A 115,343-nucleotide genomic window follows, 5' to 3' on the forward strand; every position below is an offset into this window, starting at 1 on the left:
ACTCCATATCTGCCAACCGTTATCGGTCCATCCCAGTCATCTTGTGCAAGAATACCTTCTTTGCCGTCCAGTGTGCTTGAACGCCTTCCTGCTAGTCCAGGAACAAGCCCCCTTCCGTTATCGGTGAGGTGTTACGCCGACCACCTAAAGCCGGACTAGTCAAAACCGGCGCTCGGCCTGCTGCAACCTTTCTCGGGACATGCTTTTCCTGTGCGTTCCCGCAGTATCCTACTGCTCACGTCATCTCTCACCGCATTGAGAATCCGGAGCCCCACTTCGAGGTCTTTCACGTGAGGTCTGGAGACTTGTTTCGAAAATCGCTGATAATACAGATCATCGCAGCCGCCCAGGGCATATAGCAGGTCGTTCGCTTTACGACGCCATTTGTCAAAACTGCATGTGTCAAATTCGTATTCTACGGCCACGCCGTGTATCTGACCTCTCTCGACGAAATCACGTCCCTCGTCGTGCAAGGCATCTATCTTATCCAATATACTTGCGTCGAAAGTCATTTCCGATCACTCCCCTTCCGGTAAGCAATCCAATTTTCTTTCCTTGTCGTAATTAGGGCCTGTGACGAGACATCTTTCACAATGGGTCTTATGTACCAGATTGTGCTAACGCAGAAGGCAATAGTCAACGTGGTAATTCGGGATTATATAGTCGCCTCAAAGATTTTCTTATGACCTTCCGGTGCCTTCAGTATTACCTGGAAGTTTGAAAGCTAATCGTTATTGTTGGTTTTCCGAATCAAACACTTGGATCTTGTGCAAGCAGAATTCGGTGGATTCAATTATCGGAGAATCTGGCAAGAACTTTAGTCAAATAGGCAAACGCCTGAAGATGCAGAATGCTATCATTTTGTTCATGGCGCCGACGTGCGGCATAATTTGTGATTAATAGGAGGAGGCCTTTGAAATGGCCTCTTATCGGAAGGAGAAAATACATGGAAAGGCGAATTTCGCGTCGCAGTTTCCTGAAAAAAAGCGCGATAGCATTGAGTACCGTTGCCCTATGCGATTCTAGGGGCATAGGCAGCGCTGTTGCCGCACCACAGAACAAATCCCAAGTATTTTTTACAAAGGATATCAGTGTCAACGGATTGCTGAAAATCTATGCCAAAGTCAATCAAGGTATGACAGGCAAAATTGGTATCAAGTTACACAGCGGTGAGCCGCATGGGCCGAACCTGTTGCCAATAGAGCTCATCAAGGGCTTGCAGCCGCATATTCCGAACAGCACCATCGTCGAATCCAACGTCCTCTATCCAAGTCCTAGAAGAACCACAAAAGGGCATCTCGAGACTATCAAGACGAACGGATTCGATTTTTGCCCGGTCGACATAATGGACGCGGACGGCGACGTCATGCTTCCCATACCGGGAATGCGTGAGTTTTTTGACAAGTGGTTGGACCCCTCGTTAACGCAGCGCCCCTTTATTCCGGGAGTGCATCTCACCGATATCGCTGTGGGAAAGAGTCTTATGAACTACGATTCCCTCCTCGTTTACACGCACTTCAAGGGCCACACGAGCGGCGGCTTTGGCGGATCGCTCAAGAACATCGCCATAGGCTGTGCGTCGGGACAGGTAGGAAAGCGCCAGGTACATGGCGAGGGCTGGTCTAAAGGGCCGCTCTTTCTGGAGCGCATGGTCGAAGCGGGCAAGGGAATCACCGGACATTTCGACCCGCATATCACCTATATCAATGTCCTCAAGAATATCTCCGTTGACTGCGACTGCAACGCACATGGTGCAAAGCCTACTTGCGACGACATCGGCATAGTCGGGTCGACGGATATATTGGCTATCGACAAGGCTTCGGTCGATTTGGTGTATGCGCTGCCGCCAGACCAACGACGCGATATTGTGGAACGCATTGAGTCCCGAAGCGGGCTGCACCAGCTTGAATACATGAAGACTCTAAATATGGGCAATGATCGGTATGAGCTGATCACACTCTGAGGGAAGAGGGTATCCGGCGCTTGAGCGACGCATACCCAAGGACCACTTTGCTCAAAAGAAAACGCAATCTTGGAAATAGAATAGAGGAGGCGTTATGTCTGTTCCCGTCTATCTGGCGGAGCTCACTGTGAAGAAGCCATCGGACCACCGTTTGGCCAAGATCAAACGGCTTTGCGAGGCAGTCGACCTTGCGGAAAAGGTAAAGCCGCTCGGAAAGGGTGGTGAGGACGATGTGGTTGCAATCAAGCTGCATTTTGGCGAAACGGGCAACGACACGTATTTGCACCCGACCTTCGCTCGACAAGTCGTTGACTGTGTGAAGGCAGCGGGTGGCCGTCCTTTCCTCTCGGACACCTGCACGCTTTATAAGTCCACCCGACACAACGCCGTGGATCATCTGGAAACAGCCTATCGTCACGGCTTCACACCGTACGTCGTGGACGCGCCGGTGATTATTGCCGACGGCGTAACGAGCAAGTCCTACGAGGAGGTATCCGTCAATCTGAAGCATTTTTCGAGTGTGAAGATAGCGCAGGCCTTCCGTTCCGCTAACGCCATGGTGGTGCTCTCCCACTTCAAGGCTCACATGATGGGCGGCTTCGGCGGCGCACTCAAGAACCTCGCTATGGGCTGCGCTCCACAGGCAGGGAAGATCGACCAGCACGGCAGAAACGTGGTGATATATCCCGGCTGCGTAGGCTGCGGCGAATGCGTGAAGGTGTGCCCGCAATCCGCGCTCTTTTTGGAAAAGGTCGAAAAAGGCCGACACGTCGTCGTCGATAAATCCCGCTGCATCGGCTGCTACGAATGTGTAACCGTGTGCAAGCAAGGGGTGATCGGCATTGACGAACCCGGCGAATACACTTCCTTTGTCGAACGCATGATGGAATACGCCTACGGAGCGGTCCAGGGCAAGGAAGGCCGCATCTGCTACTTGAATTTCGTAATGAACGTGACCACGCAGTGCGACTGCGCCGGGTGGTCGGAACCGGCCCTCGTGCCGGATCTGGGCATACTCGCATCGACCGATCCCGTTGCCCTGGATACGGCATGCTTCGATCTGGTGAATATGGCACCCAACCTCATCCATTTGGATGGGCACGATCTGCACTCTTGCGGGTACGATAAGTTCGCGGCGCTCCGTCCGAATACCCGCGGCCGGCATCAGTTGGAGTATGCCGAAGCAATCGGCATGGGCTCACTCGACTATGATCTGATCAAGGTGTAAGACCTCTAGGAATTACAGAAGGTAAAATGGAAGGGAATGGGCAGTGTCATGAAACTCTTTAGGACCTGGCCATCATGGAGGGAGTCAATCCCAAAACCCTTCTTGGTCCAGAATCTTTTGGAAATTGTGGGAGAACTCTCCGAGAAGACTTGACCTTAGACAAAAGGCTTTGCCGACAACTACTTTAAATTATAATGGTTAACTGTAAATATCCAGTCTACGGATCAGAAGGCCGGGAGTTCGAATCTCTCAGGGCGCACTGTACAGTATATCATCCGGCACCACTTATACCGATTACTCGCCTGACGAGCCAGTGCAGGTAGCACACCTCTTTATCGGAGAGACCGGCGCCGAAGTTGAACAGCTCGCCTTTTGTTTTCACGGTGATGCCCTGGGTCTTGGCGTGCTTGTTCAACATGGTGTGCAACCACGATGTCGAGCCATCTGAGATCTTGGGCCTCGTATACTCACCAGCATCGCGTTTGGCCACCAAACGCACCCCCGAGCCGGCCGAAGCCGGAGAAGTCTGAGCGATCCCGCGATAGACATCCAGGATGTCGTCAGAATGAATCTTGGCTGTAGTGGTGCGCCACGCACTCCGCTCCTCAATCAACACTTCGCGTGCAGTTGCAGTGACCGTTGTGCCCCTTCTTAAAGCGCCTAGGACCGAGTCCGTTATGAACAAGACAAGAACCACTGCGAAAACCAACAGACCCCAGTCAATCATGAAGATCTGCCTCGACGGGGGGCTTTGTGCGCGATGGAAGAACGAGACTATATCCGGTCCGAAATTAGCCATGATTGCCAGAAGGATGACTAGAAGCCCGGCCAATTCCAGCAGCATCAAGAGCCTAAAACCGGGGCCTGGAATAATGATGCGGACCTTGTCCTCGGATTCCTCGACCTGGCTAAGCATGTTGCTCGGTCAGGCCATTTTCTCATGTCGGACCTCGCCGCGGCCAATGCGATCCTGGAACGAGTCTTCAAGCTCGTCCGGGAGCGTCACGGATTCCTCACCTGTGCCGCCCTCCTTAAGAGGAAGGCGGAGAAATTTGGCCAGAAAAGCAGCACGCGCGCGGGCCTCCCCATACTTGTTGGAATAATACAGCATGAGATCGTTGCTGCCAGACCTGGATTTTAGGACAACAGAAAACATATCCCGGGTATCCGAGTCGCCCGGATCTAATCGTATAACCACACTATGGTAAGTGCGCAGGCTACGATTTGTGGTCTTCATGGGGATCAAAAGGCCCCATTGCCGGGTCAAACTACCGCAGCTCACATCGATAGTGGTCCACTCACGGCCGAAAGCCAGACAACCTCCAACAGCGAAACAGATAGCCCCCGTAAGAAGCATCGACGGCCATCCATCATAAAACATTTCCTCGAGGTTCTCCAAGGGCACGATTCCTACCGCGGCGAGTGTAACCAAGACGCCGGCCCCGAACAAAAGGATGCCGCCCAGCGATATGATACCTCCGCCTTGACGAACCTCAACGCAGTGATGCGATACTTGCTTGAAGGGGAGCAGGTCCTTCATTGGGAATTCCTTGCGCGGACTGCCGTTTTTCGCGAACGACGACCCGATGTCACCAACGGGTTGGTCGGGTATCGGTGGCGAGGAAACGGCGCGCGAGCTTCGTCCGGGTACCTCAGCGATGAGGCCTTTTCTCGCAGACGCTTCTTAGCTGCTTTGAGCCCGATGGGTGAGAGCCCATACCGCTCGCAGATGTCTCGTTCGTCAAGTCCGCTGCTAAGGTCGGCGGCCAGCGCTTTGCCAGAGATCTTCTGGCGCCAAGGGGGTTATTCTCCTTTCTGCTTACCCAAATGACCATAGGCCAAAGGAGGTGCGTCCGATCTTTGCCGCGTATTGGTCGAGCACCTGAAAACACCGAGGCGCTTGCAGACCCTCCCTTCCGAGCACCACCCGACCACCTCACCTTGGACCCTCCCCGGCCTCGAACTGCTTCTCCAAGTCCATGACATTGTCGTCCCGTTATGTGAGATCTTTATCAGGATTCGTTAAGCAATATGTGGGCCGGACCTGGCCAAGGTCAAGTCTCAAATTAGCCTTAAATAGTAAGACAAGTCAACTTCCAGCAAGCACAGAATCTTCATGAGTTACAAAAGAGGACGCTCTTAATAACTAAGAAACTCCCTCCGGTCGACGGTCAGTATCAGTATTGAAACTCGAGACGAACCGAACAAACAGAGTCTTTGGCCTTAGATTCCACTCGATCGGGGTAAATATCCTGGAGGAATCCGGACAGCCCAATCGAGAAGGGAAGCTCCTCTACGAGATCGTGCGGAAGCGGCCTGTCTGGAGGCAAGTGTAGCAAAGTCCCTTTATAGGTAACGTCAAGGACAAAGGAATATTCATCAAAGCTTGCTGAGAACGTGACCGGCCCATCGGCCAAGGCTCGTTCCTGCAAAAGCCCGAAAACCTCGGCGGCCATCGCCGCAACCCTCTGAGTCATATCCGCACGGCTTCCCCACTTCTTTCCACTCTTCTGTATCATAGAAGTAACCTCCTGCAAGGACGTTTCGTCGAGCTTAACGGAAATTGACTCGCGACGGCGCATCCCTATGGTGAAGAGGAGGTTGAGTAGGATACCTGACGCAGTGGCAATTGTGAGCAGCGATCCGGTCATGGGCTGCGCCCAACTGGGGAAAGTCGCAAAATAGTGTGGAAGCACTTTCTGAGTGAGCGCAAGTGGCAGCGAAATACCGATTATAAAAGTCTTCCGTATGTCAATGGCCTGCATGGTGATGATATTCATTCCCCCGACGATCATGAAGCTCCCTGTGAACACAAGTCCTGCCCCAACCACGGAAATGGGTAAAGCCAGAAAAATGGCTGACACTTTGGGAAAGCAGGCAAAAGCAGCGAACCAAAAGCCGATGGCCAGAGCTATGTACCGACTCGTCGCTCCAGTGGCCTTGGATATGCCCACGGCGCTGGGTGCAGCGCTCAGGCCTATCCCGCCGATCAGACCGGATACTGCGCACCCGATTCCGTCGGCAAGGACTCCTCCCTTGATGGATTTCATCTCAGGACGTTTCCAGTCCGCATCGTTGAGCCGCTGGCATGTCATGATCACTCCAATGACTCTTAGCCCGGCTGCAAGGCCTGCGAAAAGAAAAGGAACGACCAGTGAGAAATGAAACGAGTACGATATATGTGATAGGCTGGGAATAGCAAAGATTGGGGCAGCCCATATCCGGGCTACGTCCGCGTGGTTGATGTGACCCGCGGCAATCGCAGCGATCAACCCCACGAGGATGCCAATGAGGGTGCACAGCAGCCGAAACATGCCCTTACCCCAAACGCTCAGCCCTACCATAACCGATACGGTCAACGTCGCGATTGCCAGGTGAACTCGAAAGTACTCAGCGCTGACACCCGGTTCCACTACAAGCAGCTTCTCAGCCCCGACAAGCCCCAGTTCAATTCCCACGGCCAACACTATGAGGCCCGATACCACCGGTGGAAAATAGCGGCGAAAACGGAGCAAAAGACGTGAAAGTATGGCCTCGAATCCGCCGGCAACGATGGTCATCCCGCATACCAATGGAAGCCCACCGATCTTAGCCGCCACGATAGAGCTGTGAAGATACACCGCAGACAGCACCGGCGGTGCAAGATAACCCGAGCCCACCGGGCCCCGCCAAAGCCCCTGGAACACCGCACCGGCACCCAAGGCTATCATACCCAGGCTCACAGCCTGTTGAGCAGCTTCTTCAGATGCTCCGGCTTCTCGCACGACGATCACTACGAGCACAAGGTAGATGGCCAACACCGACACCAACTGCAATCCCAGAGCGCCCAGCTTGATCGGTGGTGGTACTTCGTCCACTGCGTACACAAGGTCCTTGGGTCGTGTCATGTCTTCCTCAACTGTCCGCGCCTGCAATCAGCAAGACATTCATCGATTATTAGTCAGTGCCAAAAATTCTGTCATATATCCCGCGTGTGAATTACAGGATATTGGTAGGGATCGGCGTCTCTGCCGGTCCATTCTATCGATATCATTAATTATATTTAAAGATATGCCGGCACGGAGGCCGACACCCACCAATACTTCTATCCTCAATCGGACATTAATTTTGGCAATTACTCTAATACCGCCCCCAAAGGCGCCGGGCTGCACGTCCCCTATTGTATGACTTACAACCCCAATTGGGTCAAATCTTGCGTCGAGTACTCACGTAATCTCGCAATATCCTTGCTTGGCGCACTCCCGAAGAAGCGGCTGTATTCTCTGCTGAACTGTGAAGCGCTCAAATAACCCACGTGCGAACTCGCAGTAGTCGCGTCCATCATCTTGGACAACATGAGACGCCTTGCCTCCTGAAGGCGTAGCACCTTTTGGTACTGCAAGGGGCTCATTGAGGTGACGGACTTGAAGTGCTGGTGGAAAGAGGAGACACTCATGTGGGCCAACTCGGCCAAATCTTCGACTTTCATTGGCTGGGAGAAATTCTCTCGCAACCAGGATACTGCCTTTGCAATTCCATTCACACTGGATTCCGTGAGGCCGAGCTGTGCCACCCGGACACCGATGGGACTGCGGAGCAGACGGATCAGAATCTCATCGATGACAAGGGGGGCGAGCAGTTCAGCCTCTCCGGGCTCGGCCATCAAATCGAGCAACCTTGTTGCTGCCTTGATGATGCTCACGCTGACCTGACCGACATACACGCCGCGGCTCTCGTGAACTCGAGGCAGACCGTGCGGATACACTCTTAAGACCAGTTCGGCGATCTTGTGCGGATCAAGATCCAGCTTGAAACCAAGGAAAGGCTGGGAGTAGCTGGCTCGCGTGACCTGGGCAGTCACTGGCAGATCGACGGAGAAAGCGATCATCCGCGACGCATCGTACTGGTAGACTTCATTACCCAGCATGACGCTCTTTGCACCTTGTGCGACGATGCACAGCGCGGGCTCCGCCATGCCATGAACCAACTCCGTGTTTGTTCGTGAGCGGCGAATGGCATGCACTCCTGGGATGCGTAACTCAAAGGAACCGTCGTGTGGGGCATAAGTGGCAATCAAACGGGCCAACCTGACGACGTCCGGTTCGGTTGCACCTGCGACAGAGACTGGTTGCAGTGGATACGAGCTGCTGTTAATAGACTCCAATGGTAGTGCCTCCTCGGAAAGCTCTGTCAGAGAGTCCCGTCCTTTGCCCAACCCTTTTCAAATCGCTACTTCCAATATCTGAAAAGGTTCTGCGTCGGGTACCAAACCTTTCCTGATATCTTCGTAGATTTCTATTAGATTGTCTCTCAATTCCGGCAAAGTCTTTCCCTGGCTTTCATAGTCGGGATATTCTTGGATATGTCCCACAAACCATCCTTTTTCTTCTCTATATAGAATATTTATCTTCATAGATTTCGCCCTCGCATGGTCATGCTACGATGGAAGCGTCTCCTGCCCTCCATATTTAGGGTACCTCACCATCCGTCCTTCGTCAATCAGAATGCCTTCGTTGGTCCCCATTTCCTGAAGCCGGGCCTTGAGCATTGGCTGCCCCAAGCGTCGCCGAGCGCTTCGTTTTCGCCATGGATCGAGCGGTAGAAAGCTGAAACGTCAAAGGCTCCTCCCTGGAAAGCTCTGTCAGAAAAAGCCATCCGCAGACTTGGATAGATCGGCTTTTGTCTCGATTGCAGAGTGCAGATCAGGAATTCTGTTTCGTAGAGTTGCTGAATCTCCTCTGCTCCTTGGAAATGACCCTTATGAAACGAACTCAGGCAGCGTCAGGTCCGCTCGTTCTCGGTCGAAGCGATTGATCGGCTGCTCACCATCTGACAAATAATTCTATGGCGCATTTGCTTGTCAATTCCCCTACTATTTGAATGGGTCATAACCCGGTTTCTTGTATAGCTTCTCCGGTTTGTTAAGAATATCCGGTTTGTAGACCTTGTCTGCCCAATCCTCCGGCTTGATCTCTTCTATAGCTACTGAAACCGATTCTTCTCCGCACTTCATAATGGCGACAACGGGGGTTGAGGTCTCTCTCTGAAGTATAGACCTGATCAAAAGAAGTACGCATGAGAGGAGGAAGTTTTGCGTTGAAGCAAGGAAAAGAGAATAGTTCAATCACGAGCTACCGTGACGCTATGCTCAAGGGCGCTACCGTCCTTCGGCGAGTATCGTCACGAGGGCACGTCGTGCGGATTCCAATTCCACAGACTCAAGCAGTGTCACATTTCCGTTTTGATCGATCGTCGCTTCAATGATCTGGACTCTATTTGCAGCTCCGCGACCATGATCCTCGTTTCCCTTCTGAACCTTTCTTTCGCCTTCACCATCGTGGTCTTCTTTCACCCGACTCGCTTTCCAAATCCCCTTTTGGTCAGGAGATACGATCTTACGATCTGCCGCGTTGATGGCGACCACCCGCCTGAGCTGATAATCGCGCTCTGCAATAGCAAGGAGTTTTGCCTCCTCTTCACCATACTGCGCTACCGAGAACTTGCGTTGACGGGTGACACCGTGCTCATTGGTCCATGCTGCAATCCAGTACACACGAACGTTTCCAGTATTGGGATTGGCTTTGATCTCATATCGGTGAACACCGGGAATGCCGGATTTGTTGTTTTTTCGGAGGCGGGTACGAATCCAGATCTGATGATCAAAAGGCTTGTCGCGGGCAAGAAAGGAATCTCGGTACTCGACTGCAGCTTTCAATGCTTTTTGCTTCCCACCATAAATGCCATCGGAGAAGCGCTTGACGATGACTGCTCCTTTCCGCTGCATTGTGACAATCCACCCGTGGTCTCCCTTGTGGTCGTGATCTACGCGCGTGATGTTACGAGGAGGATTCTTGGCGGAGAGACGGGTCATGATGAATTGCTTTTCCCAAAGGGGCCGGGAGAGGGCCTTGAGTCCAGATCTTGATAGATCACTTTATATCTGGGATATTTTGATTTACCTAATCTTGTGTTGGTTGTCTTGGCAGTCCCAAGGGGTTTCGAACCCCTGTCTCCGCCGTGAGAGGGCGGTGTCCTAGGCCTCTAGACGATGGGACCGTAAGGAATATGAAATATCAGCATGGGACTCTTTTGTCAAGATTCTGTTCGAGACTCGAGCAATCGAGAGCACTGCCGGCATAACGGAAGGCCATGGGGAAAGGCAATTATCTGATTCGGAGCTTCATGTCATGCCGAGCCTCTTCATTTTTCTCCAAAGAGTCGTTTTGTCAATTCCCAGTTCACGTGCGGTGGCTGCTTTGTTTCCGTTTTGTCTTTGGAGTGTGTCTTGAATCATTCGGGCTTCTATACTCGCCAAAGTCAGGCCCGGCGGAAGTCCTTCTCTTGCTCCTGCGCTCTCCTGGAAATGGGGCGGCAAATGCCCCAATTCAATCACTCCCCCTCTGCATAATATAAAAGCGTGTTCGATCGCATTCTGCAATTCACGTATATTTCCAGGCCAGTTATAGCTCATGAAAGCCGCCATGGCTCCGGATGAGATTCCTGCAACATCTTTACCCCGTAGCAAATTGAGTCGGTGGATGAAATGCTCCACCAAAATCGGGATATCCTCTTTGCGATCCCGAAGTGGAGGGAGTGAAATCTTGAAGACCTGAATTCTATAATACAAATCTTCTCTGAATTTGTTGTCAGTCACCATTGTCTGTAAATCTCTGTTCGTAGCGGCAAGGACCCGAACATTCGTGGATCGCGTTTCAGTTCCTCCGAGAGGTTCAAACTTCCGTTCCTGCAACACTCGCAAGAGTCGAACCTGCAATGCAGGACTTACATCACCAATCTCGTCAAGAAAGATAGTTCCGCCATCTGCCTGGGCAAAACGGCCCGGTTTGTCTCGTTTTGCGTCTGTAAAAGCCCCTGCCTTGTACCCGAACAGCTCGGATTCCAGAAGAGCGTCCGGAATCGCACCACAATTGACTGTCACCATTTCACTGTCCCGGCGACCCGACAAATTGTGGATTGCCTTTGCCATCAACTCCTTTCCCGTTCCACTTTCTCCCTCTATGAGTATGGTGCTATCGCTCATTGCAACATCCGGTAGTATCGCAAATAAATCATGCATCTTGCGGCTGCAAGAAATGATATCTTCAAATGTATACGATTTTTCTACCTCTTTCCTGAGGGCTTCCACCATGCTCAAGTCACGAAATGTCTCCACACCCCCGAGAATATGGCCCTGATCGTCTTTAAGCACAGCCGTACTGATGCTGATGGGTATGCGGTTGCCATCCGCACGCAGGATGAAAACGGCCTGGTTCACTACCGGTGTTCCCGTGAGGATAGTTTGTTTCAAGGCACATTGACCTTCACAGATCTCTGCGCGAAAGACCTCGCAACATGGTTTGCCAATGGCTTCTTCAACCGGAACTCCCGTAATCTCGTGAGCTGCCCTGTTGAAGTACGTAACCGTGAAGTGCTCGTCCACCGTGAATACGCCATCGGCAACAGAGTCCAGGATCATCTTGGTTTCCCTGGGGCTGAGTTCTTTTTCGATGTGCACCATTTCATCTCCGCACGTGTTTTCTGCAATATGCAATGATGGTAGCCATACTATTTGCAAAATGCAACCCTTTCCCGGCCCGCAAGATGTGTAGATATTTGTATTCCTCAATGAAAGTAATGAGATGCGTTCAAGCGAATTGCTGGCACGACATTTGAATAAAAGGTGGCAGGTGAATGTTATGAGACTAGCCATTCCAGAACATAACGGTAGAGTCGCCCCGGTGTTTGACTGTTGCCAGAGAATTCTGGTTTACCTGGACGATTCCGATTTCGAGGCGCCACTTGCAGAAGAGAACTGGTCTGCGTTACCACGATCTCTTCGGTCGATGCACCTCAAGAGTATGGCTGTCGGTATCGTGATTTGCGGCGGCATAAGTTGCTGGATGGAAGATCAGATTCGACGACAGGGTATTCAGCTCGTGCCGTGGGTGGCTGGAGAAATCTGTGAAGTGCTGAAAGCCTATAAGGCGGGAAGAGTCTCCGATCCTTGTTTTCTCATGCCGGGACGCATGAAGTGCTGTAATCGGCACGGTAGAAGGTTCGGACAGCTCAACCCTATTCATGGAAAGAAGGAGAGATCAGATGCCAGGATTGAATAGAACCGGACCAATGGGCGGAGGCCCCCGGACTGGTCGCGGCCTCGGATTGTGCGGAACTGCAGGCAAATCACCGAGATTTTCCTGGAGCGGCTTTTTCAGGGGAATCGGACGTGGAGGCGCTCCATGGGGAGGTGGCGGAGGACGATGCTTCGGCGGACGAAGAAACTGGTTTTCCTTTGGTGGCAGTGCCCCAACGACATCAGCCGGTGCATCCGATGAAGTCGAAGCGCTGAGAGCTGGAATTGCAGCCGCAAAGGAAGAAATAGCAGCAATGGAGGCCCGCCTGTCTGAACTGGATAAAAAAGAGTAACATGGAGCAGCCCGCTGTCTCCTATGGGTGACCTGATTCAGATGGAGGAGCCGTATCAGTAAGGCAGCCGATCGGGTTACCCATTCAGATCCATACCCGTTCACAGCAAATATTCTCATATTTAAGGATTGTACCACTTATGGACGAAACTTCTTGTTCGACAGACAAAACTTGCAGTACCTGCGGCTCTGCCGGAACCTGCGACAGTCAGCTTCAGGACCGCCATATGGACGAACTCTTAAGCTTAAGGCTTTCACGAATCAAACATCGGATTGCGGTCATGAGCGGCAAAGGAGGCGTAGGCAAGAGCACAGTCGCTGTTAACCTGGCAGTTTCCCTGGCATTGAACGGCAAATCCGTTGGTATTCTCGATGCAGATGTGCATGGCCCGAATGTTCCAAAAATGCTGGGCCTGAACGGACATCAGCCCAGAATGGGTGAAAACGGGTTGATGCCCATCAGTGCGGCAGGGAATGTGCGAGTTATGTCAATGGCTTTCTTGCTGCCCAATGAGGATACTCCGATCGTGTGGCGGGGCCCTGTGAAGCACACCGTTTTTAAGCAGTTTCTTGCAGAGGTCGATTGGGGCGATCTGGATTACCTTATTGTCGATCTTCCTCCCGGTACGGGAGATGAACCGCTGAGCATCGCTCAATTGCTCGGCAAACCTCTGTGGGCGGTAATCGTGACTACTCCGCAGGATGTGGCTCTGTTGGATTCCCGGAAATCGGTCGTGTTCGGACAGACGCTTGAAATGGGTGTTCTCGGCATAGTAGAAAATATGAGCGGGCTAATTTGTCCTCACTGTCATGAGCGTATCGATTTGTTCAAGAGAGGGGGAGGCGAGCGGTCGTCTCGTGACTTGTCGGTTCCCTTTCTTGGAGCCGTTCCGATAGACCCGAGTGTAGTGACTGGAGGAGATCAGGGCACTCCCATTACGATCATGAATCCGGACAGTATTAGTGCAGCAGCTTTTCGAGATCTGGCTGCTCAGGTCGAAACGGCTGTTTCAGAAGGCTAGCAAAGACTGAAGCAAGAAAGAAGAAGCTTAAGTCAATAATCAAAAGGAGAGACGTTTTATGGCAAAAATAGTTGCAATCCCTTCCATGCATCCCGGCGGTCTTGAGGCAATGCGTTCGGGACACTTCGGACACTGCGATGTTTTTACGCTCGTGCATACGGAAAATGGCGAAGTAACGGATATTTCAATCGTGCAAAATCCTCCGCATGTGCAGGGCGGCTGTGCGGCCCCTGTGAACTTGCTGCATCAAACCGGTGCTCACGCCATAATAGTAGGCGGCATCGGCATGAGGCCTTTGATGGGATTCCGCCAGGTCGGCATCGAAGTGTACTACGGGCCCGAAGGGGAAACCGTTGGTATGGTTGTCGAGGATCTTTTGAAGGGAAGACTTCAACTAATAAGCAATAATCAGGTGTGTGGAGGCGGTCAATTCTGACGCACGTAGGAAGTATCATGAGAATAGCAATTACCTCTATGGGAACTAGTCTGGATGCGGCAGTCGACCCGCGCTTCGGCAGGGCTCAGTACATCCTGATCGTTGAAGATGGAAAACTGGTTGAAGCAGTTGATAACTCAAAGGGATTCAACGCATTCAGTGGAGCGGGCATTCAAGCGGGTAAGCTGTTGGCGGACAAAAAGGTTGACGTCCTCCTGACAGGGAATTGCGGGCCTAATGCTTTCAAAGCCCTTCAAGCCGCGGGAATCAAAGTAGGCGTGGAGCAGTCGGGAACGGTTCAAGAAACTCTGGAACGGTTTCAGCAGGGAGCAGTCTCTTTCGCGGATCAGCCGAACGTGGAAGGTCACTGGTAATCGGAACGACTGCAAGTGTGGAAGCTTTCTTCCTGCACAATATGCTGCAACGGAGCTTCATGAAAAGGCCGAAACCATCTGCAAGAGACGGGAACGAGACCTTATGTTTGATTGGCAGATACTAACGCAGATACAGTGGACAACACTTCTCTTGGGCGGTGTACTGATCTTCCTGGTGATCGGAACATGGGTACTGTTCGACTATCGAGTCGATCCATTGAGAGGAACCATGGACGAACCCGACGCAACCGCATTCGTTCGCGGAAAATGCGGTGATGCCATGAAGATCTCGCTCAGGTTTTCGGATGAGAGAGTGACCGAGGCGAGGTATTGGACTGATGGCTGCAGAATGAGCAGCGCATGCGGTGCTGCCGCTGCAGAACTCGCCTTGAATAAATCTCCTGAAGAATTGGCCGATATCGATCATAAAGCCATAGAAGAGCGAGTCGGTACATTGCCCGAGGAGGACCTTCACTGTGCGACTTTGGCTTCAGGCGCAATACAGGAAGCCTTGAGAATATACCTCACGCAGATGAACGTAGTGACATCGTCTGGAGCGGAAATGCAGGCAAGAGACTTGCCGTTACAGAAGAAAACGAGCTGAATGAGCTATGATAATAAGTGTCGCGAGCGGAAAAGGCGGAACAGGTAAAACCACGATTGCATCAAGTCTGGCTGCGGTCCTAGAATCACAGGCGCAGATTCTGGACTGTGACGTAGAAGAGCCGAACTGCCACATACTGTTGAAACCCACGATCGGATCAAAGGAGAAGACCACTCTCCCCGTTCCGGTCGTGAATATGGAAGCATGCAACCTCTGTGGAAAGTGCGGTGAAGTCTGCCGCTTCAGTGCGATCGTCGTCATTGGAGATCAGGTGCTGACTTTTCCCGAGTTGTGCCACGGGTGCGGGGGGTGCACGCTTCTCTGTCCTGAAAAAGCCATACACGAAGGTGCCCGGGAACTTGGTGTTCTGGAAACGGGATTTGCCGGTCCCGTGGAGTTTGTTCATGGAATTCTGAGAGTAGGAGAGGCTATGTCTCCTCCTCTCATCAGAGCCGTAAAGAGCAGAATCAAGAGTTCCAAAATCGCCATTCTCGATGCACCTCCGGGAGCGTCCTGTCCCGTGATCAACACTGTTTCGGGTTCGGATTTCATTATAATGGTAACCGAACCCACACCTTTCGGGTTGCATGATTTGACTATTGCCGAAGAAGCGGTATCTCTGCTGGGTATTCCTGTGGGTGTCGTTCTCAACCGAGCGGACATTGGAGACACGGAAGTGCAGGCATTTTGTCGCACTAAGAATATCCCTATCCTTGCGGAGATCCCACACGACCGGAAGATCGCTGAAGGATATGCTCGCGGCGATTTGCTGGTCAACTCCGCTCCGGAATACAGGACTCTGTTGCTCGGGATGATTGACACCATACAGGAACTGGTGAACCATCCACGCTGCACTGTCAGGACGGCCTCAGTATGAAAGAAGTAGTGATAATCAGCGGAAAAGGAGGCACAGGCAAGACTACGCTTTCCGCCAGTTTTGCTTGTTTAGCCAAAAACAAGATCATGGCCGACTGTGATGTCGATGCCGCAGACCTGCATATCCTGACCGATCCGAAGATCCTCCATCAGGAGGGATTTTATGGCGGTGTAAAGGCCTGGATAGACAAAGAAAAATGCTCCGAATGCGGCACTTGCAGAGAATCCTGTCGGTTCGGCGCTATTTCCGAACAGTTGGATGTGAACCCTCTCTCATGCGAAGGCTGTGGAGTCTGTTTTCACGTATGCCCCGAAGGAGCAATCAAACTCGAAACGGGTGTTTGCGGCAAATGGTTTATCTCCGAGACTCGCTTCGGTCCATTGGTTCACGCACGCTTATTGCCCGGAGAGGAAAACTCCGGGAAACTGGTTGCCCTCGTGAGAAATCAGGCTAAAGTCCTGGCGCGAAAGCAGAACAGAGAGACCATTCTGGTTGATGGGGCTCCGGGAGTCGGTTGTCCGGTTATATCTTCCGTTACGGGGGCGGACTATGTTGTCATAGTCACCGAGCCGACCCTTTCGGGGCGTCATGACATGGATCGAGCACTTCAGCTTGTGCGAGGATTCAACATACCTGCGTTCATTGTCATCAACAAGGCAGATATCCACAGCGATTTGGCCGAAACCATCGAAAGAGAAGCGCAGGGCAGGGGAGTTACCGTGCTGGGAAGGATTCCCTACGATCCGGCGGTCATACGAGCCATGGTGCAACGGCGCTGCGTAGTGGAAGACCCGGATGGGGTCGCGAACGAGAGTATTCGACGAATATGGGAACGATTGGAATCGCTCCTTTGAATGGAGTTGCTGCACATGTCCCGAAGAGATGAGCTTGAGCAAGTGTTGTCGCAGATTATTGACCCTGAAACAGGCTTGAGTATTGTGCGAATGGAGATCATCCACGATCTGGCCGAACATGACGGAAAAGTAAGCCTCGTGTTTAGGCCGTCGTCGCCGGTGTGCCCCATGGCCTATTCTCTTGCAAATGCTATCAAGCAGAAGATCGGCAGTATAGAATGGGTTGATTCGGTCACCATAAATGTGGAGAATTTTGTTCGAGCAGATCATTTACAGTCATTACTGAACGGCTGATCTGAGGAGGAACAGTACAGGATATGCCAATAAAAGAGTATGTGTGTGGAGAATGTGGCTCACAGAGCGAGCTGCTTGTGGGGATCGGGCGAAATTCGGATGAACTCCGGTGCAGAGCCTGCGGCAGCGCAAATGTGCAGGAACGCATGTCAGCTCCGGCGCCTCCTGTCATAAACAATACCAGCCATGCCGGAGGCTCCACCTGCTGCGGTGGAACTCCATCGGTGAAGGGATGTGTTCCGGGGAGTTGCTGCGGCGCTTCAAAGTGATAAGCCCGTTGCATTCAAGACATTTCCTCAGCGACTCTATAGAGGAGAAATCATGCTCGATTCGACCCGTGTGGTTTCTGCGGATTATCTGAAACCCGACGAGAGAAATCTGCAATCAATCGGCGAGTGCAAGAGAGTCTCCATAACTTGTATTTCCGAAGTCGCTTGGTGGGACGTGAATGTCAGGGCTCGAGATTTCATGAGTGCCGGCGGGCCGAAAGAAGCGGATCAGTGGAGAAGTCCGTGGACCCCATCCAATGCAGCAGGAGCGAGCGCTCTTGTGGAAGTGGAAAGCCTGGATGGTGCCAAAACCAGATTCCTCGTGGACGTGGGATGCAACGTAAAGTATATGGACGAGCGCTTCAAGGCTCATGGCGTTGACCGTATGCTCCGGCAGGGAGAAGTCGATTTCCTGTACATCACCCACGAGCATCTGGATCATTTCTGGGGCCTTGAAGCAGTGCTGAAGTACAATCCGAACATCAAGATCGTCATTCCGAGCACCTTTCAACCTTCTGCATTCAGTTTCCTGGCGGGAGACGAAGTCGTCGGTTCCGGTGTAAGAAATTCCATCGCGCACAAAGGCGAACTCGTCATCCTTCAAGTGGGAGAAATGGTCAGACTCCTGGATGGAGTAGTATCCGTCGGTTTCGATATTCCCATATTGCTGAAAATCCGAGGCGAACAGTCGCTCTTTTTCAATGTGGAAGATCTCGGGCTCGTACTTCTGGCGGGTTGCTGTCATCAGAATGTCATAACTCTGGCCGATTACGCGACTAACCATTTACAGGCTCAAGGAAAATTGTACGGCCTGTACGGAGGATTGCATATTGCACCCTTCGGAAGTTTCGGAGACGAAGAGCAAGGCTGGGTGGATCGACTGGGAGAATACGGGTTCAAGAAGATTGCGGCAAATCATTGTACAGGATTACCAGCGATCAGGAGAATGATTGAAAAGGGGTACCCTGTCATGCATGGTTCGGGAAGCAACGGGTCTCAAAGCGATCTTTACATTGGGAACGGCGACTCGGTTGTCTTCGGATAAAAAATAACAGCTTAGAGGTAAGAGAGTGGATCGCGACAAAGACGTTTTTGATGATTTGGAAGGCATGGTGGTTGAAGAGGCCAAACAGAAGTATTCTGCAACGGTCATAGATCATTTTCTTAATCCCAGGAATACCGGCATTCCTGAGTCGTTTGACTGCTACACATACATGAGCGGGATATGCGGCGACACCATAGGGATCTACGTCGGATTTGATAACGGTCGCATAGCACGCACGGGATTTGTGACTAATGGGTGCGGGCCTACGGTAGCTTGTTCCAGTGCTATTACCTGCATGGTCGAAGGCGCAACTCTTGAGGAAGCCATGTCAATCACGGGGAAACAGTTGATTGAATACCTGGGAGGCTTGCCGATAGAGAATACCCATTGTGCGGATCTGGCGGTCAATACGCTTCGAGGAGCGCTTGCAAAAATGACGTGAGCCATGGGAATACGACAAAAGCTGCTGGACGTAATGGAAACGACTTGTGCGGACCTCGGTGTGCGACATGTATGCATCGGACTAGGGTACACAGCCGTCCAACTTGACGACCACCGTACGGGAGTTGCTTATACTCTCGGCAGAGATAGTGTTGCCGGGTGTTCGGTATTTGTCGGGAAACGGCCCCTTGCAGGGAGACGTGCTCTTGAACTGCTCCATTATCTGAACTCGCCTATGCCTATTGAATCTGCCGTAGGTTTGGCAACTGCGAACGCTCTTTCTGCAGGGATGTTTGCGGGTGGCGATGCCGGCGATGTCCTTGCTGCAGTCGATCTTCAAGAGACCGATAGAGTCGGAATGATAGGTTTCTTTGGGCCGATGATAGACCAGATAGAAAAAAGAGTGTCGGCGCTTGAGATATGTGACGAGCGACAATTGAGCTCATTGGATGGCGTGAGACCCTCAAACGAGGCCGTAGATGTTCTCGCCAAGAGTACTGTAGCCTTGATCACCTCGACTACGATTATGAACAACAGTATTGACAAGCTGCTTCAGGCTGCGATGCATTGCCGCGAAGTAATGCTCGTAGGCCCATCCACTCCACTGGTGCCACCTGCTTTCCTTGGAACTCCAGTTACACGCCTGTCCGGAATGATTGCCCGTGACGCTGAGGGTTTGCTTCGAGTTATTCACGAAGGTGGTGGAACAAGACATTTTTCGCAGTATGCGACCAAGTGGAACATGCGTTTGAACAGGAACCAAAATCATTGAGGAAGAATCGGAAGCAGACATGAGTACAGAAAAACCAGAAAAACCAGAAAAACCAGAAAGAACACTTATAGCATTCATAGTAGCCGACAGGCCTGAGGAAGTATCCGTTATACTGCATGAGCTTTCAGCCAGAGGAATATCTGCTCAGATCGTCACTCCTGATGTAGCACTGGAAAAAGCAAGCACGAATGCTCCGGATCTGGCCATCGTTTCCGAGCACTTGGCGAATACCACCGGACCTCGCGTTATACAGCAGTTGCTGGAAAGATCGTGGCAAATCTCCACCATCTTAGTGTCTGATAAAGATGAAGAGATTCTCCACGATGAAACGGAAGGTCTGGGAATTCTGGGATCGATCAAGTCATTTGACGACAAAATGCGATTAAATGTACTTCTTGACACCTTTTCCCGGATTGCCTCATAATACCAAATTGCATTCAAAATCCCCCCATTCCCCCCTTTAATAAAGGGGGGTTAGAGGGGATTTTCATCTAACTTTGAAAGCAAATTGTTATAGGAGCCGAACCAAGCGCGATAGTGAGTCGCTATGGATCTAATACAATACAAACCCATTGGCGTTATACGATCTCCGTTCACCGATCCTGAAGGCACTCCCATTCAACCCACAGGTGCTATAGGGATAAGGGGCACGGTGGAACTGAACCCGGAATTTGTACCCGGTCTCAAGGATCTGGACGGGTTTTCTCACATTTTCTTAATTTATCATCTACACCTGCTGAAGGGATATTCGCTCGAAGTCCAGCCTTTCATGGACAGTCGAACCAGGGGCATTTTTGCTACCAGAGCACCTGTTCGCCCAAATCCCATAGGCTTGTCGGTTGTGCGATTGATCGGAATAAAAGGTAACATCCTTCACATAGAGGATGTGGACATAGTTGACAAAACTCCTTTGCTGGACATTAAACCTTTCGTTCCGGTTCTCGATCACAGAGAAGCCCTGCGCATAGGCTGGTTCGAAAATAACGTACACAAAGTTACAACTATGAAAGCAGACAAGCGATTTGCAGGACAGTCAGGAAAGTCTGGATAGACTGCGGTTTCTCAGTCTCTGCATCACATATACCACGAGTACGACGGACGCCCCAATAGCGTCGGTCATGATGCCCGGCTGAATGAGCGCCAGGCCTCCAAAACCAAGAACAATCCTCGTGATACCATGCAGCTTTGATTTCCAGTAGCCTACTACTGCAATGGACAGTGCGAACATTCCCAGCAATGCTGTTCCCAGGACTTGAAGAAGCAGCGAGGAAGTTGCTCCGATCAGAATGAGTACAGGTGACAGCACAAAAAAGTATGGAACCATAAATGCGCCAATGGCGAGCTTCACAGCCTCTATTCCCGTTTTCCAGGGATCCGATCCGGCAATTGCGGCTCCCGCATACACAGCGAGAGCGACTGGCGGCGTAATGTCGGCAACCACCCCGAAGTAGAAAACGAACAAGTGTGCAGCGAGGGGCTCGACTCCTAGTTTCTGCAACGCAGGAGCAGCCATGGTAGCGAGAACGATATACGTCGCAGTCGTGGGGATTCCCATCCCGAGCACCAGGGATGCCACCATCGTGAAAACAAGAGCGATAGCAAGATTGTTTTCCGCAAGTTCGATCATGTTCGACGACAACTTGAGGCCCACTCCTGTGAGCGTTACGACACCGACAATAATTCCCGCAGTGGCGCACGTAGCAATGACCGGCAAAGCCTGTGCAATTCCCGCCACCATTGCTTTACAGATCGCCGTTACACCCATGCGGCCTTCTCGCTTGACAAGTCCCGCAATCCAGGCGAGTCCCATTGACCATACTGCTGCTCGAGCCGGACTGAAACCGGCATCGAGAAGAATGAATATGGCAACGATCGGCAAAATGAGATATCCCTGCGACTTCATCACCTGTCTGAAAACAGGGAGACTCTCTCTTGGCAATCCCACCAGACCAGAGCGTAGTGCCTCAAAGTGGACCATAAGAAATACGCCGGTAAAGTACAGGATCGCCGGAATCGCTGCAGCCTTGGCAATATCAAGATACGGAACGTTCAGGAATTCAGCCATGACAAAGGCAGCAGCGCCCATGATCGGCGGCATGATCTGACCGCCCGTGGAAGCCGAGGCTTCCACGGCTGCTGCAAATTCCGGTCGATACCCCAGATTCTTCATCATGGGGATCGTGAACGACCCCGATCCGGCAGTGTTCGCGATAGAGGAACCGGAGATGGTTCCTTCGAGCGCACTGGAAACCACAGCGGCCTTCGCAGGGCCTCCAGGACTCGTTCCGGTAATGGCAAGGGCGGCATCGATGAAAAACTGCCGAATACCTGTCTTTTCAAGGACCTGTGCGAAGAGGAGATACACGATTATGAGCGTCGCCGAAACGCCCAGGGGAATGCCCATGATCCCTTCAAGCCCGAGAAACGTGTGTTCGAGAACCCGCTCGAGGGAAAAACCCCGATGACCGAACAGCCCGGGAACATAGTTTCCCCAGAGCGCATAAGCGAGAAATGCACCTGCCACAATCACCATGGGCCATCCAACCACCCTGCGTGTGGCTTCCATCACCAGAACCACCCCTAATCCGGCGGTCACCAGATCCAATGTGGTGTTGACTCCGACGCGTGCGAGAAGCTGTTCATAATAGATAATGTGATACAACCCGAGACCCAGACTCAATAATGCCAGCAACACGTCCCACATTGCAGGTGAAGGTGCTTCCTTCTTACACAGTCGGGCCGGGTAAAGCAGAAATACCAGGCAGAGCCCCATGGCCAGGTGAATAGATCTCTGAAATTGCGGAGGCAGCGGGATCGTTGCAGCCGTGTACACATGAAACAGCGCCAGCATCATGCTGAGTGCAAATACGATCCAGGCCCAGGTTCCGGCAAGTGTGCGGGACAACGTTTCTTGTTCGATTACAGGTTTCAACGGTAATTCCGAGAGAGACTCTATATACTTGGGATGTTACCACAGCTCAAAGTAAACAGGCGAACGGCCGCGATCGGTTCCGTCGACACACGGAACACCCTGTTATTTTTTGACAAAGTAACGAAATCCACTATGTCCGGGCCGGACTGCAGTTGGTGAAACTCCGATGCGATCCCGAGGTTCAACTCCTTCATACACCGTTCGTACCCGGTCACGATGATTCTGTCACCGTCGAATTTCCAGGAAAGACCTTCTTCCGGGCTCGAAGGCAAATTCGGCCCCTCGTGATCGAATGTCATACGCCTGAGACACAGACGTCCATCGGAACCGATCACATAATCTTCCGATACGACACGTCGGCTGACGCTGTGCGTCCAGGTGATGCGAAAAACCGATCCCTGGAGCACTGGAACAGCCCAAAGAACATCATTGGTTCCGGATGAGCGGACAACAAGCGATGGAATGGGTAAGCATAGATAGGATAAGAGGCAGATGACGGCTGCGATCTTCACGGTTTTGACTCTATGGCAACTCCCTGTTCTCTCAGGTATTTTTCTGCACCGGGATGGAACGGAATCGTCACGCCTTCTGCTGCATGTTTGACATCGAATTCCCGGGCTTTACTGTGACCGATTTCCTGTGCTGAAGAAAACAGCGTTTTTGTCAGCATGTATACGAGATTGTTATCAAGGTCGGATCTTACCACCAGCATCGCTTTCAAAGCCGCAACAGGCACATCCTTGTCCATACCCTTATAGGTGCCTGCCTTGGCCACAAATTCGACATAGAAAGGGTAGGCGGTTTTGAGCTTTTCCACGTCAATGGGAAGTAAACGGATATTTCTGGTGGTTTGCACGTCAACGAGCGCTGCATTGGGAATTCCGGAGACGATCGCCAGACCTTCTGCATTGCCGTCCTTCATGGCCGTTGCTCCTTCAACAAATCCCAGGAACAGCGGTGAAATATCTTTCTGATCTTTATACTGCAATCCGTAAGCGGAAAATATCTGGCGTGAAACCAGTTCGGTTCCCGATGCCGCTGCTCCCACGACCACCTTTTTCCCTCTCAGATCCTGAATTGTCTGTATGGGAGAATCCGCATTAACGACAATCTGGACAACCTCCGGGAATAATGATGCCATTGCCAGGTAATTGGTGTAACGCTCGCTCATTTCCCCGAATACTTCTTTGCCCGATCTGCCATAATCCGCAATATCGTTTTGCACGAGAGCAATATCGGCTTCTTTCTTTGCCAGAAGTCGTATGTTTGCCACTGATGCCCCGGTAGCCTGCACCGTCACATTGACCCCGGGAAGCGCATCTTTCCACGCTTTCGCTATACCACCGCCCAGAGGATAATACGTTCCTCCAGTGCCGCCTGTGGCTATTATCAGGTCGGTACGTTGGCCGGGTTTCCACTCGCCTGATTTTTCGGCGGTTTTCTGACCCACTTCACTGCATTGAACCAGGCACACTACCAGCAAAACCAGTGTCAGGATGTATATGTATCGTGTCATTAAACGGCTCCGTTTCATTCCTCCTGTGACATATCACATTCCCAGCAGTAAGAAAACGAAACTCCCGGGGCGGACGCAATTTCCCCGAAAACTGCGGTAGAGATTCTCGTCTGCAAAATATACAGAAGGGAGGGGCGCAAGTGCCAGAAGTTCTTGAGGTGGGGTTCGGGGCATAGGCGCTAACTTATCGTGTTTTGGGTCGTTTGTTCCGGAGGAACAGCCGACAATAGGCCGGCGATTCATCGCCGGTTAGGGAAAGACCTCATGATTTTCGAGTCCCAGAGGGACGGCTGATACGCAAATTCCCGGCAATGAAATTACCGGGCTATTTCCTTTTGTCCGGGACAAAGAATTGGAACAAAGTTAGCGCCTATGGAGATTCGGGGAGTCCCGCCAAAGCGGGATTACAAAAAGTTCCTCCCCCGATTCTACTTCTTTGATTGCGAACGGGCGGTAATCCTCAGGCTCCGTTGTCCTTCAGAATCTTGTGCACCTGGGCTTTCGGTAGAACCCCGATAAAGGAAGCTTTCACTTGAGCATTGCGGATCAGGAATGTCGTTGGTATTTTGGTTATCTCGAAGGCCCGCGCCAATTCGCGTTCATTCATGAAGATCAACCCCACAACCACTCGACCTTTTGTTTCAACAGCCAGTTCCTCCAGGACGGATGCCATCCGTCTACACGGCCCTCACGTGTGGCTGTAGAATTGGAGGATTACGGGATACACCTTTGAAGCTTCCACTACCTGTTCTTTGAAGTCCCTGGATGAAAACTCTCGCAGTTTTCCTGTGACATATTTGTCAGATTCTTTTGGGGCTTGATCCTGCGGGGATGTTTGTGGGGACTCTTTGAGGGGAATAGTATCATGTTCCGTGGGCCGGAGTGTTTCATCCAAAGGTTGGGGCGCAGGTTCGGCTTCTGCGCTGGTGGCAGAAGGAGTTCCAGCTTCGGAAGGAATCGATACGGAATCGCTTCCAGAAGAAATGCGTGACCGAATGTCTTCGAGATCTTTGCTTCCCATGAGAACGACATGGGACTGTTCTTTGGCCTGATGTCGTGACCACCAGATCAGGCCAACCCCAATGCTGGCACAGATCAGTATGCTGACGATCACCGAGAACCAGTTTTTTTCGCTCGAATCCTCGGATGGTGCGGGGACATCCCGAACGACTCCACGGGAAGCCAAAAACTTTTTGATCACCACTCCGCAAAACGGACACTCATCGACATCCTCTGTCCATTCTGCATCACAGGAAGGACACCTGAATTGAACCTTCTTTTCCGGCTCCGGAACAGGGCTGGTCTCGCGTGACGGCCTTCGTGGAATTTCGTTTTCCCGGAGATGGCCGGAGTCGACCAGCTTGCCAAGAGTCTTCTTCAGGCCGTTTTCGGACAAGCCGTACTTCTGCATGAGCTCCATCTCACTCATGCCCGAACGGATGTCTGCTACAATTTTGCTCGCGCTGATTCTGCGCTTTTGGGTTTCAGTCATAGGTTTTGTCCGAGGAACCCCGTATTCAATGGGGATCTCTCCTGGTTCGGAAAACTGTATAATACGAATGTGCGTTCAAAGAAGTAATCCCGCCGCCGGCGGGAGCAAATCCGGTCCCGGCATGCCTCCGAAGCGAAGTCAGCCACGCCAAGGCGTGGCGTTCGTAGCGAAGGAGATTTGCCGGGACCGGCAAATAACAGGTTTCTCAATATTCCCTCTATGAAAGCACACTGATATAAGTCGATGTTTAAACTATGACATTCTGACCTGAAAAATACTCCAGGATTGATTCCCCGTCAATGCAAGATTCAAACTATCTCAGGGGTTCGAGATAGAACACGAAGCGCTTAGAGGTTGATATGTCAATAAAATCCAGGAATCAGATGAAACACTTGACCGAAGACGAGTGTCATAGTAAAAGTACATACGACCCTTTCAGGAGTGAAGGTTATGCCACAATTTCCTACCACCGATGAAGACATCCAGTGTCAGCGAGAGGCTCTTCCTAGAGAGAAACTACTGGCAACAAAAGACGTACTCGCGCTTATTAGCGGGGACATTTTAAAATCCAGCCGATTAGAGGTACTTGAATGTGCTCTGATGTCGGGATCAGCTCTTGGTAAGGAACTGAATACTCCCGAGGAGGATGAGGCATGGGCACATTTCAACCAGGAGACGTAGTAATTGCTCAATTCTTTTTCACGGATATGAGTGCTTCGAAGAAACGTCCCGCTCTGATTTTGGCAGATTTTTCGGGAGATGATTACTTTCTTTGCTCTATCACAGCTGCTCTTCGCACACACGATCCTTTTCAATTACCATTAGGAAGAGATGAGCTAGAAGGAGGGAGTCTAAATAGGGACAGCTTCATTAGGCCAAGCCTGATGATGACTGTACACGAAGGCTTGATTTATTATAAGATCGGTTCCTTACCAAGCGACAAAATGAAACAGGTGCGAGAGACTATTGTAGATATCATAATGGGTAAAGTCTAACCTAGCTTAGCTTTCGAGCCCGTGCTTATTCAGCATCCATCCTTGTGGTCTATGAATAATTCTGGTTACTTATTTTCTCTGCATGACTTTCTTGCGCTTTCCAACCGGTCCTTTGCCGGAGTAAAATCCGGTTGGATCTGCAAACATTTTTGAAAACATTCTACTGCCTTGCAAAATTCGGAACACAACATAAAGACTTGTCCCAGTTCATAGTAAGCGGCGGGAAATCGAGGGTTCAATTTTAGTGTGGTTTCATAATGTTGTTCTGCCAGATCGTACTGACCGGTCTTTGCCGCGATACGTGCGAAGTTGTAATGGGCTTCTGTTAAATTTCCGTGCAGTGCGAGAGCACGAGCATATGACTTCGCCGCAGATGCAAGATCTCCCGAAAGTTCGTGCGCTCTTCCCAATCGGCTGTGAGCCAGTGCTAACGAAGGATCTTTTTGCACCGCAAGACTGAGGTGTTGTCTCGCCTCTCCTGTGTTGCCGAGCATGAGAGCTGCAATGCCCAAATTGGCGTGAGCTTTTGCCGATCCGGGGTTCAGCTCAACCGCTTTCCTGAAAGCGTTTGCAGCCCCTTCAGGATCTTTGAGTTCGAGAAGAGCTGCTCCCAAATTGAGGTGCGATTCCGATCTTCTCTGGTCGAGTTCGATGGCTTTTCGATACAGTCGAACCGATTCGGAAACGTCCCCGCGAGCTGCGGAGACTATCCCGAGATTGGTGTATAAGGCTGCAGTATTGGGAGACAATCTCACTCCTCTCTGCAAAACTTCTTCCGCTTCTTGAAAATCCCCCGATCGTATGAGGCTGTCGCCGTAATGAAGCAGGATCATCGCATACGATTTCTTGTCAGCGCTTCCCGTTTCTGACGGCAATTCTGAATATGCAGCTTTCCATACGGCAAATGGGTTCCATTTGTCGGCCTGAATCCAGGTTTGTGCCGCAAACAAACAGACCAGCGCTAAAGAAAAGAGTGCAGCGATACTTTCCAGCGTGGCTTTCGAAAAACGGGATTCCACCCGAGAGAGCACCGCTATCAATCCCATGCCGAACAGAAAGAAAATGCCGAACATAGCGAGAATGGGCCTGTATCCGAAAAACATCCACATGGGTAAGGTGGATTCCGGAATCAAGTTAACAATTGCGAAAAGAATGCAAAAGGATACAAAAGGAGCTTTGCGAATCGACCAGATGCTATACCCCAGGAAGAAAAGGATAGCGGACCATGCCAGTGCGGTGGTAGGAGGAATCCAAAGTGATTGCGAGAATTCCACTGCCCTCATAAAGTGAATCCCGGTTACATAAGGCGCTACAACCATGGCAACGTAAAACCAGATGATTCTTCCTTCTGTCAGCAGCAGCTCATATACAGTTACCCCGGACCCATTGAAATCGGCCAAATAGCGCTCTGCAAGATCCTGCGGGACAACGCTTCCCGTGCTGTGCAATAAAAAGGTGCAACACAAATATGCCGACACTGCCGGCAAACAAATGAGAGCAATTCCCAAAGCTCGCTTGAAGAGGCTCTTCACGTCCAGGCGGAACAACGCAAATTCGGCCAGCAGCAGCACGACTGGAAGGGTTGCCATAGTCTCTTTCGTCAACATGCCCAGAGCAAAACAAAGGCTCACTCCGGAGTACCCGAGAATCCGGGGAGAAATCTTGCCCATTCGTGTGGCAAGGTACAAGGACAGAGCCGCAAAATAGAACATGCACGTCATGAGACCGGATCGTTGCCATATGTACAAGACCGTATATATCTGAAGCGGATGGACCAGAAACAACAGCCCTATCAGAAGACTGACAGCGATCTCTTTCCAGGTTATACCTTTAGTTTCGGATCTCAACTGAAACAGCAGGAGACTCAACACCACCAGCAACGTGCTCGCCATAGCCAGACAGATTGCTCCGGATATCCTGAATTGGCTGGGGTTCATGCCGCCTATGAGATAATCCAGGTACAATGATGTGAGAAAGACCGCGCGAGAAGGGAATATTCTGATGATTTCGAGAACGTTTTCCTGCTCGAAGATATACGCATGATCGTTGATCCACACTTTGGAATCAAAAATCATGGGACTACCGAATCCGCCATGATGAATCGTCCATGCCAGAGCAAGAAAGCATGAGAAAACGACGAATATCCCTAGTCTTGGAGAAAGTGAAACGTTCTTCTGGAGGATAGGAAACGACATTGCAGTACGATAACCGGACGCTACGTGATATCTGTGTTTTTTCTAGCTGAATCCGTAATGCTCGGAGCGTACGATTATGATCTTATCAAGTCAAGAAGAAGAGTAACCGCAACACGACAAAACTTCGTTCTGCCCTGACCGGACAGGCGCTATCTTATGTGCACAACTGCGAAATGCTTCAAGGTATGCTGTGATTGATTTGGTGAAATGAGTTTAGGAGACAAATGCCGATAGCAGAAAGCCCTTTATCTCATTAAAAATAAAGGGCTTTCTGCTACGGGCACAACAAAATGGATGAGCTCTTCAGCTACTCTGCTTCAGCGTGCATTCCCGACTCGAAAGGAGTTGATTCCCCGGCCGATTGTTCGAAACCGATTCCAGGACCAAACTCATCCCTGCCTTCCATAGCTTTCCCCATCATTGGGCAACTCATGCCGCGCATTCCTCCCATTCCATGATGTCCGCGGCCTCCCATCATTCCACCGTCCATGTCTCCCATCATGCCGTGCATGCCTCCCATCATACCATGACCTCGGTGCATTCCTTTGCCCATGCCCATCATGCCTCCGTGCTCGGCGAACCTCTTTTCGTGTTTTTCCCTCTGTTCAGGCGTGAGTACGGAGAGTACACTCTGTTTAAAGTGTCTTCGCACTTTTCTCATCTCGTCCCTGAGGTCCATAATTTCGTTTCGTTTCTTGTCTATAGCTGCGTAATCCGGCTTGTCGGCAAACCGGAGTTCCATAAGCTCGATTCTCCGCTTTCCGATCTCGGATCTCAAGCCTTCCATTTTTTTTGCTGTTTCCAGCCTCGCTTGCTTGATCTTGTTGCGTTGCTCCGGAGACAATTCGTCCCACAACCGGGTTTTCTTTTCTCCACTTTTCGTGTCATGGCGAGTCTGATCTTGACCCATCTCGTGCGATTTTCCCTTTTCCTGGGGTGTCACGGCTGGTTTGGCCGGCATTGACTGTTGGGCATAGACCGCGGGGGTGATCAGTGCGAAAGCCAGCACCAGCGTAAACATGAGCATGAATATAGTCTTCATGATTCTCTCCTTCCTTTTGGTATGATCTGACAAAAGAATAATAGAATCGTTTCACGAAGAGGTTTTTGAGTCTGGTTCGGAGTATTAATACCATTTCGCATGAGATAGCGAAGGCTGGCGGTGTCCTGAGCGGAGTGATTAGACGGCTTTGCGTCGTCCGGAGCGAGGGATACCTCCAGCCTCCCAGATTATGAAAAGAAGAAAGAATCGGTAAAAGATGAGCTTCCCCGATGCCCCCGAATCAGTCACGGCACGGCGGGCGAATTTATCTCATGGAAAGCACGGGACACGGTGCATTGAGAATCACATGGCGAGCATTGGATCCGAAGATGATTTTGCCCACGGCTGACACTTTCTTTACTCCGACCACTATCTGATCGATGTTCTTTTCTTTCGCGAATTGCACCAGATCCTCTCCGGGAGTGAGTCCGCGGATGAGAAGGTGAGTCTCCACTTCAATGCCGCTGTCGATGAAGTCTTTCTTTGCGAACTCCAGACCCTCTTCAGCTTCCGCTATTTCTTCAGGATTGGTCTGATTTTCACCGAAAAGAGAGGTCACAAGATACACTTTCGCGCCGAAAGCCAGAGCATGTTTCTTGGCTAATTCCAGTGCCCCCTTGGACTGATTGGATCCGTCATACCCCACGAGGATTCTCATTGTACTCACCCCTGAACTGACTAAAGAAAAAAACGATTACATTATACCGCGAGATACCGCTTTACAACATCTTCATCGGACCAAATTGCTTCCATGGTTCCTTCGTGAACGACGGTCCCTTTTTCCAGAATATAGCCGTATTCACAGACCTGTCTACAGAACTTGAGATTCTGATCCGCCAGGAGAAGAGTCAACCCCCGTTTGCGTATCTCACCGATCGTCTCTATGAGCTTACGTATAACGAGTGGAGCGAGCCCTTCAGAAGGTTCGTCGAGCAGGACGAGGCTGGGATTCATCATCAAAGCACGTCCCAGACTTAACATCTTCTTTTCGCCACCGGAAAAACTCAAGCCCTTCTGATTTCTCCGATCTGCAAGCACCGGAAACAGCTCCTCGACTTTCTGGCGCGTCCAATATCCCGATCGCTTACACACACGATGGGCAAGCTCCAGATTTTCTTCACAGGTAAGGTCCACGAAAATACGCAAATCGTCCGGCATATAGCTGATTCCGCTTCTGGCAATATCATACGGAGCCAGACCGCGGATCTGTTTGCCTTCAAAGGTGATAGATCCGGTTCGCGGAGGCGTCAACCCCATGATTGAACGAAGAGTGGTTGTCTTTCCTGCTCCGTTCCGACCCAGCAAAGCCACAGATTGTCCTGATTGCACACTAAGAGAAACACTCTGCAGCACGTGGGAAGAATCGTAGTAGGTGTTGATTTTTTCCACCTCGAGCATTTAAGCAACCTCCTCACCGAGATAGACCTCACGAACCTTGGGATTCGATTTCACCTGTTCGGGTGTGCCGTCTCCGATGATATTACCGCGATACAGAACGATTACCCGTTCAGAAAGTGAGAACACCACATCCATATCGTGTTCGACGATTACAAACGTTACTTCTCCTTCTGCGGAGAGATCCCGGATATTTTGCAGGATTCTCGTCCGTTCCACGGGGTTCATTCCTGCAGTCGGTTCATCCAAAAACAGGAGTTTCGGTTTTGCTGCCAAAGCTATCCCGACTTCGAGCAGTCTGCGGTCACCGTGAGAAAGAGCGCTTGCTGAAACATGGCTATGATCCAGGAGACCTATGCGATCCAGTATCTTGTCAACCGCCTGTTTCACTTCCAAATCTTTTTTCACCGAACAAAGGAAGCTTGTGGCCTTTTGTTTTAATGCGATAACCGGAATCGCAATATTTTCGAATAGTGAAAGGTGGCCGAACACATTGGCTACCTGGAACGAGCGACAAAGCCCTTGGCGAACACGACGGTCTATAGGATATCGGGTAATATCTTGTCCCTGGAAGAGAATTTCTCCGGAATCGGGAGGAATACTTCCGCTGAGAATATTTATCAAGGTGGATTTTCCGGCACCGTTCGGTCCGATAATGGACGTGAGCGTCCCGTCTGCAAGCGAGAAACTCAGATTCCTGGCTGTGACGACATTACCGAAAGCCTTATTGAGATCGCGTACTTCGAGCAGAGCGGCATTCATATCAGGGTTTCCTCACATATCTGTGGTAAGTTGTCAGTCCTCTTTTTAACGTGAAAACCTTTTGAGAAACTGGCTTGTGGAGCCCACAATTCCGCCTCGGAATCCCAAAATGATGGCGAGCAGAATGAGTCCGAACCAGAGCATCCAATTATGGGTGAATCGTTCGATAAATTCTCGCAACACTACGAACAGAATACTTCCCACAAAAGGACCGCTGAACGTTTGCAGGCCTCCCATGAGACTTACGAGCACCGGGTCGGCCGAGTGACTCCAGTGGGCCGAAAACGGAGTCACATTGCTTTGCAAGAGCAGACCCAAAGCTCCGGCCAATCCGGCAAAAGCACCGGAAACCACAAAAGCCGCCAGCCTGTAGCGTCTCACTCCCAGCCCGGCAAATTCCGTTCGAATGTGATTTTCCCTGATTCCCGCGAGCACCAGGCCGAAGGGAGATTGATAAATGCGGTAAATAATCAGACTGCTCAATGCAAAGAAGAACAACACGAGAAAGTAAAATTGAGAATCTTTCATGATCGGTATCTTGAAAAAACCGAGCGATATGGACCCGCGAACGATTCCGGAAAGTCCGTCATCACCGCCGGTTATGTCCCTGAGATTCCACATCAACGAGAAAACCATCATACCGAAGGCAAGCGTCAGCATGGAGAAATAGATCTCCGTGTGGCGAACACAAAAGAATCCGATTATCAACGCCAAGAATGCGGCAGCGACAACGCCCGCCATTATGCCCAAAAGCGGATGCGAGCTGCTGATGTGCATAGACCATAGAGCGGCTCCATAAGCACCTGTGGCAAAAAACGCCGCATGTCCGAAGGACAATAACCCCGTCCTTCCGAAAAGAATGTTATAGCCCATGGCGAATATGGATAGAATCATTACTCGCATAGTGAGATACAAGATGAATCGGCTCGAGAACAATCCGATGCCCAGGAGTATTGCTAGAACTAGAGTGGCGATCACGTACTTGCTGTAACGGTTCATCGGTCGACCCCCGCGAAAAATCCCTGAGGCCGCCAGAGCAGCACGACACCCATAAGGATGAATGTGAGAAACATGTCCAGCGCAGGAACGTATCGGGTGCCGAAGGAATTCAGGAGACCGATGAAGAGTGCTCCGAGAAAAGCCCCTTGCAGGCTGCCTAATCCTCCGATGACCACCACGACGAAAGCATTGATGATGACAGCTTCACCCATACCTGTCGTGAGAAGTCCCACGTACGGGACGGCAAGCGCTCCTCCAACTGCAGAAAGCCATGCTCCGAACACGAACACCGCAGTATACAGAGCAGGGACTCGCACTCCTATGGCCGCAGCCATTTCACGATCTGCAGCCGCTGCACGAATCAGGCGACCCCACCAGCTTTTTTCCAGAAAAGCCCAAAGACCGATTGCCACCAGTGGTCCGACTACCATGATGAAGAGGTTATATACAGGAAAATTGCGTCCTGCGATCTGAATCGAACCGGAAAGTCCCGGAACAGTGGGGGACCCGATTGATCCCGCACCCCAGATCATCTTCACCAACTCGTCGAATATGAGCACCATGGCAAAGGTGAGAAGAAGCTGATAGGGAAGTTCCAGATCATATACCTGGCGCAGCAGAAAACGTTCCATGAGGAAACCCACCACACATACTACCAGCGGACCGACTATAACACCCAACCAGAAATCGACTCCAATGTATCGGAGAACTGTGTAGCAAAGGTATGCCCCTAACATGTAGAAGCTTCCGTGCGCAAAATTCAGCACCCGCAACACTCCGAAGATGAGGGTCAATCCGCTGGCCACCAGCCAAATAAACATTCCCGCGGAAATTCCTGTAAGGCTCACATGAATGAGGGATTCCAACATCGAAACCACTCTCCGATCTGTACCGAATAATAACTTAATTTTGCAGGAGAAAGCCGAGCTTACTCCTGCATTCACGGTTGGTATCGCACTGTTCTTTCTAGCGCCATCGAACTCGTAAGCATACAGTGTTGCCAAAAGTTTTGTCCGATTCAAATCCCCCCAGCCCCCCTTTACGAAAGGGGGGTAAGAGGCAACAACTTAATCCCCCCTTATTTAAAGGGGGGATAGGGGGGATTTTCCCTATGTATCTGTGAATGGACACTATTAGAAGTCCTCGAAAAAGACTCGGGAACAAACTTTTCATACAGTTTGGTCATCACGACTTGAACGGAGGATGCGTACCCTCACCCTCGAAGGGCGGACGATTGAAGCACTCCTTCGCCGGGATCACAATCTGCTTACCCATTATCTTGAAAGGATAGTTGGGATTGCTTGCCGTCAGACCCCACGGGACTTCGTACATTGCCTGATGATCTTCTTTCCTGAACACTCGTTTTCCTGCAGGACTGTCGAGTTCCATGCCTTCCATGGCCTTGATAAGTTGCCCGGTTTCCTTGGAGCCGGCAGCTTCGATGGCTTTCTTGAACGCATACATGGTGGAATATGCCGTTTCAGAGACATATGCAGGATAGTGATTCCAGCGTTTGCGGAAATTGGCCACCCACTCTTTGTTTTGCGGCGAATCCGGATACAGGAAGAAATAGCGTCCCGAGATCCAGATATTGTCAGGCATTTCCGGACCGAGTCCCTCCAGGACATCCATTGCCGCTCCTACAGGAAGAAGGATGTGTTTGACTTTGTCGAACAGGCCTGCCTGTTGCGCCTGTTTCATCATGGTAATAAGCTCGCCGGCCCAGACAACGGAGTACAATCCTTCGGGTTTGGCGTCCATTATCGTGTTGATGTGAGGTCTGAAGTCGGTCGTTCCGAACGGAGCCCAGGAATCCGCCACAAACTTGACGCCCGGTTTCAGTTTTCCCAGGGTGTCCTGAAACATCTTCCATGTGGTGAATCCATATTCATACTTGGGATTGATGGTTGCCCAGCTCATTGCAGGAAGATCTTTTGCAATGAATGCCGCGGCATTACCATCCTGATAGGTGGGAGTGCAAATACGGAATACCTGTTTGATGCCTTTTTTGAATACTTCATCCTCGGTGAGCTTCTCCGTGGCGGCATGGGTCACCATGAGAATGCGGTCGAGCTGCCCGACTGCGGGTGCAACAGCGAGAGCCTGTCCTGATGAATCCACTCCAGCGAGCAGATCTGCTTCCCAGCTATCCACGAAATAGCGAACATTCTGGAGTGCCGTGGGAGCAGCCAGGGTCGAATCACGGATTTCGATTTCCAACTTGTTCCCGGCAATCCCGCCCGCTGCATTTATTTCTTCCATGGCCATGAGTGCGCCCATTTTGTGAAACTCGCCATAACCGGCCAGGGTTCCGGAAAGAACCGCCTGGTACCCGACTTTTATGGGGCCTTTGATTTTCGGGGTTGCAGCCCAAAGCCCGACCGGTTTCATGACGCCCGACCCGAGAGCAGATGCAGCCGCAGTGAGCAATCCCATCTTCATGAAGTCCCGTCGCTTGATTCCAGGTTTGTCCATTTCATCCTCCTTGTTCCGGCCGTAATGTAAATGCATCGTCTTCTCGCAGGAGAAGCGGCTTGTTGCCTGCATTGGAGAATCGGAAACCGAGTCGTGTGAAGGGCCAGCTACCAGGCAGTCCAGCCTCCATCTATGAAGATCGTCTGCCCCGTCACGAAATCGGAAGCTTTTGATGCAAGAAAAACGACTACCCCGGCAAGTTCGTCGGGTTGTCCCCAGCGTCCCATCGGTGTACGTTCGACAATGAAGTTGTAGCGCTCCGGATCGTTTCTCAATTGCGCCACCAGAGGAGTTTCAAAATAAGTCGGGCCGATGGCATTGACCTGCAGTCCCTGCTTTGCCCACTCCAAAGCCATCACCTTGGTCATCTGAATCACACCTCCCTTGCTGGAAGCGTACGCCACCTGCATGGGAAGAGCGACAGTCCCGAGAATAGATGCCATGTTGATGATTTTGCCACTGCCCCGGGAAAGCATGTGAGGCACCACACTCTGGGCCATGAGAAGATAACCCTTCAGGTTGGTATCGACTACCAGATCCCATTCATCCGGAGAAAGTTCCAGCACGGGTTTTCTCACGTTGACACCGGCGTTGTTCACCAGAATATCTACGCGACCGAAGACGTTTAAGGTCTGTTCGATAGCTTCATCAATGTTAGTCTTATTCAACACGTCCACGCTGAAGAATTCCGCTTTCCTGCCCAGACTCTCTATTTCGGACTTCACGGATTTGAGGCCGTCCACATCGCGGGCAAAAAGAGCAATATCTGCACCAGCTCGCGCTAAGGCCAGAGCCATGGATTTTCCCAGACCCTTTGACGCCCCGGTGACAAGCGCCACCCGGCCGCTGATGTCAAAGAGTTCCTGATTCGTCATCATCTCATTCCTCCGCTTAGAGCACTTTTCGGTATATTTCTTCTGCATCTTTGAGCGTCAGTTCACGGGGATTGTTGGCCAGCAAACGAGTGACCTTCATCACCCCTTGAGCGAGTCCCGGGATATCCTTGTCCTGAATTCCGTATTCACTGAGCCGGGAAGGGACCTTCAGGTCCTCAGCCAGTGTCTTGAGAAAATCAACCGACTTCATAGCCGCATCGCGATTGCTCAAACCGGTTGTGTTTTCACCGAAGAGTTCGGCCATACGTGCAAATTTAGGCAGGTTACCCAGCATATTGAATTCCATGACAGGAGCAAGCATCATGCTGTTAGCGACACCATGAGGTATATGGAATTCAGCGCCTATGGGATAGGCAAAAGCATGAACAGCGGTAACTCCTGCATTGGCAAAAGCAATGCCTGCCAAGAGGCTGCCTTCAAGCATCCTGGATCTCGCTTCTACATCCGCTCCATTGGCAAATGCTGTGCGAATACTCCTGGCGATCAACCGCATTGCTTCCATTGCCAGCATGTCCGTCAACCACATAGCATTCCTGGAGGTGTATGCCTCCACCGCATGAATAAGTGCATCCATCCCGGTTGCAGCCGTAACAGCGGCAGGAAGACCAAGCGTAAGTTCCGGGTCCAGAATTGCTACGTCGGGCAAAAGGTACGGGCTGACAATACCTTTTTTCAGCTTCTCGCCTTCGTCTGAGAGGATCGCAATGGGAGTCACTTCGCTTCCCGTACCTGCTGTAGTCGGAACCAGGATTATCGGCAGTCCTTTCCGGGGAACGAGATCGATCCCGAAATAGGAGTTGACCGGGTCAGAACTGGTGGTCAGAATCGATGCCACTTTTGCTATATCCAGAGAAGATCCTCCGCCTATGCCTACGATGAAATCAGCCTGACTGCTCTTGACCCGATCCGCTGCTTGTACAGCGATCTCATAGCGAGGATCGGCTTCAACGCCGTCGAAAGAAACCACCGAGAGTCCGGCTGATTCGAGCGCCTGAATTGCCTTCTCAGCGATCCCGCATTGTACGATGCCGCGATCGGTGATCATCATGACTTTGGTCGCACCAATTCGTTTCGCTTCATCTCCCAATCGCTGTAACGATCCGGGGCCCATAACAATACGCGGGGTGGTCTGGAACATTCTGACAAGGCTCATACGTATGGCTCCTTTTTAATATTTCTAAACGGCGAGATACTTCTTCTGAACCGATTCTTCCCTCTTGAATTCTTCCATGGTACCGGTGAACACGACATGTCCCTTGTCGATGACCACCGCGCGATCCGAAACGCTCGTTGCAAACCTGATATTCTGTTCCGAAAGCAGAATGGTGATACCGGCTTTTTTGAGATTCAGCACGAGATCTTTCAGGACCGCCACCACAACCGGGGCCAGACCTTCGGTAGGTTCATCGAGCAGCAGCACATCGGGATTGCTTATGAGGGCTCGAGCAATGGTCAGGAGCTGCTGTTCGCCACCCGAGAGAGTTCCTCCGAGTCGGTCCATCAAGTGAACGAGAAGCGGGAACTGTTCAAGGACGGTTTCCTCGTTCCAAATCCCTGAGCGCCCGGGGATTCGCCCTAGTCCCAGATTCTCCCGAACAGTGAACGGCCCGAGAATACGGCGGTCTTCCGGAACAAAGCCAATACCCAGGCGTGCTCGCTTGTACGCGGGCAAACGGGAGCAATCCTTCCCCTTTATCATTACTTTGCCGAGTTTCACGGGTGTGAGTCCGATGAGTGACCTGAATGTGGTGGTTTTTCCGGCGCCGTTTCGCCCCATGAGACAAACAGTCTCTCCGGATGATACTGCAAGGCTCACATCGAAAAGAATGTGGCTGCGTCCGTAAAACGTGTTCAGTCCTGCTGCTTCGAGAATGTAGCTCATCGGACTTCCTCCCCAAGGTAAGCAGTAATGACCTCGGGATTGTTCCGAATCTCCTCAGGCGGTCCCTCGGCCAGAAGTCTCCCCAACTGCAAAACTCGAACGATCTGGGCTATACCGAAAACGATATCCATATCGTGCTCGATGAAGATCAAAGTGAGATTGAACTCTTCCCATAATCGCTTGATCAGATCTCGTGTGAGTTGTCTTTCGTCGGGAGACATTCCCGCAGTAGGTTCATCGAGAAGCAGAAGCTGAGGTTCCAGGCCGAGAGCGATGCCTATATCCAGGAGTTTTTGATCTCCATGAGCCAACTCGAAAGCCGGTCTTTCAGCGTGTTTCGCCAGCCCCAGGCTTTCAAGGATGAAATAGGCCTGATCGGTTGCTTCTTTGAATCTCGCCACATTCCTGAAGGGATTCAGCACTTCTTTTCGTCTTGATAAACAGGAGATCCTCACGTTTTCGAGAACCGATTCTTCCGGAAATATGGAAGTGATCTGGAACGAACGTCCCATGCCGCGAGCAACAATCTCCTGGGGACGTAGACCGGTTATCTGTTCATTCTTGAAGAGTATCCTCCCCTTGTCGGGAAGAAGGTTGCCCGTGATCTGATTGAACAGTGTCGTTTTGCCTGCTCCGTTCGGCCCGATGATTGCCGATATTTCGCCCGGCATTACCGAGAAGCTCACGTTGTACGTCACGGTCAAGCCGCCGAAGGATTTATCCAATTGGTCCAATACGAGCACCGGTTCCATGCTTAACCCCTATCGGCAACCATTCGGGACTGCAGTCTGGTTTTCAACGCCTGAAACTCTCCCACCAAACCCCTCGGAAACAAGAGGACCATGGTCATCATGATCAAACCTATAATGAGAGGCCAGTATTCGGTTTTGGCACCGACAAATTCCTGTATTACTATGAACACCGCGGTACCGATTAACGGTCCAAAGAATTGACCGATTCCCCCCAGGACGGACATGAGAATGACTTCGCCGGAAGTGGTCCAGTACAGCATATCGGTGTGAATGGAATTGTCGATTCCGGCCATGAGGCTCCCCGCGAGAGCTGAAAAGACCGATGATACCATGTAGATTCTGAGTTGCGAGTAACGGACACTCTGACCGATGAAGGATACCCTATTTGGGTTCTGGCGCACGCATCGTAAGAGCACACCCAGAGGCGAGAGCGATATACGTCTGAGAAGCCAAATAGATGCAATCACTATTACAAGAGTGACGTAGTAATAAGTCACTTTGTTGGACAAAATGCCAGGTGGGATAATCCCTTGAATTCCGTCATCTCCACCCGTGAATTCATACCATCTGAACGTGATCTGCCAGACCAATTGCCCGAATGCCAGAGTGAGCACCGTGAAGAAAACACCGCTCACCCGGATGATCAAGAGCCCTATGGCGAGCGACAAGATGGCCGCAGCAATCAACCCCAGACCGATACCGGGAACAAACCAGGCGTCGCCGACATGACGCACCATCAGACCGACAGCATATCCACCGAGTCCGAAGTAGAGCGCTTGACCGAACGAAAGCATTCCCGTTACGCCCCAGAGCATGTTGAAAGCGACAGCAAACAATCCCCAAAGCAGAATGTGGCTCGCGAGCATCAAATGGTAACTGGAAGAGCCGATTATCGGAAGCGAACCGAAGATGACGAAAAGAATAGCCCAGAAGACGATTTCTTTGTAATTGTTCCTGATCTCCATGGACTACACCTTTCTCACACTTCGAGGAGCGAAGAGGCCCTCAGGCTTGAATATCAGAGTGAGCACCATGACAACATAGCTGACCACAGAAGCCCATTCGGGAACAAAAACCACCGCAAACGCAATGACTTCGCCCAGGATTAAGGCGCCGAACCATGCGCCCCAGAAATTCCCCATTCCTCCGATAACCACTACAATGAGTGAATCGATAATTACCTCTATTCCTGCCCCCGGAGTAACGGAACGAAGAGGCGCCGCAAGAGCTCCTGCAAAACCTCCCAGCATGGTGGCAATTCCGAATACCAGCGTCATGGTAAGCGGAACGTTCACGCCCATGGCGTTCATCATCTCTCTATCCAATGCAGTCGCTCTTGCTATCCTTCCAGGACGAGTTCGTCCAAGGATGAACCACGCAACAACAACCAGTACGAATCCGATGCCAATGATTGCAAGATTGTAAGAGGGTAGGGTGATCCCGAAAAGCTCTACCGATCCTCTCAATCCTTCGGGTCTCAGAATGGTCTTGTACTCGGTCCCCCAGATGATTTTTACGAGATCGTCTATAACAAGTATGAATGAATACGTCAGGAGTATCTGAAAGCCGCCTTCTTCTGCACGGCCGTAAATCCTCCGAAGAAAGAGAGACTCCGCAATCATCCCGGCAACCCCGGCCCCGATTCCTGCCGCTAGCGTTGCCAGCCAGAAATTGGCACTGTATGCGGCAATAGTCTGATATGCCAAATAAGCGCCAAGCATGTAGAAAGAACCATGAGCAAAGTTGAAGACGTTACCCACACCGAATATGAGAGTGAGGCCGCTTGCCACGAGAAAGAGGAGAGTGGCCAGACTCAGCCCGCTGATTAACTGTACCGCCAAGAATGAGAGGTCCATTGCGACCTGTCTCCTGTGGTGAACCGAGCAGCCGCAATGGAGCGGCTGCCGTTGGAACTAAGTTCGGACTTTATTTCTTCTGTTTCGACTCGATGTATTCTTTGGGCGGCAGCAGGTCTTCCGCTTTGTAGATTTTCCATTCGCCGAGCATCCGCTTTGCCGGTGGGAACTGGTCGTTTGCAACCGTGACCCCGACTGCTTGCACCTGAACGATCTGGTGTGTTGCAGGATCAATGTAGGAAGTGAACCCTTCAGGATCTTCAGGGAGTTGGATCTTCATTCCTTCGAGTGCTTTAACCAGTTTATCGGCATCATCGGGATTTCCGACTTTTTCTACCGCCTGGGCGATGGCAAGGATTCCTGCGTATGCACCCTCGGCTGCATAGGTGGGATAACGGCCGGTTTTCTTGAAGAACTTTTGGACGTATTCTTTGTTCGCGGCAGTATCGGGCCAGTTATTGTGATGTCGGGCGCTCAAGACCAGCCCAAGAGGCAATTCAGCTCCTGTGGCGCTCATGACCTCGTAATTGCCTCCCGCATCCGGTGAACAGAACAGTGTCTTCTCAAAAAGCCCGTACGGGGTAGCTTGTTTGATGAAGGCAACAGAGTCTCCGCCCCACAAGCCGGATATCAGAACATCAGGTTTATCCTTGATAATTGAAGTAATAAAGGGTGTATAATCCGGAGCGAACAGTTTCGGCCAGTATTCTCCGACGATTTTGTATTTCACACCGAATCTGTCGAGGTTGTACTTGAGTTCGTTCCACTGGTCATGCCCATATGCATAGTCAGGACCGACATACGCTATGGTCGTCCAGGGTTTCGTCTGGGCAAGCTCTTTGAGATACAGGGCGCCTGCTGCCATGGACTGAAACGTGTTATTGGAAACACGGAAATAATAGGGCTGAAACTTGTCAACCGTAAGCTGGGTGGAGGCGTGGTCGGTTCCGATGAATATTTTCTTGTTTTGTTTGGAGACCTCGGTAAGTGCGAGTCCCACTGCAGAGCTTACGACTCCGAACAGGAAGTGGACCTTGTCTTCATCGATGTAACGTTTTGCAATACGAACAGCATCGGCAGGCTTTGCTTTGCTGTCGGTGTTGATGAATTCCAGCTTGTAACCTGCGACCCCTCCTTTGGCGTTGATCTCCTCCACCGCCATTTCAGCGGCATCCACGGAGTCGAGACCGTACAAACCGGCCCGTCCCGTCATGGGAAACAGGGAGCCGATCTTAACAATCTTTTCCTGCGCCTGTGCGAACGGCACGAGAATGAAAGCCAACACGGCCACCAGTACGATCCCCAGAAACCTGTGCTTGCGCATGTTTTTACCTCCCCTTGAGACTAGAACATTTATGATTAGCCGTGCCGGATAACAGCGCACAGCCATAAAGCCGCTGCCGGTTTGTGACAGTTTCGGTCATGAAGTGGGCTCCCAACTCAGAGTCCGTGATTGCTGCTCACCAATACTGCTCGGCAACAACGTCACTTATACACACCGAGGGATACTTTATCCCCGGTATCACTTTCTCAGTGCTCTCCTGAGGAATTTACCGGTTAAGGTTTTGGGAATTTCAGGAACGAACTCCACTACACGTGGATACTTATATGCCGCCATTCGACTCTTGCAGAATATGACTATCTCTTCGGGGGTTACGGAAGTCTCAAATCCGGGTTTTAATGCCACGAACGCTTTGACCGTCTCTCCGCGGTATTCATCCGGAACGCCGATCACTGCTGTTTCCTTTACTCCGGGATGTTGATAGATGACGTCTTCCACGTCTCGAGGCCACACCTTGAATCCTGACGCGATGATCAAATCCTTTTTTCTGTCTACCACGTAAAACCACCCGTTTTCGTCCATCTTGCCCACATCGCCGGTATAGAGCCATCCTTCCTTTATGGCATGGCTTGTCTCCTCAGGACGTTGCCAGTATCCGGCAATAATCATGGGGCCGCGGTTCACGATTTCGCCAATTTCGTTTGGTGAAAGCTCATGAAGGCAATCATCGGAATCGCAGATTTTCGAGACTGCATTGGGAACCGGGAGCCCCACAGATAGAGCGCCGGTGTCCGGGTCCACAGGGGCTTTCGTCCCGAGTGGCACAATATGAGACGGTGAACTGGTTTCCGTCATACCATACACATTGTGCAGATAACATCCTGTCAGTGCGTGGAACTGATCCACCTGTGCGCTGGAAACAGGTGCTCCGCCGCTGTACGCTTTACAGAAACTGGAAAGATCCCGTTGTCTGATTTCCGGAGTGTTCATCCACGCGATGTACACGGTTATGGAAGCTACGGTCATAGTTGCTTTCCAGTGTTCGATAAGCCGAAGTGTCTCACGAGCATCAAACCTGTAAGAAAGGACAACCGGAATCCCCACCAGTGCTGCCACCGCAGTATGTGCCACTTCACCGGTAACATGGAACAGAGGCGCTACGCCGAGCACCACATCAGTGCTGTCCATGCGCATCATCATCTTGTAAACCCTGGCACTGAAGGCAATGTTTCCCTGCGTATTCATTGCACCTTTGGGCTGGCCGGTGGTTCCCGAGGTATAGGTGAGATATGCGACCGAATCGGGAGTCGATTGGTGAACATCAACTCGTTTCCCTTTGTATTCGTCAAGGAGTTCCCTTAAATCGCGGCATCCCTGAACAGCACTCTTTGTGCAGCTCTTCAGTATCTCGGGTAGAGGCGAATCAGGATTCAGGAAGTCCAAAGCAGAGGTCGTTATGATGTTTTCAATTCGTGTGCCATTAAGAAAGGATAGATTCAGGTTTCTGGCGATTTCATCGAGAGTAAGGAAGATCTTCGCTCCGGAATCCATGCAGAAATAGGCAAGCTCGGTTTCCTTGTACATGGGGTTCACCGGAACCACAATGGCGCCGATCTTCCAGGCAGCATATGCTCCGATAAGGAATTGCGGAATATTCTGGAGATCCACAATGATACGATCTCCACTCCTGAGCCCCATGTCATGGAATGCCGCCGCAAGGCTGTCAGACCAGCCATCCACGTCGCCATAGGAAATCGCTTCATCGAAATAGAATATGGCTGGAGCTTCCGGAATGCGCTTGGCTGTTTTCAGGAAATCCCCGATAGCCGTGGCTGCCTCAGCATCAATATCGTGCGGAACCCAATCGGGGTACAAGCGTAACCAGGGGCGTTGCTGATAAATCGAATTCATGGAATCTCCTTCATCACGAAATCATGCTGCTACACAAGCGATTATTACACCTGTGAAGGCTCGTCCTCGATCCCAGCGAGCTTCTTGGCCATCTTCTTCTTCATGTCGAGTTTGCTTAGCCTTCCGTACATGACTTTTTGCGTCTGCGGTGACCCTGCACCGTGCATGGATTCCACCAGCGCCGTACCGCCCGTCATATTCTCGATAAGTCTGAGAATGCGAATGCGGTTCTCTGTGGATACGCCGGGGACTCCAGCCAGATATTTCTCCACATATTTCCCGATTTCTTTACTCTTGAGATCGTTTTCAAACGGCATGGTAGCGAGGATTCCGCCGGCAACGTCATGTGCCAGGCGAGCGATTTCGTAAATGTGGCGAGTTACGTTCTGTTTCGTGCAATTGGCAAGGAGCGGATCAGGATAAAAAGCTCCACTGGGAGTTTTCCGACCCATTGCCGAACAGGAGATCGAGCCTGAATAAATCGTTTCGGTAAGGTGCATCATCTCAGCGAGTTTATCTTTGACGTGAGACGCCCCGGCAGAGCCCTGCATTTCCGCCGCAAGTGCCGTTGCACCGATAATGATGTCCGAGACTCCACCCTTGCAGCCACCGTAATTCTGACGATGAAGTGTGGCAAAACGCTCTACGAGTAACCCTGAAAACTCGTGCTCGCCGCACATGAACACTCTTTCCCACGGAACGAATACATTATCGAATACGATGAGAGTTTCGCCGCCCACGAGACCGAAGTCAGGGTTTCCTGCGTCCGTTCTGCCTCCAAACTTACGCTCGTCGTTCGTTTGCCTGCCGAAGATTTGAAGTACTCCAGGACTGCTCAGAGGCACTGCGCAGCAGAGCGCATAATCTTTGTCAGCCTCCCGCATCAACTGGGTGGGCATGATGAGGATTTCGTGGCTATTGGCCGCTCCAGTCTGATGCGCCTTGTTACCGGATATGATGATACCGTCTTCTCTGCGTTCTACCACGTGAGTGAACAGATCCGGATCGGCCTGTTGGTGAGGAGGCTTGGAGCGATCGCCTTTAGTGTCGGTCATACCACCCACAACCATCTTGTTCGTGGATTGAATCATTTTAAGATATTCAGTAAATCTGGTATGATAACTCGTGCCGAACTTTTCGTCGATATCATAAGTGGTCATGTATGTTGCATTCAAGGCGTCCCACCCAACACAGCGCTGAAAACAACTTCCGGTTTCGTGCGCTATGGCTCGCAAGAGTTGCACCTTCTTGATCAAGTCTTCGACCGTTTGATGAATATGGGTGAATCTGTTGATTCGTTCGCCGGTCAGATGGCTGACAGCAGTAGCAAGATCTTCAAATTCGGGTGCAAGAGCCATCTCGTACGTTTTTGATGCCGCATTGATATGAGGGATAAAAGCCGGGTGTGTGGTGATGTCCTGTACACGTTCTCCGTTATAATAGACTGTATGACCCTGCTCCTTGAGGCTTTTCACGTAATCGTCTTTAGTCCTGATCTGCATTGTTCTTTCCTTTTTCCAAGAGTCGAGCCACCACACGGTCCGGGGAGGGCTCATGATGTGTCACAATCAGCAAAGAGGCATGTACCATTTCCGATGCCGGACAGGCTTTTTCACATCCGCATACCAGCAGAATCGCCTCATAACCAAATTCAGCGGGTGTCAGCCACTGGATCGAATCCGCTGCAATCTCCTTGACTTGTCGAACAAGCTCAATGCGGTCGTACGTCGGATCACAGCCACCGCAAAACTTCAGTGCCACTTTCATACGTTTGTTCGGTTATCCCAATGGATGCCCGGCTAATCGTCCTGACATTACCAACTGGGAGGATGGTTTACCCACACAACCTGAGCTTCCTGATCGCCAGCGTTTCGGAATCTGTGATTCCTGGTGGAGTGAAAGTAAAAACAGTCACCTTCGCGCAACTGATACGTTGTATTATCAACAGTCAGTTCCAGACTGCCCTTAATAACCAGGCCGAATTCTTCTCCAGGGTGCGAATAATCGCCTTCAGAGCCACCGCCGGGTGCGACGATTGCTAATCTGGCATCCATTTTCTTATCAGGAGCTTGTAAGACGAGTATTTCGATGAGCATTTTCGAGCCCGGAAATGCGACTCGAGCACGTTTTTCCTTACGAACGATTATATCGCCGTCAGCAGATTCACCGAAGAGGTCAACTATAGTTTTTCCGAGAGCATCAACGATTTTTTTGAGGCGGGATACGGAGGGGTCTAATCTATCGTTTTCCACCATAGACAGATATGAGGCAGTACAACCAATACGATCCGCAAGCTGTTTTAAGGACAGTCCTTGCGATTTACGCAATGATCTGATTTTGGTTCCGAGGGATTCCATAGGCCACGAGAGGTTCAGTATTTTAGTACGAGATTAATCCAGAGTTCACTCATAAGTCAAGCACAATCTTGCATGGTTTAAAACCATGTTTTGGCACTCCTGCTATAAAATTTACGTAAGAAAGAAGACGATTTACTGAAATTGGGCTCTGATTTTTCAGTTTGCTGAAGTACAACAATATTCTATCCACAGATTCACTTGCAGGTACTTCTCGAGGGGCGGATACGAGACGGGGGCACCGGGGCCGATCCGTCTCGTTCGTAAAGATTGAGAGGCCGCTTCGGGACTATAGAGATTGCCAAAGAAATTCTGTCGTTTGCCCCATGCTCCAATACAAATACTAGTGGGCACCGGCGTCCCTGCCAGTGCATTATGGCGATATCATTGATCATGCAGAAAATGTGCCGGCACGGAGGCACGGCACCCACCAATATTCCTAATCTTCAATCGGACACTCATTTTGGTAACTGCTACAACTATGGACTTTACGGTCAAGATGATCTGTAGATCCATGAGCACTGACCTCTCTTCGCAGGTCAGTGGAGTAAGCATCTTGAATGCAAGATAATATAATTACCGGCATCTCCTTCAGGCACTGGCTTCGCTTCAGGCTATTGCATGGCGGTCATTCTTTTTGCGGTTTCCTGAATTGCTCCGGCACCTTGTATCTGCCACCGGACCATTCGACGAGTTCATCCATTGTCTGGGCCACGAGCAACGATCTGTTCGCATCACGCGGATCGATCTCCAGATCTTCGCATGTTTGAACGATCTTCCTTTGTCTCAGGTCTGCCGTTTCAGCCGGATCGGCTTGTTTGCCAAGGTCGGTGTCTCCCGCAATTGCCTTGATGGCAGCTTCCCGTTCCTGAAGACTTGCGCATTTGTGGAGGTGTGCCAGCCCGACTTCCGTGACGATCTGGGTGACCGCATCGCCGTAAATCATCACTGGAGGCACTTTCAATCCTGCCTGTTTCATCAAATCCCATGCATCGAGCTTATCCACAAGGCACTGGATACCCTGGGGACCGCGGGTTTCAACCATTTGAACCACGAGCTTACGGCCTCTCGGCATATCCCCGATGAGACTCGGCATCATAGCGCTTTCCTTACCGATTTTAACCCAGGCCTCGCTGGAATGCCGCCGCCCGCCAGCGTCGCACCCCATATTCGGAGCCCCACCGAACCCGGCTATCCGGTTCACTACGGCGGTCGAGCTGTTTCCGTATCGATCGATCTGCAGGGTTGCTCCGACAAAAGCATCTACTGCATAATGTCCCGCTGCCTGGGAAAACGCTCTGTTGGATCTGAGATTGCCGTCAGGTCCAACAAAGAAGATATCCGGTCGAGCGGCAACATACTCTTCCATTCCGACTTCGGAACCAAAGCAATGGACAGAATCGACGAATCCCAACTCTATGGCCGGAATCAGAGTGGGATGCGGATTGAGAGTCCAATGGGTGCAGATTTTGCCCCTTAAGCCAAGCTGCTGGGCATAAGTCGGAAGAAGTAGTTCGATAGCTGCCGTGGCATATCCGATTCCATGGTTCAAGGAACGAACACCGTACTCTCTGTAAATTCCTTTGATTACCATCATCCCTATGAGAACGTTCACGTCGCGAATTCTTGACGGATCTCTGGTGAAGAGCGGTTCTATGTAACAGGGTTTACCTGTCGGAATGATGAAATCTATCCAGTCGCCGGGAATGTCCACGCGAGGAAGTTTGTCGACTATGCTTTCCACTTCAGCGATCACGATGCCCTGCTTGAAATGAGTCGCCTCGACAATCGCCGGAGTATCCTCAGTATTGGGCCCCGTGTAGAGATTGCCGTCTTGGTCTGCCCGTGCGGCGACAACCAGCGCCACCCGAGGAGTGAGATCCACGAAGTATCGTGAAAAGAGTTCAAGATATGTATGGATTTCACCTACTTGCATCTTTGATTCTTGAAGAAGTCGAGACACCTGCGTTGACTGGGGACCTGAAAACGAAAAATCGACCTTCTCTGCAATCCCTCGCTCGAAAATTTCACAGTGAGAAGGCCTCGATATTACCGACTGAACCATGTGCAGCTTGTTAACCTTGGACTTGTCCACCCGACACAGGCAATCTGCCAGAAAGTCCGCCTGCTTCTGATTGTTACCCTCGATGGCGACCCGATCTCCCGGCTGTATTATAGCTTCGAGAAGGGTGACAGCGTTGTCGGAATCCACAATTTTCGTACTGCCGTTCTTCGTGAGCGGTTTACCTCTTTCAACACGTTTCTTGTATTCCTGTCTCCCTGATTCCCAGTCTTTCCGCCCTGCCGTTACCGGTATGCTCATTGATATTCCTCCGAGACAAAATCGAAGAGTACCTGACGTTTTTCATATGCGGATTGCCAGCTCTCGCTTACGTATCCGACAATGTTATCGATTCCACTCAGTTCGGGAATCAGGGGAGTCCCAAAACGGTGAACATAAATCAGCACACTATGGCGCCAACCGGTGAAATTTTCATCATATCCGTCAAAATACGATTGTGAAAGGCGGGACAATCGCTGAATAATACCGATTCGCTTTTCTTTTCGTAATCTGGGAGGCTGGAGGTATCCTTCGCTCCGAACGACGCAAAGCCGTCTAATACCAATGTGCTTTCAGAGAGAGAATATTGAGACACCTGTTATTTGCCGGTCCCGGCAAATCTCCTCCGCTACGAACGGCACCGCCTGACTTCGCTTCGGAGACATACCGGGACCGGATTTGCCAGATGTTACCCATTTGAACGCACATTGGTATAATCACTCCGCTCAGGACACCCCAGCCTTCGCGATCTTATGTGCATAACTGAGAAATGGTATAAGGAGTTTCCAAATTCAAAGCTTCTGAATATCTTGGCTCGTAATAGGCAATTTGCGTACGCGCTTGCCGGTTGCCGCAAATACTGCATTGGCAATTGCAGGAGCAATCGGCGGCACACCCACTTCTCCGATTCCCGTCGGAGCAGCAGTGCTGGGGACGATGTGAACCTCCACTTTTGGCATTTCACCTAATTTCAGCAGGGGGAAGTCGTCAAAATTACTCTGTTCCGCTCGTCCTTTTGCTATGGTGATTGAGCTCTTTAGCGTCGCAGTCAATCCGAAGGCTATTGCGCCGGAGATCTGCACCTCCACATTCCTGGGGTTAATCACGGTTCCGCAATGTACTGCACAGATCACACGATGTACTTTCACCTGCCCACTTTTATCCACGGACACCTCTGCCACCATGGCCGCTGGTGTATCGTGAAAATCATGGACGGAAATTCCTCGATATACTCCCGCTGGAGGTTTCTTCTCCCACTCTGCCTTTTCGGCTGCCAATTTGAGCGCATCCCGTCGTTTCGGGGAATTCCTGAGGAGATGCAGGCGAAGTTCGAATGGATCTTTCCCGCCCGCAACAGCGATTTCATCGATAAACGATTCAACGGCGAAAGCGTGTCGCGAATTTGCCACTGACCTCCACGCCCCGGTGGGTACGCCTGGATCGTCTTCGATATATTCCACGCTAACATGTTCGAATGCGTATCCCATCTCGATTGCTCCGCTGCAGGCGGATTTGGCGCTCATAGCATACTTGACGACGGGAATTGCTGCGCTGGAGACGGCATTCTTCATGAACCGGGGCAGCCATCGGGGCATAATTGCCGGGGCCAGGATCTCAATCGTATTATTCATCCAGGCCGGACTCACAGACCGATGGTGAAAGGCTACAGGCATGCCCGTCGAGTCCAGTCCGGCCCTGAGAACATGATATGACGCAGGACGGAAATGGTCGTGCCATATATCTTCCTCCCTTGTCCAGATGACCTTTACAGGTGCTTTCACCGCTTTCGACAATTCCACGGCTTCTACGACAAAATCCACATCGCCTCGCCTCCCGAAGCCTCCGCCGAGAAACGTGGTGTGCACCCTCACGCGATCCAGATCCAATCCTGTTATCGCTGCGGCCACTTCCTGGGCGCCCCCTTGATTTTGAACCGGCACCCAGATATCGCATCCATCTTCGCGAACGGAAGCAGTGCAGTTCATCGGTTCAGGGCACCCATGCGCCTGGAAAGGAAGCTCGTAAACAGCCTCAATGGTTTTCGCTGTGCTCTTCATTGCCGCGTCCACATTGCCTTCACTCAGCATATTTTTGCCGCTCTGTTTCGCCAGCTCCACCCAACGAGCTCTGATTGACTCCGAATCCAGATTCGCGTTCTGCCCCAAATCCCATTCGACGTGCACCGCTTCAGACGCTTTCTTTGCCTGCCAGAAGCGCTCGGCTACCACTGCAATTCCTGTGGAGACGGGCAGAATATGGCGAACTCCGGGCATGGTTTTCGCCCTGGCAGGATCGAAGGATTTCAAACGTGCTCCGTAGACCGGCGGGTGCAGAATCGTGGCGATAAGGAGATCTTTCTGCCGAACATCGATTCCGAATACGGCTCTACCTTCGACTTTTTCCAATGTGTCCAGTCGTGGCATGCTCTTGCCGATAATCTTGAAATCATAATGCTCTTTGAGCGGAACGTTCTTCGGGATGGGCATAGTGGCTGCTTTCTCTACCAGATCGCCATACGGAATCGAGCGGCCGCTTGCTTGATGATTCACCTTGCCATTCTCTGCTCGACATTCCCGAGGAGGCACACCCCAGGTTGAAGCTGCTGCAGAAATCAGTAACTCACGAGTTGCGGCACCGGCTTTCCGGAGCTCGTCCCAACTCGTGCGAACGCTTGTGCTTCCGCCGGTTGCTTGTACGCCAAATGCAGGGTTTACGTACACCGGGTCCATAGAAGCCATTTCAGTGCGGATCTTGGACCAATCCGCTTCCAATTCTTCTGCAACGATCATCGCGAGAGCCGAAAATATACCCTGGCCCATTTCGGAGTGATTAACCACCACGGTGACAGTTCCGCTCTTATCAATCCGAATCCAGGGATTTGGGATCAGTTCGCCCGCTGTTTTCGTTGTGGAAGCGGCACCTGAAGAAGCGGCTGCATATCGCGGGGACGAGCATCCCACAACAAGACCTATGCCTGCGATAAAGCTGACCTGTAGGAACTCTCTTCTTTCCATATCCAAGGGGGTGGGGCTCATGTGCGAGTTCTCCTTGCCGCTTGATGAATGGCTCGTCTGATTTCGTTGTAGGTTCCGCATCGGCACAAGACTTGGGACATGGCAGCATCTATATCCGAATCTGACGGCTGGGGATTGGAAGCGAGCAACTCTGCGGCTTTCATGATTTGACCTGGTTGGCAGTACCCGCATTGAGGCACATCGCCTTCGACCCATGCCTCGCGCAGGGCAGTGGCGATGGAGCCGGCAAGTCCTTCAATGGTGGTGATCTCTTTTTCTGTAACCTCGGATACAGGTGTTACGCACGATCTGGTTGCCTCGCCGTTCACGTGAACCATGCAGGCTCCGCATTCGCCGATCCCGCACGAATATTTGGTCCCCTGCAATCCCAGTTCTTCCCTGAGCACCCACAGCAACGGGGTGTCAGGGTCCACGTCTACCTGAAACGTCTGTGCGTTCACCTTCAGTTCAATCATATTGGGCTCCTGTTTTGCAGAAACGCATCGTCTTTAATGTCAATGGAAATTTCTCGATTCCAGTTCAGCTTTCGTAGAAGTGTCATCGATAGAACCTGCTTTTGTGTCGTGTTAATTCAGTCTCTTATCAATTTTTCCCGTGTCCAGCTTGGATTCCGGCGGCAATCCAGAATTGCCATAACCAAGACCTGATTCTCGACGATTTTATAATACACAGCGAAAGGAAAGCGCTTACAGAGGAGCCGGTGATGTCCTAGAACAACACGGTGGACGCCTCCGAAATATGATAGCGAGTCAATATCAGAGTAAAGGGAATCGAGAAAATATGATCCAAGACCAGGAGAATGCTGCTCGTAAAAGTGGTACCCTTCTTCAAGACTTTCTCAGCGGCATCGAGGATCGTTACTCGCACGACACGTTCTTTCTTATTCTCTCTTTAGCTTTCTGCCAATCGGAAGCCTTTGCCTTTCCAGCGGCTAGAGCTTTTTCACGATCATCGAGCACGCGCTCATGCCAATCCGGTGATTCGATCATCTCGTCGTGTTTCGTTAAGTCGTCCCAAATAGCTTCCATAAGGTCAAGCTTTTGGGAAAGTGTGAGTTCTGATAAAGGTAAATCGATTCTCTCCATAGGATTTCCTTGTCCTGATCTGTCGAATCGTGCGTCGCCAGTTGCTCCCTGGATCCTGTGAGGATATCGTATCCCGTCCCAGGCTCAGCCTTTTCATAATATAACCCGATACCGATTCGTAATCGAGAGGTAAAAGGACGGAAATGTACATCAACTGACACTGGCAATTTCTGTGGCTCTGATATCAACTTCCTGAGCTATTCTTTCGGACAATCGATCTTCCGCAGTCTCGAGATCGTAATCGGCTTGAAGACCCATCCGAAACTGAGCAGAAGTGCCAAAATATCTTGCCAAACGCAAGGCGGTGTCTGCCGTTATGCCTCGTTTCCCGTGTACAATTTCATGTATTCGTCGCGGAGAAACCCTGAGCGCCCGGCCAAGCTCGTTTTGGCTGATCTTCATTGGGAGCATAAATTCCTCGAACAACACTTCCCCAGGGTGCAGCGGTGCCAATTTCTTCATTTTCATTTCTTACCTAATACAACGAACCTGATCCGATAATCAATATGGAGTTACAGGATTGAGGTATCGGGTTTTCCCAAAAGGGTTCATGGACAAAACAGCAGTGAGGAATTAATTTCAGTTCAAGAATTACGGGAAGGGAGATTACTACCATGAGCGTGAGTTGCTTTCCATCAGCTCAATGTGACAGTGTCCAGGACGCGAAAAAGCTCTTTGATATAGTCAGCATTTTATGTACGTTCTTTTTCGGCATTCCGTTGGCCATAGTATTGCTGAGAATAGCGACCAGTCTGAGCGATCCCTTGGGCCGGACAGTGTACCTGGAGAGGGGATTTCAGGGAGAGATTATCTATGCATTAATCCTGACTGCTTTGGCAGCTATTCCCATGGCATTGGCATACGTGAGATACAGATCGAGAGTGAAGCTTTTATCATAGCAATTCGATACGATTGCTTGAAGCTTGTGAAGTGACAGCTTCGCTATCGGAAAATAAGAGTTGAGTTTCAATTTCGAAAGAACTCGATCATTTTGGAGGTATGCTTTGACACAATTCACGATCTTTGTTCTTCTGTTCACGTGCCTCTTTACTTGCGTTCCTTTGCTCTTCGCACAGGAGAATAAGGCTGTAGCTTTGGATAAGAAAGTGAAAGCCTTCCTGAATAGCCATGCACGGGAGTGGCACGATTGGAACGTTCCTGAAGCGGACGCAAGGCTGCTTTACGATATTATCATCCAGAACAAGTATACGAAAGCGCTTGAGATCGGTACTTCAACGGGCTTCTCTTCGATCTGGATTGCTTGGGCGCTGAGTAAAACCGGCGGCAAATTGATCACCATAGAGGTTGACGAATCCAGATATAGAAAGGCAGTGGACAATTTCAGGAAAGCCGGACTATCTGAATATATCGATGCACGGCTCGCGAATGCCCATACGTTGGTCCCTGGGTTGCAGGGACCGTTCGACTTCGTCTTCTCCGACGCGGACAAGGAGTGGTACAAGAATTACTTCGATGCTGTAGCGCCGAAATTAATCGTCGGGGGCTGTTACACGACGCATAACGTTTCCGATCGCATGAACACCGGGTTCGGATTAGAGAGTTACGTTGAATATCTCAAGAACCTGAAAAATTTCGAAACTACTTTTGACGACAGAGGCGCAGGCGTGGCAATCAGCTATAAGAAGTCGGGAAAGTAGATAGTGAAGGGGAGCGCTCTGTAGCCTGAAGAGTAGCAAGCGGTCTATAATAGGGGGGTGTCTTATCCAATGGCTTTCAGCCGTGATCCAGATTTCGCAACAGCTCCTGGAGGACCATTATTCCTGCGTTTCCTCTTCATCGCAACCGAGAGTATTCATATAGTGTTTCAGGGAATAGCGGGAAATTCCCAGCAGTCTAGCTGCCTCTACTCTGCTGCCCTCTGACAGTCGCAGTGCTTCAATTACCATAAACCGTTTCAACTCCCGAGTCATCTCGTTGAGAGACTGGCTGTTCGGAAATGACACGGTGAAGGATACTCCTTGATTTCCGGGAAGCAGACCCCTGCCTTCAGTCAGTCCCAGATGGGAAGGATCGATCTCTTTTCCGGATGAGAGCATTACAGCCCGTTCAAGTACGTTTCGAAGTTCCCGTACATTTCCGGGCCATCTGTATTTCTTGAGCTCATCTATTGCAGAAGGACTAAGGATCGGCATTTTATGAATCTGCATTTCGGAGCGAATTGTATGGAGAATCTCCTGGACCAGAATCGGAATGTCGTCTCGTCGGTCTCGCAGCGGAGGCACCGGGATGGACACGACGTTGAGCCGGTAGAATAAGTCTTTTCTGAAATCTCCCTCCTCGACCGCCTTCTTCAAATCTCTATTGGTTGCTGCAATGAGTCTGGCACTGACAGGGATTTCCTTCTCTCCACCGACACGAGTGAATGTCTTTGTGTCCAAAAAAGTCAATAATTTTGCCTGCAGTCGGAGCGGCAGATCGCCAATCTCATTCAGCAGGAGAGTCCCACCCTCAGCCAATTCCAGGAGTCCTCGTTTTCGTCCTAGAGCACCGGTAAAGGCCCCTTTCTCATGACCGAAGAGTTCCGATTCTGCAAGCTCTGAGGCTATAGCCGCACAATTGACGGAGAAATACGGGCCGTTGGCCTGGTTTGAATGTTCGTGGATGTAATTGGCAAGATAGTCCTTGCCACTGCCGCTCTCGCCGATCAGTAGAATGGTAGAGACTCCCTTTGCTGCAACTTTCGCCTGGTTCAATGTGGCTTGCATAGCCTCGGAGACGTATTCTGCCTTCATCGGGGGGATGGGCACTTCTGCTCTTTTCCGATCAGTGATGTCGTGCAATATGGTCGAGATGCCTGTGACCTCGTTCAAAGTTCCCCGGAGTGGAGTCCTCGTGGCGAGAAACTTCATAGGTGCACTTCGAACAATGAGAGTGTCTTCGTCTTCTATTGCCTCTCCCTCCAAAACCCGCAGTTCTATGCCTCTGACACGGTCCGGCGCATCCTCCGGGAACAAATCTTCGTGCCTCTTTCCAATAATTTCGGAGGCTCGAACTCCAATAAGGTTCTCGAAAGCCGGGTTTACCTGAACATATCGTAATGACCGATCCTTCAAAAATATGCAGTCCTCGGCTCCTTCAAAGATTGACCTGAATCGTTGCTCACTCTGCTCAAGCGCCTGTTCCGATCTCTTTCGGTCTGTCAAATCCGTTGCAATTGTTCGGCAGTCAGTCACGTGCCCATCAGAGTCCCTGGCCGGAGCGCTTTCAAGCCTCACGAACTTATGCTCGCTGTTGATGTTCAGCCTGATCTCGCAGACTTGCCGATCCCCGTCGTCAAAGACTTGTCGTAAGTGTAGGAGGAACGTGCGAACATCATCGGGATGAACGAATTTCGAGAAAGGGGTGTTGACCAGGAAAGATCGTGGCCTATTGGACAGGAGTCGAGTGCCCGCTAAATTAACTTGTCGAATAAAGCTGCGCCGGTCAAACGTGAAATAGCCCGTCGGCGCAAATTCATAGAGTTCGGAATACTCGGCCTGCGCGGTTTCCAGTTCGCTTTGCATCTGACGCAGTTCCTCATTTTGTATATCCAACTCTATTTGGTGTACCCGCAATTCGTGGATCATCTTTTTCAAGTCGTCCGGAGAGAGATCAGATATGTCATGGACATCCTCACTGCGAGCTTCGAGAAATTTCTCTGCCCAGTTACGTAATTTCTCGGGTTCGTCCACGGCTTTCTCCTCACTTCCATCAGGGCCGGTCGGTGATGTCTTGGATGACTAGGAGAATAAGTCTTGGTTTGTCTCCGTCGGCATCAATCTGCTTTGCATCCAAGGACATTTTCCGCCTCCCTATGGATTCGAACTCATGCTCCACTTCGAATCCCTTGACTTCCTTATGTTCCGGAATGATTTTTTCGAGAAGCTGCCGCAAGTCGGGAATATCCCACTGCCGATTCCCCAGATCGTAGAGCCGTCTTCCAATGGTGTCTTCCTTGCGCACAGCAAACGCCTCGTAGAATTGGCCATTCGCCGAGGTCACGGTCAATCTCTCGTCCAAGACCAAGAAAATCTCACGTGCCATGTTCATGATACTCTCACAGAGCACGTTCTCCGCCATCTGCTGCTTTTGGAAGGTTATCTCCACAAACGTCAGAACTACCCCTTCAATGACGTTTTCCGTCGTTCTGTAGGGCTGCATACGCATCACGAACCAGCGACCGTCTTTCGTCTGAACTTCTCTCGTGCGTGGAATCAAGCTTTCGAGAACACGCCGAGAGTCCTCGACAATCCTGTCGTAATTAAGGTTTGAGACAATATGAGCCAACGGCCTACCTATATCGCTTTGAATCAGGTTGATCAACTCCGTGACTGCAGGGGTGAAACGCAAGACGTTCATATCTGTGTCAAGAAATATCGTTCCGACCTGCGTGCTGGCGAGCAGGTTATTCATATCATCATTGACCTTGGACAGTTCCTCTATCTTTTGCTGTAATTCTGAATTGACCGTAGCCAGTTCTTCATTCACGGACTGCTGTTCTTCCTTGGAAGTTTCCAGTTCCTCATTCGTACTCTGGAGCTCTTCATTGGCCGACTGCAATTCCTCATTCGTTGATTTCAACTCTTCGTTTGAGGTTTCCAGTTCTTCAATGGTGGTCTGCAGATACTCCTTAGCGGACGCCAATTCATGCTCGAGCTCGCGGTTTCTTGCCTGGACGTCGCTCTCATCCTGGGGCAGGGGCACATCTTCCGATTCCTTTGTTCCCTTCGCATACGTTGCTTCCTCGAATAGTATGAGAAGCAGGTGTCTGTTGGACGGAGCGAGCACGGGTCGAACAATGAGGTTGACTGCCTCAGAGCCCTGTTTACTTTTCAGTCGCAAGCCGGGGCGTACCACTGTCTTGTTCTCGGTCTGAGCTCTCCGTACAGCATTGGCGAGTTCGAACCTCAGTTCTTCACGGGCCATTTTGAGAAGGTTGAAACTCGCTTCTCCTGAGGCCGGCGACAAATATCGCGCTGTGGAACCGTAGAAATAAATGGCATCAAGTTTCTCGTCAGTCACAACACCTGCTGCATGGTAGGCCTCTAGCAACGCCTTTTCTGCAATGTCTCGGAAAGTGGCTTTCGTCAATCTCAATTCAGTTTTGATCTCGGGCAATTCCGAAGACTCGCGGAACTGAAGATTTGGCTGCAGGGCCGCCATGGTGGCCGTGTCCTTTCGCTGGTACAGTTTCCATTTGCGATCCGCCATGGTAAACAATGTCGAATAAGACCCGACTGACTCCGAGGCACCCAGAAAAAGGAATCCGTCGGATTTTAGGGCATAATGAAAGAGGTGAATCAACCGTTTCTGCAATTCGGTATTCATGTAGATGAGGAGATTTCTGCAGCTAATGAGGTCCAATTTCGAAAAAGGCGGGTCTGAAATGACGTTCTGGAAAGCGAACACGATCATTTCCCGAAGCTCTTTCTTGATACGGAATTGGTTCTCTTCCTTGATAAAGAATCGTTCGAGCCGTTTGGGGTTGACATCTGCTGCGATGCTCAACGGATAGACTCCAAGGCGAGCTTTTTCTATGGCTTCTTCGTCTATGTCCGTGGCAAATATCTGCAGGTGAAAGTCGATCTTTGCTTCTGCCGCATATTCTTGCACAAGCATTGCAATGGAATACGCTTCCTCGCCGGTTGAACACGCAGGCACCCATATTCGCATGTACTGGCTGTCCCCGTTCAGTATTTTGGGAAGGGCTTTCTTCTGTAATGCCTCGAATGCATCCGGCTCACGAAAGAAGTTCGTCACTCCGATGAGGAGTTCTTTGAAAAGCGTCTTCACCTCTAACGGATCGTCTTGAAGAAAACGCAAGTAATCCTGCTTCTTGAGGAGCTGGTGAACGGCCATACGTCTCTCGATGCGGCGGATGATCGTGTTTTTCTTGTAATGGGTGAAATCGTGATGAGTCCTTGCCCGAACCAGGATCAGGATCTTCTGGACAATGTTGCCGTCTTCACCCGTCGGCTCGACGTCTGCCGTAGGTATGGCACCGGGGGCATGCCGCACATATGCCAGCAAATGGTGCGGCATTTTGTCAGGCGATACGACATAGTCAACCAGTCCGGTGGCGACTGCGCTTCTGGGCATTCCATCGTACCTGGCCGTTCCGGGGTCCTGTACCATGACCATGCCGCCTTCACCCTTGATGGCTCGTATGCCCAGGGTTCCCTCGCTTCCGGTTCCGGACAGCACAATGGCGATGGCTTGCTCTTTGAGGTCTTCCGCCAAGGATCGGAAGAAGAAGTCTATGGGCTGACGCAAACCTCTCGGGGAAGAGGGGTCCATGAGGTAAAGCGTGCCGTTCAAGATGGCCATGTCTTTGTTCGGCGGGATGACGTAGACATAGTTGGCTTCGATCACCGTGCCATCTGTGACTTCCCTGACCTCCATCCGGGTATACTTCTTGATCAGGTCGGTGAGAATGCTCTTATGGGTGGGGTCAAGATGTTGGACAAGCACAAATGACAAGCCTGTATCGGGAGGGAGATTGGTGAAGAAATGTTCGAAAGCTTCCAGGCCACCGGCTGACGCACCGATACCGACAACTCGGAGCGTTTGCCTGTCTCTTTGTCTCGATTGTGATTCAATAAGGACCTTCTGGTTTGCAGGTTTGATTCCCTCTGAAGTCCCCTGCAATTTGTGCTTCTGACCCTCTTTCCCATCTGCGCTTTTCTTCTTAGCCATGAACTATTCCCCGCACGACGGTGGGATGCAAAATTAATACCAAGAGCTCACTTCCTGTCATGTTGTAAGGTTATTATGTTCACAACCGTGTGGCAAGGGAATAGTGGAATTGCAGAACCGATTCTCTCTCAGGTTTATCTATGATTTTTCCCGAGCATGCGTACTGTTTGTATTACTCTTCATCACCGGCTCAGGAAAAACCTCATGATGTTGGACTCCTGGAGGGACGGCTGATACGCAAATTCCTGGTAATGAAGAGACTGCTGCAAGATTATTTTGAGCAACAAAATCGTGCCACGATTCTCCATCCGTGTAGGGGCAGACCAACGTGTCTGCCCTTATTTGGGCGGACGCTCTGGTCCGCCCCTACAGTCAGGCCGGAAAGCTAATGAGAAGATCGTGCCACGATCTGGGGTGAATTTCGACTATTGAGACAGCTTCTGAATTACCAGGCTATTTTCTTTAGTCTCTGCGGGACAGAACTTTCGGCAGAAGTATAATTGTCTGTATCCAAAGATCGAGTTCAAGTGTCCAAGATTAACGAGCAGAGGCTATTCCATTTAGCTGGAAGCCTGTGGGACGGAGTTGTACAGCAATTAACAGGAATGCAAATCATATAAAAACTACTTATTCGGGATATAGAAAATGGCAAAAAAAGGTTCAGCAAAAAGAGTCGAGATCCTGGAAAAAGGAAATATCTATTTTCTCTATCGTCCCAGGGTCGAGAAGAAGAAAGCCACAGGTCCTTCGGCCGTTCAACGACTGTACATGGTCTTGAGTCCCGAAGGGAAAAAGGCAGCCCGACTCACCGTGATCGGCCAGAAAGAAATGCCAGACCCTGAATCAAAAGGTCAGCGCTATTGGGGTTTTGTGGAGATGATTGCGAAGCACCCCGAGTCGATTCGTGATGAACTCGGAGGGAAACACTATTCCACAAAAACAAGAGTCGAACGACATATGTCACCGGCCAGACCCGCCGGGGAAGGGGTATATGAGATTTTGCGACATGGAGACCATACTCATCTCGTGTACGCTCTGGAATTGCCGGAAAGTCCTGGAGATGTTCAGGAGGATTTCAACATCGAGGAGGAGGCGAGTTATATCATTGCCGTGAAGAATCCTGAACGCAGCTCTCCACCGAAAACAGGTTTGCCCAAGAAGGAAAAAGCCGACTACCCGAAAAAGCTCCAGGAACAGTTTCAAGACAAAGCGTTTACAAATGCCGATCCAACGGAGCTGTTGGACAGGGAAGGGGTCGAATTCGTCCTGATCTCTGCAGCAGAGGACATAAAAAAGGAGCTTGGTATCCAACTCAAAACCGAGCACGAATCCGAATCGTCAGCGGACATATTTAGAGAATTGAGATTGGACAAGTCGAATCGTCCGGTGGAGCCTTTATTTCACGGAGAATGGGTCTGAGATCTTGGGATGAACGAAAAGAAGAGTGAACGTTTTAATGAGCTCTTCCGGAAATTTGCTCACAAGTGTTCGGATATTGCGGGCTCTCCGTGGATTTTCTCCGCGGCCGTCACAATCATCCTCCTCTGGGGGATAACCGGTCCCTTCTTCGGATTCTCGGATACATGGCAGCTCATCATCAATACGAGCACCACAATTATTATCTTCTTAATGGTGTTCTTGATTCAGAATACTCAAAACCGGGAATCGAAAGCGGTTCAACTCAAGCTTGATGAATTGATCAAATCCATGAAAGAAGCACGTAACAGTTTTATCGATCTGGAAGAGCTATCCGACGAGGAACTGGAGTCTCTTCAGAAACAGTTCAAGCGACTGCAGCAACGTGACAGCTCCGACAGAGGGGCAAGCAAGGAAGATGCCGAAAGAGAATGAAACTCAGTGCTACTCCACATAGATCATCTTCTTAGTCATTCCTCCATCCACAATGAAGTTCTGACCGGTAACAAATCCTGCTTCGTCGGAAATCAGGAAAGCGGCCAGGGTAGCGATGTCTTCCGGTTTTCCTACGCGGCCTGCTGGATGCTGAGCATGATCCTGTTCGGTAAAATGCGGCTTTTTGGCAAATCGGCTCTTTTTCCACTCGCTCACATCGATCCAACCCGGGCTGATGCAATTGACACGGATATCCGGTCCCAGGCTCATGGCCAAAGCATGGGTAAAAGCCAAAACCCCTCCCTTCGTGGCAGAATACGCTTCAGTATTTGGTTCCGATTGGAGTGCTCTGGTGGAAGCAATGTTGACTATGGCGCCTCTGGCACGCCGCAGGTGCAAGACACTATGCTTGACGCAGAGAAACATTCCGGTCAGGTTGATCCCAATCACTCTGTTCCAATCCTCCAATCGAAGCTCATGTACAGGCGCATTACCCGGATGGGCAATGCCTGCATTATTCACGAGCGCATCCAGTCTGCCGAAATGTTCAATGGTCTGATGAACTGCACTTTCAACCGAAGCTTCATTGCTCACGTCCGTTTCGCAAAACCGGACCGGCCCAAGATGCTTGAAGCTCTCTTCAGCCTCTCCTCCTGCTTCAACGTCAATTTCGGCTATCACAACAGCCATTCCATGGCCAAGCAAGTGCCTCACGATACACTTGCCTATACCTTGGCCGCCGCCGGTTACGAGAGCAACTCTTCGATCATGTGTCATTTACCGGTCCTCTTGCTCCCATTTTTCGGGACTGTGTTCCGAAAATATGCGCTAAAATTCATCGAGATTGAAGGATAATGTTCATCTCTCATACCGATTCGCTTTTCTTTTCATATACCGATTCTCAAAAGTAATCACGGATTGTGAAGAGCAGTTCCCAGCAATTGGTAGCGCCGGTCTCCGTGCCGGCGAACAATTCACCAAACAAATCAATAAGTTCTCGCCGGCAGGGACGCCGGCGCTACTGATTCTTCTCATTGCAGGCATTGGATTCCGTCAAGACTTTCGATAACCGCTATAATCTGAGAGGCTGGGGTATCCTTCGCTCCGGACGACGCAAAGCCGTCTGATCACTCCGCTCAGGACACCCCAGCCTTCGCTATCTTATATGCATAACTGCGAAATGGTCTCAGTCAAGTACCGCTATCGGGTGGTAGCTTGGCAACTTCAGTCCAGAATTTTTCAATTGACTGTACCGCGGCTGTGAATTGATCCACATCAACGGGTTTGGTGATAAAACAGTTCGCTTGGAGAAAGTAGGCTTCACAAATATCGCGCGGTTCGTCCGAAGTGGTCAAGACAATAACCGGAATATGTAAAGTGAACGGATTCCCCTTAATTTCTTCCAGGACTTCCGTGCCGCTCATGCCTGGCAAGTTCAAGTCTAAGAGAACGAGATCGGGGCATGGAATATCCGTATCTCGCTGTATACATTTTTGGTGCAAAAAATGTACGGCATCGGCCCCATTTTCGACCACATGCAGCCGTAGGTTGATCTTGCTGTCTTCTAGTGCTCTTTTGGTGAGAAAAATATCAAAAGGGTTGTCTTCAACCAACAGAATATTTAATTTCCGACCTCTTTCTGAAATCATGACACCCTCCAAGTGAATACAAATCCACCTTTGTACAATTCTTGTCGAATCCACACTGAGCCAATTCTCAGCATTCATCCTTCCAATAATCAGTCTAATCACTCACAATAAATTCTCAAATGCATCGAAAAGGCTGATTCATAGTCGCGAAGCGTTCACTTCATCGGGACGAGTGCGATTCCTGCTTGACGTTTTCAAATCCGTCTCAGCTAGTCGTGAAAGCGATGAACTTGAGCCTGTTCAAGACCCCTTCCTATCGGTCACGGCTGCTTCTCGATCCAGCCGGGTGGTTGTGGGGTTACTATGACGTCACTTCGATTGCATCGCAGTCATAACGGCGTTTCTCAATCCAATCATGCGCACGTCGCCGCCAGGATTCGCTTCGAGTTTGTTCATTACATACGAAAAACACAGCCTGGAGTCCGGGTCCATCTCAAGCCAGGACCCGCCGAAGCCACCCCAGTAGAACGAACGTGGACTTAAGCATGGAAGCGCTTCGTTGACCAAACCGAAACCCAATCCGTATCGCACGGGCGCACCGAGCACAACGTCCGTGCCATTGTACTGTTCTTCGATTGCGTGATCGATTGTCGCCTGAGAAAGCAACCGCAGACCGTCCAACTGGCCTCCGCAAGCCAGAAGTGAGCCAACTCGAGCTGCGGAGCGAGCGTTCCCGTGTCCGTTGCTGGAAGGGATTTCCGCAGCTCTCCAGGCTCTGTCGGAATACCCCGGGATGATCGGCGGATTAAAGAGCGTTCTCGCTGCAAATGATTCCGGGTCGAAAACCGGTGGCTCCATCGGCGGCGGCGGGATGAGTTCTGCAACGCGAGCGTCGTGCTCCCTGCGTAAACCAATGTGGAAATCAGCTCCCAGCGGAACCGAGACCTCGTCACGGAAAAACGAACCCAGGGTCTTTCCGGAAATGCGTCGGACCAGTTCTCCGACGAGATACCCGAACGTCACCATATGGTAACCACTTTGAGTTCCGGGTTGCCACCACGGCTCTTGACGTGCCAGGATTTCTGTAATTCTGCCCCAATCATAGAGTGCTTCCATTGGAAGGGGCTCGTTGATGCCTGCTAGTCCCGCGCTATGGCTGAGCAGCCAACGGACTATTATTTCGCTCTTTCCCCCTTGCGCAAATTCCGGCCAATAGTCAGCCACCGCCGAATCCAGATCAAGTTGACCGCGATCGACCAGCATGAGCGCACACAGGGTTGTCATCACTTTTGTGGTTGAATATACATTCGTGATCGTATTCCGTTCCCACGGCATTGTTTGCGCTGCATCCGCGTGCCCTGCCCAAAGATCGACTACGTATTCCGAATCGAGCGTGACCGCAAACGACGCTCCCACTTCTAAACCGGACTCGAAGTTCCCGGCAAATGCGTCCTTCACTGCCAGGAAGCGTTGATCGCAATAACCATGAATTTCAGTTGATTCTTTCACAACGTCCTCCAAAAATTGCAGTATGTCGTCAAGACAACTCGATGACAATAGGCTTTACATACTTTGTCTTGCTATAGAAGGTCCAAGTTGCAGTGCGCCATCGATCGGTATAATCTTGCCAAAGCCGCTATTAGTCAAGGAGTATAATACTTTCCATTCACTTCGGTTCCGATAATCGCAAAATTAGATTTCGATGTTTCAAGAGGATCGGATAGAAAGCCGATTCTTGGCTCATTTGTCGCGATCGTATTCGTAAATGAGATGAGAGGCTGTCGGAGGCGAGTCGCCAAGATGAAAACCTTTCACCCGGTCTTCAATTGCACGGTCTGAAACCGTCATGCGGGCATGTTGCCGCAGGTGCTCGGCCCAGGAATCCAGGACAAACGTCTCTACATATCTTCCTGACATTGCAAGGTCGCGAAACAAGCCCCATTGTCTCGCTCCATCGCGTCGTCGAATGTTGCCCAGTCGGTACATTGCGTGAACGAATTCGTTCGCATTGCCGGGATCGATGGTGTACTCCAGCATTATCAGCACAGGACCTTCTTCGGGGTCCAGCGGTACGGTCACGCTGGGTTCCGGCCAATGAAGCGAAGGCGTCAAGTCTGCGCCGGGTCCGGGCCTCATCGGCCAAATTCTGGCAGTGACAAGGCTTCCCAAAAGCCCAAACGCAGCACAAGTGAGAGCAAGAGTACTTCCGAAGTGCTGAGTGATTGTTCCCCATATAACGCTGGCAATAGCCATGCCTCCCTGGAACGAGAGTACGTAAAACCCCAGCGCCCGAGCCTGAACCCAGGACGGCACGGCTATTTGTGCCGCGACGGTGAAGCTGGACATGGCTGCCATCCAGCCTGCTCCCGCGAGAATCATGGCACTGTACAACAGACCGATGTTCCGGACATATCCCATGATCAGGAGCACAACCGCCAGCGCAACAGTGGCACTGCTTATGAGCACATTCGTGGCAAACTTGCGTCTCAGGATAGGCAGAATTGCAGCGCCTATCAGCGCTCCAACTCCGATACAGCCGAAAAACCATCCGAATCCGATAGCATCCATACCCAGCTTATAGCGTGCGACCACCGGCATGAGTGCCCACAAAGCACTGGCAGAGAAAATGAAGACCGAACAGCGCACAAGCACGGCACGAAGTTCCGCAGCGTGAACTGTATATCGTGCCCCTGTCCGAATGGCTTCTATCACGTGTTCCGGGGGCAGCGAACGCTCGGCTGGAGAGAACTTCCATCCGTACAAAACCGCAATAACACCTGCGAATGAAGCGGCATTAAGGAGAAACACGGGTCCCGGCCCGGCTATGGCGACTATAATGCCTGCCAGCCCGGGCCCCAAAGCTCGAGCTATATTGAACGCCACACCGTTCAAGGCTACAGCAGATGGCAGTTCGTCCCTCGAAACGAGTCCGGGGACAACAGCTTGCCACACCGGCATGTTTGCCGCCGCTCCCAACCCGAGTGCGAATGTGAAGAGAAGCAGGAGCCATGGAGTGGTCGCTCCCAGGATGGTAAGCACGCTCAGACCTGCCGCTGCTGCACACATCCATCCCTGGGTAAAAAGGAGCATCCTGCGCCGATCTACAATATCGGCCACCGCTCCAGCCGGAAGCACGACAAGGAATACTGGTAGACTCGTGGCCGTCTGCATCAAAGCCACCATCAAAGACGACGTGGTGAGGGAAGTCATGAGCCACACCCCACCCACATTCTGCATCCATGTCCCGATATTTGAGACAATCGCTGCTGTCCAGAGTGCTCGAAAAATAGAATGTCTGAGCGGACTCCAGGCAGAAGAGCTCGGATAATATTGATCGGCCATATCCATCCCTGGCAAAAAAAAGGTCCTGGAGTCCCTCATGCATGTACCGAAACGCTCCAGTCCTTCAATCATACTCTAACACATCTCGCGGAGGAGGAAAGTTCCGTGGAGATGCTTTCTCATATGAATCACTTTCAGATTTCATCCGGCTCTAATGCCGGGGTTTGTTCGTATCAGGTAACCTCCTGAAATATATTGCTTGACCGAGTGCATTTGTCAGAGCTACATTAAAAAACCAGAGATCAACAGGACTCTTATTCTCATAAGGTGAATGCCGCTTGGAATTGGAAGAATTCCATTCGGATCACTTTTTTCCTATCGGGGGAGGCTCCGACTGCTAGATTCTGGAGCAGACACCTACATAATCGGGGAATCGTCAGGACAATTCCTGAACGGGAGGACAAGAATGGCTGTACGCAGAAGAATGGTTATGACGATAGCCTTCTTCTTCATTGCCGCTTTTTTGATTGCGCCCGTTTCTTTTGTCCACGCCCTCACGCTTTCAAGTGCGGAACAGGAATATATTCGCAACAAACAAACCGTTTCGTTCATCAGCCAGACACGATATGCGCCTTTTGAGTTCGCGAATAAAGACGGGCAATGCGAGGGCATGATGCTGGATGTGATCCGTTGGTTGGCAGTGGAAATAGGATTTCAGCCGGTATTCGCTGACGCAACCTTTCAGCAAGCACAGGAAGCCGTACTATCGGGAAGAGCAGACGTTCTCACCAGTCTCTTCTACAGTGACAGACGTGACGAGAAATTCGCATTCACCGAAACCTTGTACGATGTGCCGGCATCGATGTTCGTCCAGGCAGATAGAACCGATATTAAAGATATCAAGGATCTGAACGGCAAGATCGTTGCCGTACAGAAGGGTGATTATGCCAAGGAGTTCCTGGAATTCAAACAGATTCGTTTCGAGATACTCGATACGAACGATTTTGCTGAAGCTGCCGATATGGTCATTGCCGGTAAGGCCGATGCGGTGATCGGTGACGAACAGATCGTGCTGTATCATATTTTCAGTAGTCGGCTTACGGATCGCATCAAGAAGGTTGGGGAACCTCTGTATACCGGTAGAAACTGTATGGCTTCGAACAAGCAAAATGCTTTGCTCATAGGCATTTTGAACAAAGGGATCCAGGAAGCCCGGAAGACGGGAGTTCTTGATAAGATCAGCAAAAAGTGGCTTGGCACAAAGTTCAGACCGGAAAAATCGTGGATAGATCATTATCTCTGGCATATTGTTATCGGAATTAGCGCTGTTCTCTTGCTCTCGCTCTGGGTTTGGGGATGGAATGCAAGGTTGAGGACAATTGTTCGGAGGAAAACCGAGGATATCAGACGGAGTGAAGAGGCCCTGCGGGAGAGCGAAGCAAAATATCGAGACCTTTTTGAGAATGCGTCAGACATTATTTACACCCACGATATGAACGGCAGGTGTATATCGGTCAACGAGGCCGCAAGAAAAATCCTCGGATTCTCGTCAACTGAATTTCAATCCCTGCATCTTCGAGATATCGTCGATCCTGAGTCTTTGCCGATTGTTGCAGAGGAACTCCGAAAAAAAAGCGAAGAAGGTGTGGAAAGGAGCGGTCCGTACGAAATCCTTGTCCGATCGAAAGACGGAACTTCTCACTGGTTCGAGATTAACTCCCGGGTCATTATAGGTGACGGAAAGCCGGTTGGAGTTCATGGCACTGCGAGAGACATTACTGAGAGAAAACGAGCGAAAGAGGCTCTCAGAGAATCGGAAGAGAAATATCGGCTGGTTGTGGAAAACGCGAATGAAGCCATTCTTGTGGCTCAAGGAGAGATGCTCCGATTTGTCAATCGGAAAGCAGTAGAAATCATGGGCTATTCCGAGGAGGAACTCACTTCCAGACCTTTCGTGGAGTTCATCCATCCCGACGACCGGGCCCTGGTGGCAGGAAGATACTCCCAAAGGCTTGCAGGGCTGAATCCTCCTCAGGTTTATGCATTCAGGATTGTTGACCGTCTCGGTAACCTCAAATGGATGGAAATCAATGCAGTGGCCCTGACATGGGAAGGCAAGCCCGCGTCCTTGAATTTCCTCGTTGACATAACCGGCAGAAGGAAGATGGAGGAAGAACTGGTAAAAATTCAGAAGCTCGAGTCACTTGGCGTTCTGGCAGGTGGCATCGCTCACGACTTCAACAATATTCTGACTGCAATTTTGGGGAACATTTCTCTTGCAAAAATGCAGGCACATTTTCCGGAGAAGGCGACGATCAGGCTGACAGAAGCGGAAAAAGCCTGTCTCCAGGCACAGGGACTTACTAAACAATTGCTCACTTTTTCAAAGGGTGGCATTCCGATAAAAAAGACTACGATTATTTCGCAATTAATAGCAGATTCGTGCAATTTCGCTGTTACAGGCTCCAGTTCCCGTTGTGACTTCCTGATTCCTGACGATCTCCTGCCGGTGGATGTGGATGAGGGGCAAATCGGTCAGGTCCTTAACAATCTCGTGATCAATGCCGTGCATGCCATGCCTCAGGGGGGCATGATTCAGGTTCAGGCCGAAAATGTCAGAGCAATCTCTACACAAGCGCTTCCGCTGGAAGAGGGGGATTATGTAAAAATATCGGTTCGCGATCAGGGTATCGGCATACCGGAAAGGGTTTTGCCGAAGATTTTCGATCCGTATTTCACCACCAAGAACAAGGGCAGCGGACTCGGTCTTGCCACTGCCTACTCAATCATAAAGAATCATGGTGGCTTAATTACTGCCGAATCCAAAGAGGGTGTCGGCACAACGATGTACACCTATCTCCCGGCTGCACAAGCAGTGCCGAGAAGGTTGTTCGATGTAAACGGGCTCCCTCAGTTAGGAGATGGTAAGATACTGATCATGGATGATGAGCTTTCTATACGAGATGTTGTATGCGAAGTCCTCTCCACTCTGGGGTATACCGTCGTGCTGGCCAGGGACGGATCGGAGGCTATCAAGCTGTACAACGCGGCAAGAGAGTCATCACATCCTTTTGATGTAGTTGTTCTGGACTTGACCGTTGCAGATGGCATGGGAGGCGCCGAGACCATGCAGATGTTGCTTCATATAGATCCGAACGTCAAGGCTGTGGTGTCAAGCGGGTATTCCAACGATCCTTTGATGGCCGATTATGCCACGTTCGGTTTCAAGGCAATGGTAGCGAAGCCGTACACGGCAAAGCAGTTGAGCGATACTCTGAAGCGGGTAATGGCCCATTCGTAATGCATGGACGATCTACCGCAGAAATTTATTGCCACAGGGACAGAGTGGTTCTAGAATAAAATATCGACTCTTTTTTAGATAAAGCGGCTTAAGCTGCTGAATCAAATTTCTGCCGTCGTTTGTTTTGAGAGGCGCTTGGAAGTCTAACGGCGATCCGCATATGGGGGGCGACATGACGTGCCGGAAGAGAATAAGGGCTCAGGATTTCGTGAGAGAATTCCGAGCGGGGATGACCGACGTCCAGCTCATGAAGATTTTCGGTCTCACTTCTACCGAACAACTGAACAGCATTTTTCGGAAACTCCTGGACTCAGGAATTCTGAACGAGTTCGACCTGGCGAACCGAACAACAGAGCGTATTCCCGATGTAGTGGATCGTGATCTAAGAAGGTTCAGGCGGAGCAAACCTCTCGGCAACGTTCCCGTCTATGACATGAATGACGTATTCTCAGAATTTATTGTCATGGACATTTCCGAAGATGGGATCAAGGTGGGACGAATTAAGAGCGTTCGGGGAGAAAAGCGAACCTTCCTGATAAAGGCATTAGAGTTCGACGAAATGCAAACATTTTCATTCGATGCGGTTTGCCGTTGGGCCAACCGAGGAATGGCTGGATTTGCCATAACCAGCATAAGCCCTTCCGCTGCAATCCAGCTCAAGCGGTTCATCAATCGGTTCACCTTTTGTGAAGACTGAGTGCGCTGAGAAGTTCAATTTCATCCATCGCCCTGTTTCAAAGTTTCCATTCATCAGAAACCAATTCCACGGGTAGTCAAGCATTGTGGCGAGACCTGTCGTGCGAGTAACGAGCCTTGACGCCGCTGAAAAAGATCTTGAAGAGGGATGCCATTTCTTATCAGAGCATTTTGATCTAGCATCATTCTACAGATGTCTCTTCATATGGTCATTGATATGGGGACGACTTTTTCATGGATAAAATGTATCCTTAAGCCATCGCAGAAAATGTGCACCTACTGGCGACTTGAACAGTCCGGCATTATCTTCCACGATCTTCATGGCTTCTTGAGGCTTTCCCGCTAAACACAACGCATAGATCCTGTAATAAGTTGCATGCGTCCCGAGCAAGAGTCGCTCGAGTTCTGCAAAATATCTCTCTGCTTCAGTGAAGTTGCGGTTCGCAAGAGCGTGGGCGGCAAGGCGCAGCACCAGTTCGCTATCCTTTTCTCTTGAAGGAGCATTGCGGATTTCTGTCGTATCGATTTCAGCACACTCCGATCCTCCTACGGCCCAGAGTATGGGAAATCTCAAGGATGTATCCTTCAAGATGCGATGCATTGTCTCTATGTTGAAGATAGCCGTCTCCGGTACGGGTTTCAGGAACAATTCATTGAGGAATTGTTGAACTTCAAATAAATCTAAAGACTTGGAGACCAGCGCATCAGGCCATATTGAACCAATCGCTTTTGACGTCTGAAATCTTTCGGTGGTTTTGCTCACTTCCATTGCTGATTCCAGACTGTCTGCAGGATCTTCAGCGGAACGTCTCCCGAAGATTCTTTTCGGAAAATTGTCTACTACCGGATTCCTGTCTTTAGTCCATTCCTTGATGTGGGAGGCGTCCATAAGGAATGCAGTCCCGAGTTGCTCGGGAACCTCAAACCCGCAGTAACGTATGCTCGGACCGACAAGAGGGTCTTCCCACTGTTTGGCGAAATGCTTTTCGGACACTTTTGCGCCGTTTCCGCGAGTTCCTACCATAATCCACTCGAACCCTATTCCTGTCCAAAGAGTGCAATTTTCAAAAACGTTGCAGAAAGCTTTCAAGACAGACTTTGACCCTGCCACGCCCAGTTGCGCAACCGGTAGCCAGTACGTAGCTATTCCGCCTTCTTTCAAGCTATCATGAATAAGCTGAAAGTATTCCTGCGAATACAGGTTCACCACTCCTGCCAACCATGGGGGAGGCGGCTCTCCGGTAATGACGTCGAAACGCTGTGTAGTCGTTTGCAGGAAGAATCTCCCATCCTCTACGTGAACCCTGACTCTGGGATCGTTCAGCGGATTCGAGATGTCATCACGGAAAATCACCCGAGAGCCTTCGAGAATATCTTTCGAGATGTCCACAACGGTAATGGACTGGAGCGATTTTGTATCGGATAATGCTTTTGCGGTGCTGCCCACGCCGAAGCATATGAGCAAAGCGTCCTTTGGGTCTGCATGAAGAGCGACCGGAAAATACACGAAAAAGTTCATGTACCGCTTTCCAAGAAGCTCAGTGGACGACATTGCGTGATTATTCGTAAAGAGTCTGGTGTTGACGAGACTTCCCGACAATCCCTTCTGCCAGTATTGGCTGGTTTCCGTGAGGCCTTCCCGAACAGCAGCCATGCGCCATCCGGATTCATCTCCGCATAGTCTCTCTCCCACTGCATGCAGGTGTTTCTGCATCGAACCGAACGGAAAGAGCAGGATGCAAACGAGAAACAGTGCTGTCGATGCTATGAGCGAGAATACATTCTTCCCAGGAGGGAATCGCTCCGGCAAAACCAGAAGAGTGAGGATTCCATAGCCAAGAGCAATGATGAAGAAAGATTTTTCCATTCCAAGCAACGGAAGCAGTACAAACCCACCCAGGAGAGACCCCAGGGTTGCTCCAAGGGTATTTGCAAGCGTGAAGCGACCGGTGGTTTCGATACTCCCCAGGATTTTGCGATGCGCCGCATCTGCAGCCATGGTAAACAGGATTCCGGAAAGCAGCGAAACAGGAAAGACCAGAGGAAAGGAGTAATAGATTGTGTTGGACAGCTCCGAGAAATACTCTGACCCCGGTTGAGCCAGAAATCCGAAAGAACCGTACGTCAGCACGCATACAGCTCCTGTCAGAAGAGAAACCGCCGGGAGGAGAGCTGAGAAATCCCACTGAAAACGGAACAGCAGAGATGCAATGAGCCCTCCCAGTCCGATCCCACTGAGAACGAGAGCCAGCATAATAGCAAATGCCAGGCTGTGGGCATTGATGAAAAGAACGAGAAAGCGGAACCATATGATCTCGAGAGCGAGGAAAAGGGCTCCTGAGAGAAAACCGGCCATGAGAAAACGGACGCCCTTCGAATAGGGTGGCGAAGCTTCAACAGTGTGTTGGACAGATTTCGATTTTCCCAGATTTCTGGACAGCATCAAGGCGCTTGCCGCACAGAATAGATCCGTAACGCATGCCACAATGCCTGTTCCTCTTATGCCGAACATTCCGATAAAGTACATTTCCGCTGCAACGGCTCCAGCTACAGCGCCCAATGTATTGAGACCGTACAACAGTCCGAGCACTCTTCCGAAATGCGGACCTTCCGTATGAAGAGCTTTCACCATCAACGGCAAAGTTACTCCCATCGCCGTTGCGGGAATCAGCATCAGTATGAACGCAAGGAACAATCTCAAGGGATTAATTACCAGGGGATTGTCCACAAAAGGCCTGAAGAGCGGAACAAACCATCCGGTGAGAAAAGGCAACGCAAGAACCAGAGCCAATCCGCTGACCGCTACGGCGACTTCGGCGAAAGCGTACGTTCCGATGGGATTCCGAAAGTTTCTGCCGCGAACTGCCGCAAGTCCGTTTCCGAGCGCGATGCCTGCCATAAAGCTCGACAGAACCACTGCTCCGGCCCAAACACTGTTTCCGAAAGTAAGACCCGCCAGCCGAAACCAGAGTGTTTCAAAAATTAACGCAGCAGCACCCGAAAGAAAAAAGATCAGGCACAACATGTACAAGGTGATGTTCAGATTGCCTCCCGGAAGAACAGACGCCACTCCTCGGCTTCAGAATGAACACCACCATACTGTACCATTCCCGAAAACGTCAATCAGCAAAAGCGATCGAACCGGAGGCTTCAGTCTCGGGCGGTGGTTTGAGAGTATTTTGTCTGAGTACGTAGGCTGCCGGTGAGCGAAGCGAAGCAATCCCATGAAAGTGCAGGCACGTATCAGGAGATTGCCACGTCGCTCCGCTCCTCGCAATGACATGGCCCCCAGCGTCTCACTTCCGTGGGCAACTGAAGGAACACGATCGAGCCGGAGGCTCAAGCACCCTAGCCGATTCGTGCTCACAGAATTCTATCCCTCCCGCTGTCAGGTTTTTTTGCTGGCTCCGACTACTTAGGCAGATGACGCAGAAACGGCTGTAAGGTCTTTCGACCTGCTGATTCCGGCTCAGGACGACTTCCTCGTCCGAGCAACAACATTAAGGAGAAGACGATGAAGAAAGCTGTTCAGTTCATAATGGTCATAGTGGCATTAATGGCTTTTGCCTCAGCCACTGTCGCTGTCGCTGCAAACGAATTCTATGTAGCCAAGGACTCTCAGGGGAAGGTATCCATCCTGGATAAGAAACCCGCGGACCCGGCCTCGATCGTTAAGGGTCCTTTCGCGAGCAAGGCAGAAGCTGAGAAGGCCATGAAGGCTGCCCAGACCGGGAAGCCGGCAGACCCGACTCCCGGCAAGTGAGATCTAGCTGTCTGATGCACTAAGGTTGGAGTTCTGCTCAGGATAGGCGGGGAGGTCATGGGTCTCCGTATGAGACAACGCTTCCCCGCTTCACTTACAACGAGAAATCGCTCTTAACTCAACCATTCAGTTACGCATGAGAGAGATTTCTTCGGCTCCGAAGGGGCTACGCAACGATAGCCGTGGGTGCAAACCCACGGAAGCAATGCGACAAATCCTTTGTCTTCCAGTACCCTGGAATAGTCCACCAATAACATTTGGGAATCATTGACCTTTTGGTTGACCCTTTCAAGGCCGCTGAACCATGCTTATGAATATGGCGCTGTCCACGGGTTAACGAAAGTGTCTCAAAAGTCATGAATCCACATTAAATTGTGGCACGATTCATCATCCTTGTAGGGGCAGGCCTCGTGCCTGCCCTCCCGCAATGACCGGCACGGAGGCCGGTCACTACCGGGCATCCACGAGGGGCGCCCCTACAATCAGGCCAGCGAGACCATGAGAACTTCGTGCCACGATCTGGGATAAAATTCGACTTTTGAGACAGTCTCCTACGCCCGTGGCTACTCTACTATTGGGTCGTCCTTCCAGGGCGCAGATTCCCTATTGCCCACGCGAGACCGAACGATTACCTACTAACAATTTGCGATTACCAAGAATCATAATAGGAAGAATTTCAAGTGATTTCCATAAACTTGGTCCCGTCGACTCCACAGTACGGGCACTTTTTCGGCGCCTTGCCCCGGACAGTGTGGCCGCACGTCGGACAAACGTAGAAGTTTGCCGAAGCATTTTCGGACTCACTCTCCAACGCTTTCTGAAAGAGCTTGTGATGCACCATTTCAATGGACATGGCATATTCGAAACTATGCCTGGCTTCAATTTCATTATCCGCAACTGAATCTTTGACCATGGCAGGGTACATTTCTTTGAACTCAAAGGCTTCCCCATGCACAGCGGTTTGGAGATTCTCTTCAGTCTCCCTTATCCCTTGCATGGCACGCAAGTGATTGAACGCGTGAACCTGTTCCGCTCTGGATGCTGCCCTGAACAATCGGGCCGCCCCTGGAAAACCCTCTGAATCTGCCTTCTCGGCGAATGCCTGGTACCGCATGCTGGCCTGACTCTCGCCAGCAAATGCCTCTTTAAGGTTCTCTTCTGTTTTGCTCATGGTAACCCCTTTTCACTGTAATTCTCAGGCAATCATGATCCGGAGACACAATAATCACCGACCATGATTGCGATCGATACTGAAGGTTATTCTTTGAAAAATCGCTCAAGGGAGAATCCTTTGGGGGGACAAGCGCGTTCGCACCTCCGGCAAGCCACTCCATTGCATAACGATTGATCCAGTATCAAGACCGGAGGATCTGAGCCTTCGAGATGCCGAATTGCCTTCTCCGGGCATGACGCCACGCATTCGAAACACGCGGTACACTCTTCGAACTGGACCTGGACTATCTGTCCCACGTCCGGAACAGTTACCAATCCGAGACGACCGAGATCGTCGATATCGCGGCGGACTGTGCGGATTACTTCCGGAGATCCTTCGATAGTGAGCAGCTCAGGGAAGCCGTACCTCCTGAGAAACGCCTGATATTGGGAGAAAGGCATTCCTTCGGTCCAAAAAGAGAGTTCCAGAATGTATATTTTCTCAAAGACTTTGGATGCAGCAAACATGCAGTGAGTCTGGCGAAGGTTCTTCGCGAGGTCACTCATCATGTCTAACTTTTTCGGGTCGAGTACAAGGTCGCGCGCCATAGCGAGGGACGTGTTTCCCACCTGGTAGATGGTTTTGACTCTGGGAGGAATCATGCCGAGCCGCTGTGCTTTCAGGGCATCCACGTATGTTCCGGAAGCACCGGACATATACGCTGTCACCACATCTCCCATGTCGATGCCTGCCTCATGGCAGAGCGTTACATGCCCGGCTCGTACCGATCCTATGGCTTTCCCTGCTTCTTTGAGATCTTCTTCAGTAAAATTGATGTCCGATGAAAGATGAAATTCGGCATCGAGAGTATTTATACGGGGCAGACGAACGAGATTGGCTTCCAAACCTTGACTTACGATGGCAACCGTTCCTGTTCCGGTTATCCCGACAGGCTCGATCTCTCCCGCTTCCCGGACATTTCCGGTCTCCAGATTGATCAGCGGTCCCATGATAGACAACATGTCTTGATCCAGGACAATCAACCTGTGGAGATGATCGACTCTGTTCAAGTCGGAAATGGCTCCAGGCATGGCCAGCATGCCACAGGTAATCTGTTGACCTTCCAGAGCAGGTCCTGCGGCAGTGGAGCCCGTGATTACCTGTCCTTGATGGAACAGTGCCATTTCAGCATTTGTCCCGTAATCTGTCGTAAGAGAGGTCTCGTCCCGCTCCAGCATACCGGTTTGGATCATCATGGCCAGAGCGTCCGCGCCAATCTCGTGACGGACAGCAGGAGGAATAAGCACTTCTGCCTCGGCAGGAATCATAAGGCCGCGAATCTGAGAAGCTGTGAGAACCGTGGCATCACGCTTGGGCGGGACGACTCCGAGCGCCTCCAGCTTTCTTTTGCCGGCAAACGCCAGATCCCGGATTTCTATCCTCTGAAATAAAGAAAGCTGAATCGGATTTCCGCAGACAGCGAGACGCACCACGTCATCCAGAGGAACTCTGAGCCTTCCCAGAACCTTGTTGACCGCTTCCATCATCACATTGCCGGCAATCTCAACGCTCATCTCCAGAGCAAAATGTAGATGATCTATGACATTGGCTCCGGGCAGAGGATGCCGAGTAGTAATAGCGGTGGATATGATTTCGCGGGAGTTCAGGTCGATGGCATGAGCTCTGAAGCCGCTGGTTCCGAGATCCATTGCAATCGCCAACCGAGTCATTGCGAATCCTTCCCATACCTTGCCATTTCAAAGCAGTGGCTCGGAAAATCCTTCTTCTATAAGGAAGGTTCTCCAAGCCTTACTTCTTTGATTGCGAATCGGTTTCACGGGTAGCATTCCGATGGTTTATTCTATATAATCTGAAAAAGTAAGTTGGATTCCAAAAAAATCTTGCTCCGACAATGAGATAACGTAATGAAAGCTTGCACTCGCTGTGGTGTCTGGCATACAGACGCTGAAAAACGTGCCGGACATTACCTGTCATGCACAGAAGTGAAACAGTATTGGTCTGATCTTAAACGCCTCCACATGGAGGCCACGGGCCATCTCGCAATGATCAAAATCAGTAAAGACGGCCGCGTTTTATGCATAAAGTGCGGCCAAGAACTTACTGAGGATCCGTTGAAAACTTACTGACCGTCGAAACCGAACAAGACGGTACCCGTGCCCCATTCATCCTTTTCATCGAAGTACCTGTTCTTCAGAAATACGTCTCCTGCGGTGGAAGGAAAGCAGAATATGTAGTCTCCGAATTCTTCAAGACCTGGCAAGCATTCTTCGGCACCAAGAGCAGGCAATTCAAAGCAGCACTTCTTTGCGACTATGTCTCCGGGAAAATCGACTCTGTCCTTGTAGATCACGAAATTTTTATGAAGAAAGAATGCATTCGGTTGTTTTTGCAGGTCCTCGATTCGTGATGGGTCACGGACCTCCTCGCCTACGATTTCATCATCTTTTTTCAGAAGCATGTGGGACTGACAGCCCCACTCGAACTCCATTGTCGTGATGGCAAGGAAGACATGCTTGGAACGGAGCACGTCCCGGATTCCGCTGTTGTAGCACAAGCCCATGCCCATGAAAGCTTTCTTTTCCGCCTCGGTTTCGATGTCCAGCAGTTGGAAACGATCTGCGTGTTCCAGCTCAAACGCTGCGAGTATTCCCTTTATGGCTTGGAGACAGTCCAGGATCGGGTCACGAACAGGCATTTATCCCCCTGACTTCATTCTTCCCGACACTCGTCCAGTGCAGCGTCCATTGCCTGGGGCTTCATTTCCTGGCCGATTATGGACAGCGCACTGTATTCCGCTATAGGTGCGGCTTCAACGTGCACCTCGCCGGAAGCAAGCTCTACTTTTATCCAGTCCTCAGGAGTTTGGAAAATTCCTTTGGCACGAACCACTTTTCCATAGCCGCCCGATCTCAAAGCCTCAAAGAAAGATACCAGACAAGGTCGAGAAAATGAGTCGGAGTATTTTCGTCCAAAGGATTCAAATTGATCTGCCAGCCCGTGATCGTGACCGTGAGCACCTTCCGAGACAAACGTTCCCTCAAATTCTTGCAGAAACTCTGTTACCTCATCCCTGTCGCCGGCACTTCCCAGAAGTTTTTTCAAGACAGAATCCTGAAGCCGAGCGAAGCGAGTGGGGTACACAATCGCATTAGGATTGATCTCTTTTATAGAACTTACCAGAAGGTCAAGCATCGCCGGCTTTACTCGATCCATCTTGTTGAGAAGCACTGCTCTACTGCGTCGGATCTGGTTTTCCATGAAATGCCGATGAGACTTGATGAAAGACAAGAACTCCGACGCGTCCAACAGGTGAATAAGATTAAGATCTGAATACAAAGGCCGCATGTCTTCAGATTCGAGTATCTGCATGATCTGGGATATGGTGGCTACGCCGGTGGGTTCGACAATAATCCTGTCCGGAGCGAAACGGTGGCACAAATCCAGGAGTTGACGTCGAAAATCGCTGGCTATAGTGCAGCAGATGCACCCGGAAGGCAATTCTATGACTTCGGCCACCTGAGCACCATGACCGGACAACACAAGACCGTCAATTCCGACTTCTCCGAATTCATTGACGATAATGACCACTTTTTCGCTCTGGGGCGGATTCTCCATCATATATCGTATGAAGGTAGTTTTCCCGGCTCCCAGAAAACCGTACACAACGTTCACGATCATGGGAACACCTCTACCGCTATCGCACTGTGAGTCCGCAATACCTGTTCAGACGATCTACTCTGATATGCATCGCTCACACTTTGCATGGTGAGTATCTTCTTGTCTCATGTCAAGTGGATGCCGTACGAAAAAGCCTTTAGAAGAGTTTGACACTTGAAGCCATCCTTGTGTAAACGCCTTCCTCACTCCTTCCAAGAAACTGACATGTTGCCGCAAGCCCGGCATTGCAAGTGAGAAGTTCTCGGAAAGGGGCTATCTTCTTGCCACTTGAAAATGCTGCCGCCCTTTGGGTTCGCTCGCCCTGCAATGTGATCGCCATAGACTGTGCCCATCGTCCAAGCAGGTTGAACGGGTATCATCGACTTACGTTATTTCCGTCGTGCCATCAGGCGGAGCATGGTCATTCGATGTCCCGGAAGCGCTCAAAGCAATGAAAGTCTTGAACGACCTATAACCTCTATGCTCCAAACAAAGACATCGAGAGATTTAGAACGGAAACGCTCCTGCGGTCATCATGTAGAAGGCTGGTACCCAGAGGCCAAACACTACCCACACGATCAATGACCAGGCAAGGACAGGAGTAGGGAATTTCCCGTAAGCGTTAAGCCAAACCATGAACGTCAAGGCAGCGTAACCCGCACACGCGAACGCCAGATAGTTGCTCTTCACTATCAACAGCTTGCCGTCTTCCAGAACCGGTCCCCCGGTGAAGAAGAGGATCATGTAAATGACGGACACAAGAGCAGTGTAAAGACTCACGTTACCGACGGATCTCAGATCGTCCAGGCCGGTGAGCAAGGCGTATGCTACGGAGCAATAGAAGATCCCGTGTGCGAAGAGGAGTCCTGCCACAAAAGGGTCTTTGAACACGGTGGCTTGAATTATTGCCCCCAGAATTGTAACAGACCCTACAAAGCCGGTGATCGCTCCAGTACCTTTGGGCTCTCCTTTTCCAAGGAAAAATATCGCCACCGCCAACCACATTGCACCAATGGCTATGAGCACTGGCATTGCCATTCGCTTCCCCCTTTCGTGAGTGGAAGGATTGTTTCCAGGTCCCATGAATGCCGTCCATCATCGATGGGATCGTCTTCCATCTATGTGGCCCGATGTCTTACGTATAGCAGATGTGTGTCCACTCCTTTTCTGCAGAGGTCAACGCGTGTGCGTCCGGATTCTCAGCTAGATCGCGGTTTTACAGCAAACAACCTCACATAGCGGTTTGGAAAAATATGGCCAAGACCGCCATTGGGCGGCCATGGCCGGGGCAAGTCTCACTATTGGACGATTAATGCACGCTTTCGATACGGGTTAAGACCGCAAATGATCGGTCTTTCCCATCTCAGGCGTTACAGACCGTACGCTGCAGGGACAAATCCCTTAACTTTTGAATACTTCTTGAGGCACATGTCAATGAAGTCTCCTTCCTTATCGGGAAGAGCTTGCATGTCCTTCATGTACCCCTGGAGCATCTCTTTTTCATACGCAGTCAGCTTGAGCATCGGATCGCCCAACATGAGTTCCCCGCATTTCATTGCTGCTGCTTTGGCTCGGCTATACAGGCTGGCATTGTTGTCCACCAGCGCTTTACCTATTTGCCATGCATTGTCAGGGCTCAGCATAAAGGCGTGAGGGCCGCGATACTTGTCAGAGTTCACGAGGCACGCCTGGAACTCTTTCTGGTATCCCAGATCGATGGCCGCGTTCATTGCCGCAACGTCATAACCGAGTATCTCCGCGAAAACTGCGGTGGTAGTGCCGCCGAACATGTCGTGGTATTCCACGGCTTCATTGGACCATACGTCGGTTACCGCCGCAATGACATTGCCACAGAGGTCTGCATGCGCACAGGCACTGGTCTTTCCTTCGCAAGAGATGGGCACTCCTGTTACGGACTTGATGATGGGATCTTCGTACGCACAGTCCTTGGTCGGCCCCGTCGCTCCGCATTCATACGCCACGAGGGTCCGGCTGGCGCAAATTGCCCGTGACAGAGCAGCCAGAGTGTGCGGCACATCTTTGGACAGATAACCACCTGCCATAAACATGGCTGTGTTTGCCTCGGAGCAGTTCGTGTCACCACCGGGAATGCAGTTGTGCTTCTTGGCGATGGCTACGATCTGTGTCCACATCCATTCCATGTCTCTTCCGCCCAACACCGCCTGGCCGAACAGGAGGCCTGCAATATCGTTTCGGATGATGGCATGGTCGAAGACTTCTTTGCCGCCCATGGATTCAATGGATACGATGTCAGCGTACTTGGCGCATTCCTCGAAGGTCTCGAGAACCTCTCTCGTATAATCGGAATCTCGCATGTTCACCATGTCAGGCTTGCGTAAGTCTGCAGGAGTGGCCCTATATGCAGCTTTCAGCCCGTACTTCTGCAGGTATTCATCCATCTGCCTTGCGGTTTGGGCAGCGATTTCACCTCCCCACTTGGGGTTGTGAGTCATCTGGAAAATATGCTCGTTTTCTATCTGGAGTTGTGGATGTCCCACGATAACACAGCGCTCCAGTGCGTCGCCATTGGCTCTTTCGTACTCGCGCAGCAATGTCTTCATTGTCTTTTCGCTGCCGGGCCGTGGATGAGGAACGACCTCAGGAACAACATGACCGCCGCCCAATACGATGCCTCGTTTGGTCGTGACCGGCTTTTTCGCTGTCCCGAATATCATTTCGTCTGCGCTCTTATAGGCCATTTCACTGCTCAAATTCATGACTCTCCTCCTTGGATCCAGGATCAGGGTTGGCTGTAATGAGGCGACTGATTAGCCGTTCCACTTACCTCTCATCGCTTGCCAGTTGTCGCCGGAGAGAGCATCTTCGGCCATTCCGGGAGCCTGATTGGCCTCCTTGCCCCAGACACCCAGCTCGAAGCTCGTGACGTATTCCTCGCTGACTGCCCCTCCGCCGCACACGAAAGGAATAGCCAGTCCCAGTCTTTTCAACTGAGCAGCAATCTTCGGAAACGCAGTCATGGTGGTAGTCATGAGTGCAGTGCCGGTGACCATGACCGGATTGTGCGTTCTGCAGGCTTCAACTACCTTGTCCACCGGGACATCCGCACCAAGATTGATAACATCAAAACCATTCGCATTCAGGAGCGCATTCACAATGACCTGTCCGATATCGTGAATATCTCCTTCTGCGGTATGGGTCACAACCTTGGCTTTCTTATCCATGGATTTACCCATTTTCTCTTCACAAAGAGCAATGCCTGCGTTCATGGCATCTGAAGCCAATATGACCTGGGGCAGGAAGTAAACCCCTTCGTCCCACAGTCGGCTCACTTCATTCATACCAGGGATGAGTCCTTCGTTGATGACTTCCATGGGCGACTTTTTCTGCAGCACTTCTTTAGTCAATACTGCCGCCTGGTCTTCGTCCCCTTTCACAACGGCATCAGCCACCTTCTGGAGAAGCTCGTCCTTGGCCACTTTGCGTGCCGATTGACGTGCTACTTCGATGTTGAGGTCGTACCGTGTGAAAATGTTTGCATAGTCCGTCAAGTACTTCATCTTCGCCTCCTCGGGTTTGAAGGGTTGACACGGAAAGCCTTATAAGGCCTCATTCAACACGATCAAGCGTACGTGTACTCCTCAGCTACTTGAACCATAGCCAAGAGATTAGCGGTCGGCGTGCCTGGAGCGATAGCGCATCCGGGAGCGAGAACATCCAACCCCATATCAACTTGTTCCCGCGAAGCATCTTTGACGACATCAGGACTCTTCATGAACAAAGTAGTTGCCGCATCTACTCCGCCAATGAGAATTCCTGAAGGACCTACGACTTTGCGAGCCAGTTGCGTGTCGCTCTTCGGCTCCAGACTGATCGCAGCGCACCCGGTGTCGTGCATAAAAGGAATGATCTTGTCTACATTCCCGCAAATGTGCAGGATGACCGGCACGCTCAGGGCATCAACTTGCTTTTTCTGGTATTCCAACTCAAGGTCTCGATACGTATGCGGAGCGATAAGGTCCGGAGAAGCCTGCATGTCTTCTACTGCAATAAGATCCGCACCTGCCTCAATAAGCGCCTTGCCCAGTAGAGTCCCGGCTTTCTCTGCCACGTCCAGAAATGGGTGTAGTTTGTCCGGAGTCTTGAAACTCGCCTTCAGTATCGGTACCGCGTCAAGCATGGCCCCAGCGATGGTAAAAGGTCCTATTATCCCTCCGATGATTGCCGCCTTGTCGCCAACCTCCCGTTTCATTATCCGTATCGCTTCGATGAGCTGAGGAATCCTGCCTCGTTGCAAGAAATCATCAGGCAGAAAAGGCGCGTCATCGACTTTGTACAGCGTAGGATGATCTATTCCGGGAATGTTTTCTCTGCCACCAAGTTTGACTTTGCATCCGAGAGCTTCTGCCTCGAAAGTCTGACAAAACGGAGCTCTTACTGCATCGAACCCAAGCACCGTGTATGCAGCAATCGCCAGTTTCGCCATGTCCTCGGCCCGTTCGTGACCCTCGGGCCAGTAAGCGCCGACCTTATCCATCTGTTCATACGTCGGAGTGCCGTTGACACAAAAACAGGGCATTCGGTCGGGTTTCTCGTGATTGAATACCTTCATCACTCGTTCTTTACCTGTCATGGTAGCTCCTTGTGTTGGTTCCTTCGCCCTCCATGGCCTGTTTGAACCATCACCTCCTCTCTGAGTCTTCGATCTTATTGACCTATCAATCCCTCCTTGAGCAAAAACAGAGGCAACTCCAGGCCACTGACCGGGCCAACCATAACTTGCCAGCCGGTCACCTGCTTGATTTGACCTGCGAGATGCCTTGCCAGACCGGGTATCACGAGGCTTCTATGGTTCGCCATTGAGCCTACCGCCGTCTCCGTTATCACCTTGAGGATCTCAAAGGGGGTGAATCTCTTTTCTTCCACTGCATTGTCCACGCTATATCCTTTGGTGTCGCTCACGAGGATGAACACGCTCATTCCGCAACTATCCAGGACATTCTCCAGGAGGTGCACCGTCTCACGGAAATTGCACGTTACGAGTACGGGAGAAGACGCGACGGGCAAACGGACGCTGATGAGGCCCGGAGATAAGCTCTCCATCATCACATTGAAAGGTATGGCCGGAGGAACGAAGTTCATGAGATTTCTCAAGACCGATGCGGTCTCGTCATTCAGCTCCGGACATCGCCAACTCGCCGGATTGCCTTTTATCAGGGCTTCCGCAAATGCCCGGCAGGATGAGTATCCGCACTCGGTACAATCCACATCCGGCAGATACTCGAGCAGACTCTCCGTTGTCAGCGGATAAATATCGGCAAATTCTTGTTCGATCACCCAGAACACTCCCGAATTACTCTGTGCCAATAGAGGACACCCATCCCCAGAGGGCGCGAGATCGATGGGCGTACGGACAGACCCGCAGTTGTTCCGAATCAATGGAGACTAATCCCCATTCTTCTCTTTCGGGAACCGAACCTCTCTGACTGAAAATCGACAGTGTGGAAAGCAGGTTAGGTTACGAATTCAGTTTATCTTCTCTGGCAATTTGTGCTCACCCCGTGTTCTCGGGGGCTGCAAGAGGGAACGCCCGGCCGACGAAGGCCATTCAGGTTATTAAGTAAACGTGTCCTGTACATTCGTAAATAGAGGAAGCAAATACTGTACCAAATTGGTCAAGTGTCACACTGAAACAGGAGCATCTTGAGATTGTGTCAAATTGCTTGAGAAATTGAATAATTAAGTAATTGTTGGTTTCTGTGGTTGTTGAAAATGGAGACAATTAACCAACAGTCGCCAGGCGGGTCTATGTGATTGGATTTAATGGTGAAGAGCGTTATCTGTAAGGACGACAAAGTAAGTAATGGCAAAACAAATCGGACTTTTGTGTCTGACACGAATGTCATGTCAGACACAAAAGTCCGATCGCCTCACGAGACTGTAGCTCATTTGAACTCTGCCTTATCCAGCCCAAATTGCTTCATTTTGCGCAAAACGGTTCGAACGTCCACCTGAGCATCGGCCGCCGTAAGGCTCACTGTTCCCTTATTCTTCTTCAGCAGGTGTCTAAAATATCGTTCTTCCATGCGAGCCAGGGTCTCTTCTCTGAGTGCCTTTAAGGGGAGGGTAGGATCGAAAGGGAGACACAGCTCGTTGTCATTACTATGGTCGACTTGAGTGCCTGCAAGGGAGAACGGGATTTCGTCGATCAAATCGTCTTGCGCCATAATCATAGCGCGTTCAAGTACATTTTCCAGTTCGCGCACATTGCCGGGCCACGGATGCTTCATCAAGCTGAACATTCCCCGGTGCGACAGGGTCAATTGGGATTTATTGTTATTAATGGCAAGTTTCTCGAGGAAGTGAGCCGCGAGAAGAGGTATGTCATCCAAACGCTCTCTCAATGGCGGCAGGTGAATGGGAACCACATTGAGCCTGTAATACAGATCGAGGCGAAATCGATTTGCAGTCAATTCCTGAGAAAGGTCTTTATTGGTGGCGGCGATAATTCTGAAATTAAGTGATATCAGTCTATTACCGCCGAGTCGTTCAATCTTTTTGTCCTGAATCGTCCGTAGCAATTTGCTTTGCAGAGAATAGGGCATGTCACCTATTTCATCCAGGAACAAAGTGCCATGGTTGGCCTGTTCGAGTTTGCCCTGTTTTCGGCGTTCCGCACCTGTAAACGCTCCGCGCTCGTAGCCGAACAGCTCGCTTTCGAGAAGGGTCTCCGGGACTGACGCACAGTTTATGGCGACAAAGGGACCGCTTTTCCGAAGGCTATGAAAGTGTATAGCCCTGGCTACCAGATCCTTGCCGGTGCCTGTTTCTCCTGTGATGAGCACTGAGGAGTCCATGTTGGACAACGATTCGATCAGATTGAAAATGCTCTGCATCCTCGGATGCTTGCCGACGAGATTTTCGAACCGGTATCTTTGCTGGAGATTCGCCCTTAAGGCTACTACTTCACGTTTGAGCTGCCTTTCTTCAAAAATCCTGCTGAGGACCAGAAGCAGTTTCTCGGGGACAACCGGTTTTTCGAGAAAATCGCTGGCCCCGGATTTCAGTGCGTCTACGGCAGTGCCGATCGAGCCGTATGCAGTGATAACAACGGAGAGCGTCTCCGGGTTGATCTCCACGGCTCGTTTGAGAAAATCAAGGCCATCCATCCCGGGGAGGATCATGTCGATAATGAGAAGATCGTAATCGATCTCGCCAAGTAATGTCAGTGCTTCCTCGGCACTCGCTACATAATCCGTGGTGTATCCCTCGGACCCGAGTATCCGAGCAAGGGTCTTGGCGGAATTGATATCATCGTCAACGATGAGCAATCGGTACTGCATAGAATCTCACCATATGGGTAAACAGATCATAGCCTTGGTCCCTCCGTTGGGACGACTCTCAAGGGTTACGGCTCCTCCGTGAACTCGGACGATATGATCCACCAGGGCCAGGCCCAGGCCCAACCCTCCTTCTTTTCTGGAATAAAAAGGTTTCATGACCTTTCTTATTTCTTCTTCTGCCAGGCCGGGCCCATCATCTTCAATCACAATCTGAGCAAATTCCAAACGCGGCTCCGGTCCGTGTCTGATCTTCAGCTTTCGGGTGAAAACCCACAGGTGGCCGTCACTGTTTATAGCTTCCATGGCATTCTTGATAATATTGTGGAAAGCCTGGTTCAGAAGAAACATATCTGCTCGTGTCATAGGCAAGTCAGGATCGAATGATGTCACGAGTTCCACTCTCGCGAGTTCCATCCATCCTTTAAATGAGTGAAGCGTATTATTCAAGATGTCATTAATCGATTCATGACAAAGGCTTACGTCCTGTGTTCGAGTGTATTGGATAAATTCATTGATCATCCTGTTTATAAGCTCGACACGTTCTGTAATATTCTGAATGAGATCTTTCTTCTCACCTTCCTCAACATTATCCTGCCGCAACAAATGCAGAGCGTACACGAGGTTGTTCAGAGGATTTCTGATCTGATGAGCTATTCCGGAAGCAAGCTCTGCAAGAAGAGCCATATTCCGGGAATGTTCTATTTCGTCAAGCAGGCGATCTTTGCTGAAAGATCTCTTAAAAGAATGAGAAGAAAACGATCTGCCGACGTGATCGATAATGAATCGCTGTGTTCTCTCCGCATCCCTTTTTTCCTTGGAAATAAGCTTAATCTGCCGTTCGAGATCTCCCATGAGAGAGATATGCTCAAGGAAGAGGCCTATCATGTTGAGGGCCGTCATGAGCAACCTGGTGTCCGCCGGCCGATTCTTAGTCTCTCTGAGCCCGAGAAAGCCCAGGCCTATAAGATCCCGGTGGTGCCGCAAAGCAAATTCCAGAACAGACTCTATTCCTTGCGATGTGAGATGTGCTTTCAGCACTACAGGAAAACGGGGATGATCGGCCACAGATTGGATAGTAAAAGAATCTAGCTTCGACGAGTCGCCATAGAGGCGAATCTTACTTTCGAAGTAGTACCTCAACCATGGATCTTCAATCCTTTTGGGATTGGATTTCGGAGACTGCAAGCTTACGCATTGTCCGGTATCCGGAAAATAAATGGCTCCCAAATTAGCTCTAAGAAGGGGTAAAATGGCTTCGAGCACACGGGTAAGAACGCCCTCAACATTGTAAGACTGTCCGATTACGTTGGCGATACTACTCAGGCAATATAATTCTTTGCTCAGATTCGCAGTAAGGGCCCGGAGAACCTCTGTCACTTTCTTTTCTTCATTCAGGGCATTCTGAAGTTGTGCAAGACTCCGATCCATCAACAAAATGGTAACATCTTTGCTGAAATTACTTAATTCCTGCCTGATAGCCAGGTCTTGATCGGATGAGATAAACGTAATCCCGCTGAACTCGATGTTCAGCGTCCCGAACCAACGATGCGGCAAATCCAGGTAATAACAAAACTGGGACTTTAGAACGAAAGAGGGTCGTATTGCGTGTCCGGCACGACACGGACGGGGATGATTATCGTCAGGAATATCCGTTTCGACGTTCCATCTGCCCTGTTGTCGCGTGAGTCTTAGTCGAAGAATTCCCCGATTATTACTATTGTCTCGAACCAGAACAATGAGACATTGTGCTCCAAATCGATCTCCCAACTGTGTCAAGACCCGGCAGGAATACTTTTCCAAACGGCTTTCCGCCTCTCCTTCTAGATCTCTGTACATGTCTTCGGCGATTGACGAAGATGAAGATTCCTGTTCCGTAAAAGGACTCAAACCTAAAAGATCGTATTCTTCCATAGCGGTAGGCAAGATAACAATGAGAGAACTTTTCCTCGAATCAGGTACTTCTTTCGGCAGTCTATCTCAAGACAGTACGAAAAAGGCCGACGAGAGGGAAATTCGCTCGATGCGTTCGGTCGTTTGAAGAACCTGTCCCTTCAAGACCTAGCCCGGGGAATGAGGTCGGGCAAATCTATCCGAGATCCGCACAAAACTGCTTTGCCTGTTCTCACGAAGTACTACACTGCTATTTTCAGGATGACTGTATTATCTTTGTGTTATGTTACTTGGAAGCAGGCCGCGTGTCAATTCATTGATTTGAACGGGATAAGCCAAGAACAACAATGACACGCCGATTGTTACGGAGAAAACAGACCGGCTCCGATGCTATGACCCGTTAATTTTTAGGTATTCTTTGCTTGAAATCCTTGTTTTCCCATAGTAGTATACTTCGCCTAACATGCGGATACCGCATATATCAACTAAGCTTTCAACCCGCCGAGTAATGCCCTCCGCTGCTGCCTAGGGACCTCTGGGAAATAAATAATTCCGAGTTCGGCCAGGATTGGAATCGAGTACATTGGAGTCTGTCTTATGTCCAAGCAAAATAGCATAACGGAAATGGACCAGAAGGTGAAAGAAGGCCTGAAAATAGCCAGAGAAGCGATCGATGACGACGTCTTACTCAAGCTGTGTGATGATCTGGAATTCACGTGGGAAAATCTGTGTTCCAATCTCCTGATTGTGGCTGTAGGTCTTTCAGCAATGAAGTACCGTACCGCGGATCAGATCAGAACTCAGTTGGAGCAATATCTGTCGTCGATCCAGACGGCAAAGACCCAGAATGCCAACCTGTTTTTCCCGGATACGACCATGCCGAATTAGAAAAACAGAACTCCCGACATGGCCGGTTTGCCTTTGTGGTTGACCGGCTATGCTCTTCTCGCCCCGTCTGTCAAATGTAGCTGAGAGACTGCTCTTTGCAATGAGTTTCCAATCATCTATTTCTCTGGAACTTGAGCTCTACTTTCGAATCACCAAGCAATGGAATCTCTAAGATTCGCACCGGTTTCATCGTGTTATACCGATTCGCTTTTCTGTTCATAATCAGGGAGGCTGGAGGTATCCTTCGCTCCGGACGACGCAAGGCCGTCTAATCACTCCGCTCAGGACACCCCAGCCTTCGCGATCTTATGTGCAACTGCGAAATGGTATTAGTAACTGTGAAATAACGATTCCAGACATCTGAATAATTGTGAGGAACCGGTATGATGGCCATGTGTCTCAATTTTTCAAATTACTTGTGGCTAGCCCGGGTGGCGATTGGTCATCCTCGGAATCGCTTATGGTTCATACCACGCTGGTAGCAACTCCGGTTCGTCGTCGTGTGGTAGAAAGCCGAACAGGAGAGAAGATAGGCCGTCATCAAGCTAGCCCGCTGGAATACGCGAATTGCAGGCCTTCTTCACCGGGTAGCCAATTGAACTGATTCAACCATAATCTCTGGTGTGAGTTACTCGCTGCGATTTTACAATTACGTCTTGCGCTCTTCGCAGGATCCCGGAAATCTGACGAAAAAACAAAAGGTCAACCGCATGCCAAGAGACATCCCCGTCGGCAATGGAAAACTTCTCGTGTGTTTCGACAGTTACTACCGCATTCGAGACCTCTATTTTCCGCATGTGGGAAAGGAAAATCATGTCGGAGGCAACTATTTCCGTTTCGGCGTATGGATTGACGGCCGATTCTCCTGGGTGGGAGAAGACTGGAAAATTGATCTGCAATATATGTCCGACACTTTAGTAACCGATGTGAACCTGTACAATGAGGCTCTGGGAATTCTTCTTCGCTGCAATGACACCGTTGATTTTCATGAAAATGTTTTTGTAAGAAAAATGTCGATTGAGAACTTTCATGAGAAGAAACGGGAAATTCGCGTATTCTTTGCCAGTGATTTCAGCATATTCGGAAACGATGTCGGGGACACTGCGGCATTCGATCCCAAAACGGGCGGGATAGTTCATTACAAGGATGACATATATTTCCTCGTTAACGGCAAGACCGAAGATTCGGAGGGGCTCACGGGATTTGCCGTGGGCCAAAAGAGGCTTGGGGGCTTGGAGGGCACCTATCGGGACGCGGAAGATGGCGAGCTCTCAGGAAATCCTATTGCTCAAGGGGCCGTGGATTCCGTTATTTCCATAAGCCTCCAAATTGAAGGCACGTCCACCGCAACAGCTTATGTTTGGATTTGCGCAGGTCGAAATTGGGAACAGGTGAGGGTGATTGATGGGCTTGTAAAGGACAAACACCCTGACACCATCATCTCGCGAACGTCTGACTACTGGCATCTTTGGGTAAGTAAAGAAAATCCCAGGCTGGAATTGCTGCCCGACGAACTCGGAAATCTCTATCGACGCAGCCTCTTGATTTTGAGAACCCAGATTGACTGGAAGGGAGGCATCTTGGCCGGTAACGACTCCGATGTGATCAGATTCAACCGCGATACATACTCATACGTCTGGCCGAGAGATGGGGCTATTGTGGCAAATGCTCTCGATCAAGCGGGGTTCTCCGAGCTTTCTCAAAGATTCTATCAGTTTGCTGCCGATACATTAGAGCAGGGCGGATACCTGCTCCACAAGTACAACCCGGATGGGACACTCGCTTCCTCATGGCATCCGTGGTTGAACAAAGGGCATCCTCAACTGCCTATACAGGAAGATGAGACGGCTCTTGTGATATGGGCGTTGTGGCACCATTTCGTGTACCGCCGCGACGTTGAATTCATAAAGCCTCTCTATAAATCGCTTATCAAAAAAGCTGCTGATTTTATGTGTGATTACAGGGATAAAGAGACGGGACTCCCAGCTCCGTCTTACGATATATGGGAGGAACGACGCGGCATTCTGAGTTTTACGGTTGCGGCGGTCTTCAGTGGAATTACTGCGGCCTCGCTGTTCTGTGAGGCATTCGGAGAAAAAGACGTGGCTAGCCGTTACATGCGGGCAGCCGCGGAAATTCGAGACGGAGCTTCTACCTATCTGTGGCGGCCTGAATTGAATCGTTTCTGCAGGATGATTTTCCGGGACGATAAAGGCGCACTACAAATTGATTCAACAAGAGATGCAAGCCTGGCCGGCCTGTTTGCTTTCGGACTCTATTCCCCTCACGATCCGAAAATCATTACTACCATGGAAGACCTAAGGGAGAGACTATGGGTCAAGACGGAGGTGGGAGGAATGGCTCGCTACGAAGGGGACATCTATCACCGGGTGAGCAACGACTTCCCCGGAAACCCCTGGTTTGTATGCACATTGTGGCTCGCTGATTTTTTTGCAGACAGAGCGGAAACAGAAATAGAGGTTTCCCCTGCCGTGGAACTCTTGAAGTGGGTGGCAAATCACGCTCTTCCTTCAGGCGTACTGGCAGAGCAAGTTCATCCCTTGACCGGGGCACCGTTGTCGGTATCGCCACTAACCTGGAGCCATGCCACATTCGTGGCCACGGTTCACCGAGTCCTTCGCCGCCTGGGAAAGATCAAAGTATGCCCCGAATGCGGAATGGAAGTGACCGATCAGGCACCGAAGGAACACTGGCTTGAGAAGCTGTATGCAGATACCTGCAACACCATTTACAGTTTTTGCCAGGTGAGGTAGCTGATATTCTCTGTATGCGAACTTGCGGTCAAGATAGTTCTCGTTGAGGCGACCTGCGAGCCAGGTCAGTGCGAAAAGGAAATTTCAAACCGTATTATATATTGGAAAGCAAATTCCCACGAGTGTCGAGGCTGCCTTGGGGGAGTGCGAAAGTCAAGCGTTCGCGAGCAGCCACCAATTTTGGAACGTTTCTCTGAAAATTGCAGTCGAATAGAACGTATGAACAGCTCGGGCCAGAGAATTGCTTTGACCGATTGGGAGGGTGGAAAAATGGCGTTGGACCGTGAAAGCCTTGACACATACGTTGACCTGATGGTGAAAGGCCAGGCCGCGGATGTGAAAATTTCTCCGCGGGCCTGTGTAGCGGATCGGCCTGTCGAACCCTGTTCACTGGTGATCTTCGGCGCCTCTGGAGACTTGACCACTCGAAAGTTGGCCCCTTCTCTTTACAATTTGTATCTATCCGAGGCGTTGCCTGAGTCTTTCGTTATCCTGGGTGCGGCTCGTTCGGAAATGTCCCACGAACAGTTCCAAGGCATGATAAAGCACGCTTTAGAAGGAATGGATTTGACCAGATGGGACGAGTTTGCTTCGCACCTCTATTACAAGCAAATGGATCTCAGATCCATAGATTCATTCCATGAACTTTCCAGCACACTCGAAAAGCTCGAAGGCAAGCATGGTACCCGGGCTAACAGAATCTTTTATCTTGCCATACCGCCTTCCGCATATGGAAGCGTAGCCGCTATGCTAGGCAAAGCAGGACTTTCCGGTGAGGCCGGGGACGGCAGTGCGTGGAGCCGCCTCGTCGTCGAGAAGCCTTTCGGGCACGATTTGAAATCAGCGCAAGAGCTGGATCGACAGCTTCACGAATACTTCAACGAATACCAGATCTTCCGCATCGATCATTACCTCGCCAAAGAGACTGTCCAGAATGTTCTCATATTCCGTTTTGCCAATGCCATCTTTGAGCCGCTATGGAACAGAATGTTCATAGACCGGGTACGCATAACTGCTGTTGAATCCCTCGGGGTGGAAAAGAGGGCAGCCTACTATGAAGAGGCGGGCGTTTTACGCGATATGTTTCAGAATCACATGATGCAACTCCTTGCTGTGACGGCAATGGAACCCCCGGCTGTTTTCGAGGCGGAACCGGTCAGGGATGAGCATGTAAAAGTGTTTCGGTCTCTCAGGCCCATTGAACGTGACGATCCGTCAAAGAACCTCCTATTGGGCCAATATGGCCCTGGAGTAGTAGAAGGGAAGCGAGTTCCGGGGTATCGGGAGGAGCCTGGAGTCAAACCGGATTCGTTCACTCCGACATTCGGCATGTTGAAAGTCTTCATCGACAACTGGCGATGGCAGGACGTTCCTTTCTATCTGACCTCGGGGAAAAGGCTAGCAAAAAAGCTGACGGAAATAGTCATTTATTTCAAGAACGTGCCTCACTTACTTTTTCAGAAAGTTCTCGATGAGGACATAATAGCCAATTTTTTGACACTCGGAATCCAGCCTGAGGAGAAGATAAACCTCACATTCGAGACAAAATATCCTGGCGCCAAAGTGTGTCTTCGATCGGTCACTATGGATTTCAATTACCAACAGAATTACGAAGGGCCGATCCTGGATGCATATGAAAAGGCACTTATCGACTGTATGCAGGGAGATCAGATGCTCTTCTGGAGGCAGGACAGCGTCGAATTGTGCTGGGCTTTCCTGGACCCGGTCCTGCAGCACTGCGCAGATTGCGATAACCTGTCCAGACTCCTCTTGCCGTACGAAGCGGGAAGCTGGGGACCGGATGCTGCGCAGGTCCGGATCGCCCGTACATGATTCCCGCGCACGTGAGGCCTCAAGAGGAAATCTCCGATGCCGCTCGGTATTCGAGCGTGGGTCGAGCTACGTCCTCGGAACGAGAGTCTTCCCGTTTTCCGAGAAGTCCTGTTTGTCGAATTATAACAGAATAATACATCTTCATGGATAAGGATCAAGGGGCACCGCTGCGCTGCCCCTTTTATCTAACGAATAGTATTACAACCAATCTTGCCTACCATTGTTTGGCGAAATGTCGGAAACCAATGTTTTCATACAATGAGATTGCAGAAGTGTATTACATTACAGCTTATACCCCGACCGGGGTTTCTAGAAGCCTCAAGCCCGTCCGGGAGGACATGCTTGTCCCGCTGAACCCCACCCGCTGTACGAGTACCCCTGGTAATAATTGGGAGCGGCCATGTACCTATTCTGATACGAGTTTCCGTAGAAGCCGGTCGAAGGGTTTTGGTAGTACCCTTGCTGCGGTGCGGAACGGTACTGAGCAGGGTAGGTCGGTTGGTATGAGTACGCAGCAGATTGCAGTTGGCCCTGTTTGACAGGTGTTTGTCTTGAAGGGTGGCCGGCCTTTGCAGCAGCACTTTGGACCGGTTTCTTTTTTGCCGCTGGTTTGGTCGCCTGCCGCTGCATCTGATTTGTTCGGATGTCCGGAAGGCGCTCTTGATAAGCTGTCCCAGACGTGGCCTGTTGTTGCGCAACCACCCGCTGCCTATTCGGGACGGTCGCTGCCGGATAAGTCGGAACCTGGTACTGCGGGACCTTCTGATGAAGAGGCTGGCTAGGATTCGCTGAATTATATGTTTGTATTCGCACCGGTCCCTGATTGTACCCCATCTGACCATCGAGAGAATAGGCTTGCGCAGCGAACAATGGAAATAGGGTTAAGGCCAAGACAGCGACACACCACATCGATTTACTTTTCAAAAGATCCTCCTTTGGGCAGCAGTCACATATATTACTGAGGATATATGTATATTAAAATGTTAAAATAGTGTCAAGCACTAAATATGGAAAGGGCATATTGGGGTTCATGCGTGTGCAGAGAAGAGCGTGGAAATAGGCCATCGAATGCCAAGCTGAAGACATATACCGATTCTCGAAAGTAATCACGGATTGTGAAGAGCAGTTCCCAGCAATTGGTAGCGCCGGCCTCCGTGCCGGCGAACAATTCACCAAACAAATCAATAAGTTCTCGCCGGCAGGGACGCCGGCGCTACTGATTCTTCTCATTGCAGGCATTGGATTCCGTCAAGACTTTCGATAACCGCTATATTGCTTACAGAATTCGCCGAGCAAACCGATACGTTTGCATTGATGATCCGACCGTAGAGAGTTGTGCTCGCATGTCTCTCAAAACGGTCGTGAGCTAAGCTTCCTGAGAAGATTTTTCCAATAAAAAAGAGCCTTTCGGGGGCCCTTTGTATATGTTATCTAAATCTGGCCGGTTCGCTGTTATGATTATGAAAAGTAAAAATAAACCTTTGGTCTTTGTTCAGTTCTTGTCCTTGTGTGGATTCGCAGACAGAGACTCTTTCCTGCAGATCGGCGATTTCGGCCTGATAATTATCAAGTAGGTAAAATAAGTAAACCATACAGAGTCCCATCACTATAATTAAAAAGCTCAGTAATTTTACCTTAAAAGGTGAAAAATAGAGTCTTGTCAATTCGCCCATAACTTTTCCTTTCTACATTTGCGTTCTGAAAAAGAACATAATTCGTTCACTTCGTGTTTCAAAGGAATTCCTGGAGGCGAATGCTCGATCGCTGCAGCCTCCAACCAACGGTGCTCGATACTCTGAGAGAAAACGTACCTGATGGTATAACCGTGATGACATCTGAACACCGGCATTGGCGGCTCCGGAATTTCAGTTGAACGTTCACTTTTCTGAATCCTTTACAAGCAAACTGCATCTGGTACGTAAATTGTAAAAGTTTAGAATTTAGAGGACCTTCCGAGGAATGACCTAGAGGTAATAACATGAAAATCAAAGCATATATTAGTGTGGTGGTTATCCTGGCGGTCGGAATCTTTCTCGTGAATGCTTCAGTGCCCCGAGCTGTTTTTGCTGCAGGCCAGGCCTCCACCGGCTCTAGTTCCATTCAGTGCGTCGCTCCTGCAACTGGATGGTGTGTGCCGGCAACGGCCGGTTCAGGGGTTACCGGAACTTTTTGTGCGAACGCTCCAGTGCCAGCCGGTCCAACGAATCGAGTGGTTACATCCGCTGAAACTTTGGGAGAGACGATTGGCTCTATACTGGCGGTTCCCTTTGTTGTGGCACAATGCATATTATTAGATTGCCCATAGCCCCGTGCCGAGGACAAACAGCGTTTGTAGTTGCAAGCAGCGTCGTTAGTTAGTTTATTAGGACTCGAGACAAGAGATACCTCTTTGGGTTGTGTAATATTGTCAAGAGATATCGCTTGCCTTTTGTCTGTACTTCGCCGTATTAACCGTTAATCTGATGGCTCAGACTCGTCCTGAGGAGACATCGCGTGTACGAATCCGTCTAGTGAATCTCTTCCGATGAATTCTTAGTATGCCTCCTCCTGAGCCAATTCCTCAGCCGTGAGCCCATCTCTGAAAAGGTAGTGACTCCATACCTGGTAAGCGATAACAATTGGTACGAACGTCAATGCCACTCCTAACATGATCTTCAATGTGAGCGGGCTTGAGGCCGAATTGAAGACTGTGAGACTGTATGCAGAATTCAGACTGGATGGAAAAAGATTCGGGTACAATCCGGTCACTCCAAACAGTGTCGCTCCCACAATCGTCAGGCAGGACGTAGCCCAAGCTTTCCACCATGCGCCTTTTGCTATGAATGCCCGCGTCGCAATCAGAGCCGCCACGGTCACGATTGGAATGACCCAGAGAATGGGATAAGTCAAATAGTTGTTGTACAATTCTGTGAAAAACCATGTAGCAATCAGGAACACAACTGCCATTGCCAATTGAGCTATCCACAAAATGGCTGCCATATTGCCTGCTCTTTCTGCAACCGGGTCTTCAGTCTTGATTGCCAGCCATAAGGCTCCATGGACTGCGAAGAGAAGCACGAACAGAACACCTCCCAGTAGACCGTAAGGATTCAACAGGGTCAGAAGATTGCCATGGAAAATGCCTTCCGCGTCAATGGGTATCCCCTGGAAAATATTTGCAAAGGCAACTCCCAGTAAGAGAGCCGGTAAGAAGCTGCCCAGGAAAAGAGAAATGTCCCAGAATCGTCTCCAACCGGCAAATTCTTCTTTGCTCCTGAATTCCAAAGCCACTGCCCGAAAAATCAGAGCGAACAACAGCAGGAGAAGAGGCGTATACAAAGCGCTGAACATAACTGCATACGTCGTTGGAAATGCCGCAAACGTAACTCCTCCTGCGGTAATCAGCCACACTTCATTTCCATCCCAAAACGGTCCCATAGAATTGTAAACCGACCGTTTCTCATTGTCGTTGCGGGCCAAAACGGGAGTAAGTATTCCGGCGCCCAGATCGAAACCGTCGAGCATGAAATACACTGCCCAAAGAATACCCCACAATGCGAACCATATAGTTTCTAGCATGTTGCCACCTCTTCCTAGTTGTTCGTAGCCGACGCAGGTTCCGGCACCTGGGAATATGATTCGTCTTCTGCACCAATGTACTCGGGAGTTCTGGAAGGAGCCGGATCGGGACCTTTACGAGCGTATTTGGCAATCAAATAGAAACACGCTACCCCGAGGAAAGAATAGACTAAGATGAAAGCTCCAAGAGAAAGGCTCACTTGAGCCCCGATAAGACTTGAAGCAGCATCGGCGGTCTTCATCATACCGTAGACTATCCACGGTTGACGCCCCATTTCCGTCACAGTCCATCCTGCTTCCAAAGCTAAGTATGGAGCAGGAATAGAGAACAAGATCAGTCTAAGAAGCGCGGGATTGTTCTCAATATTGTTCCTTTTTATCCATCCGATAATACTGACGATAACAAAGAACAGCCCAAGTCCGATCATCACCCTGAAGGACCAGAAGGTGAGGGCAACAGGCGGTCTCTCTTCTTTTGGCCAATCCTTGAGACCTCTATAAACACCGTTTTTGTCGCCTGTAGCCACCCAACTCAACAAATTTGGAATGCCGAATAGTTCCACAGAGTTTCTTTCATTCGCCTCGTCCGGAATAGAGAACAGGTACAGCGGAGCTCCTTTCGTCGTCTCCCAAACAGCCTCTGTAGCGGCAGCTTTCAAAGGTTGAGCTTTCACCATTTCTTTTCCGTGAAAATCACCAATGAAGATCTCGGCAACAGAAAAAATCACGGCAAAAGTCACTGCGATCCTGAAAGAACGTTTGAAGAAATCGATTTCTCGGCGTCTCAGTATGTGATACGCACTTATGCCCATCATGAAGAAAGCGGCAAGAATGTAAGCACCGGCAATAACGTGGAGAAACATCCATATGGCATAAGGTTGCGTGACTACAGCCCAGAAATCGGACAGCTCCGCTCTGCCATTTCGTATTACATATCCTACCGGATGCTGCATCCAGGAGTTTGCAACCAGAATCCAGTAAGCAGATATGTTCGAGGCTGCTGCCACAAGCCAGATACATGCCGCATGTGCTTTGGGAGACAGCCTTTTCCACCCGAAGAGCCAAACTCCAATAAAAGTGGATTCGAGGAAGAAGGCTACCGTGGCCTCAATTGCCAGGAGTGAGCCGAATATGTCGCCAACATATTTGGAATAGCGCGACCAATTTGTACCAAACTGAAATTCGAGCGTTATTCCTGTTACCACCCCCAGGGCAAAATTGATCACAAATAACTTGCCCCAAAATTTTGCCATTCTCTTGTACTCGCTGTCTCCGGTTCTGACGAACTGAGTCTCCATGATAGCCACTAATACGGAAAGTCCCAGAGTCAGAGGCACAAATAAGAAATGGAAGTAACAAGCAACAGCAAACTGCAATCTGGAAAGTGTTATGACATCCATGTCGTATTAACCTCCTAGTTTGTTTGGTGATTATGATTATTATGTGAGCCTGCTTTCGCTTTTGTGAGTTTTCATGTCCGTTAAGCAGGATATGTGCCACACGGTGTATAGAACGGTCGCGAAAAATAGTTAAGTAAAATTAGATACTAGCGATGTCGGCAGACAAAGACGAGGTGAGAGTCAATTGCAGTTATAGGGTGGAAATGTGCGAATCCGCACGCTTTGATTTTTGGGTATGTGGAAGGTTTGAAGTTATGGCTGTTTTGTGATGTGCTATTTCGCACATCATGAAAAGTCTATGTGCGATTCCGCTCGCTCATGCTCTCAAGCAAACGCCTTAAGCTGAATCGAGAAATCCCCAGCAGCCGTGACGCCTCTTGTTTGTTTCCGCCGGTATGATGGAGGCTCTCCTTTACCATGTCTTCCTTCAGATCGCGGATTACTTCATCCAAAGACGGAACCGGAGGAAATCTGAGAGTCCAGCACTTGTCAGCATGACAGACTTCTTCTGCGTTCAAAAAGGAACCGTCAATCCTGTTTCCTCTGGACATGATGATTGAACGCTCGAGGAAATTCCGCAATTCTCTGATATTTCCAGGCCAAGAATAAAGGCTAAGTGTTTCGAGAGTGTTCTTATCGATATCCGGCACGCTCTGAAGTTGCATGTCTACTCTGAGAACATCGAGGATTTGCTTGACCAGTATCGGAATATCTTCAGTGCGTTCCCGCAACGGTGGAACCTTGACCCAAACCACGTTTAACCTATGAAACAAATCCAGTCGAAAACGACCCGATAACACTTCCGCCTGGAGATCTCTGTTTGTCGCTGCAAGTATTCTCGCGTTTACTTTGATTGGTTTTCTGCCGCCTAGACGTGTAAAGGTTCTGGTTTCCAGGAATGTCAACAACTTCGCCTGGAGTTGTAACGAGAGTTCACCAATTTCATTGAGGAGCAGCGTGCCTCCTTCGGCTAATTCCACAAGACCTCTCGAACGCACACTTGCTCCGGTAAATGCCCCGGCCTCATGCCCGAAAAGTTCCGATTCCGCTAACTCCAAGGGTACTCCGGCACAATTCAGGGAAAAGAAAGGACCTGCCGTCCTATCCGAATGATCATGTATATACCGAGCGAGATAATCTTTACCGCTACCACTTTCCCCCGTCAAAAGCACGAGACTGTCGGTTACGGCTGCTAATCTGGCTGCCTCCAGCGTCTTTCGGATTGATGCAGAAGGATAATCCGGATATGAGGGAAGAGCAGCTCGTAACACGTTTTTTCGATCGGTTATGTCTCGTGACATACCGCAAATTCCTATGATTGTGCCTGTTGCATTCCTCAGCGGGACTCTAATGTCATGAAAAGTGAGCTGAACACCGTTCACAGGTCTTGTATGTTCTTCCTCGACGAGATCTCCTGTTAGCACCCGCAATTCAACTTCAGTAATATGTTTTCCGGCCTTTTCCCCGTAAACATCCTTGGCCTTTAATCCAATAATCTTGTCGGAAGGCAAAGACAGGAGCTTTTCCATTGCAGGATTAACGTGAGTATACGTATGATTAAGATCCTTTACAAAGATAATATCCCGAGCACTTTCGCATATGGCGCGAAAACGCTCTTCACTCCCACGAAGTGCCTCTTGCGCAATTTCGCGTTCTCTTATTTCCAGAAGAAGCTTTTCATTCACGGCTTTTAGCTCTGCTGTCCGCTCTTCCACTCGTTTCTCAAGCTCTCTACTCGCATTACGCAACTCGTCTTCGGCTTGTTTCAGAGCAGATATATCTCGAGCCACATGCACGCTTCCGATTATCTGGCCGTTTGTGCCATAAATGGGGGATACGCTCACCCTGAATGTTCCGCCTAACCGTTCATCGCAAATCTCGGCAAAGTGTTCCCGTCCATCGTTCAAAAGCTGAGAGTGCGGACAACACGCAATCGGAGCATCCGTACAATGAAGAACTTCATAACAGTTCTTGCCGACGGGGTGCTGAGGAGAGGTACCTAAGGCCTCAGCCATAGCCCTGTTCATCCGTACTATTCTATGATGATTGTCCAGGATCATGATGGCATCGGGGATAGCATCGAACGTATGCTCCCATTCTCTCTGGATTTGATCAAATTCTTTTATCATGGTCATCTGAATGAAATCTTTTTGGTTTTCTGAGTTCTTCAGGTGTATTTCTAAGAAATCCCGGGAATTCTCTCTGACGTTAACTGTATTAAATCATATTTGGTTTCAAATACAAAACCAAAGAGAGAATACTTGGTAGCCAATGCAAACTCAAGGGATGAGAGTTCGTAAGTCTTCGAATCGTCAAGCATGTTGTAGAAATGCGTGGCATCATCCTGATTACGTGTTCACTTACTGCCGAAAAATGGATCGGTTGTCCTAAAAAGAAAATCCGCCCTAACGCAGTTCAAGCCACTAGGCGGATTCTTGTATGATTTCTGGTGCGCCCTAAGAGATTCGAACTCCCGACCTTCTGATCCGTAGTCAGACGCTCTATCCAGCTGAGCTAAGGGCGCTTATGTATAGATTTTTATTTTTAGTCCGTTCTGAACCTCTTGTCAATACTGTGCTAGATGTTTTCTTCTCGGCAGAATACGGTCTCCGCTGCACAGGTCTCCGTAAACAGAAGAAATCCGAGTCATCATCGGGCTAGAAATTGGGGATTGGATCAAGATTTTTTCTCTGGACGAATGCAGTTACAGTCCGGAGAAATCGTGTTCGATAAGCACCGGATTTGTTCCCCAAATTGGACGTGGCCCAATCGAACCTCTAAGGCAGATTGCTGTTCGGTCCATACGGAAGGCTCCAATTGAACTGATGCACCAGGTGAATTATATCAGAAGTTGGAGACTCCGGAATCCGGGACAGTCCGGATAGTTCATCTCCAGGAAATGACTAATTGCTCCAAGAAATAGCTTAAACAGATGATACCTGCTGAACGTCTAGAGAACAAATAAGGCTACATTGCTGTCTAAGAGTAGCAGAAATACCTTGCAGAGCAGTGAAAATGGCAAGGTAAGAAGTTTCTGGTACAGGTTCAAGGGGGAGTAATTGGTTTTGGGTTGGTTGGTACAGTCGCCCTCATGCAACAGGAGAAACAAAATGCGCTCTCGAATCGAATTCGCAAAAGCAGCCCCCGAGCTGTTGAAAGCAGTACGACCATTTACCGATTATATACATAATTGTGGATTGGAACCCTCTCTCATAGATCTTGTGATGCTTAGAGCTTCACAGATTAATGGATGTGCCTATTGTATCGACATGCATACAAAAAACGCCCGGGCTCGAGGCGAAACCGAACAGCGGATCTACGAGCTGAATGCATGGAGAGAAACACCTTTTTACACCGACCGCGAAATGGCAGCTCTAGCCTGGACTGAAGCCGTCACATTGATAACCGACAGACATGTGCCTGACGATGTCTACGAAGAAGCACGAAAATGGTTTACAGAAGCGGAAATAATAAATCTTACGGCGGCCGTTGCTCTCATTAACGTCTGGAATCGCCTGAGTATTTCTTTCCGCTCCGTTCCCGGGACATATCGAGCCATTCGTTCCTCAACGACCAAGCTGGCGTCGGATAGAGTTGAAGAGGAGTATCAATTACATTGAGTGCAGCCACAAAGAATCCGTGATATGGATGGTGTCGGGTCTGACTTGTCGAGTCCCGGAAGTTCATATGCTGAGAATCGGCAGCAAGGGCTGGGGTGTGTACGGACGATAGCTCTAATGACAGCGTATGAGGTTACTATGAAGAGTATTCAATTCACCTATATCGGTGGACCGACAGCCCTCCTGGAAGTGAATGGGCTGCGATTGCTCACGGATCCCACCTTTGATCCTGCCGGCGAGGAATATGTCACGAGCATGTACACTCTGCAAAAACTGGCTTCCCCTGCCATGCTCCCTGAGTCTCTGGGCCGCATAGATGTTGTATTGCTCAGCCACGATCATCATTTTGATAATCTCGACTGTTCAGGTCGCGCTTTCCTCACAAGAGCGAAGACTGTTCTGACGACTCGGGCGGGAGCCGAGCGATTGGGCGGCAATGCTGTGGGGCTTGCCCCATGGCAGGAAATCGAGATACAAGCTCCAAATGGCAAAGTCCTTCGGGTAACGGGAACGCCGGCACGTCACGGTCCCATTGATGGAGATCGTGGCCCTGTCACAGGGTTTGTCCTGACTTCAGCAGACCTGCCCCAAAGCGCTATATACGTTTCAGGTGACACGGTCTGGTATGAAGGCGTGGCTGAAGTGGGCGCTCGATTCGATGTCCGAATTGCCATCTTGTTCATGGGAGCGGCCCGAGTGCCGGAAGTAGGGCCCGAGCATCTCACCATGACGGCCGATGACGGGATCAAGGCTGCTCACGCTTTCGGACATGCCGTTATTATTCCCTTACATTACGAAGGATGGAGACACTTTTCCGAATCGCGACGGCAGATCGAGGATGCGTTCAGATCTGCCGGGATAGAACACCGCCTCAAATGGCCGGAGCCTGGGAAAATCACCGATATATGAGTCCCCGACAACCGGGTCGCAGAATCTTGTATTTGCTGCGAGGAGTAAGGGCACGAAAGAGACACTTTCTGCCTCGAATTGCCGACGTGATCGCGTAGCTGAATACCTACCCACAGGTTTCTCCTTCTCCACATTGATGAAAACATCTTTGATTCCATTTCATTAATAACTTTCAAAACTGACGTTGCCGGAACAATGTTCTTGACACGAAACAGTGTTCATGGCACCATGAAGGTGAGCATTCTTCCATCTCTAACCCCTCCCACTTCCTGGAGGTAACCAATGTACGAACAAAGTCAACTGAATCCCTATTCGTTCACTCCCTTTACTGAAACGATTCGAGGAATCGACTTCTATCGGGATGATCCTTTTCTGCAACAACTGGTCAAACACTACGCCGGAGATGACTGGCTTCTCGTTCATGAAAAGCTCCTCGCATTTTCTCCCAGAGTTTCCTATGAATGGCGTGACCTGGCTTCGGAAGCTGCACGTCCGGAATTCCGCCCGTTTCTTCAGCATTATGACGCACACAATAATCGCATTGACCGCATCGTGCGCTGCGGAGAAACGGAATTGCTCGAAAAAGGGATTTTTGGCGAAGCGCTCTTTGCCGCACGAACTTCCCCCTGGGAACAATTCACGAAACGGCTGATGCTGCAGGAGCTCGGGGAAATTGGCGTCATGTGCCCGATTGCCTGTACCGACGGGCTCATCGCTCTGATAGAGGCTTTTCCGGAAGACCGCCACCCGGAAGTGGAAAGAATCCTCGTACACTGCAAGGAAGGTATTCAAGGCGAGTTCGGTATCGGAGCACAATTCATAACGGAAATCCAGGGCGGTTCCGACATCCCTGCTAATGTTTTGGAGGCGCATCCCCAGGCCGACCATTACAAACTTTACGGCAATAAGTTCTTCTGTTCGGCCATGCACGCCGACTACAGCGTCGTCACAGCGAAAGTTAAAGGCACTGACCATATCGGAACGTTTGTTGTGCCTTCGTGGCATGGTGACAAAAAGTTGCAGAGACGAAACGGGTATCGTATCAATCGCCTCAAATGGAAACTCGGTACCGTTGAATTGCCGACCGCAGAAGTGGATTATGACGGAGCCGTGGCTTACGCAATCGGCCCGGTAGATCGAGGCGTAGCCAATGTCGTGGGCATTGTACTGACTCTATCGCGAATTGCCGTCGGTGTCTGCAGTGCTGCCTTAATGACCCGCTCTGCTCGTGAAGCTTTGATCTACAGCGAGTTTCGTGAGGCTTTCGGACAAAAAATCTCCGAATTTCCACTTGCTGCCAAACAGGTGCAGGATGTGATTCGGGCTGCTCAACGGACAGCCGCAGGAGCATTCAAAGTCTATGACCTTCATCTCCGGCTGGGCAAAAGGCTTCAAGGAGGCCTTGGCTCGGATAGGGACAAGGAACGCAAGAAGGAGCAGTTCAACCTGAGAGAACTGATCATCATTCAAAAGATGGTGACAGCATATGAAACGGTTGACGTTATTCGAAAAGCAATCTCGCTCTTTGGCGGTCACGGAGTGATCGAAGATTTCTCTTCCTTGCCAAGGCTGCTTCGCGATGCCACGGTAAACGAGCTGTGGGAAGGGCCTCGTAACGTGCTTCTCATGCAGGTCTTCCGTGACCTGGATCGGGTAAAAGCCTGGTACCCACCCGAAGAGTTTGTATCGAACATACTTGAAGGCGTAGCGAAAGATGTTGTCGGAGAATTTGCCGGAATGCTAAGGGAGTTTCTCGACAATCCGCCTTTCTTCAAACGGGATGAAGTGTCCATGGAACGTGCCGCCGCCTGGGAGCTCTTTTGGGATCGCTTGTTTCGAGTGTACCAGGAGCGTGCTCTTGATGAGGTCGGGACCCTGCCATTAGTCGCTGCAGCGAAATTACCAAATCATTCTATGCCACTCGACGGAGCTGTTCCGGAGGTTATACGCAAACAGGAAGTAGGAGGCCGAGGATGAAATTCAACATTGGGAGAATGATGGGATATCGTGCGTATCTGTCCCCTGACAGAGAGGGATCGATTGGAGACGGATATCGCTATTCGTTCAGTGAGGCAAATGCCCGAGCGAACCAATTAGCCGATTATTTGAAAGAGCAAGGTATTGGCGGCGGAGATCGAGTTGCCATCCTTTGCAAGAATAACGAGCATGTCGGCACCACACTTTTTGCCGCAGGAAAAATCGGAGCCATAGCTGTCATGTTGAACTGGCGTCTTCAGGTAGCGGAATTAGAGTACATACTCCGTGATTGCACCCCTTCCTGCCTCGTATACGACGCTGAATTCTCCGACGCTATTCAGGCTCTTAGAACCAATATCCCGATTCGGAACTTTATTCGGAAAGGATCGGACGGTTCGGATATCGAATTTGAAGAAGCGCTCAAGGGTAGATCTGCAGTAGACCCGGAGTGTTCTGCGGGTGGTGACGATCCCGCAATAATCATGTACACGTCGGGAACCACCGGGAAACCCAAAGGTGCCGTCCTCACCCATGACAATCTATTCTGGTCTTCTACTGCGATTTCTCACACGATTGAATGGAATTACGATCATCGATTCTTATCGATTGCGCCCCTGTTTCATATAGGCGGTTTGGCCCCTCTCATCACGAACGTGCACAAAGGGAGCACCACTTTTTTTATGCCGAATTTCGACCCGGTAGCCGTATGGAACACCATTGCAACCGAGCGAATTACGACCATGATGAGCGTTCCCCTCATGCTGCAAGCCATGCTCATGGTAGCTAAAGCCAGGACGGTGGATGCTTCCAGTCTTAAGACTATTACCTGCGGGGCGTCGAGTGTGCCGGAATCTCTTATCCGGGCGTACCTCGATATGGGCGTTAAAGTTCAACAAGTCTATGGTATTACCGAATATTCTGGAGCCGTAACCTTCTGGACTCACGACATGCCACTGGAGAAATCCAACTCCCAGGGGAAGCCGGTTTTTCACGGTGATCTGAAGATTGTCGATCCGCAGTCGGGAGTACCGCTTCCCACAGGAGAAGTCGGAGAAATTCTCTGCAAAGGTCCTATGGTGTTCAAGGAGTATTGGGATAATCCTGAAGCCACCCGAGCTGCATTTGTCGATGGCTGGTATAGATCCGGCGATTTGGGCAGAGTGGACACTGAGGGATTCTTCTATGTGGTGGACCGGTTAAAGGACATGATCATCAGCGGCGGTGAGAACATATATCCAGCGGAATTGGAAGCCGTAATCTGTATGTGTCCGGGTGTGGCAGAAACCGCGGTTGTCGGCCTTCCCGATAGCAGATGGGGAGAAATTCCCGTCGCCTATGTCGTGGTGAAACCCGATCAGCAAGTCAGCGCTGAAGATATTATGAATGTGTGCAAACAACGGCTGGCGTCGTACAAGTGCGTCAAAGACGTTCGCTTTGTCGATGCTCTCCCGAAGAATCCGGTGGGAAAGGTCCTGAAGACTGCACTGCGAGACGGTAATTGATGCCGGATTAGCGTAACAAGACATCAGTAAGGATCGGCGTCCCCTATAGTTTTGCCCTCTTTGAGAATATTGAAACGCGCGGTTGGCGCGTTTCAATATTCTCAAAGAGGGCAAAACTATAGTCTCCCCGTCGGTCCATTCTATCGATATTATTGATTATATTGAAGAGCCCGCACGTGCTACCTGACCGATCTCCACGTTTCCTACTTTCTTCTGTCTCTGGCAACGGCTCCTTCCCGGAAAATCTCCGCCATAATCGTGGCCAGGCGCTGTATGTGACGCCTGCTTTCTTCTTTCTTGCGACCCGGATAATTCCTGAAGGTGATCAGGAGACCGTTCAGGGCGGCAAAGAAAGCGTGTGAAATGAGACGAACGTTGCCTTGCACTCCTGCTTTGGTAAAAAGCTGGTCAAAGGTGCTCAAGAGGCTTCTTTCAACCTCGTTGAACCGCTCCAGAGCCTTTTCGGACATGCCGCCGTCAATCATGAAGTGCGTCATCATCTGGAAGAATGTGTCGTGCTCCATGAGGTATTCAACGAAGTCTACAGCCACTTTTTCAACCGGCTGATTGACACCTTCCTGCGCGATCTGCCTTATCTTGACGCCTATGGCTTCGCTTTCCCTCCAGAGCGCTTCGACAAAGAGAGCGTCTCGATCCGAGAAATAGCGATAAATCGAGGCAGGCGAGAGACCTGCGCCGGCAGCTATATCTCGCATTCCGACTTGATTGAAGGGCTTCGTAGCGAACAATTTGATTGCAGCATCGATGATAAGGTGTCTGCGTGTTTCTCGTTCGCTTTCTCTCAACTTTGACAGAGTGGATTTCATGTGTCTTTTAAGCCGATTCGGGAAATACTCTCAGTCTGCAGCTCCGCATTCTTGCCCTCGAACAAACCCCAGCAGATCGAGAATTTCCTGATATTTCGTGTTCAGGGCTCAGTTCTTATACCACAAAACAGCGAGGGTTCCTACGTGGATTCAGGAAACTGGTGACTGGCGGGATTCATCGTGGTACCCATGGCCATGCCTATTGTCAAGGTTGCACGTTCACGAAAGTGTACTATTGAGCCTAAGTTCGTTTATCCAGTGGAGAGTGATTATGCCGGGAGTAACTTTCGACGATCTCCTGCTTTCGGAAGCAATAAATCATATGATCGTTGACCATTCCGGTTGCTTGCATATGAGCATAACATATTGTCGAACCGACGAACTTGAATCCTCTTTGACGCAGGTCTTTGCTCAGTAAGTCGGATTCGCGACTGGTCGCGGGACAATCCTTCAACTCTCTCGGTTCGTTAACAATCGGCTTCCCATCGACAAATCTCCAGATATAGGCGTCGAAGCTCCCGAATTCTTCGCGGATTTTCAGAAACCCTCGAGCATTGGTAATCGCTGCGAGTATTTTCGCCTTGTTGCGGATAATACCTGGGTTTGCGAGAAGTGCCTGAATCTTCTGGTCATCGTACCCAGCCACTTTTTCGGGATCGAAAGAATCGAAGGCAATGCGGTAATTCTCCCGTTTTCTCAGCACCGTATACCAGCTCAATCCGGCCTGAGCCCCTTCCAGGATAAGGAATTCGAATAGAAGCCGGTCGTCGTGAACAGGGACGCCCCATTCTCGATCGTGATATTCGATGTAATCCGGTTTTGTGAGATCCACCCACGAGCAGCGGCGAATTGTTTGTTCTTCCTGCATAGGCTAAACCACTGTGCTTTCAAAAACAGTACTATCTCGGGAATGCTCTGTAAAAAAGGTTCCCGGTTTTACCTCAAATCCGTTTCTCTTGTACAGCACGTTTCGCAGCCTCAACCAGGAATGCAGATCGAGACATGTTTCTTCTGTGGGCGTACTCATCGATTATCTCGAGATCACTTTCCGGAATCGTGATATTGATTCGTTTCGTCTTTGGATCGGGCACCTTCACCAAAAAATGAACTGCTCCAGTATTCTCAGGATTTGCTGTAATCTTATCAAGAGTGCTCGGAGACGGGATTGTTTCCCCGTCTTGGAGCATTCCCTTTATGTGGAGTTTCAGGGCTTCTGAAGCGTTCTTTTGTGCTTCTTCCAGTGTGGTTCCCGCAGTTATGCAGCCGGGGAAGTCCGGAAAATCCACACCATAATCGCTCTTTTCTTCTTTGCGCAAAAGTGCAATATACGTTGCCATTTCATACTTCTTTCTAAGTAACGCGACCCCGTTTTCTTGGATGTTTGAACTGCACATGACTCCCTTCTCGAGCACACCTCATGCCAACCATCCGCTTTCAAAAGTCTGATTATGTCTTTACTGGTCACAGAACCACTAAGAAATCAACTTCATCTCACAGAATTACTATACACACTTATACACATTAAGTCAAAAAAGTTTCGGATAATCACCGTTTCAATCGCTGTCTGAGAGCTAAAGCAAACAGAACTATTAGAACAGGGCCCAGAAGACTCTGGACTGTAACTCAGACCGTACGTAGTTGAACTTACTTGTCAACATTTATCTCAGAGATGATAGCTGGTCTCAAATGGATGTTTCTTGTGAAAGCCTTGTCTTTTTGTATTGACTTGTTGTTCCATAATTGTACAGTTACACGATTAATTGGAATCAGTCCAGGGGGGCCTACCATGATTGACGCGCCAAGCCACGGCAGGGAATTGCCAAGTTTCGATGCCCTCGATAATGAAGAAGACGATGTTCCTATAGCGAAACTCGGGACCGAAACAATCGACCTCAACGTGATGATTGAGGAACTCAAGTCTCCGGAAGTATGTGATTTTCGTCACGTCCCTGACACCACCTTCGGTAAGTTATTGCAATCCATGCCGGTTCCAAGTCTTTTGATCGATCAGTCCTGCTCGATCATTTTCCTGAATAATTCATGGGAGAGAATTAACGCGGCTTACCCGAATATCTTGGGACGTCCTTTTTCCTCTCTTTTTCCGAATCGTTCAGTAGCACAGGATGCTAACACATTGGTCCGGAGCGTCTTCGTCGACAGGAAAGGAATCTTACCGGGAGCGCTCCTGGAGATAGAGAAAACAGTTATATGGGGGCGTGTGCATTTCCGTGCGCTCAGGATGGGGAATGGTGAGGCTATTCTGGCTCTGGTCGAAGATCTTTCCGCCGAGCGAAGGCAGCTCCTCCTTACAGAACGTCATAAACGAGAGATCCTCAAAAGCCGAGATGAACTCGATCAACGTGTAAAGGAACGCACTGCAGACCTCAACAAAATTAATGAAAAACTTCTGCAGGAAATCACCCACAGGCGGCAAGTCGAGAAAACTTTGCATGCCAGTCAGGCAAGTTTTTCCAGTGTGGTGGAAAAAACGAAAGAAGGAATAGCGGTTCTCGATATTGAAGGATTGGTGCTCTATGCGAATCCGGCTGCCAAGATCCTGTTGAGCAAACCTGAAGGAATCGCTGGCACACGTTTTGAATTTGAGATAACTCCTGGCTCGATAGTCGAAAAAGAAGGCATCCGACCGAGCGGAGAAATGAGTGTCCTGGAATTTCGAGCTGAAGAAACGGACTGGCAAGGGAACCCGGCTCTGCTTGTGAGCATCCGGGACATTACGGAACGTAAAATGGTCGAACTCGAGCAGTTGAAGACGCAAAAACTGGAATCGCTCGAGCTGATTGCCAGCGGCATCATTCATGATTTCAATAATCTGCTTACAGGCAATTTGGCGAACATTTCTCTGGCAAAAATGCATATTTCCCGGGAAGGCCCGGCGTACGAGGCTCTCAAGAATGCCCAAAAAGCTGTCGAGGAAGCCAAGAATCTGACCCACAAGCTCTTGACCTTCACAAAAGGGGGGCCGGTTGCTCCCAAACCGACATGCGTGAAGCAACTCCTTCAAGATAATGCGGCGTTAGCATTCAGCGGTTCGCATGTAAAATATCATCTGCAGGTGCCTGATGATATCTGGCCCGTAGAAATAGACCAGTCGCAGGTCGGTCAGGTCATGCAGAATCTTCTGATAAATGCGCAGCACGCAACAATCGGAGGGGGAGTCGTTCGATTGAAAGCGGAAAATATGACGTTTCCGCGAAGCGGGCCGAAAGGTATTTCTTCTTTACAGTCCGGCAAGTACGTCAAGATTTCAGTTGAAGACAATGGGTGCGGGATAGCACCCCAAGATTTGTCTCGTATCTTCGATCCCTATTTCACCACCAAACCTCATGGTACCGGTCTGGGGCTCACTACTGCATACTCTATCGTCAAAAAGCATGGAGGCTATCTCAGAGTACGATCCCGAGTTGGGATCGGCACGACCTTTTTCATCTATCTTCCCGCATCGGAAACGGAAGTCGAGAGATCTGTTGCGGATTCTGGTGAAAATCCTGTTTTCGGCTCGGGACGAGTCCTGGTAATGGATGATGACGAGACGATCAGGACTGTTTCAAAGGATCTGCTGAGTTTTCTGGGATATGAGGTTGACACGGTCAAGGATGGCTTGGAAGCAATTCAGGCGTACAGCTCCGCTATGAACTCCGATCGACCGTTCTCTGCGGCCATAATGGACCTTACCATACTCGATGGAATGGGGGGCAAAGAGGCCATTGAAAGATTGTTGCAGATAGATCCCCAGATCAGAGCCATCGTTTCCAGTGGCCATTTAACCGATCCTGCTATGTCGAATTATCAGGAGTGCGGATTCTGCGGCATTGTGCGAAAACCATACACTGCCACTGAATTGAGCCGTGCGCTCCATCTCGCTATTAACGGACCGGGAAATGGATCGTGAGTAATTATGCTTCATCCAACCAGGCTTCCGCTTCTTTCTTGTCGTAAAACGATTTAACCGGAAAATTTGTCTTCTCTGTCAGGCGATCCATCTGGAGCTTGAGAAAAGTCTCCTCTTTGTAGAGCCGTGCAGCCTTGCGCAATCCCGCGTCCATTGCAAGCTTCTGTGCTTTGGCGATCTCATCCGTAAGAAGAATCGCGTTACTTTCCGTCCAATCGATAAATTCCGTGAAGCCGGGCTTACACAATTTGAATGCCGCTGCAAGACCTTCGAGCCACCCTACGATTTGTTGAGGATTGGTCCAGGACCCGCGCATTGTAATGTAAACACGATTCTTGGTTCCTTCCACGGCAATAGTATACGAATCCGTTGAGACTACGGTCTTCATGAGCCCTCCAGCGGGGTCCGGGGTTCATTCCGAATTCCCCTGAACTCGTCTTTTTAGTGCTCTCTCACCTCGATCTCTGCCGAACTCATATGCCATGGCCCTATACGGCCGAAAATGGGGCAAACAAAAATAAAGAAGTCAGCATCACAATTTTTTCACCTGACAAAATTGTAATGTTATGGCCGTGCAAAAGTAGCCCAGTCTCTTTTGTCATATTTGATCTTACTCGTCAAGCTAGTTGTGAGTATCGGATTAACACGGTATTATGCTACTACTTGAGCTAGTTCCTTTCTCGAAGAGTCGAACGAGCAGAAGACGGTATTCGCCTTGACAAGGAAAGTTGTGATCTGATAATTAAATTGGGATTAGAGAGCTTCAATCGTATTCTTCCTCTTCGGCTCTTGATTAAGACTCATCACATCAGGCTCCTGAGGTGGTCAACCGGTGCACGGATACTCACCCCGTCGGGTCACAGCGCGCTTCAGTGCTTACTTGTTCTCCACGAAGCCCTTCGGTAAAGGGGTACTCCACATACCGTACGTTTTATATGTCTCTGTTCAAGGGGGTCCAATATGAATTTTGATCTTCCAAAGGATGCGGAACTAACCAGGAAGGTCGTACGGGAATTCGCGGAAAAGGAAATCGCACCTGTCGCCCAGGAATTGGATGACAAGGAAGAGTTTTCATACGATCTGGTCAGAAAGATGGGTGAGCTGGATTTCTTCGGCCCATTCGTGCCCGAGGAATACGGAGGCAGTGATGTCGGTTATCTCAATTACATCATTACCGTCGAAGAGATCTCCCGCATAGACGGTTCACAGGCCGCGACCATAGCAGCAGGGAATTCTCTTGGAATAGCACCTATCTATTATTTCGGGACCGAAGAACAGAAAAGGAAATGGCTGCCGGATCTGTGCAAGGGCAAGATACTTGCCTCTTTCGGGTTAACGGAGCCCGATGCAGGTTCGGATGCCGGAGCTTCCCAGACCACCGCAGTTCTGGACGGGAACGAATGGGTCATCAACGGGAGCAAGATCTTCATCACCAACTCATCGACGGATATCAGTGCAATCTGTACTGTGCAATGCGTTACCGATTCCTCGGACCCCAGGAAACCCGAAATCAGTTGCATCCTTGTGGAGAACGGCACCCGAGGTTTTACGGCAAATACCATGCATGGTAAAATGTGTTGGAGATCGTCAAATACTGGTGAATTGACTTTTCAGGATTGCCGGGTTCCCAAGGAAAACTTGCTGGGCAAACGAGGCGAGGGTTTTCACCAGATGCTCAAAACCCTGGACGGAGGCAGACTTTCCATTGGGGCAATGGGACTTGGAGGAGCCCAGGGCGCTTTTGAACTTGGCCTGGACTATTCGAAGAAGCGCAAACAATTCGGTAAGCCGATCGGCTCTTTCCAGGCTAATGCTTTCAAATTGGCGGACATGGCCACAGAACTGGAAATGGCCAGGCTTCTCCTTTACAAAGCCTGTTGGCTCATGGACAACAATAAGTTGAATCCGAAAATATCGGCTATGGCCAAGCTCGTGTGTTCCGAGACTTATTACAGGGCAGCGAACCATGCAGTCCAACTCCACGGCGGTTACGGTCTCATGAAAGACTATGCAGTTGAACGACATTATCGCAATCAGAAGCTGCTGGACATCGGTGAGGGCACATCGGAAGTGCAAAGAATAGTAATCGCCAGAAATATCGGAGTTCCGGGCAGATCTATGTAAGTGCCGACGATCTGCAAATGGCGAAAGGACTTTCAGACCATGAATGAGAAGAACCTCAATACGTACGAAGATTTTAGAGAAACGGCCTCCGAGTACGGTGAAGAAAAAGAAGGTCACGATCTCTTGACGGACCCGCAGGCTTTGGCGTCATCCCGGGAGAAGGTCGAAACTGACGAAGCGCTCAGTCACGGTGAGAGAATCCGTGCCGCTCGTGAAGGACTGGGGTTCACCATCGAGGAACTTGCAGCCAAGACAGACATATCCGCCGAGGCGCTGAGCAGACTGGAAACTGGTGAAGGATTTCTTCCGCTGGGACAATTGATCAAGCTCAGTAAAGCGCTGCAGTTGAAGATGGCCGATGTCATTTCCAAAGGACAGGAGCCGTTCACAATCGTACGTGCCGATCAAAGAAAGAGTTTCACACGATTCGGCAAAGCACGCGAGTCGGGCTATGGATACGAATATGAGTCCCTTGCTCCCAACAAAAGAGACCGTCTCATGGAGCCATTCATTGTTACTCTGAACCCTGCCGCGGGTGAGGAGCCTTCCAGTCATGACGGTCAGGAGTTCATCTTCGTCCTGGAAGGTGAAATGGAAGTGCTCGTGGACGATACACGAGATGTGCTGAAGGCGGGTGACGCTATATACTATGATTCCACCAGCATGCATCTCGTGCGAGCGCACGGTGATAAGCCGGCAAAAATTCTAGCGGTGTTGATAAGCTGATCTTGGTGCAAAAATACGCCTGTGAATTGTATCTGTTCAGTTATTCGTGGGAAAAATCCCCCCTTCCCCCCTTTTTGAAAGGGGAGTAAGGAAGGCACGTGCAATTCCCCCCCTAATGAAGGGGAACTCGGGGGGATTTAGAAGGTCAGCGGTATCATAATCACATGAGAAGACCTTCTCTATTCCGCGTAACTGAACGGTTACTGCGAATTCACGCTGGGAGTCGTTGAACGTCGATCCGCTTGCGATCGCTCGATCGCAGCCCATCACCACCAAAGAGGTTTGTAGATGACTCTCCTTGAGCCGGCAGATTTACCTTTGGCCGGTATTCCTGCTCCCACTGTTGCTGCGGTGATTCTCGTCGGCGCAGTTTCCTTCTTCTGCTACGTCATGTATCGCCGGATGGATCTGCTGCGAAAGCTGATGCCTGATTTCCGATTTGACGACATCGGTGCACGTGTTCGCATGCTTGTGATCTACGGATTCGGTCAACTGAGGCAGCCTCGCTATCTGGGAGCCGGAATTCTGCATATTTTGCTTTTCGCAGGATTCATACTGCTCTCATTGAGATCGTTGACGCTTATCGGTCGCGGTTTTTCGACTGGTTTTCATCTGCCTGGACTAACCGGCACTCCGGGGTTCGTGTACGAATCTCTGAAAGACTATACGGTGCTGATTGTTCTGGCGGTCTGTGTTATTTGCATGATCAGGCGAGCAGTGTTCAAACCGGCTCGGTACGATCATCCGGGAGGGGCAGGTCACGAGCATGAGGCGTACGTAATCCTCGGTCTGGTGTCAGCCCTCATGATTACAGACATGCTGTACGACGGTAGCGCATATCTCGTTCATCCTGAAGCATCCGCAGTATATCTGCCCGCAGCCGCTCTTGCGTCGCTTTTCATGTCCGGAGCAGATCCGGCTTTGCTGGAAAGACTGCATGTAGGCGGATACTGGCTGCACATTCTCGTCTTCTTCGGGCTTCTCAATTACCTGCCGATCTCGAAGCATTTCCACGTAATCACAGCCTTGCCCAACGTGTTTTTTGCTAAACTGCACAAGGGAGCGATAAAGCCTGTGCGCTATGGGGTAGAAGACTGGATGTCCATGGAAGAATGCGGTGTGGGCCGCTTTGAGGCATTCACGTGGAAAAATGTTCTGGATTTTTACTCCTGCGCCGATTGCGGTCGATGCACGGATAATTGCCCGGCAAATGCCGCCGGACGTAAGCTCTCTCCGAAAATGATCAGCATTAAGGCACGAGATTATGCGTACGAACACTATCCGATCTTCGGGCCTGCTGTGAATCCGGGTAACACCAAGTTCGTAGGTGACGTCATCACCGAAGAAGAAATCTGGTCATGCACCACCTGCGGAGCTTGCGAGCAGGAATGCCCGATATTCATCGAGTACATCGATAAGATCGTGGACATGCGACGGTACCTCCTGGACCAGGGCAGCCTTCCTCAATCCCTGCAAAAACCCATGCAGCAGGTAAAGAAGAAAGGCAATGCATATGGAGGCAATAAAGTCAAACGTGCAGCCTGGGCGAAAGATCTCGAAGAGGTGGAAGTCA

General features: G+C 50.4%; 102 protein-coding genes, 2 tRNA genes and 1 pseudogene (2 of these 105 only partly in view). 38 read left to right on the top strand and 67 right to left on the bottom strand.

The genetic code is table 11. From position 1 onward, the window contains the following. Both DESTI_RS09775 and DESTI_RS09780 read right to left on the bottom strand, forming a co-directional pair. Positions 1 to 71, bottom strand: the 5' portion of a protein-coding gene (locus tag DESTI_RS09775) for a nucleoside-triphosphatase (protein ID WP_083846696.1). 295 nt of this gene lie to the left of the window's left edge; the window shows 71 of its 366 coding nt (coding positions 1-71); it begins with the start codon at positions 69 to 71; its stop codon lies off the left edge, out of view. Between the two features lie 84 nt (positions 72 to 155). Then, complete coding sequence (locus DESTI_RS09780) at positions 156 to 512, bottom strand: hypothetical protein (RefSeq protein WP_014809804.1); 357 nt, start codon at positions 510 to 512, stop codon at positions 156 to 158. Positions 513 to 946: 434 nt separating this feature from the next. Here DESTI_RS09780 and DESTI_RS09785 point away from each other — a divergent pair, with 434 nt between their 5' ends. Further along, positions 947 to 1,963 (top strand): DUF362 domain-containing protein, encoded by a 1,017-nt coding sequence (locus DESTI_RS09785; RefSeq protein WP_014809805.1) that lies wholly within the window; start codon positions 947 to 949, stop codon positions 1,961 to 1,963. Between the two features lie 94 nt (positions 1,964 to 2,057). After that, a complete protein-coding gene (locus DESTI_RS09790; RefSeq protein ID WP_014809806.1) occupies positions 2,058 to 3,191 on the top strand; it encodes a DUF362 domain-containing protein in 1,134 nt (377 codons plus the stop codon). A gap of 271 nt (positions 3,192 to 3,462) precedes the next feature. Here DESTI_RS09790 and DESTI_RS09795 read toward each other — a convergent pair whose 3' ends face one another. The 9 genes from DESTI_RS09795 to DESTI_RS09835 form a co-directional block, all read right to left on the bottom strand. Further along, positions 3,463 to 4,107: a hypothetical protein gene (locus tag DESTI_RS09795; RefSeq protein ID WP_014809807.1), complete on the bottom strand. Its 645-nt coding sequence runs from the start codon at positions 4,105 to 4,107 to the stop codon at positions 3,463 to 3,465. A gap of 9 nt (positions 4,108 to 4,116) precedes the next feature. After that, positions 4,117 to 4,731, bottom strand: coding sequence for a hypothetical protein (locus DESTI_RS09800; protein WP_014809808.1), 615 nt, complete (start codon positions 4,729 to 4,731; stop codon positions 4,117 to 4,119). A gap of 637 nt (positions 4,732 to 5,368) precedes the next feature. Then, positions 5,369 to 7,078 carry a uracil-xanthine permease family protein gene (locus DESTI_RS09805; protein WP_014809809.1) on the bottom strand — a complete coding sequence of 570 codons (1,710 nt, stop codon included), beginning with the start codon at positions 7,076 to 7,078 and terminating at the stop codon, positions 5,369 to 5,371. Positions 7,079 to 7,359: 281 nt separating this feature from the next. Next, the gene (locus tag DESTI_RS09810; RefSeq protein ID WP_014809810.1) at positions 7,360 to 8,334 is read right to left on the bottom strand and encodes an AraC family transcriptional regulator; all 975 of its coding nucleotides are present in this window, start codon (positions 8,332 to 8,334) and stop codon (positions 7,360 to 7,362) included. A 57-nt stretch (positions 8,335 to 8,391) separates the two neighbouring features. Next, the gene (locus tag DESTI_RS09815) at positions 8,392 to 8,583 is read right to left on the bottom strand and encodes a type II toxin-antitoxin system HicB family antitoxin (protein ID WP_014809811.1); all 192 of its coding nucleotides are present in this window, start codon (positions 8,581 to 8,583) and stop codon (positions 8,392 to 8,394) included. 459 nt (positions 8,584 to 9,042) lie between these two features. Further along, positions 9,043 to 9,294, bottom strand: a complete 252-nt coding sequence (locus tag DESTI_RS09820; RefSeq protein WP_052316025.1) for a tautomerase family protein — start codon at positions 9,292 to 9,294, stop codon at positions 9,043 to 9,045. Positions 9,295 to 9,327: 33 nt separating this feature from the next. After that, positions 9,328 to 10,041: an AP2 domain-containing protein gene (locus tag DESTI_RS28685; RefSeq protein ID WP_014809813.1), complete on the bottom strand. Its 714-nt coding sequence runs from the start codon at positions 10,039 to 10,041 to the stop codon at positions 9,328 to 9,330. Positions 10,042 to 10,150: 109 nt separating this feature from the next. Then, a tRNA-Glu gene (locus DESTI_RS09830) sits at positions 10,151 to 10,226 on the bottom strand. A 124-nt stretch (positions 10,227 to 10,350) separates the two neighbouring features. Then, the gene (locus DESTI_RS09835; protein ID WP_014809814.1) at positions 10,351 to 11,688 is read right to left on the bottom strand and encodes a sigma-54 interaction domain-containing protein; all 1,338 of its coding nucleotides are present in this window, start codon (positions 11,686 to 11,688) and stop codon (positions 10,351 to 10,353) included. A gap of 178 nt (positions 11,689 to 11,866) precedes the next feature. Between DESTI_RS09835 and DESTI_RS28690 the strand changes: the two genes are divergently transcribed. From DESTI_RS28690 to tsaA, 15 genes are all read left to right on the top strand, one after another. Then, complete coding sequence (locus tag DESTI_RS28690; protein WP_014809815.1) at positions 11,867 to 12,286, top strand: NifB/NifX family molybdenum-iron cluster-binding protein; 420 nt, start codon at positions 11,867 to 11,869, stop codon at positions 12,284 to 12,286. Further along, the gene (locus DESTI_RS09845; RefSeq protein ID WP_014809816.1) at positions 12,270 to 12,596 is read left to right on the top strand and encodes a DUF5320 domain-containing protein; all 327 of its coding nucleotides are present in this window, start codon (positions 12,270 to 12,272) and stop codon (positions 12,594 to 12,596) included. Before DESTI_RS28690 ends, DESTI_RS09845 begins: the two co-directional genes overlap by 17 nt. A 139-nt stretch (positions 12,597 to 12,735) precedes the next feature. Further along, a complete protein-coding gene (locus DESTI_RS09850; RefSeq protein WP_014809817.1) occupies positions 12,736 to 13,617 on the top strand; it encodes an Mrp/NBP35 family ATP-binding protein in 882 nt (293 codons plus the stop codon). 58 nt (positions 13,618 to 13,675) lie between these two features. Continuing rightward, positions 13,676 to 14,053 carry a NifB/NifX family molybdenum-iron cluster-binding protein gene (locus DESTI_RS09855; protein WP_014809818.1) on the top strand — a complete coding sequence of 126 codons (378 nt, stop codon included), beginning with the start codon at positions 13,676 to 13,678 and terminating at the stop codon, positions 14,051 to 14,053. 17 nt (positions 14,054 to 14,070) lie between these two features. Continuing rightward, complete coding sequence (locus tag DESTI_RS09860; RefSeq protein ID WP_014809819.1) at positions 14,071 to 14,427, top strand: NifB/NifX family molybdenum-iron cluster-binding protein; 357 nt, start codon at positions 14,071 to 14,073, stop codon at positions 14,425 to 14,427. A 103-nt stretch (positions 14,428 to 14,530) separates the two neighbouring features. Next, on the top strand, positions 14,531 to 15,031 hold the full coding sequence (locus tag DESTI_RS28695; protein WP_014809820.1) for an iron-sulfur cluster assembly scaffold protein: 501 nt from the start codon (positions 14,531 to 14,533) through the stop codon (positions 15,029 to 15,031). 7 nt (positions 15,032 to 15,038) lie between these two features. Beyond that, on the top strand, positions 15,039 to 15,908 hold the full coding sequence (locus DESTI_RS09870) for an ATP-binding protein (protein WP_014809821.1): 870 nt from the start codon (positions 15,039 to 15,041) through the stop codon (positions 15,906 to 15,908). Beyond that, positions 15,905 to 16,762: an ATP-binding protein gene (locus DESTI_RS09875; protein WP_014809822.1), complete on the top strand. Its 858-nt coding sequence runs from the start codon at positions 15,905 to 15,907 to the stop codon at positions 16,760 to 16,762. The genes DESTI_RS09870 and DESTI_RS09875 overlap by 4 nt, the downstream gene beginning before the upstream one ends. Before the next feature lie 15 nt (positions 16,763 to 16,777). Continuing rightward, positions 16,778 to 17,056 (top strand): metal-sulfur cluster assembly factor, encoded by a 279-nt coding sequence (locus tag DESTI_RS09880; protein ID WP_014809823.1) that lies wholly within the window; start codon positions 16,778 to 16,780, stop codon positions 17,054 to 17,056. A gap of 23 nt (positions 17,057 to 17,079) precedes the next feature. Beyond that, entirely contained in the window at positions 17,080 to 17,325 is a 246-nt protein-coding gene (locus DESTI_RS09885) for an FmdB family zinc ribbon protein (RefSeq protein WP_014809824.1), read from the top strand. Between the two features lie 52 nt (positions 17,326 to 17,377). After that, the gene (locus tag DESTI_RS09890; RefSeq protein WP_014809825.1) at positions 17,378 to 18,370 is read left to right on the top strand and encodes an MBL fold metallo-hydrolase; all 993 of its coding nucleotides are present in this window, start codon (positions 17,378 to 17,380) and stop codon (positions 18,368 to 18,370) included. A 25-nt stretch (positions 18,371 to 18,395) separates the two neighbouring features. Beyond that, positions 18,396 to 18,812, top strand: coding sequence for an iron-sulfur cluster assembly scaffold protein (locus tag DESTI_RS09895; RefSeq protein WP_014809826.1), 417 nt, complete (start codon positions 18,396 to 18,398; stop codon positions 18,810 to 18,812). A 3-nt stretch (positions 18,813 to 18,815) separates the two neighbouring features. Next, entirely contained in the window at positions 18,816 to 19,583 is a 768-nt protein-coding gene (locus DESTI_RS09900) for a DUF364 domain-containing protein (RefSeq protein WP_014809827.1), read from the top strand. Between the two features lie 19 nt (positions 19,584 to 19,602). Then, the gene (locus DESTI_RS09905; RefSeq protein WP_014809828.1) at positions 19,603 to 20,007 is read left to right on the top strand and encodes a response regulator; all 405 of its coding nucleotides are present in this window, start codon (positions 19,603 to 19,605) and stop codon (positions 20,005 to 20,007) included. Between the two features lie 123 nt (positions 20,008 to 20,130). Further along, positions 20,131 to 20,634, top strand: coding sequence for a tRNA (N6-threonylcarbamoyladenosine(37)-N6)-methyltransferase TrmO (tsaA, locus tag DESTI_RS09910; RefSeq protein ID WP_014809829.1), 504 nt, complete (start codon positions 20,131 to 20,133; stop codon positions 20,632 to 20,634). Here tsaA and DESTI_RS09915 read toward each other — a convergent pair. From DESTI_RS09915 to DESTI_RS09935, 5 genes and pseudogenes are all read right to left on the bottom strand, one after another. Then, complete coding sequence (locus DESTI_RS09915) at positions 20,617 to 22,515, bottom strand: TRAP transporter permease (RefSeq protein WP_014809830.1); 1,899 nt, start codon at positions 22,513 to 22,515, stop codon at positions 20,617 to 20,619. The two genes, tsaA and DESTI_RS09915, sit on opposite strands and share 18 nt — an antisense overlap. A 20-nt stretch (positions 22,516 to 22,535) precedes the next feature. Continuing rightward, the gene (locus DESTI_RS09920; protein ID WP_014809831.1) at positions 22,536 to 23,027 is read right to left on the bottom strand and encodes a DUF1850 domain-containing protein; all 492 of its coding nucleotides are present in this window, start codon (positions 23,025 to 23,027) and stop codon (positions 22,536 to 22,538) included. Continuing rightward, entirely contained in the window at positions 23,024 to 24,031 is a 1,008-nt protein-coding gene (locus DESTI_RS09925) for a TAXI family TRAP transporter solute-binding subunit (protein WP_014809832.1), read from the bottom strand. The genes DESTI_RS09920 and DESTI_RS09925 overlap by 4 nt, the downstream gene beginning before the upstream one ends. Positions 24,032 to 24,491: 460 nt before the next feature. Next, positions 24,492 to 24,707, bottom strand: a pseudogene (locus tag DESTI_RS09930) (thioredoxin family protein); the annotation flags it as partial. A 12-nt stretch (positions 24,708 to 24,719) separates the two neighbouring features. Then, positions 24,720 to 25,523 (bottom strand): TFIIB-type zinc ribbon-containing protein, encoded by an 804-nt coding sequence (locus tag DESTI_RS09935; protein ID WP_041286100.1) that lies wholly within the window; start codon positions 25,521 to 25,523, stop codon positions 24,720 to 24,722. A gap of 450 nt (positions 25,524 to 25,973) precedes the next feature. Between DESTI_RS09935 and DESTI_RS09940 the strand changes: the two genes are divergently transcribed. Further along, positions 25,974 to 26,204, top strand: coding sequence for a hypothetical protein (locus DESTI_RS09940; RefSeq protein ID WP_014809834.1), 231 nt, complete (start codon positions 25,974 to 25,976; stop codon positions 26,202 to 26,204). Continuing rightward, entirely contained in the window at positions 26,177 to 26,518 is a 342-nt protein-coding gene (locus DESTI_RS09945) for a type II toxin-antitoxin system PemK/MazF family toxin (RefSeq protein WP_014809835.1), read from the top strand. The genes DESTI_RS09940 and DESTI_RS09945 overlap by 28 nt, the downstream gene beginning before the upstream one ends. 65 nt (positions 26,519 to 26,583) lie before the next feature. On the opposite strand, the gene DESTI_RS09950 is transcribed toward DESTI_RS09945, so the two are convergent. The 24 genes from DESTI_RS09950 to DESTI_RS10070 form a co-directional block, all read right to left on the bottom strand. Continuing rightward, positions 26,584 to 28,713: a tetratricopeptide repeat protein gene (locus DESTI_RS09950; protein WP_083846699.1), complete on the bottom strand. Its 2,130-nt coding sequence runs from the start codon at positions 28,711 to 28,713 to the stop codon at positions 26,584 to 26,586. 307 nt (positions 28,714 to 29,020) lie between these two features. Continuing rightward, positions 29,021 to 29,755, bottom strand: coding sequence for a Spy/CpxP family protein refolding chaperone (locus DESTI_RS09955; RefSeq protein ID WP_014809837.1), 735 nt, complete (start codon positions 29,753 to 29,755; stop codon positions 29,021 to 29,023). A 265-nt stretch (positions 29,756 to 30,020) separates the two neighbouring features. Further along, a complete protein-coding gene (locus DESTI_RS09960; RefSeq protein WP_014809838.1) occupies positions 30,021 to 30,413 on the bottom strand; it encodes a universal stress protein in 393 nt (130 codons plus the stop codon). A 41-nt stretch (positions 30,414 to 30,454) separates the two neighbouring features. After that, on the bottom strand, positions 30,455 to 31,153 hold the full coding sequence (locus tag DESTI_RS09965; RefSeq protein ID WP_014809839.1) for an ABC transporter ATP-binding protein: 699 nt from the start codon (positions 31,151 to 31,153) through the stop codon (positions 30,455 to 30,457). Further along, positions 31,154 to 31,912, bottom strand: a complete 759-nt coding sequence (locus DESTI_RS09970) for an ABC transporter ATP-binding protein (protein WP_014809840.1) — start codon at positions 31,910 to 31,912, stop codon at positions 31,154 to 31,156. A gap of 45 nt (positions 31,913 to 31,957) precedes the next feature. Beyond that, the gene (locus DESTI_RS09975; protein ID WP_014809841.1) at positions 31,958 to 32,911 is read right to left on the bottom strand and encodes a branched-chain amino acid ABC transporter permease; all 954 of its coding nucleotides are present in this window, start codon (positions 32,909 to 32,911) and stop codon (positions 31,958 to 31,960) included. After that, entirely contained in the window at positions 32,908 to 33,780 is an 873-nt protein-coding gene (locus DESTI_RS09980) for a branched-chain amino acid ABC transporter permease (protein ID WP_014809842.1), read from the bottom strand. The genes DESTI_RS09975 and DESTI_RS09980 overlap by 4 nt, the downstream gene beginning before the upstream one ends. 316 nt (positions 33,781 to 34,096) lie before the next feature. Further along, complete coding sequence (locus tag DESTI_RS09985) at positions 34,097 to 35,386, bottom strand: ABC transporter substrate-binding protein (protein ID WP_014809843.1); 1,290 nt, start codon at positions 35,384 to 35,386, stop codon at positions 34,097 to 34,099. A 107-nt stretch (positions 35,387 to 35,493) separates the two neighbouring features. Further along, positions 35,494 to 36,264 (bottom strand): SDR family NAD(P)-dependent oxidoreductase, encoded by a 771-nt coding sequence (locus DESTI_RS09990; RefSeq protein WP_014809844.1) that lies wholly within the window; start codon positions 36,262 to 36,264, stop codon positions 35,494 to 35,496. Positions 36,265 to 36,277: 13 nt separating this feature from the next. Then, complete coding sequence (locus DESTI_RS09995; RefSeq protein ID WP_014809845.1) at positions 36,278 to 37,435, bottom strand: iron-containing alcohol dehydrogenase; 1,158 nt, start codon at positions 37,433 to 37,435, stop codon at positions 36,278 to 36,280. A 24-nt stretch (positions 37,436 to 37,459) separates the two neighbouring features. Then, complete coding sequence (locus tag DESTI_RS10000) at positions 37,460 to 38,164, bottom strand: ABC transporter ATP-binding protein (RefSeq protein ID WP_014809846.1); 705 nt, start codon at positions 38,162 to 38,164, stop codon at positions 37,460 to 37,462. Beyond that, complete coding sequence (locus DESTI_RS10005; protein ID WP_014809847.1) at positions 38,161 to 38,916, bottom strand: ABC transporter ATP-binding protein; 756 nt, start codon at positions 38,914 to 38,916, stop codon at positions 38,161 to 38,163. Before DESTI_RS10005 ends, DESTI_RS10000 begins: the two co-directional genes overlap by 4 nt. A gap of 2 nt (positions 38,917 to 38,918) precedes the next feature. Beyond that, the gene (locus DESTI_RS10010; protein WP_014809848.1) at positions 38,919 to 39,881 is read right to left on the bottom strand and encodes a branched-chain amino acid ABC transporter permease; all 963 of its coding nucleotides are present in this window, start codon (positions 39,879 to 39,881) and stop codon (positions 38,919 to 38,921) included. A gap of 3 nt (positions 39,882 to 39,884) precedes the next feature. After that, entirely contained in the window at positions 39,885 to 40,772 is an 888-nt protein-coding gene (locus DESTI_RS10015; RefSeq protein WP_014809849.1) for a branched-chain amino acid ABC transporter permease, read from the bottom strand. A gap of 70 nt (positions 40,773 to 40,842) precedes the next feature. Further along, entirely contained in the window at positions 40,843 to 42,096 is a 1,254-nt protein-coding gene (locus DESTI_RS10020) for an ABC transporter substrate-binding protein (protein ID WP_014809850.1), read from the bottom strand. 198 nt (positions 42,097 to 42,294) lie between these two features. Then, positions 42,295 to 43,965 (bottom strand): class I adenylate-forming enzyme family protein, encoded by a 1,671-nt coding sequence (locus DESTI_RS10025; protein WP_014809851.1) that lies wholly within the window; start codon positions 43,963 to 43,965, stop codon positions 42,295 to 42,297. A 44-nt stretch (positions 43,966 to 44,009) separates the two neighbouring features. Beyond that, entirely contained in the window at positions 44,010 to 45,467 is a 1,458-nt protein-coding gene (locus DESTI_RS10030; protein ID WP_014809852.1) for a 4-hydroxyphenylacetate 3-hydroxylase family protein, read from the bottom strand. Then, entirely contained in the window at positions 45,451 to 45,732 is a 282-nt protein-coding gene (locus DESTI_RS10035) for a hypothetical protein (RefSeq protein ID WP_014809853.1), read from the bottom strand. The genes DESTI_RS10030 and DESTI_RS10035 overlap by 17 nt, the downstream gene beginning before the upstream one ends. A 47-nt stretch (positions 45,733 to 45,779) precedes the next feature. Then, on the bottom strand, positions 45,780 to 46,322 hold the full coding sequence (locus DESTI_RS10040) for a helix-turn-helix domain-containing protein (protein WP_014809854.1): 543 nt from the start codon (positions 46,320 to 46,322) through the stop codon (positions 45,780 to 45,782). 625 nt (positions 46,323 to 46,947) lie between these two features. Next, positions 46,948 to 48,642 (bottom strand): malonate decarboxylase subunit alpha, encoded by a 1,695-nt coding sequence (mdcA, locus tag DESTI_RS10045; protein ID WP_014809856.1) that lies wholly within the window; start codon positions 48,640 to 48,642, stop codon positions 46,948 to 46,950. Positions 48,643 to 49,172: 530 nt separating this feature from the next. After that, a complete protein-coding gene (locus DESTI_RS10055; RefSeq protein ID WP_014809857.1) occupies positions 49,173 to 51,416 on the bottom strand; it encodes a xanthine dehydrogenase family protein molybdopterin-binding subunit in 2,244 nt (747 codons plus the stop codon). After that, complete coding sequence (locus DESTI_RS10060) at positions 51,413 to 51,871, bottom strand: (2Fe-2S)-binding protein (RefSeq protein ID WP_014809858.1); 459 nt, start codon at positions 51,869 to 51,871, stop codon at positions 51,413 to 51,415. The genes DESTI_RS10055 and DESTI_RS10060 overlap by 4 nt, the downstream gene beginning before the upstream one ends. Positions 51,872 to 52,273: 402 nt before the next feature. Further along, positions 52,274 to 52,501 carry an addiction module protein gene (locus tag DESTI_RS10065; RefSeq protein ID WP_014809859.1) on the bottom strand — a complete coding sequence of 76 codons (228 nt, stop codon included), beginning with the start codon at positions 52,499 to 52,501 and terminating at the stop codon, positions 52,274 to 52,276. A 150-nt stretch (positions 52,502 to 52,651) separates the two neighbouring features. Continuing rightward, entirely contained in the window at positions 52,652 to 52,969 is a 318-nt protein-coding gene (locus tag DESTI_RS10070; RefSeq protein ID WP_014809860.1) for a HigA family addiction module antitoxin, read from the bottom strand. A gap of 146 nt (positions 52,970 to 53,115) precedes the next feature. Between DESTI_RS10070 and DESTI_RS10075 the strand changes: the two genes are divergently transcribed. Further along, entirely contained in the window at positions 53,116 to 53,400 is a 285-nt protein-coding gene (locus DESTI_RS10075) for a hypothetical protein (RefSeq protein WP_014809861.1), read from the top strand. A 105-nt stretch (positions 53,401 to 53,505) separates the two neighbouring features. Beyond that, positions 53,506 to 54,159 (top strand): O-methyltransferase, encoded by a 654-nt coding sequence (locus DESTI_RS10080; protein WP_014809862.1) that lies wholly within the window; start codon positions 53,506 to 53,508, stop codon positions 54,157 to 54,159. 117 nt (positions 54,160 to 54,276) lie between these two features. On the opposite strand, the gene DESTI_RS28700 is transcribed toward DESTI_RS10080, so the two are convergent. Together DESTI_RS28700 and DESTI_RS10090 are read right to left on the bottom strand one after the other, a co-directional pair. Then, positions 54,277 to 56,193 (bottom strand): sigma 54-interacting transcriptional regulator, encoded by a 1,917-nt coding sequence (locus DESTI_RS28700; protein WP_014809863.1) that lies wholly within the window; start codon positions 56,191 to 56,193, stop codon positions 54,277 to 54,279. A gap of 19 nt (positions 56,194 to 56,212) precedes the next feature. Then, positions 56,213 to 59,197, bottom strand: coding sequence for a chemotaxis protein CheB (locus DESTI_RS10090; RefSeq protein WP_014809864.1), 2,985 nt, complete (start codon positions 59,195 to 59,197; stop codon positions 56,213 to 56,215). A gap of 645 nt (positions 59,198 to 59,842) precedes the next feature. Here DESTI_RS10090 and DESTI_RS10095 point away from each other — a divergent pair. Both DESTI_RS10095 and DESTI_RS10100 read left to right on the top strand, forming a co-directional pair. After that, a complete protein-coding gene (locus tag DESTI_RS10095; RefSeq protein ID WP_014809865.1) occupies positions 59,843 to 60,616 on the top strand; it encodes a hypothetical protein in 774 nt (257 codons plus the stop codon). A 9-nt stretch (positions 60,617 to 60,625) separates the two neighbouring features. Beyond that, positions 60,626 to 61,048, top strand: coding sequence for a low affinity iron permease family protein (locus tag DESTI_RS10100; RefSeq protein ID WP_014809866.1), 423 nt, complete (start codon positions 60,626 to 60,628; stop codon positions 61,046 to 61,048). Positions 61,049 to 61,057: 9 nt separating this feature from the next. Here DESTI_RS10100 and DESTI_RS10105 read toward each other — a convergent pair whose 3' ends face one another. The 4 genes from DESTI_RS10105 to DESTI_RS10125 all read right to left on the bottom strand — a co-directional run bounded on the left by DESTI_RS10105 (position 61,058) and on the right by DESTI_RS10125 (position 65,979). Continuing rightward, complete coding sequence (locus DESTI_RS10105) at positions 61,058 to 61,825, bottom strand: glucose 1-dehydrogenase (protein ID WP_014809867.1); 768 nt, start codon at positions 61,823 to 61,825, stop codon at positions 61,058 to 61,060. Between the two features lie 413 nt (positions 61,826 to 62,238). Next, positions 62,239 to 62,697: a response regulator gene (locus DESTI_RS10115; RefSeq protein WP_014809868.1), complete on the bottom strand. Its 459-nt coding sequence runs from the start codon at positions 62,695 to 62,697 to the stop codon at positions 62,239 to 62,241. Positions 62,698 to 63,006: 309 nt separating this feature from the next. Continuing rightward, positions 63,007 to 64,146 (bottom strand): EstA family serine hydrolase, encoded by a 1,140-nt coding sequence (locus tag DESTI_RS10120; RefSeq protein WP_014809869.1) that lies wholly within the window; start codon positions 64,144 to 64,146, stop codon positions 63,007 to 63,009. A gap of 231 nt (positions 64,147 to 64,377) precedes the next feature. After that, positions 64,378 to 65,979 carry an MFS transporter gene (locus tag DESTI_RS10125; RefSeq protein ID WP_014809870.1) on the bottom strand — a complete coding sequence of 534 codons (1,602 nt, stop codon included), beginning with the start codon at positions 65,977 to 65,979 and terminating at the stop codon, positions 64,378 to 64,380. Between the two features lie 406 nt (positions 65,980 to 66,385). On the opposite strand from DESTI_RS10125, the gene DESTI_RS28705 reads away from it, so the two are divergent. Both DESTI_RS28705 and DESTI_RS10135 read left to right on the top strand, forming a co-directional pair. Continuing rightward, positions 66,386 to 69,220, top strand: a complete 2,835-nt coding sequence (locus DESTI_RS28705) for a PAS domain S-box protein (RefSeq protein WP_014809871.1) — start codon at positions 66,386 to 66,388, stop codon at positions 69,218 to 69,220. A gap of 172 nt (positions 69,221 to 69,392) precedes the next feature. After that, positions 69,393 to 69,917, top strand: a complete 525-nt coding sequence (locus DESTI_RS10135; protein WP_014809872.1) for a PilZ domain-containing protein — start codon at positions 69,393 to 69,395, stop codon at positions 69,915 to 69,917. 231 nt (positions 69,918 to 70,148) lie between these two features. On the opposite strand, the gene DESTI_RS10140 is transcribed toward DESTI_RS10135, so the two are convergent. Beyond that, entirely contained in the window at positions 70,149 to 72,986 is a 2,838-nt protein-coding gene (locus tag DESTI_RS10140; RefSeq protein WP_052316028.1) for a spermidine synthase, read from the bottom strand. A gap of 444 nt (positions 72,987 to 73,430) precedes the next feature. Between DESTI_RS10140 and DESTI_RS10145 the strand changes: the two genes are divergently transcribed. Further along, a complete protein-coding gene (locus tag DESTI_RS10145; RefSeq protein WP_014809874.1) occupies positions 73,431 to 73,679 on the top strand; it encodes a hypothetical protein in 249 nt (82 codons plus the stop codon). 676 nt (positions 73,680 to 74,355) lie between these two features. Here the strand turns inward: DESTI_RS10145 and DESTI_RS10150 are convergent. The 11 genes from DESTI_RS10150 to DESTI_RS10205 form a co-directional block, all read right to left on the bottom strand. Next, the gene (locus DESTI_RS10150) at positions 74,356 to 74,850 is read right to left on the bottom strand and encodes a rubrerythrin family protein (RefSeq protein WP_014809875.1); all 495 of its coding nucleotides are present in this window, start codon (positions 74,848 to 74,850) and stop codon (positions 74,356 to 74,358) included. Between the two features lie 86 nt (positions 74,851 to 74,936). Next, the gene (locus tag DESTI_RS10155) at positions 74,937 to 76,562 is read right to left on the bottom strand and encodes a methylamine methyltransferase corrinoid protein reductive activase (RefSeq protein ID WP_014809876.1); all 1,626 of its coding nucleotides are present in this window, start codon (positions 76,560 to 76,562) and stop codon (positions 74,937 to 74,939) included. A 410-nt stretch (positions 76,563 to 76,972) separates the two neighbouring features. Then, positions 76,973 to 77,548 (bottom strand): hypothetical protein, encoded by a 576-nt coding sequence (locus DESTI_RS10165; protein WP_014809878.1) that lies wholly within the window; start codon positions 77,546 to 77,548, stop codon positions 76,973 to 76,975. A 14-nt stretch (positions 77,549 to 77,562) separates the two neighbouring features. After that, positions 77,563 to 78,531: a CobW family GTP-binding protein gene (locus DESTI_RS10170; RefSeq protein ID WP_014809879.1), complete on the bottom strand. Its 969-nt coding sequence runs from the start codon at positions 78,529 to 78,531 to the stop codon at positions 77,563 to 77,565. Between the two features lie 486 nt (positions 78,532 to 79,017). Next, positions 79,018 to 79,548 (bottom strand): AmiS/UreI family transporter, encoded by a 531-nt coding sequence (locus DESTI_RS10175; protein ID WP_014809880.1) that lies wholly within the window; start codon positions 79,546 to 79,548, stop codon positions 79,018 to 79,020. A gap of 332 nt (positions 79,549 to 79,880) precedes the next feature. Further along, positions 79,881 to 81,248, bottom strand: coding sequence for a methyltransferase MtaB domain-containing protein (locus tag DESTI_RS10180; RefSeq protein ID WP_014809881.1), 1,368 nt, complete (start codon positions 81,246 to 81,248; stop codon positions 79,881 to 79,883). A gap of 51 nt (positions 81,249 to 81,299) precedes the next feature. Then, complete coding sequence (locus DESTI_RS10185; protein WP_014809882.1) at positions 81,300 to 82,049, bottom strand: cobalamin B12-binding domain-containing protein; 750 nt, start codon at positions 82,047 to 82,049, stop codon at positions 81,300 to 81,302. Positions 82,050 to 82,111: 62 nt separating this feature from the next. Further along, positions 82,112 to 83,122, bottom strand: coding sequence for an MtaA/CmuA family methyltransferase (locus tag DESTI_RS10190; protein ID WP_014809883.1), 1,011 nt, complete (start codon positions 83,120 to 83,122; stop codon positions 82,112 to 82,114). Positions 83,123 to 83,196: 74 nt separating this feature from the next. Continuing rightward, positions 83,197 to 83,826 carry a (Fe-S)-binding protein gene (locus DESTI_RS10195; RefSeq protein ID WP_014809884.1) on the bottom strand — a complete coding sequence of 210 codons (630 nt, stop codon included), beginning with the start codon at positions 83,824 to 83,826 and terminating at the stop codon, positions 83,197 to 83,199. Between the two features lie 608 nt (positions 83,827 to 84,434). Then, positions 84,435 to 85,832, bottom strand: coding sequence for a sigma-54-dependent transcriptional regulator (locus DESTI_RS10200; RefSeq protein WP_014809885.1), 1,398 nt, complete (start codon positions 85,830 to 85,832; stop codon positions 84,435 to 84,437). Between the two features lie 6 nt (positions 85,833 to 85,838). After that, the gene (locus DESTI_RS10205; protein ID WP_169316378.1) at positions 85,839 to 87,668 is read right to left on the bottom strand and encodes a sensor histidine kinase; all 1,830 of its coding nucleotides are present in this window, start codon (positions 87,666 to 87,668) and stop codon (positions 85,839 to 85,841) included. A gap of 651 nt (positions 87,669 to 88,319) precedes the next feature. Between DESTI_RS10205 and DESTI_RS10210 the strand changes: the two genes are divergently transcribed. The 3 genes from DESTI_RS10210 (at position 88,320) to zwf (ending at position 93,217) form a co-directional block, all read left to right on the top strand. Further along, positions 88,320 to 88,610, top strand: coding sequence for a hypothetical protein (locus DESTI_RS10210; RefSeq protein WP_014809887.1), 291 nt, complete (start codon positions 88,320 to 88,322; stop codon positions 88,608 to 88,610). Between the two features lie 710 nt (positions 88,611 to 89,320). Continuing rightward, positions 89,321 to 91,384 carry a glycoside hydrolase family 15 protein gene (locus DESTI_RS10215; protein WP_014809888.1) on the top strand — a complete coding sequence of 688 codons (2,064 nt, stop codon included), beginning with the start codon at positions 89,321 to 89,323 and terminating at the stop codon, positions 91,382 to 91,384. A 270-nt stretch (positions 91,385 to 91,654) separates the two neighbouring features. Further along, positions 91,655 to 93,217 (top strand): glucose-6-phosphate dehydrogenase, encoded by a 1,563-nt coding sequence (zwf, locus tag DESTI_RS10220; RefSeq protein ID WP_014809889.1) that lies wholly within the window; start codon positions 91,655 to 91,657, stop codon positions 93,215 to 93,217. A gap of 318 nt (positions 93,218 to 93,535) precedes the next feature. On the opposite strand, the gene DESTI_RS10225 is transcribed toward zwf, so the two are convergent. Beyond that, positions 93,536 to 94,141 carry a hypothetical protein gene (locus DESTI_RS10225; protein WP_014809890.1) on the bottom strand — a complete coding sequence of 202 codons (606 nt, stop codon included), beginning with the start codon at positions 94,139 to 94,141 and terminating at the stop codon, positions 93,536 to 93,538. 1,054 nt (positions 94,142 to 95,195) lie between these two features. Between DESTI_RS10225 and DESTI_RS10240 the strand changes: the two genes are divergently transcribed. Further along, entirely contained in the window at positions 95,196 to 95,522 is a 327-nt protein-coding gene (locus DESTI_RS10240) for a hypothetical protein (RefSeq protein WP_014809893.1), read from the top strand. 227 nt (positions 95,523 to 95,749) lie between these two features. On the opposite strand, the gene cydB is transcribed toward DESTI_RS10240, so the two are convergent. The 4 genes from cydB to DESTI_RS10260 all read right to left on the bottom strand — a co-directional run bounded on the left by cydB (position 95,750) and on the right by DESTI_RS10260 (position 100,699). After that, positions 95,750 to 96,775 carry a cytochrome d ubiquinol oxidase subunit II gene (gene cydB / locus DESTI_RS10245; protein ID WP_014809894.1) on the bottom strand — a complete coding sequence of 342 codons (1,026 nt, stop codon included), beginning with the start codon at positions 96,773 to 96,775 and terminating at the stop codon, positions 95,750 to 95,752. Positions 96,776 to 96,789: 14 nt separating this feature from the next. Further along, positions 96,790 to 98,175, bottom strand: coding sequence for a cytochrome ubiquinol oxidase subunit I (locus DESTI_RS10250; protein WP_014809895.1), 1,386 nt, complete (start codon positions 98,173 to 98,175; stop codon positions 96,790 to 96,792). Positions 98,176 to 98,471: 296 nt separating this feature from the next. Further along, positions 98,472 to 100,304, bottom strand: coding sequence for a sigma 54-interacting transcriptional regulator (locus DESTI_RS28710; protein WP_169316379.1), 1,833 nt, complete (start codon positions 100,302 to 100,304; stop codon positions 98,472 to 98,474). 318 nt (positions 100,305 to 100,622) lie between these two features. Then, positions 100,623 to 100,699: transfer RNA gene (locus DESTI_RS10260), tRNA-Arg, on the bottom strand. Between the two features lie 586 nt (positions 100,700 to 101,285). Between DESTI_RS10260 and DESTI_RS10265 the strand changes: the two genes are divergently transcribed. From DESTI_RS10265 to DESTI_RS10280, 4 genes are all read left to right on the top strand, one after another. Beyond that, positions 101,286 to 101,795: a carboxymuconolactone decarboxylase family protein gene (locus DESTI_RS10265; RefSeq protein ID WP_014809897.1), complete on the top strand. Its 510-nt coding sequence runs from the start codon at positions 101,286 to 101,288 to the stop codon at positions 101,793 to 101,795. A 138-nt stretch (positions 101,796 to 101,933) separates the two neighbouring features. Beyond that, positions 101,934 to 102,704 carry an MBL fold metallo-hydrolase gene (locus DESTI_RS10270; RefSeq protein ID WP_014809898.1) on the top strand — a complete coding sequence of 257 codons (771 nt, stop codon included), beginning with the start codon at positions 101,934 to 101,936 and terminating at the stop codon, positions 102,702 to 102,704. A 282-nt stretch (positions 102,705 to 102,986) separates the two neighbouring features. Further along, positions 102,987 to 104,681 carry an acyl-CoA dehydrogenase family protein gene (locus tag DESTI_RS10275; RefSeq protein WP_014809899.1) on the top strand — a complete coding sequence of 565 codons (1,695 nt, stop codon included), beginning with the start codon at positions 102,987 to 102,989 and terminating at the stop codon, positions 104,679 to 104,681. Continuing rightward, positions 104,678 to 106,183: a class I adenylate-forming enzyme family protein gene (locus tag DESTI_RS10280; RefSeq protein WP_014809900.1), complete on the top strand. Its 1,506-nt coding sequence runs from the start codon at positions 104,678 to 104,680 to the stop codon at positions 106,181 to 106,183. Before DESTI_RS10275 ends, DESTI_RS10280 begins: the two co-directional genes overlap by 4 nt. A 203-nt stretch (positions 106,184 to 106,386) precedes the next feature. On the opposite strand, the gene DESTI_RS10285 is transcribed toward DESTI_RS10280, so the two are convergent. The 3 genes from DESTI_RS10285 to DESTI_RS10295 all read right to left on the bottom strand — a co-directional run bounded on the left by DESTI_RS10285 (position 106,387) and on the right by DESTI_RS10295 (position 108,347). After that, on the bottom strand, positions 106,387 to 107,010 hold the full coding sequence (locus tag DESTI_RS10285; RefSeq protein ID WP_014809901.1) for a TetR/AcrR family transcriptional regulator: 624 nt from the start codon (positions 107,008 to 107,010) through the stop codon (positions 106,387 to 106,389). A gap of 241 nt (positions 107,011 to 107,251) precedes the next feature. Beyond that, positions 107,252 to 107,878, bottom strand: coding sequence for a DNA-3-methyladenine glycosylase I (locus DESTI_RS10290; protein ID WP_014809902.1), 627 nt, complete (start codon positions 107,876 to 107,878; stop codon positions 107,252 to 107,254). A gap of 73 nt (positions 107,879 to 107,951) precedes the next feature. Then, positions 107,952 to 108,347, bottom strand: a complete 396-nt coding sequence (locus DESTI_RS10295) for a type II toxin-antitoxin system HicB family antitoxin (RefSeq protein ID WP_014809903.1) — start codon at positions 108,345 to 108,347, stop codon at positions 107,952 to 107,954. Between the two features lie 449 nt (positions 108,348 to 108,796). Between DESTI_RS10295 and DESTI_RS28715 the strand changes: the two genes are divergently transcribed. Beyond that, positions 108,797 to 110,920: a hybrid sensor histidine kinase/response regulator gene (locus tag DESTI_RS28715; RefSeq protein WP_014809904.1), complete on the top strand. Its 2,124-nt coding sequence runs from the start codon at positions 108,797 to 108,799 to the stop codon at positions 110,918 to 110,920. A gap of 4 nt (positions 110,921 to 110,924) precedes the next feature. Here DESTI_RS28715 and DESTI_RS10305 read toward each other — a convergent pair whose 3' ends face one another. Then, entirely contained in the window at positions 110,925 to 111,308 is a 384-nt protein-coding gene (locus DESTI_RS10305; RefSeq protein WP_014809905.1) for a hypothetical protein, read from the bottom strand. A gap of 572 nt (positions 111,309 to 111,880) precedes the next feature. On the opposite strand from DESTI_RS10305, the gene DESTI_RS10310 reads away from it, so the two are divergent. The 3 genes from DESTI_RS10310 to DESTI_RS10325 all read left to right on the top strand — a co-directional run. Further along, positions 111,881 to 113,044, top strand: coding sequence for an acyl-CoA dehydrogenase family protein (locus DESTI_RS10310; RefSeq protein WP_014809906.1), 1,164 nt, complete (start codon positions 111,881 to 111,883; stop codon positions 113,042 to 113,044). Between the two features lie 39 nt (positions 113,045 to 113,083). Continuing rightward, complete coding sequence (locus DESTI_RS10315) at positions 113,084 to 113,770, top strand: helix-turn-helix domain-containing protein (RefSeq protein ID WP_014809907.1); 687 nt, start codon at positions 113,084 to 113,086, stop codon at positions 113,768 to 113,770. Positions 113,771 to 114,058: 288 nt separating this feature from the next. Next, on the top strand, positions 114,059 to 115,343 hold the 5' portion of the coding sequence (locus DESTI_RS10325; RefSeq protein ID WP_014809908.1) for a (Fe-S)-binding protein. It continues 749 nt past the right edge of the window; only the first 1,285 of its 2,034 coding nucleotides appear in the window; it begins with the start codon at positions 114,059 to 114,061; its stop codon lies off the right edge, out of view.

It is taken from the genome of Desulfomonile tiedjei DSM 6799 (genome assembly GCF_000266945.1).
GTDB lineage: Bacteria > Desulfobacterota > Desulfomonilia > Desulfomonilales > Desulfomonilaceae > Desulfomonile > Desulfomonile tiedjei.

Bases quoted from the DNA above. Each gene is read 5' to 3' on its own strand.
- DESTI_RS10265 (WP_014809897.1), top strand. From the start codon at position 101,286: ATGCGCTCTCGAATCGAATTCGCAAAAGCAGCCCCCGAGCTGTTGAAA.
- DESTI_RS10210 (WP_014809887.1), top strand. From the start codon at position 88,320: ATGTCCAAGCAAAATAGCATAACGGAAATGGACCAGAAGGTGAAAGAA.
- DESTI_RS10090 (WP_014809864.1), bottom strand. From the start codon at position 59,197: ATGGCTAAGAAGAAAAGCGCAGATGGGAAAGAGGGTCAGAAGCACAAA.
- DESTI_RS10095 (WP_014809865.1), top strand. From the start codon at position 59,843: ATGGCAAAAAAAGGTTCAGCAAAAAGAGTCGAGATCCTGGAAAAAGGA.
- DESTI_RS10145 (WP_014809874.1), top strand. From the start codon at position 73,431: ATGAAGAAAGCTGTTCAGTTCATAATGGTCATAGTGGCATTAATGGCT.
- DESTI_RS09945 (WP_014809835.1), top strand. From the start codon at position 26,177: ATGGGCACATTTCAACCAGGAGACGTAGTAATTGCTCAATTCTTTTTC.
- DESTI_RS10040 (WP_014809854.1), bottom strand. From the start codon at position 46,322: ATGGAATCCCTCGGAACCAAAATCAGATCATTGCGTAAATCGCAAGGA.
- DESTI_RS09835 (WP_014809814.1), bottom strand. From the start codon at position 11,688: ATGGTGCACATCGAAAAAGAACTCAGCCCCAGGGAAACCAAGATGATC.
- DESTI_RS10020 (WP_014809850.1), bottom strand. From the start codon at position 42,096: ATGCGCAAGCACAGGTTTCTGGGGATCGTACTGGTGGCCGTGTTGGCT.
- DESTI_RS10175 (WP_014809880.1), bottom strand. From the start codon at position 79,548: ATGGCAATGCCAGTGCTCATAGCCATTGGTGCAATGTGGTTGGCGGTG.
- DESTI_RS10215 (WP_014809888.1), top strand. From the start codon at position 89,321: ATGCCAAGAGACATCCCCGTCGGCAATGGAAAACTTCTCGTGTGTTTC.
- DESTI_RS10285 (WP_014809901.1), bottom strand. From the start codon at position 107,010: ATGAAATCCACTCTGTCAAAGTTGAGAGAAAGCGAACGAGAAACACGC.
- DESTI_RS10135 (WP_014809872.1), top strand. From the start codon at position 69,393: ATGACGTGCCGGAAGAGAATAAGGGCTCAGGATTTCGTGAGAGAATTC.
- DESTI_RS09800 (WP_014809808.1), bottom strand. From the start codon at position 4,731: ATGAAGGACCTGCTCCCCTTCAAGCAAGTATCGCATCACTGCGTTGAG.
- DESTI_RS09970 (WP_014809840.1), bottom strand. From the start codon at position 31,912: ATGAATGCCGCTCTGCTCGAAGTACGCGATCTCAATAAGGCTTTCGGT.
- cydB (WP_014809894.1), bottom strand. From the start codon at position 96,775: ATGCTAGAAACTATATGGTTCGCATTGTGGGGTATTCTTTGGGCAGTG.
- DESTI_RS10030 (WP_014809852.1), bottom strand. From the start codon at position 45,467: ATGCAGATCAGGACTAAAGACGATTACGTGAAAAGCCTCAAGGAGCAG.
- DESTI_RS10000 (WP_014809846.1), bottom strand. From the start codon at position 38,164: ATGAGCTACATTCTCGAAGCAGCAGGACTGAACACGTTTTACGGACGC.
- DESTI_RS10315 (WP_014809907.1), top strand. From the start codon at position 113,084: ATGAATGAGAAGAACCTCAATACGTACGAAGATTTTAGAGAAACGGCC.
- DESTI_RS10025 (WP_014809851.1), bottom strand. From the start codon at position 43,965: ATGAATTCGATTTATCAGCAACGCCCCTGGTTACGCTTGTACCCCGAT.
- DESTI_RS09905 (WP_014809828.1), top strand. From the start codon at position 19,603: ATGAGTACAGAAAAACCAGAAAAACCAGAAAAACCAGAAAGAACACTT.
- DESTI_RS09995 (WP_014809845.1), bottom strand. From the start codon at position 37,435: ATGAGCCTTGTCAGAATGTTCCAGACCACCCCGCGTATTGTTATGGGC.
- DESTI_RS09805 (WP_014809809.1), bottom strand. From the start codon at position 7,078: ATGACACGACCCAAGGACCTTGTGTACGCAGTGGACGAAGTACCACCA.
- DESTI_RS28685 (WP_014809813.1), bottom strand. From the start codon at position 10,041: ATGACCCGTCTCTCCGCCAAGAATCCTCCTCGTAACATCACGCGCGTA.
- DESTI_RS10165 (WP_014809878.1), bottom strand. From the start codon at position 77,548: ATGCCTGTTCGTGACCCGATCCTGGACTGTCTCCAAGCCATAAAGGGA.
- DESTI_RS09990 (WP_014809844.1), bottom strand. From the start codon at position 36,264: ATGATGACGAATCAGGAACTCTTTGACATCAGCGGCCGGGTGGCGCTT.
- DESTI_RS09900 (WP_014809827.1), top strand. From the start codon at position 18,816: ATGGGAATACGACAAAAGCTGCTGGACGTAATGGAAACGACTTGTGCG.
- DESTI_RS09965 (WP_014809839.1), bottom strand. From the start codon at position 31,153: ATGCTCGAGGTGGAAAAAATCAACACCTACTACGATTCTTCCCACGTG.
- DESTI_RS10275 (WP_014809899.1), top strand. From the start codon at position 102,987: ATGTACGAACAAAGTCAACTGAATCCCTATTCGTTCACTCCCTTTACT.
- DESTI_RS10055 (WP_014809857.1), bottom strand. From the start codon at position 51,416: ATGAGCCCCACCCCCTTGGATATGGAAAGAAGAGAGTTCCTACAGGTC.
- DESTI_RS10170 (WP_014809879.1), bottom strand. From the start codon at position 78,531: ATGATCGTGAACGTTGTGTACGGTTTTCTGGGAGCCGGGAAAACTACC.
- DESTI_RS09985 (WP_014809843.1), bottom strand. From the start codon at position 35,386: ATGGACAAACCTGGAATCAAGCGACGGGACTTCATGAAGATGGGATTG.
- zwf (WP_014809889.1), top strand. From the start codon at position 91,655: ATGGCGTTGGACCGTGAAAGCCTTGACACATACGTTGACCTGATGGTG.
- DESTI_RS09950 (WP_083846699.1), bottom strand. From the start codon at position 28,713: ATGTCGTTTCCTATCCTCCAGAAGAACGTTTCACTTTCTCCAAGACTA.
- DESTI_RS09870 (WP_014809821.1), top strand. From the start codon at position 15,039: ATGATAATAAGTGTCGCGAGCGGAAAAGGCGGAACAGGTAAAACCACG.
- DESTI_RS09880 (WP_014809823.1), top strand. From the start codon at position 16,778: ATGTCCCGAAGAGATGAGCTTGAGCAAGTGTTGTCGCAGATTATTGAC.
- DESTI_RS10070 (WP_014809860.1), bottom strand. From the start codon at position 52,969: ATGAAAATGAAGAAATTGGCACCGCTGCACCCTGGGGAAGTGTTGTTC.
- DESTI_RS09855 (WP_014809818.1), top strand. From the start codon at position 13,676: ATGGCAAAAATAGTTGCAATCCCTTCCATGCATCCCGGCGGTCTTGAG.
- DESTI_RS10180 (WP_014809881.1), bottom strand. From the start codon at position 81,248: ATGAATTTGAGCAGTGAAATGGCCTATAAGAGCGCAGACGAAATGATA.
- DESTI_RS09935 (WP_041286100.1), bottom strand. From the start codon at position 25,523: ATGACTGAAACCCAAAAGCGCAGAATCAGCGCGAGCAAAATTGTAGCA.
- DESTI_RS10240 (WP_014809893.1), top strand. From the start codon at position 95,196: ATGAAAATCAAAGCATATATTAGTGTGGTGGTTATCCTGGCGGTCGGA.
- DESTI_RS09940 (WP_014809834.1), top strand. From the start codon at position 25,974: ATGCCACAATTTCCTACCACCGATGAAGACATCCAGTGTCAGCGAGAG.
- DESTI_RS10150 (WP_014809875.1), bottom strand. From the start codon at position 74,850: ATGAGCAAAACAGAAGAGAACCTTAAAGAGGCATTTGCTGGCGAGAGT.
- DESTI_RS28690 (WP_014809815.1), top strand. From the start codon at position 11,867: ATGAGACTAGCCATTCCAGAACATAACGGTAGAGTCGCCCCGGTGTTT.
- tsaA (WP_014809829.1), top strand. From the start codon at position 20,131: ATGGATCTAATACAATACAAACCCATTGGCGTTATACGATCTCCGTTC.
- mdcA (WP_014809856.1), bottom strand. From the start codon at position 48,642: ATGAGCATACCGGTAACGGCAGGGCGGAAAGACTGGGAATCAGGGAGA.
- DESTI_RS10075 (WP_014809861.1), top strand. From the start codon at position 53,116: ATGAGCGTGAGTTGCTTTCCATCAGCTCAATGTGACAGTGTCCAGGAC.
- DESTI_RS10035 (WP_014809853.1), bottom strand. From the start codon at position 45,732: ATGAAAGTGGCACTGAAGTTTTGCGGTGGCTGTGATCCGACGTACGAC.
- DESTI_RS10305 (WP_014809905.1), bottom strand. From the start codon at position 111,308: ATGAAGACCGTAGTCTCAACGGATTCGTATACTATTGCCGTGGAAGGA.
- DESTI_RS09890 (WP_014809825.1), top strand. From the start codon at position 17,378: ATGCTCGATTCGACCCGTGTGGTTTCTGCGGATTATCTGAAACCCGAC.
- DESTI_RS28705 (WP_014809871.1), top strand. From the start codon at position 66,386: ATGGCTGTACGCAGAAGAATGGTTATGACGATAGCCTTCTTCTTCATT.
- DESTI_RS09980 (WP_014809842.1), bottom strand. From the start codon at position 33,780: ATGTTGGAATCCCTCATTCATGTGAGCCTTACAGGAATTTCCGCGGGA.
- DESTI_RS09795 (WP_014809807.1), bottom strand. From the start codon at position 4,107: ATGCTTAGCCAGGTCGAGGAATCCGAGGACAAGGTCCGCATCATTATT.
- DESTI_RS10105 (WP_014809867.1), bottom strand. From the start codon at position 61,825: ATGACACATGATCGAAGAGTTGCTCTCGTAACCGGCGGCGGCCAAGGT.
- DESTI_RS28710 (WP_169316379.1), bottom strand. From the start codon at position 100,304: ATGATAAAAGAATTTGATCAAATCCAGAGAGAATGGGAGCATACGTTC.
- DESTI_RS10270 (WP_014809898.1), top strand. From the start codon at position 101,934: ATGAAGAGTATTCAATTCACCTATATCGGTGGACCGACAGCCCTCCTG.
- DESTI_RS09885 (WP_014809824.1), top strand. From the start codon at position 17,080: ATGCCAATAAAAGAGTATGTGTGTGGAGAATGTGGCTCACAGAGCGAG.
- DESTI_RS09785 (WP_014809805.1), top strand. From the start codon at position 947: ATGGAAAGGCGAATTTCGCGTCGCAGTTTCCTGAAAAAAAGCGCGATA.
- DESTI_RS09815 (WP_014809811.1), bottom strand. From the start codon at position 8,583: ATGAAGATAAATATTCTATATAGAGAAGAAAAAGGATGGTTTGTGGGA.
- DESTI_RS09850 (WP_014809817.1), top strand. From the start codon at position 12,736: ATGGACGAAACTTCTTGTTCGACAGACAAAACTTGCAGTACCTGCGGC.
- DESTI_RS09975 (WP_014809841.1), bottom strand. From the start codon at position 32,911: ATGAACCGTTACAGCAAGTACGTGATCGCCACTCTAGTTCTAGCAATA.
- DESTI_RS10200 (WP_014809885.1), bottom strand. From the start codon at position 85,832: ATGCAGTACCGATTGCTCATCGTTGACGATGATATCAATTCCGCCAAG.
- DESTI_RS10310 (WP_014809906.1), top strand. From the start codon at position 111,881: ATGAATTTTGATCTTCCAAAGGATGCGGAACTAACCAGGAAGGTCGTA.
- DESTI_RS10185 (WP_014809882.1), bottom strand. From the start codon at position 82,049: ATGAAGTACTTGACGGACTATGCAAACATTTTCACACGGTACGACCTC.
- DESTI_RS10155 (WP_014809876.1), bottom strand. From the start codon at position 76,562: ATGACTCGGTTGGCGATTGCAATGGATCTCGGAACCAGCGGCTTCAGA.
- DESTI_RS10015 (WP_014809849.1), bottom strand. From the start codon at position 40,772: ATGGACCTCTCATTCTTGGCGGTACAGTTAATCAGCGGGCTGAGTCTG.
- DESTI_RS09960 (WP_014809838.1), bottom strand. From the start codon at position 30,413: ATGAGAATCCTCGTGGGGTATGACGGATCCAATCAGTCCAAGGGGGCA.
- DESTI_RS10295 (WP_014809903.1), bottom strand. From the start codon at position 108,347: ATGGCAACGTATATTGCACTTTTGCGCAAAGAAGAAAAGAGCGATTAT.
- DESTI_RS09860 (WP_014809819.1), top strand. From the start codon at position 14,071: ATGAGAATAGCAATTACCTCTATGGGAACTAGTCTGGATGCGGCAGTC.
- DESTI_RS10125 (WP_014809870.1), bottom strand. From the start codon at position 65,979: ATGGCCGATCAATATTATCCGAGCTCTTCTGCCTGGAGTCCGCTCAGA.
- DESTI_RS09780 (WP_014809804.1), bottom strand. From the start codon at position 512: ATGACTTTCGACGCAAGTATATTGGATAAGATAGATGCCTTGCACGAC.
- DESTI_RS10115 (WP_014809868.1), bottom strand. From the start codon at position 62,697: ATGATTTCAGAAAGAGGTCGGAAATTAAATATTCTGTTGGTTGAAGAC.
- DESTI_RS28695 (WP_014809820.1), top strand. From the start codon at position 14,531: ATGTTTGATTGGCAGATACTAACGCAGATACAGTGGACAACACTTCTC.
- DESTI_RS10190 (WP_014809883.1), bottom strand. From the start codon at position 83,122: ATGACAGGTAAAGAACGAGTGATGAAGGTATTCAATCACGAGAAACCC.
- DESTI_RS09955 (WP_014809837.1), bottom strand. From the start codon at position 29,755: ATGAAGACTATATTCATGCTCATGTTTACGCTGGTGCTGGCTTTCGCA.
- DESTI_RS09875 (WP_014809822.1), top strand. From the start codon at position 15,905: ATGAAAGAAGTAGTGATAATCAGCGGAAAAGGAGGCACAGGCAAGACT.
- DESTI_RS10250 (WP_014809895.1), bottom strand. From the start codon at position 98,175: ATGGATGTCATAACACTTTCCAGATTGCAGTTTGCTGTTGCTTGTTAC.
- DESTI_RS09845 (WP_014809816.1), top strand. From the start codon at position 12,270: ATGCCAGGATTGAATAGAACCGGACCAATGGGCGGAGGCCCCCGGACT.
- DESTI_RS09790 (WP_014809806.1), top strand. From the start codon at position 2,058: ATGTCTGTTCCCGTCTATCTGGCGGAGCTCACTGTGAAGAAGCCATCG.
- DESTI_RS09925 (WP_014809832.1), bottom strand. From the start codon at position 24,031: ATGACACGATACATATACATCCTGACACTGGTTTTGCTGGTAGTGTGC.
- DESTI_RS10060 (WP_014809858.1), bottom strand. From the start codon at position 51,871: ATGATTGAACTGAAGGTGAACGCACAGACGTTTCAGGTAGACGTGGAC.
- DESTI_RS28715 (WP_014809904.1), top strand. From the start codon at position 108,797: ATGATTGACGCGCCAAGCCACGGCAGGGAATTGCCAAGTTTCGATGCC.
- DESTI_RS10100 (WP_014809866.1), top strand. From the start codon at position 60,626: ATGAACGAAAAGAAGAGTGAACGTTTTAATGAGCTCTTCCGGAAATTT.
- DESTI_RS10065 (WP_014809859.1), bottom strand. From the start codon at position 52,501: ATGGAGAGAATCGATTTACCTTTATCAGAACTCACACTTTCCCAAAAG.
- DESTI_RS10290 (WP_014809902.1), bottom strand. From the start codon at position 107,878: ATGCAGGAAGAACAAACAATTCGCCGCTGCTCGTGGGTGGATCTCACA.
- DESTI_RS10280 (WP_014809900.1), top strand. From the start codon at position 104,678: ATGAAATTCAACATTGGGAGAATGATGGGATATCGTGCGTATCTGTCC.
- DESTI_RS10010 (WP_014809848.1), bottom strand. From the start codon at position 39,881: ATGGAGATCAGGAACAATTACAAAGAAATCGTCTTCTGGGCTATTCTT.
- DESTI_RS10005 (WP_014809847.1), bottom strand. From the start codon at position 38,916: ATGGAACCGGTGCTCGTATTGGACCAATTGGATAAATCCTTCGGCGGC.
- DESTI_RS10205 (WP_169316378.1), bottom strand. From the start codon at position 87,668: ATGTACAGAGATCTAGAAGGAGAGGCGGAAAGCCGTTTGGAAAAGTAT.